Origin of the sequence: Bradyrhizobium japonicum USDA 6, assembly GCF_000284375.1 — a bacterium.
GTDB lineage: Bacteria > Pseudomonadota > Alphaproteobacteria > Rhizobiales > Xanthobacteraceae > Bradyrhizobium > Bradyrhizobium japonicum.
The window spans coordinates 5,838,704-5,947,777 of record NC_017249.1; the positions used below are offsets into that span (position 1 = coordinate 5,838,704).

Below are 109,074 nucleotides of genomic sequence, written 5' to 3' on the forward strand. Positions count from 1 at the left end.
CGAATAGATCTTCAGGCCGCCGCGATTGATCATGTCCTTCTGCCGGTCGAACACGCGGACAAACCCCTCCGCGTCGACCGAGCCGAGATCGCCGGAATGCCAGAATCCGCCCGTGAAGCTTTCGGCCGTCGCCTTCGGGTTATTCCAGTAGCCCTTGATGACGGAGGCGCTCTGGATCCAGAGCTCGCCGATCTCGCCATGAGGCAGCTCGCGGCCGTCCGCTCCCATCGCGACGATGCGGGCACCGGGACACGGCAGGCCGACACTGTCGATGTGGCTCGCGGTCAGCTCGCCCGGCATGATCGTCGAGGGCGACGTCGTCTCGGTCGAGCCGTAGCAGTTCGCGAGCTTCAGGCCGGGAATCGTCGCCTTGAGCTTCTCGATGGTCGCGACCGGCATCGGCGCGCCGCCAAAGCCGCCGATGCGCCAGCTCGAGAGATCGTAGCTGTCGAAATCAGGCTGGAGCAGGCAGAGATTGTACATCGCCGGCACCATCACCGTGTAGGTGACGCGCTCGCGCGCGGCGAGCCTGAGATAATCCGCGGCCTTGAACTCCGGCATGATGATCAGCGCACCGCCGCAGCGGATCATGGTCGTGATGTTGGCGACGACGCCGGTGACGTGGCCGAGCGGCACCGCCGCGATCGAGCGGTCAGCTTCCGTCAATTGCAGGCAGGAGACGAACACCATCGAGGAATGGACGATGTTGCAATGGGCGAGCATCGCACCCTTCGGCTTGCCCGTCGTGCCTGAGGTGTAGAGGATCATCGCGGTGTCCTCCTCGCCGACCTCGACCGGCGCCGGTGCCGGGACGTTGTCGGCGAGCACGGCGAAACGCGACAGGGCCTGATCGCTGTCGACGGCGATGCGGTGGATGACATCGGGGACATCAAGCGCATCGGGCAGCCGCTCGGAGAGCCCCGCTTCATGGATCAGGATCCTGGCGCCGCAATCGGCGAGGACATAGGCGATCTCGGGCTTCTGCTGGCGGGTGCCGAGCAGCACCGTCACCAGCCCCTCATGCGCGGCGGCAAACAGCAGCAGCGGAAATTCGATGCGATTGCCGAGCAGGATCGCGACACGATCGCCGCGCTGCAGGCCGAGCTTGCGAAAGCCCGCCGCGATCCGCGCGGCCTGCTCCACCGCCTGCCGCCAGCTCAACCGGACCTCGCCTGCGATCAACGCTTCGCCGTCCGGATTGCGGGCGCAAGCGTCCGCGATCATCGCCCACAGGCTCGCCGGCCGGTCGCTGAAGGCCGGCACCACCCGATCGCCAAAGCGCGCCTCGAAACGCATCGGAGGGATCTGAGATTGCGACCAGTCCATCGGAATGCCCTCGGCTCGTTGCTTTGTCACGTTCCGCGCATGACTGCGCGGAACAGTCTTGCGCTGATCGGCTGTCGTTAGATTCCCATGACGGGAACGCCGATCACAACCGGGTGGAATGCGAAAGCCAGCGCGAGATAGGCGACGACACCGACTGCAACGGCGATCAGATCATTGGTGACCCCACCCACCGGAATCGGCGGGCCGCCGCCATCGGTGCGATGCTTCAGCGAGATGCGGTCGTACACGGCCCAGCCCAGGAACGAGCCAAACAGGATGATGGAGCCGAGATCGCCGTTGGCGAGCAGATGCGCGGCCGCCCACAATTTGATGCCCGCCAGCATCGGATGCTTCAGCGTCGCATAGATGCGCCCGCGCAAGTAGGACGCCACCACCAGAATGACCGCGGGCAGCATCAGCGCGACTGCAATGTGCTTGAATGCGACCGGCGGCTCCCAAACCGGGATCATTCCGGCCGCGCGATAATGGGCGAAGCCCCAGATGATGAGCGCCAGTCCCGCAAGCGAGACCGCAGCATAAAGGATCTTGTAGGTCCCCTCGCCCAGCCTCGCGATCGCCTGCGCGCGCGCCTCGCGTTTCGTTGTGAAAACATGGGCCGCAAAAAACAGCATCAGCCCCAGGATCATGACCAGCAGACCCACGACATCCTCCCCTCAACCAGCGCCCCCGCACATGGCGTATCATCGATTGGGCGCGGGTCGCAACTCTCGGCCTCATGATCAGGCGTGAAGGCCCGGCTCTGCAACAGCGCTGCGTTCATCCTGCGAGACGCGCGCAAGCGCGGCCTCAGGATGCGGGGATAGAGCTATTTTCCAAGCTCGCGATTATCGACATAGCGGATCGCGATCGGCCGTCCGGCCAGAGCGCCGCCGAGGCCACTGGTGAATTTGAGCGGCAGGCAGGCTTTCAGCGATGAATTGATCGCGTTGAGATAGGTCGTTCGGGTATCGGCCGGAACGCCCGCGGTGGCATAGGTCAGCTGCGGCGGACCGATCATGCCACCCGCCTTGTTGAAGCTGAAGCGCACCGCCATCTGCATGCCCGCGCGCGCATTGTCCGGTGGTGGCGACCAGCAGGTGCGCAGCTCGGCAAAGAGATCGCCGATCGTATCGAGATCGTGATCCGGCTTCCGGTATTTGGCGCGATCAGCCTCCGCCGGCACGCTTTCGATCGTGAGCTGGAGATTCTGGCCGTAGGGGTAGTCGATCTCGGGAATGCAGGGGCCATGCTCGAGCGGGCTGCAATAGTACGGCGTGCAGGGCCGATAATCGAGCACGCTGCACGGCTCATGCGAAAACGGGATCGGATTGATCTGGCGGCGCTGCGCATCGGCGGCAACCGTCGATATCGCCAGCAGGAGAAAAACCAGGATGCCGCGCCACATGATGCGAGCTCACAATGCCACATGTACCAACGTGGCATCGACAACGAACGCGTCAAGCCTGTGGCTGTTCACATGCTCGCGTTTAGCTCCGGTGTCGTCGCCCGGCTCGACCGGGCGACCCAGTACTCCGAGACGGCGGCGATGGAATCGAGAGGCTGCGGCGTACTGGATTCCCCGCCTTCGCGGGGAGTGACAGCGGAGTGTGCCCACGCAGCAGCGCGCGGAGAGCGCTCTACCCCTTCTTCTTGACGTCCTTGACGTTCGTGAACTCGATGCCCTCGGCGCGCTCCCTGGCGTAGCCGAGATAGAACTCGTTTCTCGCCAGATATACGGGATCGCCGTCGACATCGTCGGCGATGCTCGAGGTGTTGCCGGCGATGAAGGTGTCGAGCTTCTTGCGGTCCTCCGACGAGACCCAGCGCGCGAGCTGGAACTCGCTGACCTCGAACTCGACCGGCAGCGAATATTCAGCCTCAAGCCGTGCCTTCAGCACGTCGAGCTGCAGCGCGCCGACCACGCCGACCAGCGCCGGTGCGCCGTCGCGCGGGCGGAACACTTGCACCACGCCCTCTTCGGACATCTGCTGAAGCGCTTCCTTCAGCTTCTTCGCCTTCATCGCGTCGGTGAGACGCACGCGGCGGACGATTTCCGGCGCGAAGCTCGGCACGCCGACGAAGGTGAAATCCTCGCCCTCGGTTAGCGTATCGCCGATACGCAACGTGCCGTGATTGGGAATGCCGACGACGTCGCCGGCGAAGGCCTCGTCCGCGACCGAACGGTCCTGCGCGAAGAAGAATTGCGGGCTCGACAACGGCATGCTCTTGCCGGTGCGCACCAGCTTGGCTTTCATGCCGCGGCTGAGCTTGCCGGAGCACAGGCGCGCAAAGGCGATGCGGTCGCGGTGGTTCGGATCCATGTTCGCCTGGATCTTGAACACGAAGGCGCTCATACGCGGATCGGTGGCCTCGACCTTGCGCTGGTCGCTCTCCTGCGCGCGCGGCTCGGGCGCGAACTTGCCGAGACCTTCCAGGAGGTCGCCGACGCCGAAATTGCGCAACGCGCTGCCGAAATAGACCGGCGTCAGATGGCCCTCGCGAAACGCGCCAAGCTCGAACGGTTTTGACGCTTCGGTGACGAGCTCGAGCTCGTCCTTCACCGCTCCGACGTCGAGGTTCGCATTGAGCTTGGCCAGCTCCGCGATCTCGATCTGCTGGGCCGCGCCGGTCTTGGCGCCACCGCCTTCGAGCAGGCGCACGCCGCCATTGGCGACGTCATAGGTGCCGAGGAAGTCGCGGCCGCGGCCGACCGGCCAGGTCATCGGCGTGGTGTCGAGCGCCAGCGTCTTCTCGATCTCGTCGAGCAGCTCGAAGACGTCGCGGCTCTCGCGGTCCATCTTGTTGATGAAGGTGATGATCGGGATATCCCGAAGACGACAAACCTCGAACAGCTTTCGGGTGCGCGCCTCGATGCCCTTGGCAGCGTCGATCACCATGACAGCGGAGTCGACCGCCGTGAGCGTACGGTAGGTGTCCTCCGAAAAGTCCTCATGGCCCGGCGTGTCCAGCAGATTGAACACAAGCCCCTCGAACTCGAAGGTCATGACCGAGGTCACGACCGAGATGCCGCGCTCGCGCTCGATCTTCATCCAGTCCGAACGCGTGTTGCGCCGCTCGCCCTTGGCCTTGACCTGGCCGGCGAGATTGATGGCACCGCCGAACAGCAGCAGCTTCTCGGTCAGCGTGGTCTTGCCCGCGTCCGGGTGGGAGATGATCGCGAAGGTGCGCCGCCGCGCCACCTCGGTGGCAAGCGGGGAACGGGCCGGCGAGTCGGCTGATATGGCGATGTCGGACATGGCGGGAGCGTTTGGCAGGGAAAATGGGCCTGATCAAGCCTCATGTGGTGATTGCGGAGCCCTTCGGCCAGCCCCATATCCGCTCCTGGGGAGGACGGCCTCTCCCTCATCAGCATATTTGCCGCGGGGACGACCCTGCCTTGAATGGAGGGTCGTTATGGCCTGGAGCATCCTGTTCGTCGCCGGTCTTCTCGAGATTACCTGGGCGATCGGCCTGAAATACACCGAGGGTTTTACCAAGCTTGTTCCGTCCGTCATCACGCTCGCGGCGATGGCCGGCAGTGTCATCCTGCTCGGTTTAGCCCTCAAATCGCTGCCCGTCGGAACCGCCTACGCGGTCTGGACCGGCATCGGCGCGGTCGGTACCGCCGCGCTTGGCATCATTCTGTTCGGCGAGCCGGCCACCGCCTTCCGCCTCGCCAGCATTGGGCTGATCGTCGCCGGCATCGCCGGGCTGAAATTCGTCACCTGACGAAAATCTGGACCGCCCACCAGGTCAGCGCCGCGACGATGGCCGAGGCCGGGATCGTGATCACCCAGGCATAGACGATCGAGCTCGCGACGTTCCAGCGCACCGCCGAGACGCGGCGGGCCGCGCCAACGCCGACGATCGCGCCGGTGATGGTGTGGGTGGTCGAGACGGGAACGCCGAGGAAGGTCGCCATGAACAGGGTCGCGGCGCCGCCGGTCTCAGCGCAAAAGCCCTGCATCGGCGTCAGCTTGGTGATGCGCAGGCCCATGGTGCGGACGATGCGCCAGCCGCCCATCAGCGTGCCCAGCGCCATCGCGGCCTGGCAGGACAGCACCACCCAGAACGGCACCGAGAATTCGCCGCCGAGATGCCCTTGCGAATACAGCAGCACGGCGATGATGCCCATGGTCTTCTGGGCGTCATTGCCGCCGTGGCCCAGCGAATAAAGCGAGGCGGAGGCGAATTGCAGGATACGGAAGGCGCGATCGACCGCGAACGGCGTCGAGCGCACCGAGAGCCAGGACACGATCGCGACCAGCATCATCGCGAGCAGGAAGCCGACCAGCGGCGACAACACGATCGCCAGCACCGCCTTGGACAGGCCGCTCCACACCGCCGCCGAAATCCCGGCCTTGGCCATGCCGCCGCCGACGAGACCGCCGATCAGCGCATGCGAGGAGGAGGATGGGATGCCGAGCCCCCAGGTCACCAGGTTCCAGACGATCGCGCCGACGAGCGCCGCGAAGATCACCTGCGCGTCGACCACCGCGGGATCGATGATGCCGGTGCCGATGGTCTGGGCAACATGCAGCCCGAACACCATGAAGGCGATGAAATTGAAGAACGCGGCCCACAACACCGCGAATTGCGGCCGCAGCACGCGGGTCGAAACGATGGTCGCGATCGAATTGGCGGCGTCGTGCAGACCGTTCAGGAAGTCGAACAGCAGCGCGACGGCGATCAAGCCGACGAGGACAGGAAGTCCGAGCGCAGCATCCACGGCGCGACCCCTGCCCTAAGCTTTGCGCATGATCTGAGCGGAAAACCGCTGCACACTTTTCCGGATCATGCGCTAAACCTGCTCGATGACGATGCTGTTGATCTCGTTCGCGACGTCGTCGAAACGGTCGGCCACCTTTTCGAGATGGTCATAGATCTCGACGCCGACGATGAAATCCATCGCGCTGCCATCACGGTGCTTGAGAAACAGCTCCTTCAGCCCGATGTCATGGAGATCGTCGACCCGGCCCTCCAGCTTGCCCAGCTCTTCCGTGATCGCGGTCAGCATCGCGACGTTCGGACCGATCGACTGCATCAGCGGCAACGCGCGCCCCACGAGATTGGCGCATTCGATCAGGAGCCCGCCAATCTCCCGCATCGGCGGCTCGAAGGTGCGGACCTCGAACAGCATCACGGCCTTGGCCGTCTGCTGCATCTGGTCGATGGCATCGTCCATCGAGGTGATCAGGTTCTTGATGTCGCCGCGGTCGAACGGCGTGATGAAGGTGCGGCGCACCGCCGTCAGCACCTCACGGGTGATGTTGTCGGCGTCGTTCTCGAACTGGTTGACGCGCTGGCAGTAGACCGGCGTCTCCTCGCCTCCGTTGAGCATGCCCTGGAGCGCGATCGAGCCCTGGATCACGGTCTGTGCATGGCGGTCGAACAGGTCGAAGAACCGTTCTTCCTTGGGAAGGAAAGCGCGAAACCATCGCATCATGGGGATAGGCTACCGGTTGGAAATGGCCCGGCCCGAACTGGCCGTCACAAAACTGTCATAGACCATTTCCGCTCCGCGCGCGTGTCATCTCACGCCCGCGGAGTCGGATCATCCACCGGATTCGCGCATCAATGAAATTGGCGCGATATCAATGATTTAGAGCGATCGCCGCAAGTAATGGGCGATTTCGCCGATGACGCCGCGACGGAAGGTGAGCACGCAGATCACGAAGATCGAGCCCTGGATCACCGTCACCCACTGGCCGAAGCCGGCCAGATATTGCTGCATGGCGATGATCGCGAAGGCGCCGACCACGGGACCGAAAATGGTGCCAAGACCGCCGACCAGCGTCATCAGCACGACCTCGCCCGACATCGACCAGTGCACATCGGTGAGCGAGGCGTTCTGCGCCACGAACACTTTCAGCGAACCGGCAAAGCCGGCCAGCGTGCCCGACAGGACGAACGCCAGGAACTTGTACTGGTCGGTCCGGTAACCGAGCGAGATCGCGCGCGGCTCGTTCTCGCGGATCGCCTTCAGCACCTCGCCGAACGGCGAGTTGATGATGCGGTAGATCAGCAGGAAGCCGGCGAGGAAGCCGACCAGCACGACATAATAAAGCACCGTCGGCTTCGAGAGATCGAACACGCCGAACATGCGCCCCTGCGGAATGCCCTGGATGCCGTCCTCACCATGGGTGAACGGCGCCTGGAGGTAGATGAAGTAAAGCAGCTGCGACAGCGCCAGCGTGATCATCGAGAAGTAGATGCCCTGGCGGCGGATCGAGATGTAGCCGGTGATGAGCGAGAGGCCGAAAGCCGCGACGATACCGACGAGGATGCCGAGCTCCGGCGGCAGCGCCCACACCTTCAGCGCATGCGCGCTGCAATAGCCCGCCGTGCCGAGGAACATCGCGTGGCCGAACGACAGCAAGCCGCCATAGCCGATCAGGAGGTTGAAAGCACAGGCAAGCAGCGCGAAGCACAGCGCCTGCATCACGAAGAACGGGTAGATGCCGCTGAATGGCACTGCGGCCAGCAGCAGTGCCATCACGACGAATACGATCATCTCGTCTCGAATGGCGCGCGGGGTCACCGGCAGCGTGTCGTCCGTCAAGGCTGTCATATCAGGCCGCCCTTCCCGTCAATCCCGTTGGCTTCACCAAGAGCACCAGCACCATCAGCACGAACACGACGGTGTTGGAGGCCTCGGGGTAGAAATACTTGGTCAGGCCCTCGATCACACCGAGCGCAAAGCCGGTGATGATGGAGCCCATGATCGATCCCATGCCGCCGATCACGACCACCGCGAACACGACGATGATGAGGTCGGCGCCCATCAACGGCCGCACTTGGTTGATCGGTGCCGAGAGCACGCCGGCAAGCGCGGCAAGGCCGACGCCGAGACCGTAGGTCAGCGTGATCATGCGCGGCACGTTGATGCCGAAGGCGCGGACCAGTGTCGGATTCTCAGTGGCGGCGCGCAGGTAGGCACCGAGCCGGGTCTTCTCGATCAGGAACCAGGTGGCGATACATACCACCAGCGAGAAGATGACGACCCAGCCGCGATAGATCGGCAGGAACATGAAGCCGAGATTCATGCCGCCCTTGAGCTGGTCCGGAATGGCGTAAGGCAGACCGGAGGAGCCGAAATAGTTCTGGAACACGCCCTGCACGATCAGCGCGATGCCGAAGGTCAGGAGCAGACCGTAGAGGTGGTCGAGGCCCGTCAGCCATTGCAGCATGGTCCGTTCCAGGATCATGCCGAAGATGCCGACGATTACAGGCGCCAATAGTAGCGCCCACCAGTAATTGATGCCGCCGAGATTCAGCAGGAAATAGGCGACGAACGCGCCCATCATGTAGAGCGCGCCGTGCGCGAAATTGATGATGTTGAGCATGCCGAAGATCACGGCAAGCCCGAGACTGAGCAGCGCGTAGAACGAGCCGTTGATCAATCCCACCAGTAGCTGAGCGTAAAGAGCCTGCATCGATCCCGCACCCGGTCCCTTCGGCGTTGCCTGAGAGTCGCCCGCAGGCCTGATGGCCTGCGGGCGGTTATCTTACTTCTTCAAGAGCGCGCACTTGCTTTCGGACAGCGGCGTGAAAGCCTGGTCGCCCGGCACGGTGCCGACCAGCTTGTAGAAGTCCCACGGCCCCTTGGACTCCGATGGCTTCTTCACCTCGAACAGGTAGGCGCTGTGGATGGTCCGGCCGTTCGGCTGGATCTCGCCCTTGCCGAACAGATCGTCCTCGGTCGGAATCGACTTCATCTTCTCGACGACCTTGACGCCGTCATGGGGATTGCCGCCGAGCATTTCCAGCGTCTTGAGATAGTGACGTACGCCCGCATAGACGCCGGCCTGCACCATGGTGGGCGGGGCATTGTTCTTCATCTTCGCGGCGAAGCGCTTGGAGAACGCCCGGGTCTGGTCGTTCATGTCCCAGTAGAAGGTCTCGGTGAAGTTGAGGCCCTGCGCGGTCTCAAGCCCGATCGCCTTGACGTCGGTGAGGAACAGCAGCAACGCCGCAAGCTTCTGGCCGCCCTTGACGATGCCGAACTCGGCCGCCTGCTTGATCGAGTTGGTGGTGTCGCCGCCGGCGTTGGCGAGGCCGATGATCTTGGCCTTGGAGGCTTGGGCCTGCAGCAGGAACGAGGAGAAGTCCGGCGTGTTGAGCGGATGCTTGACGCCGCCGACGACCTTGCCGCCGTTGGCGGTGACCACGGCCGTGGTGTCGCGCTCGAGCGCCGCACCGAAGGCGTAGTCCGCGGTCAGGAAGAACCAGCTGTCGCCACCGGCCTTCACCAGCGCCTGCCCCGTGGTGTGGGCCAGCATGTAGGTGTCGTAGGTCCAGTGCACCGTGTTGGGCGAGCACTGCGCGTTGGTGAGATCCGAGGTCGCGGCGCCCGAATTGATGTAGACGCCGTTCTTTTCCTTGATGACGTTGTTGACGGCGAGCGCCACGCCGGAGTTCGGCACGTCGACGATGATGTCGACCTTGTCGACGTCGAACCACTGCCGCGCGATCGCGGTGCCGATGTCGGGCTTGTTCTGGTGATCGCCGGAGATGATGTCGATCTTCCAGCCCTTCGCGGCGAGGCCGGAATCTTCCACGGCCATCTGGGCGGCGAGCGTCGAGCCGGGACCGCCGAGGTCGGCATAGAGGCCGGACTGATCGGACAGCGCGCCGATCTTGACGGTCTTGTCCTGCGCGAAGGCTACGCCGGCGGTGGTCACGGCCAGCGCCGTGCCGAGCAGAAACGACGCAATCGACTTTGTCTTCATGCTACTTCCCTTGTGAATTTTCTGTTGGCCGTTTGAGCTTGGCCGTTCTAGACGCCGAGATAGGTGTGGAGCTTGTCCATGTTGGCGGCAAGCTCCGAATTGGAAAATCCGTCAATGATCTTGCCATGCTCGACCACGTAATAGCGGTCGGCGACGGTGGATGCGAACCGGAAGTTCTGCTCGACCAGGAGAATGGTAAAACCCTCCTTCTTGAGCCGCGCAATGGTGTGGCCGATCTGCTGGATGATGACAGGCGCAAGACCTTCGGTCGGCTCGTCCAGCATCAGGAAGCTCGCGCCGGTGCGCAGGATGCGCGCGATCGCGAGCATCTGCTGCTCACCGCCGGACAGCTTGGTGCCCTGGCTGTTGAGACGTTCCTTCAGATTCGGAAACAGATCGAAGATCTGCTCGAGCGGCAATCCGCCCGGGCGAACCACCGGCGGCAGCAACAAATTCTCCCGCACATCGAGACTGGAGAAAATGCCGCGTTCCTCCGGGCAGAACGCGATGCCCATCCGCGCGATCTTGTCGGAGGTCGCGCGGATGATGTCCTGATTGTTGAACTTCACCGAGCCGGTCCGCTTGCCGATGATGCCCATGATCGACTTCAGCGTTGTCGTCTTGCCGGCGCCGTTGCGGCCGAGCAGCGTGACGACCTCGCCCGCGTTCACGTCGAAATTGATCCCGTGCAGGATGTGGGACTCGCCATACCATGCTTCCAGGTTGCGGACCTGGAGGATGTTGCCCCCGGTTGCGGCTTTTGCGGGAGCGTCCGCGGTTGCAGTCTCAGGCATGACCGGCTCCCAGATAGGCTTCCTTGACGCGCTCGTCCTTGGTGAGTTCGCTGTAGTGGCCTTGCGCCAGCACCTGCCCACGGGTCAGCACGGTGATGATGTCGGAGAGATTGGCGACGACGCTCAGATTATGCTCGACCATCAGGATGGTATATTTCGCCGAGATGCGCTTGATCAGCGCCGCGATCTTGTCGATGTCCTCGTGGCCCATGCCCGCCATCGGCTCGTCCAGCAGCATCATCTCCGGGTCGAGCGCGAGCGTGGTTGCGATCTCCAGTGCGCGCTTGCGTCCATAGGGCATCTCGACCGCGGGCGTATTGGCAAACTCGCTGAGGCCGACATCGTTCAACAGTTCACGCGCGCGATCGTTGAAGCGGTTGAGCACGGACTTGGAGCGCCAGAAATCGAAGGAACTGCCGTGCTGGCGTTGAAGCGCGACACGAACGTTCTCAAGCGCGGTGAGATGCGGAAATACCGCCGAGATCTGGAATGACCGCACCAGTCCCAGGCGTGCCACGTCGGCCGGCGCCATCGCGGTGATGTCCTGTCCCTTGTACAGAATCTTGCCGGCGGACGGTTTGAGGAACTTGGTCAAAAGATTGAAGCACGTCGTCTTGCCCGCCCCGTTCGGGCCGATCAACGCGTGAATGCTCCCACGGCGAACCTTGAGCGCAACGTCGCGGACGGCGAAGAAGCCCGCGAACTCCTTGGTCAAGCCTTCCGTTTCGAGAATGAACTCATCGGCCAAACAGATTTCCCCCTGCCCGCACAATACGCGTGGCTGTCCTTGGTTACTTCGGCTTTCCGGGGGCCTTGGAGCCTGTCCCGGAACGTCGCCTCCGGGCGCGGAATATGCCGGAGGTGACGGGGGTTAGGCAAGGTGGAAAGCTGAGCAGATCAGGTCTCCGGCCGGGAGACTTATGCTCCCTTAGTCGGACGCGTTTGATGTCGCCTGCCCGGCCTCCCGGTTCGCAAGGCACCGGTCATCAAGCCGTCGTTAACGGTCTTTCATCCCGCGCGCCAGCCTTCATAGAAAATTTTCCCGCCGCATGGATCATGCGCGGGTTTTATGCGTCGGGAATATTGTCTTGGAAATTGCCTTGGATTTTGCAAGCGCCGCTCCTTCTGTCGTCAAGTCGATCAGGCAGCGTGATCTCCTGAACACGTGGCTGCGACTTTATGCGCGCGGGCAGACGGTGCCGGCGATCTGGGAGTATCAGCCCGCGCGGCTCGAGGAAGAGCTGTCCGATCTAATCTATTATACCGTGGACATTTCGGCGCCGACGCCGCGCCTCATCATCCAGAGCGAAGGCACGCGCATCTCGCGTGCCTATGGACATACCGGCAAGGGCGTTCTGCTCGACGACTATATCGGGCCGCGCCTCGCACCCTTCGTGATGCCGATCTATCATGAATGCGTGGCACGCGGCCTTCCGGTCTACAGCGTGGCCGACGTCGACGACATCTACGGCCGCGTGGTTGCCTATGAACGGCTGCTGCTGCCGTTCCAGACCGACGGCAAGGTCTGCCACGTCATCGCCTCGCTCAAGACATTCTGCGAAGACGGCGGCTTCGAGATCAAGAATCTGATGCGCGGAAATGACGCGCTGCCGCGCCCAAAACTGCGCGCGGTGATCGACCGCGATCTCTTCCATCGCGCTCCCGGCCGGATCGCTGCGGCCGACGTCGTCGAGTTCGCCGATCAGCCCGGCGTCACCACCGAGATCGTCGAGCTGAATTAGCGGCCAGCGCGATCTGGCGTCGACCTACTTGGCCTTGACTTCCTTGGCATAGATGTCCGGCTTGAAGCCGACCAGAAGCTTGCCGCCGACTTCGAGCACCGGCCGCTTGATCATCGATGGTTGCGCTAGCATCAGCGCCAGCGCCTTCTTCTCGGTAAGGCCTTCCTTGTCGGAATCCGGCAGCTTCTTGAAGGTCGTGCCGGCGCGATTGAGCAGCGTCTCCCAGCCAGCCTTGTCGCTCCACTGCTTGAGCTTGTCCTTCTCGACGCCCGCCGCCTTGTAGTCGTGGAACTCGTACGCGACGCCATGGGTGTCGAGCCAGGCGCGCGCCTTCTTCATGGTGTCGCAGTTCTTGATGCCGTAGATGATGTTGGGCAAGACCTTCCTCGCGCATGCGTCGTTGGGTGACTGCAGCGTTGTACGAAACTCCGGTTCGCGCGACAACATTGCGAACGAACCTCGCTTTCCGAACGGATGCATCAATGCACGTCACTCACGATCCCGCCGCGACCGCGTCGCCAACCATCGACTTCAACACCTTCCTGGTGGTCGACATCCGCGTCGGCACCATCGTCGATGCAAAACCGTTCCCGGAGGCGCGCAAGCCGGCCTGGCGGCTGTGGATCGACTTCGGTCCCGCGATCGGCGTACGCAAGAGCTCGGCCCAGATCACCGAAAATCATCCGCTCGAGACGCTGGTGGGGCAGCAGGTCGCAGCCGTCGTGAACTTCCCGCCGCGCCAGATCGGCCCGGTCGTCTCGGAGGTGTTGACGCTCGGCTTCCCCGATGCCGAGGGCAAGGTGGTGCTGGTGCAGCCGAGCAAGCCTGTGCCGAACGGCGGACGGCTGTTCTAGCCGCGCGATCGCGGGCCGGGCCGCCGCCACCTCCGCCACAGCCCCCAGCAGCGGTTTGATCCTCCTGTTCCCGGCCAGTCAGGACTTGACCAAGATGGCCTTTGATAATAAAAATGACTGATCGATCGTTTTTTATTAATGCCTGGTTTCGTAGGAGCCGCATCAGGCAAGCGATCAAAACGACCGATCTGTCAGTTATTTATGGACTGCCAAAATGCCCAAGATCAGCGACAAGCAACGCGAAGGAAGGCGGCAGCAGATCCTCGAAGCGGCGCTTGCCTGCTTCGCCGAGCAAGGCTTTCACCAGACCGGCATGGCCGACATCGTCAAACGGTCGGGCTTGAGCCACGGCGCGGTCTATCTCTATTTCCAGGGCAAGGACGATTTGATCGAGGCGCTCGCCGACGACAGACACCGTCGCGAGGCCGTGCTCAACTCGGTGGCGCAGGGATCGGGCGATCCGATCGAAGGACTCCACGCGCTGATCCGCGTCTACGCGCGATGGCTCACCGATCCCGCCGGCGAAGCACGGCGTCGCGTCGGCATCCATGGCTGGGCGGAGGCCCTGCGCAACCGCCGCGTCCGCACCAGCGTCGTCGAAGGCATCGACATGCCGCGCGCGCTGATCGTGGCGCTGGTCGAGCGCGGCCAGCATGACGGCCTGATCAAGCGCGACCTCGACGCCGATGCGATCGCGCGCGTGCTCATCGCGATCTTCCAGGGCTTCGTGCTCCAGAAATGCTGGGGCGAGGATTTTGACATCGAGGCCTGCATGATGGCCGTCGGCGGTGTGATCGAGGGATTTCGCACGACCAGACCTGACATCAAGCGACGGACCAGGACGTAAGCGATGTCCTGGATTCACGATCTGCTCGCAGGCATCGGCGTCGGTCTCGTCGGCGGGCTGACATCGGGCTTCATGGGAACGAGCCCGGGCGGCGGGCTTGTCATCTTCACCGTGCTGCTGCTCGGCGCGGAGCAGCATGTCGCCCAGGGGACGTCGCTGATCACGCAGGTCCCGCCCACTGGCCTCGCCGGCGTGCGCCGCTACTGGCAGAGCGGAAATCGCAGCCCGTTGCAATGGATCGCCTGGATCGGCCTCGGATTTCTCGTCGGCGGTGCGGGCGGCGGCTACGCCGCGGCGGCGGTCTCCGACTCGGTGCTGCAATGGACCTACGTCGTCTATCTCGTCGCGCTGATCGCCCTTCTGATCCTGCGCCGCGACCGCAAGGAAGGCAGCCACGCGGCCGTCGACCGAGACGAACTGCCTTGGCTTCCCCTGCTCCTCATCGGCGCGCTTGCCGGATTTTCCTCCGGCTTCATGGGCATCGGCGGCGGGCTCGCGATCACCGTCGGCCTCGCCGCGGGCCTACGCGTCCCGCAGCACCAGGCGCAACTCGTCAGCCTCATCTTCTCGGTCATCCCGACCAACATTCCGGCGGCCTGGATCTACTGGAGCAAGGGGCTCATGGTCGGCTGGCCGGCCATCGTCGGGATTCTCGCCGGCCTCTGGATCGGCACCGATCTCGGCGCACGCGCGGCCAACGGCGTCAGCAAAGCGGCGCTGCACAGGGGCATGATCGCCCTCATCTCGGTGATGGCGCTCTACATGACGCATAAGGCGCTGACCTGATTTTACGGCCGCTTCGGAATGTTCAGGCCGCGCTCGACGGCAGGACGCGCCAGCCCCCGTTCGAGCCAGGCACCGACCGACTTGAACTGGCTGAATTCGACGAGATCGCCGGCACCGTAGAAGCCGATGAGATTGCGCACCCAGCCGAGCATGGAGATGTCGGCGATGGTGTAGTCGTCATCCATGAACCATTGTCGGCCGGAAAGATGCGTCTCCATCACGCCGAGCAGACGCTTGGACTCGCCGACATAGCGGTCGAGCGGACGCTTGTCCTCGAAATCCTTGCCGGCGAATTTGTGGAAGAAGCCGACCTGGCCGAACATCGGCCCGATGCCGCCCATCTGGAAATGCACCCATTGGATGGCCTGGTAGCGGCGCGCGGCATCCTCCGGCAGAAGCTTGCCGGTCTTCTCGGCGAGGTATTGCAGGATCGCGCCGGACTCGAACAGCGGCAGCGGCCGGCCGCCGGGACCGTTGGGATCGAGAATCGCCGGAATCTTGCCGTTCGGATTGAGCGAGAGGAATTCCGGCGTCTTTTGGTCGTCCTTGCCGAAGTCGACGAGATGGACCTCGTAAGGCAGACCGATCTCTTCCAGCATGATCGACACCTTGACGCCATTCGGCGTCGGCAGCGAATAGAGCTGAAGCAGCTCCGGATGCCTGGCAGGCCAGCGCTTGGTGATGGGAAAGGCGGACAGATCAGGCATCGGAACCCCGGCTTCGTTCGTGAGATGCCGCCTAATCTAGGCGAGCCATCGAACGGCGCAAGGCCGAGCAGTGATCATGCATCGAAGCCGGACTACAAGGGCCGTAGCAGATGCCTCGCTGCGTACGCGATATCGCGCTGAGCCCGTTGCTCGATGAAGAGCTGCCCAGTGACGAGCAGCGCTCCGGTGAAAACGAGCGCGAGCACCGCGGTCGCGAACTGACTGGCATCCTTCATCGCACGAGCTTCTCCGTCATCGGTTCGAACGGGGAACGCGGGCCGACCATCGACAGTTCCTGCACGCCTCAAATAAAATGCCACTTTATCCCGAATCGAGGCGCACCTCGCCGCAACCTCAATAATTGATCTCCATCCGCAGACCGCGCGGATCGACCTCTTCGCCGCCGACACGCTGTGTGCTGTTGCGGGCTGCGACCGCGCAGGCGCAGGCATCGATGAGATCGTCGCGGCCGATGCCGGTGCCATGACGCTGCGTCAGCCATGTCTCCAGGCGCGTGAAGCCGCGTTGCGCCAGCAGCGCGATGCGCTGCTCACGACCTTGCGCCGACGTCTTCTTCGGGAGACGAACTCGCCCTGCCAGATTCCAGAAAATCAATTCCGGATGCGCTTCGCCAATTATCGCCTGCAGCGCCGGCGTCATGATCTCGTCGACGTCCCTGATCTTGTCCCTGATGTTCCAGAGCTGCGCCGACACGCCCCTGCCCTTGCCTTCGCGCTCCCAATAGTGGCGATTGGCTGCCGCCATGTCCGGAAATGTCCAGAGATCGCGGCGCGCGCCAAGAAACACGGCGGGGCCAACCAGCTCGCGCGCACGCAGGTCGCACACACGATAGCCACTCGGATTCAAACCAATCGGCATGTCGATCATCGCGCGTGCATGCGGCATCGCAAGCAAGCGCGTCAGGCCCGGCGAATAATCAAAGCCATGATCGCCGCCCTCGTCGATCCAGGCGGCGACCCAGCCGAAGCGGAATCCATCGAGACCGAGATAGTTTGGCAAATCATAAGTCCCGACGTCGACTAGACATCTATGCATCTCCCTCGCCGTGATGCCGCTCGAACAAGCGTTGCGCCAGCAGCGCATGGCCGAGCGTACCACCGGCGCGCACGGCGGCCGCGATCAACGCGGCTTCGGCGACTTCCTCCCGCGTCGCGCCGGCCTTCGCTGCCTGCGCCGTGTGCACGTCGAGGCAATAGGCGCATTGCGTGGTGAGTGCCACCGCGAGCGAGATCAGCTCGCGGTATTTCGGCGGGATCAAACCGTCCTTGCGCTCGACCGCGTGGTTGAAGGCGAGGAACGCGTTGGCCTCGACCGGCGCGAGCGCCACGAAAGCCGGGACAGACTTCAGATCGTCAGGCGTTTGATAATCGGTCATGTCTCACCTCGTCAAATATTCGCGCATCAGGGCGCGGGCGCGATGCAGGCGCGCCTTCACGGTCTGCCTGGACGCACCGAGGGCGGCGGCGATTTCGTCGATGGTCATTTCCTTGACATCCCGCATCAGCGCGACATCGCGGTAATGCGCGGGCAACGCTTCGAACGCAGCCGCCACGTCAAGCCGCAAATCGGCTTCGGACCGCGACAGCAGCTGCGCGTCCACCTCGCCGTCGTCGATCGATGGGACGAGGCCCGCCTTGCGCGCGAGCCGCAGACATTCGCGCCGGACCACGCTGAACAGCCACGCGGAAAAAGCGACCAGCGAGCGGATCGTGCCGACATGGCGGAACAGGATCCACATCGCCTCCTGGGTTGCATCATCGGCATCCGCCGAGCTGCGGCAGGTGGCGCGTGCGTAGCGACGGATATCCGGCTGCGCCGTCTCGAGCAGAGACGCGATCGCCTGGGGATCGCCGAGCCGTGCCGCCTCGAACAGGCCTGACGAGATCGCCGCCGCACTCACGACACGCCTCCCCGTCCGATCCCGGCCATCGCGCACATCGGGCAATAGCCGACGAGCCCCGTCAGTGCGAAGCCTGCGCCCCCGAGCGCCACCAGCCACGCCGCGACGCCGGTGAGCAAAACGGATGCGGCAATCGCAACCGCAATTCCGAACGCAACCCGCACCGCCTGATGCAGACCGCCGATATTCTTCCTGTAGAATGCCATCACATCCTCCGAAATGAGCCGAAGCAAAATGCCTCGACCATCAGGAGGACGCGAAGACCCAAAAGGATTCGCGGGGGCGTGAACTTTTTTCGCGGTCAGCCCCCGACCGCCTGATAGGCCAGGCGCTTGAACTCGAAGAAGAACGGGTTCCAGAAGCCCATGTGGCGCTGTGCCATCAGCACGCCGGCGGTGTTGGCCTGCGGACAAATCCACCAATGGGTGCCGGCAAGCCCACCCCACTGGAATTCGCCGGTCGAATTCGGGGGATCAAAGGGCATCGGCGCGAAAGTGACGGCGCCGCCGAGGCCGAAGCCCTTGCCGGGGATCGGCCCGAGATTGGCAAATCGGATGGTCTGGCCTGCGGGCAACTGGTTCGTCATCATCTGCCGCAGCGTGTCGGGCTTCAGCAGCGCATCCGAACCGGGGAGCAGCGCGCGTACCAGCGCGAGCATGTCGGGCAAGGTCGAGACCAGACCGCCGCCGCCCGAGAGCCGCGGAAACGGCCGCCGATAGGCCTGCGGATAAGGCAGATTGTCGGCCCGCGTCAGGCCCGGCTTCATCGGATCCAGCACGTCGGCGCCGGTGTAGAGCGCAACCAGCCTGCCCTGCTGCGCCTCGGGCACTGAGAAGCCGGTATCGACCATGCCGAGGCGATCGAAGATGCGCGCCTTGAGGAAGGTGTCGAGCGCATGGCCGGAGACGACCTCGACGACGCGGCCCAGCACGTCGGTCGCCACCGAATATTCCCAGCCCGTGCCGGGGTGATAGGACAGCGGCAGATCGGCGAGCTTGTCGATCATGTCGGAGAGCGGCGTCAACGGATTGAGCACGCGCGCCTCGTTATAGCCTTTGAACAGCACCGTGCCGGGATCGAAGATGCCGTAGCTGAGGCCCGAGCTGTGGGTCAGAAGCTGGCGGATCGTGATCGGGCTCTTCGCCGGTTCGACATCGGCAAGGCTCGAGGCGCCCTGCTTCAGCACCTTGCGATTGCCGAGTTGCGGCAGGAATTTCTCGACGGGGTCATCAAGCCCGATGCGGCCCTCCTCGACCAGCAGCATGATCGAGCACGTCACGAAGATCTTGGTATTGGAGAACGCGCGAAAAATATGGTCGGGCCGGAGCGCGGCTTTTGCCTCGCGATCGGCGAAGCCGACGCATTGCTGATCGACGACATCGCGCCCCCGCAGCACCGCCCAGGACACGCCTGGAATGATCTCCTGATCGACGTAGCGCTCCATCGCCGTCCGCGCGGCGGAAAAATCAGGTGTTCTGGCGTCCATGTGTTTCCCCCAAATTATGGTTGGGATGGATATAGCGCGCTTTCGCGGGAAATGAAGTCCGTTCGATCGGCCCTCAAATTTTCATCAGCGCCGTGACGTGCAGCCGGCGACGGATCTCCATGCCCTGCCGTTCGTACAGCGCAATCGCCGAGGCGTTATGAGAAAACACGTGCAGGAACGGAATTTCACCGCGCGCCTCGATCCGGCGCGCGACCGCCGCGAGCAGCGCCTGCGCGTAGCCGCGCCCGCGATAGTCCGGATGCACGCAGACGGCCGTCATCTCGACGAATTTTCCCGGCTTCATCCGCTCGCCCGTCATCGCGACCAATTCTCCACCAACGCGGATGCCGAGGAACGTGCCGAGCTCATGCGTGCGCAACGCGAATGGACCGGGTTTGGTCAGCTCCGTCAGCGCCATCATGGCGGCGACGTCAGCCGCGCCCAATTTGACGATCTCGGCATCGCGAAGCGGACTGTCGGCCGGCGAGCCGATCATCTGCTCGCCGGTCTCGGCGAGCACGACCTTGAAGCCGGCGGGAACGTCGACCGGTTCCGGCGTGAACAGCGCGGCGACCTGCGAGCCCGCCAGGAGATCACCGAGCGCGGCGAAGCTTGCCTCGGACATGTCGACCATGTCGGCAAACGGCGTCATGTCCACGGGATAGCGCCGCGCGCGCGGGCCGCCCTCCGCCAGATGCTTCTGGCTCGTCGTCAGTGCGCTCCAGATCGGATGATCCAGCAACGCCAAATCGCTGTCGGACACCGGCCTAGTCCTTGTCGAAGCTGACGATCACCGCCGCATTGGCAATCAGGATGGGATCGTTGGCCACTTCCGTGGCCGAGGGAATCTCCAGCCCGCCCTTGACCGCAGTTACGGTCACCGTGCCGTAAGGCAGCTCCTTCGCAACGGCCTCCTTGTCCACCGCCTCAGGGTTGGGCACCGCAATCGTGACATCGACGAACATGTCGTTCGCGGTCTTCCCGATCATCCGGAAGAAACCAAGGCTCGAATGCCTGATGGCATCCGACACCGCACGCTTGGCCGCCTTGGTGGCGTCCCTGCCGTGGACGTCGACGCCCATGCCCATCTCGGTGATACAGCGAACGCGAGTCATGTCTTATTCCTGTGGTTGGTTAGGGTGATGGAGAGTGTCGGGGATCGGGGGGCGCGGCACAAGTACGGTTGCTTCTCTCGTGTCCCGGACGCGCTGCAGCGCTCTTGGCGTCGCTGCGCAGAGCCGAAGGGGCGCTGCGCTGCGTCCGGGGCACGAGATCGCAGTTCTCACGCCTTCGACTTCTCATGCGCCCGCAGCTCGTCGACCAGCACGCGCACATTCTCCGAATAGTCGATCGGGATCACGACCAGATGCACGCCGCCCTCCTTGAAGGCCGCATCGAGCGTCCGGCCGAAGCTGTCGATGCTCTCGATGCGATGGCCCTTGGCGCCATAGGCCTTCGCATAGACGACAAAATCGGGATTGCCAAAGGTCATGCCGTAATCGGCGAAGTGATCGACGGCCTGCTTCCAGCGGATCATGCCGTAGGCGTTGTCCTCGAGCACCAACACGACCAAATTGAGCTTGAGGCGGACGGCGGTCTCCATCTCCTGGCTGTTCATCATGAAGCCGCCGTCGCCGGCGACTGCGAGCACGCGGCGCTCGGGATAGAGCATCGCGGCCATCATGGCCGACGGCAGGCCGGCGCCCATCGTCGCCAGCGCATTGTCGAGCAGCAGCGTGTTGGCGACGCGGGTTCGGTAGTTGCGCGCGAACCAGATCTTGTACATGCCGTTGTCGAGCGCGACGATGCCATTCTCAGGGATCACCTGGCGAATGTCGTGCACGATGCGCTGCGGTGTCGGCGGCCAGCGCGCCTCGGTCGCGCGGTCGGCGATGTGCGTGAGGATCTCCTCGCGCAGCGGCAACAGCGCCGCCGCCTGCGGCAGCTTGCCTTCGAGCCGGTCGGCGAGCAGCTCCAGGCTCGGGCCGACGTCGCCGACGACCTCGGCATCGGGAAAATAGACCAGCTCGACGCTGGCCGGCGTGTAGCTGACGTGAATGACCTTCGGTCCCGACGGCCCCATGATGAAGGGCGGCTTCTCGATCGGGTCATGGCCGATCGCCACGATCAAATCGGCCGCATCGATCGCGTCGTGGACGTAGTCGCGCTCGGATAGCGCCGCCGTGCCCATGTAGAGATTGGTGCCGCCGGGCACCGTGCCCTTCCCCATCTGTGTCGTGAAAAACGGAATGCCGGTTCGCCGCACGAAACTGGCGATGCCGTGGGTCGAGCGCGGCCGGCTGGTCGCAGCTCCCATCATCACCAATGGACGTCTTGCGGCCAGGATCATCTCAGCCGCGCGGTCGAGCGCGGCGCGATGGGCGACCGGAATTTCAATCGGATGGACCGGGATCACGGGGACGGCCGGCACTTCGTCGCCCGCGATGTCCTCGGGCAGTTCGAGATGCACCGGCCCCGGCCGTTCCTCCATCGCCACGCGAAAGGCGTCGCGCACCACGGTCGGAATGCTGGAGGCGCTGATGATCTGCCGAGAGAGCTTGGTCAGCGGCTTCATGGTCGCAACCACGTCCACGATCTGGAAGCGCGCCTGCCGGCTGCTCATGATCGGCTTCTGGCCGGTGATCAAAATCATCGGCATCGCGCCGAGATGGGCATAGGCGGCGCCCGTGGACAGGTTGAGCGCGCCCGGGCCGAGCGTCGAGAGACACACTCCCGGCTTGCCGGTCAGCCGACCGTGCGTGGCGGCCATGAAGGCCGCGGCCTGCTCGTGACGGGTCAGGACCAGCTCGATTTTGGAGGTGCGCAGCGATTCGACGAGGTCGAGATTTTCCTCTCCGGGGATACCGAAGATGCGATCGACGCCCTCGTTCTCCAGCGCCGCGACAAACAGGTCCGATCCTTTTGCCTTGCGTTCCTGCCCGCTCATGTCGCCTCCGCTCGCTGCGTCCCGTGGTCGGGTGCGGTCACATGGTAGCGGCTCGTGGCGCAGGCACAACTCACAAAGAGGCGGGCGATTGTTCCAACATCGTCAATACGATCGCCGCAAAGCAATCCAGAATCTTTCCACGGATATTTCTGGATTGCTCCGCCGCGCTCGCAATGACGCCGTTTCCGAATTCCGGCAGAGCGGATTGACCGACTGTTCGGGTGTGTTTTTGCCTGTCGGGCTACGAAGCTCTACAGCTTCGCCTCGGCAAAGATGCCTGATATCCAGTCGAGGAAGACGCGCAGGCGGAGCGCGAGCTGTCGATTTTGCGGATAGAGCGCGGAGAGCGGCGTCGGCGACGGCGGATAGCCGGCCAGCACTTCGACCAGCGCACCGCTGGCGAGATCCGCCGCGAAGCGATAGCGGGGCGCCTGCGTGAGGCCGAAGCCGAGCCGCGCGAGATCGGCCATGGTGTCGGAATTGTTGACGCGAACCCGGCTTGGCAGCACGACATTGCGCAGCCCGCCGGCAACGGAAAACTCCAGCGGCAGCACATCGCCGGTGCGCGAGGAGATGAACGCGACCATCTGATGCCCGTCGAGCGTATCAGGCGTCGCGGGCATGCCGTGGCTGGCGAGATAAGCCGGACTCGCCACCGTGATCTCCTCGACGGTGCCGAGGCGCCTCAAAATCATCCCGCTGTCCTCGGGCTCGCCCGACCGGATCGCGCAATCGATGCCCTCACGCACGAGATCGACCAGCCGGTCGCCCTGCCCGATCTGCAAGTCGAGCTGCGGATGGCGCGCCAGGAATTCCGGCAGGTGCGGCAAGATGAAAGTGCGGGTCAGCAAGGGATGTGCGTCGATGCGCAGCAAGCCACGCGGTCGCGCATCGCGCATCGTGGTTTCGGCTTCCTCGACCTCCGCGAGGATAGCGACGCAGCGGCGGTAATAGTCCTCGCCGTCGAGCGTCGGCGTGACATGCCGCGTCGTGCGTTCGAGCAGGCGTGCGCCCAGCCGCGCCTCGAGCCCGCGCAAAACCTCGCTCGCCGTCGAGCGGGGAATGCCGAGATCGGCAGCCGCAGCCGTAAAGCTCTGCCGTTCGACGAGGCGGACGAACAGGCGCATGGCGTCAAATCGGTCCATGGCCGATTGTTCACCACAGCCGACAAGTGATGACAAGTTTTTCGCGATTATCCGGTCGCGGCGATCGGGCATTCTCGAACAGGAGCAACCACACCCCATCACATGGAGAGACCCATCATGCCCTTCGCCAATATCAAGATCCCCCAGGCCGCCTTATCGCGGGCGCAGAAGGCGGAGATCGTGCACAACCTCACCGCGCTGTTCGCGCACTATTTCGGCGAAGCGGCGCGGACGCACACGATGGTGCTGATCGAGGAAGTGCCTGATGGCGGTTATGGCCGCGCCGACGAGGTGTTCGTGGTTCCCGACGCCTATCGCGCAAGCGACGCCGCTACCTCACCTTGAGGCTGAGCTCGGTGCCGCCCTTGAGCGGCAGCGTCATCGAGACGAAACCGTTTTTGAGGTCGCGGATGAAATCGAGATAGTCGGGCTCAGCATTGTCGTTCATGACGTAGCCGCCGACGCGCAGCTGCGGCGCGACGATCCCGATCACCTCGCGCGCCAGCGAGGGACCGCTCTCACCCGGCCAGCCGTCGATCAGGACGAAATCGACGGGACCGCCGAGATCGCGCAAGGTTTTTCGCGCATCGCCCTCGCGGATCTCGGCATAGTCGGCAAGGCCGGCCTCGGCGAGATTGCGTTTGGCGGTCTCGACCTTGGCCGGCACGATCTCCGAGCCGATCACGGTGCCGCCGCCATTGTCGCGGATAGCGGCCGCGAAATAGAGCGTGGACATGCCGACCGAGGTGGCGAACTCGGCCACGCGCGTGGCACGCAGGCCACGGCACAGCAGATAGATCAGTTCGCCCTGCTCGGAATGAATCGAAAAGCCCTGCTCGGCATAGGCGTGGGGATCACGGCTGTTGAAGGAGCCGCGCGGCCCGCCGCCTGATGGACGCTGCCGCGCGCCTTGGAGGCGCACGAGGACGGCGTTGACGCGTGGGTCTTGAATCGGGCTGTGGGGCCGATCACTCATGTGTTGCTTCGCCTCTCAGTTATTTACCGAGGATTTCCGCTGCAGCACGATCCAGGATCGCAGCGATGCGGCGCGCCTCGGCGGAGTCGCTGCCATGCCTGGAACGCAGCGCGCGCTTGAGGTTGTGGCGGGCACGGTGCAATTCGTCGGAGGCGTCGGCATCGAGATCGCTGACGCCGGCAAAGGCCTCGCGCACCTCATCCATGCGGCGACCGATCCGCGACAGCGCTTGCAGGATTGCATCCGCAGTGGCGCGGTTCTCGGCGAGATGCGCCTGGCCCTGCGGCGTGATGCTGTAGAGCTTTCGGCCACCGTCCTGCTCGACGCTGCTGTGGCCGACTTCTTCGAGATAGGTCAGCGCCGGATAAATCACGCCCGGGCTCGGCGTGTAGAAGCCGTCGGACCGCTCCTCGATGATCTTGATCAACTCGTACCCATGAGCCGGCTTTTCGGCGAGCAACGCCAGGATCACGAGCTGGAGGTCCTGCGAGGAGAGCCGCCTTGCCCCGGGGAAATCGCCGCCCGAGCCGCGCCCGAAGAAGCCATGCCCGCCGCGGCCAAAGCGTCGCCCGCCGCCATGCCGGCCCATGACGAAATGGGCGAAATGCCCGAAGTGAAAGTCTCTGTGGTCTCGTCCGTGGTGCATATCGTACGTCCTTTTGTAAAACATATCTTACGATATAATTTGCGACAGATGGCCCGCAACCCACAAGTCTGTGATCGCGCCTTGGCGCTGGTCCCGGCTCGGGGGACCAGCGCCGCCGGCGACCGATTACTCCGCGGCTTCGCTGTGGGGAACGCCCTGCTCGACCTCGAGCTGGAGGATGTCGTTGAAGCGGTTGAAGGCACCGCAGAGCGCGATGCGCCAGGTCAGCTCGACGAGCTGGGCTTCCGAGAAATGCGCGCGCAGGCGGACGAAGATCTCGTCGCGGGTCTTGTTCCAGTTGTTGGTGACGGCGATGGAATATTCGACGACGAGCTTGTCGAGCTCATCGAGCTCGGGATGGTCCCTGTAGTCGACGAGGCGCGCGGCGCCCTCCTCTGACACGCCCTGCACCGCCAGCTTCGGCGCGTGGTGCGAGACGCAATAGTCGCATTTGTTGAGCAGCGAGACCGTGACCAGCGCGAGCTCCAGATGGCGCTTCGAGACGTTGCCTTCTTCAGCAAGATCGACCAGCAGCGACCACATATGCTTGAAGATCGGCAGGCGGTGGGCCATGACACCGGCCTGGTTCTCGAACGCGCCGTAGGTCGTCATCTTGTCCCACAGCGGCCTCAGCGCCTCCGGCAGATCGTCCCTGGTCTTGATCGAAACGCGCGACATGGCAATTCATCCCTGGTTGGAAGACGCATGTTGCCATAAAGGCGGTCCTTTCGTCTCAAGTGCGAGCGCATGACACCCAAGACATTCGAAGCCCGCTGCCTGCGCCTGCCCGCGGCCACCAAGGTGGTGCAGTGGGAAGGCACCTCCGTGTTCAAGGTCGGCGGCAAGATGTTCGCGCTCGGCGGCGGCTTTGCCGCGGGCTCCGGCGGCTACATGTTCAAGGTTTCGGACATGGCCTATGCGATGCTGATCGAGCATGGCGTGGCACGACCGGCGCCCTATCTGGCGCGCGCCAAATGGGTGCAACTCGCCAGCAACAACGCACTACCCGATGCGGAACTCACCGCCTATCTGGCGCAGGCCCATGCCCTGATTGTCGCAAAGCTCACGCGCAAATCACGCAAGGCGCTCGGGCTGGACTGAGTACTCTCCACAACGTGATGCGCTGATCATCGTACTGCCATTGGACTTGTGCTGCACCGCACCTAACTCGAAGCAAAGCCCATTCGAGATGGAGTGTTCCATGAGCAAGCCCAACACCACTGCAGCCCAAACTTATCGCTATGAACTTGTGCATGATGATGATGACGCCGACTTCGTCGCTTACCAGCGCCGTCGCGAAGACGGGTTCTGGCAGACTTTCGCGACTTGGATGATTCCGCGCACGGTCTGCAACTAGAGCCGCGCGCCTTTCCTTCGTGCCTGTATCGGAGGCGGACGGCGCCTCCGACTATTCCAGCGGGAAGGCGCCGCGCGCTCAGCGCTTCTTCTCTCCGGGCGCCTGGATCGCGCGCAGCAGATTGTCGCGCAGGCGGCTCACCGTCTTCTGCACCACCGGAAATTCGTCGCCGAGGCCAGTCGCCTCGATCACGGACTCGCCGAGATCCTGTTCGATCAGCCTTCGGCCGGCCGGCGTCAGGCTCACGCGCACCTGCCGCTCGTCGGCGGAATCGCGGTGGCGCTTGATGTAACCGTTCTGCTCGAGCTTCTTCAGGATCGGCGTCAGCGTGTTGGATTCCAGGAACAGCTTGTCGCCGAGCGCGCTGACCGTCTGCTCGTCCTCGTCCGACAGCGCCACCATGGCGATGTACTGGGTGTAGGTCAGCCCGACCTTGTCGAGCAGGGGCTTGTAGGCGCGGCCGAAGGCCAGATTGGCCGAATAGACGGCAAAGCACAGGAAATTCGACAGTTTTCGGCCTTTGCCGGCGGCTTTGGCGGGACGGGACACGTGAACCTCCGCAATTCGTGATCTCCGGATCAATATAAATCGCATCCGATTAAATCGGAAGAGCTTGATCAGACGGAGTGACAGGTTTATTTCGGCGCTCATCCGATTAGATCGGATACGATCTAAATCAGACGAGAAAGGATCCGCCATGACTACCGCTGCAAAGCTTCTCTTCACCGGCCAGACCCACGTCACCTCCGGCCCCGACGGCGCCGCGCACGCGAACGACGGTTCTCTCGATATCAAGCTGGCCCAGCCGCACCCGGCCGCCGAAAACCTGTTCGCCGCCGCCTGGTCGGCCTGCTACCTCGGCGCGCTGGGCCTCGCCGCCGCCCAGCGCAAGGTCAAGCTGCCGAGCCAGCCGTCGGTCGACACCACGATCGACCTGAACAATGCAAACGGCGCCTTCTTCCTGCGGGCCCGTCTCGACGTCAGCGTTCCCGGCGTCGATCGCGCGGTCGCCCAGGAGCTGATCGAGGCGGCGCACGGCATCTGCCCCTATTCCAAGGCCGTCCACGGCAACATCGAGGTGACCACCACCCTCGTCTGACCCGCCATCAAGCCAACATCAGGAGCCGACCATGAGCCCCTATCCATTACGAACCCTGCGCGTGCTTGCGAGCGCTGCCGTGCTCGCCACCAACCTTCTCACCCTGCCGGCAGCAGCCCAGCCGGCCGGCGTCACGCGCACCGACCTCCAGCGCCATGATCTCAGCGCGCCCGATCGCGAGGCGGTCCAGGTCCGCGTCGACCTCGCGCCCGGAGTTGCGTTCAGCCGGCATACGCATCCAGGCGAGGAGATTATCTATGTGCTGACGGGCGCCATCGAATACGACGTCGACGGCAAGCCCCCGGTGACGCTTAGGGCAGGCGACGTGCTGTTCATTCCGGCCGGAACGGTTCATGCGGCGAAGAACGTCGGCCAGGACACCGCGAGCGAGCTTGCGACCTATATCGTCGCCAAGGACAAGCCGCTTCTGACGCTGGCGAAGTGAGACCGGCCGTCTCGATTGACCCGCACACAATATCTGACTAAAGTCAGGTATCATGCTCAATCCCGTCTCCCGCGTCCGCCGCTTCAATCGCGCCGTGACCTCCGCCGTCGGCGCGCTCGACACCTCGTTCCTCGGGCGCGGCCGGCCGCTTGGGGCGGCGCGCGTGCTCAATGCGATCGGACATGGGCGCTCGGATGTGGCGGAGATCCGCGACTATCTCGGACTCGATTCCGGATTGATGAGCCGGCTGCTCCGCAGCCTCGAGGACGAAGGGCTGGTCGAGACCACGACGCATGAGGACGATGCGCGCCGCCGTGTCGTAACATTGACACGTGCGGGCCGGCGCGAGTTCGCAGCCTACGAGGCGCTGTCGAATACGCAGGCCGAAGGCTTCCTGGCGCAACTTTCGCAGCGCGAGGCGCTGCTGGCGGCGATGGACCTGATCGCTTCCGCGCTGACGCGCGAGCGCGTCGCGTTGGACGAGATGGATCCACGGAGCGAAGCAGCACGGTATTGCCTGCGCGAGTACTATTCCGAGCTCGGCCGCCGCTTCAAGCAGGGTTTTGACGTCTCGCTGTCGCGCGATCCTGACGCCAGGGACATGCGCCGGCCGCGCGGCACCTTCATCGTTGCGATGTCGGATACGCTGCCGATCGGCTGCGTCGGACTGAAGGGAACGGATCACGGCTATGCCGAGATCAAGCGTCTCTGGGTTGCCCCCGCAGCGCGCGGATTGCGGCTCGGCCGGCGCCTGATGGACGCCGCCGAGAATGCCGCACGCGACCTCGGCATCACGCTGCTGCGGCTCGACACCAACAGCGCGCTCGCCGAAGCCGGCCAGCTTTACCGCACCACGGGCTGGCGCGAGATCCCCCGCTTCAACGATGATCCCTACCCGGATCTCTTTTTCGAAAAGCACATCCCGTCATAGACCGCGTCACGCCGCCGCTGCCGCGGCCTCGCCTTGCGGCTTCGCGAATGGCCTGAAATTCATCGCCATCAGGAAGGCGCCGAGGCCCATCGCCCAGGAGGCGATATAGAGCCAGGCGTAGCTGGAGAACGCGTCGTAGATCAGGCCGCCGGCGAGCGGGCCGGTCGCCATGCCGAGGCTGCCGGCCATCGCCGTGCCGCCGATCACCGTGCCCATCATGCGCAGCGGGAAGTTTTCGCGCACCAGCACCGCATAGAGCGGCATGGTGCCGGCATAGATGAAGCCGAAGACGGCGCCGACCGCGTAGAACGTCGCGAGCTGCTGCGCGAAGACATAAGCGAGCGCGCCGAACGCCTGCAACAGCAGCCCCGTGACGAGCACGCGCTTGGCGCCGAAACGATCGCCGAGCAGCCCGAAGGCGATACGGCCGCCCATGCCGGCAAAGCCCTCGATGCTGTAGATCGTCACCGCCGCGATCAGCGGGATGCCGCAGCTCACGGCATAGCTGACGGTGTGGATGATCGGGCCGGAATGGGTGGCGCAACAGAAGAAGTTGGTGGCGAGCAGGATCATGAATTGCGGCGAGCGCAGCGCCTCGCCCAGCGACATCTCCCCTTGCGGCGCGCTCTCGCCCGCAGGCGCGGCGACGGCATGCGCGAGCGCGGGCGGGCGTCGCACCAGGAACGAGACCGGGATCATGATGGCGCCGACCACCAGCGCCACGATCTGCATCGAGGTGCGCCAGTCGTGGCCGGAGACGAGCCAGGCCGCGAGCGGCGCCATCGTCATCGGCGCCATGCCCATGCCCGCCGACACCAGCGAGACGGCCAGGCTGCGATGGGTGTCGAACCAGCCGGTGACGGTCGCCATCATCGGCGCGAAGATCGCCGCGCAGGAGGCGCCGACCAGAAGGCCGAACATGACCTGGAACGCCAGCAGCGAGCTCGCGTGGCTCGCGGCGAACAGGCTGAGCGACAGCACCGTCGATCCCGTCAGCACCACCGGCAGCGGCCCGAATTTGTCGGTCGCCGTGCCCCAGGCCATGCTGGTGAAGGCCATCGCCAGGAACCCGATCGTCATCGCGCTGGAAACGCCGGTCACCGACCAGCCGGTGTCCTTGGCGATCGGCTGCAGGAACACAGGCAGCGAAAACATGCCGCCGATCGCGACACAGCCGAGCAAGCCGCCGGCGGCGACGATCACCCAGCGATAGGAGGAAGCGTTCATTTGGGTCTCCCGTCAGGTCTGTCTGGGTGGAAGACGAATGGGAACGCCGGAGACCGACAGGCTCGCGTCATTTTTCGTAGCAGGCTTTTGCGGCCCGCCAAGAAAAATGTCGAAAACAACCCCATGCACAGTAGCCCGCCCCCGCGGGATCAATGACTTACGGGCGGCCAAATTGCATGATCCGGAACTCGCGATTGCCAGGCCGCAATTTGACACGTCGGGCAAAACACTGGCATCCTGTCATCATCCCGAAAGCCTCATTGCATCCTGCGAACGGCCGCCGATCATGGCGCCGGTCACCGGTCCGCTGCGCGCGATGCGCTGATTTGAATGGAACATTCACATGCCCAAGATCGACATCGCCGCTGTCCCGGCGCGCAAGGGCTCCGGCTATCCCGCGCCCTTCGCCGGCCCTTGCGCCGATCGTATCCGCAAGCGGCTCGGCAATGCCGGTGGCCTCTCCGATTTCGGCGTCAACCTGATGCAGCTGCCGCCGGGCAATTGGTCGAGCCAGCGGCACTGGCATTCGCACGAGGACGAGTTCGTCTACGTGCTCGCGGGCGAAGTGGTCCTGATCGAGGACGACGGCGAAACCGTGCTGCGCGCCGGCGACTGTGCAGCCTTCCCGAAAGGCAGCGGCAACGGCCATCACATGATCAACCGCTCGGATGCGATGGCCGTCTATCTCGAGGTCGGCTCGCGCTCGCCCGACGATCTCACGACGTGCTCCGACATCGACATGATGAGCGCCAATTCCGACGGCCGTTTCGTACACAAGGACGGCACGCCCTATCCGGACTAGAGCTCGGAGCTGCAGTTGATGTCGACCTGGTCGCGATGCGCCCCGGAAGCAAAGCAGACGCATCGTGCTCAGTTTGAGTCTTGTCGCGTTTGACCCAAGCGGGGCTAGCCCGATTGCGGAAGTGAAGGCATCCGCATTCCCTCGACGAGAAATTCCAGCAAAGGTCGAGCTAGCGATTTTTCGGCTGTATCTTCGCCAAGGACGATGATCTCCGTCATCGGCAACGGTGGCCAGTGCTTCGGCGCATCGATGATCTGCATTCCGTCTTGAATGAACGAGCGACCCAGGAGCGTGATGCCAAGGCCACCGGCAACCGCGGCCTGAACCCCGGTCAGGCTGCTCACGGTGCATGCCGTCACCCACGCCTGCCGCGCCGCGTCGAGTGTCGTGAACATGAGCTCGCGATAACTGCAAGGTGGCTGGAGAAGGACGAGCGGCACTGGCTGTTCCGGATCGAGCCGGAAGTCGGACGCTGCGAACCAGACCATTGGTTCTCGCCATATGACGCGGCCTCGCTCCTTGAGCTCGCGGGTGGCGATCACGAGGTCCAGATTGCCCGCTTCGAATTCCCGAAGCAGGCTGTGGGTCAAACTCGTGTTGACGTCGAGCTGAACGCCGGGATGAAGTCGCAGAAAGCGCGCCAATAGCCTGGAGAGCTGGAGCGGAACGAAATCCTCGCAGATTCCCACGCGCAACCGGCCCGTCGTCTCCGGGACATGAAGCGAGCGGATGACGTCGTCATTCAGGTCCAGCAGGCGCCGGGCTCCGATCAGCAATTGGCCGCCCGCGCCGGTCAGTGCGAGCGAACGGCTGTTCCGGTCGAAGATAGGATGTCCGATCAGATCCTCTAACCTGCGGATTTTCTGGCTCACGGCCGATTGCGAGCGGCCGACCGTGTCGGCGGCGGCGGTGAAGCTTCCTGCATCGGCAACCGCGACGAACGCACGTAGCAAATCGAGCTCGAGGTCGCGCATATGCACCTATTAGGTTCGCTACTAGCTCCATTCAAACTATGCGTTTTTCTTCTCGGCGCCAAGCCGCGATAAGTCAGCCGAAGCCGTGGTCCGCAGAGGATGTCGGTCAGATGTGCCAAAGGAATCCTTGATGAAGGCAGTCGGCTATCGGGTAGCAGGCCCCCTCTCGGCGGGTGACGCTCTCGTCGACCTCGAATTGCCGGCCGCGGAGCCCGGCCCGCACGACCTGCGTGTTGCGATCAGAGCAGTTTCGGTCAATCCCGCAGACGTGCAAATGCGGGCGAGAATGTCGCCACCCGAGGGCAAGGTCCGGGTTCTTGGCTTTGACGCGGCCGGCGTGGTCAACGCCATCGGCTCGAATGTCACGCTGTTCAAGCCGGGAGACGAGGTCTTCTATGCGGGTGCAATGGATCGACCGGGCACGAACAGCGAGCTTCATCTGGTCGACGAGCGCGTTGTCGGCAGTAAGCCGAAAACCCTGAGCTTCAGTGAGGCGGCCGCGCTTCCGCTCACCTCGATTGCCGCATGGGAGCTGCTGTTCGAGCGCCTTGCCATTCCGTATGGGGTGAAGACGCAGTCCGGCGCGCTGCTGATCATCAATGGCGCGGGCGGTGTCGGCTCGATCCTGACGCAACTGGCGCGGCGGCTGACGGGGCTGACCGTGATCGCCACCGCGTCCAGACCGGAAACAGAGGCCTGGTGCAGCAGGATGGGCGCTCATCACGTCATCAACCACCATCGTCCTCTGGACCAGGGATTGAAGGAAATCGGCATCGGAGAGGTCAGATATGTTGCAGGTCTCACGGCGACCGACAGGCACTTGCCGGAGATCGCGGAAGCCATCGCGCCGCACGGCCGGCTGGCGCTGATCGACGATCCCCGCGCCTTCGATATTGTCGGCCTCAAGCGCAAGAGCGTCTCGGTACACTGGGAGCTGATGTTCACACCCACGCTGTACCGGACACCTGACATGGTCATGCAGCACCATCTGCTCAACGAAGTCGCGGCTCTTGTCGATGCCGGGTTACTGCGTACGACCCTGACGGAGGATGCGGGCCTCATCAACGCATTCAACCTCAAGCGCGTGCACGCGCAGGTCGAAAGCGGCCGGAGCATCGGCAAGACCGTCCTGTCGGGATTTTGACGTCATGCTTCGGCCAGAGCCGGTCGCAATCATCCATTAACTCGGGAAACACCAATGAAGCTCAACTTGACGGCTTTTGCACTGCTTCTCTCCAGCGCAGTCGCGATCGTGCCTGCAATGGCCCAAAACCGGCCCGCGCCGTCGTTATCGGCCGCGCCTGTCGTTACCGATGCACCGGACGGCGGCATTCAGTCTGGGGGCAGCGGCCATTCGGCAGTCCTTCCTGTTCTCTACCAGCTCGATCAGCAGCCGATCGAACAGATCTCTCCCCTCGTGCAACGGCAATATCTGGTTGGTGCGCAATCCACGTTCGTCAAATGGATCGTGAAGAAGGGAGGCGTCTTTCCGCTTCACCATCACGCGAACGAGCAGATCACGTGGATTACGGAAGGGCGGTGCGAGGTCAGCTCGCAAGGCAAGAAGTTCATCATGACCGCGGGGACCGTCATGGTCATTCCGCCGAATACACCGCATGAATTTGTCTGCACCGAAGACACGATCGACATCGATTTCTTCTCTCCGCAACGTCAGGACTGGATAGACGGCGTCCCTTCGATTGCAGCGTCGCCAAAGTGAGACGGCATCCGATCGCAACGTCCGTCCGGTCTCATCGCTGAAAGCCAATCGGGAGTTCACATCATGTCAAGCCAGCCCCTCACTCACAGCAAGCGGCAACTCACATATGCGGCGGCCGCGATCGCAATCGAGGCCGCAGTCGCGAAATCCAGGGAGATCGCTGCCCCGGAATGCATTGCTATCGTCGATGCGGGGGGCAATCTCCTGGCGTTCGCCCGCGTCGATGCCGCCGCCGTTCTTGCCCGCGACCCGGCGATTGCCAAGGCCGCAACCAGCGCATCGATCGGCGCCCCGACCGGCGGAATCCCGTTCGAGTTCGGCGCGAATCTGGCATTCGCCAGTCACGGCGGCATCGCCAATCTCGGTGGCGGCTTTCCGATCGTCTTTCGCGGTGACGTGGTGGGAGCGATCGGCGTCGGATCCGGAACCACTGAACAGGATATTGCAGTCGCCGAGGCCGGACGGGACGCGATATTGGCGGCGCTCACGGCTGCGGCATGACGTCGCCGCCCTGCCTTAATCGCCGCGGAATTGAAGATGATGACTCTGCACAAGGCAGCCACGATCCGTGTCTCGCTGCTTTCCTCGCTTCTGGAATGGCGGCTACACCGCGAAATCCAAAGGACTCCCTCATGACCTCGAAAGCTTCATCGGCGTCCGGCGGGCCGCTCGCCACCGATCGCTCAATCGGGACGATCGAGCCGGTCTTTGAATTCTACGATGCTATGCCAACCGGTGTGTCCGTCGCTGCCGACGGCCGCATCTTCATCAATTTTCCCCGATGGGGCGACGACGTGCCGTTCACGGTCGGAGAGATCCGCAACGGCCAGGTCGTCCCCTATCCGGATGCGCCCACCAACATCTTCGATCCGGCGCGGCCTGGAGAAACCCTTGGCAGCGTGCAGAGCGTCGTCGTCGATGCGGCGAACCGCCTCTGGATTCTAGACACGGCAGCGCCGGGTTTTTCGTCGCCCGTGGCGGGCGGCGCAAAGCTTGTCGCGGCGGACCTGGCCACGAACAAGGTGGTGAAGACCATCGTGCTGCCGTCCTCGACCGTCTTGCCGACGACTTATATCAACGATGTACGCTTCGACCTGCGCCGGGGCAAAGCCGGCATTGCCTACATTACGGATTCATCGATCAGCGGACCGGGCGGCATTATTGTCGTCGATCTCGATAGCGGTGAAAGCTGGAGGAAATTGACCGGGCACAAATCGACCTCGCCGGATCCGGCTTTTATTCCCGTCGTGGAAGGCGAGCGACTGGCGGCTCGTGAGAAAGGGAAGCCTCCGGCCCCCTTCAGCGTCGCCTCCGACGGCATCGCCATTTCCGCTGACGGCACGACGCTCTACTACTGCCCCCTATCGAGCCGACATTTGTATTCGGTGCCGACAGCTCTTCTGCTCGACCGGCACGCGTCGGAGGCCGCCATTGCGGAGGCGGTCGTCGATCTCGGCGAAAAGGGAGCATCGGATGGCCTCGAGGCCGACGACAAGGGCCGCATCTATGCCGGTGACTACGAGCGCAACAGCGTTCGCCAGCGTCAAGCCGATGGTGAGTGGAAGACCATCGCGCATGATCCACGGATATTGTGGCCCGACACGCTGTCTGTTGCTTCGGACGGTTACCTGTACTTCACCGCCAACCAGCTCCATCGGCAGGCACAGTTCCACGAAGGGCAGGACCAGCGCGTGAAGCCGTACACGCTCTTCCGCGTCAGGATCGACGCGGGACCAGTCCTGCTGAAGTGATCAGGGTGAAATGACCCGTGACGTACGGAATTTTATCGCGCGGCCGAGAGGCATGCGCCGCGCTGTGCGTGATCATCATTTTCATTCTCGCGAGTTCGACCGCGATGGCGAAGCCAGCAAATAAGCTTCACCCCGAATTCGGTTCGAATGCGTTGATCGCGAACGGCGTTACAACGTCCTCTAGTGGCCGGCGCTTCGTCGTCGTTCAACCGCAAAAGCCAGGTCAGCCCGAGATCGCTGAAATCACAGCCGGCAATGTCCGGCCTTATCCGGATGCCGCCTGGAACGGTTGGCGCGAGCGGCAGGACGGAGAGCGCGCATTCGTTGGCGCAAACTCTCTGCGCATCGGTCCCGATGGCGCCTTGTGGATTGTCGATCGCGGCGCGCCGGGGATCGGCAAGCCACTGGTCAAGGGCGGTCCAAAGCTTGTCCGCATTGACCTCGCCACCAATCGGGTGACGCGGGTCTACGATCTTGCCTCGGCTGCCCAGGGAGCGAGCTTCGTCGACGATGTCCGCTTCAATGGCGGGATCGCCTACCTGACCGATGCGGGCCGCCCGGCGCTCATCGTCCTTGATCTGTCAACTGGACAGACACGTCGTGTTCTGGAGAACCACGCATCTACAGTCGCCGCTCGGCCGCTGGTGGCGGAGGGCCGGCAGTTGCTCGATTCCGACGGAAGGCCGGTCGTGGTGCATGCCGATCAGCTCGAAGTCTCGAGCGACGGGCTCTGGCTTTATTATCAGCCTTGCTCGGGTCCGATGTACCGGATCGCAACGCGCTTTCTGGATGATCCATCGCTCGACGAGGCGACCCTCTCGGGCCACGTCGAGCGATTTGCCGACACCCCCTCGACGGGCGGCACCGCCATCGACGCAGCAGGTACGATCTATGTCAGTGACACCGATCGTTCCCGGATTTTGAAAGTGTCTGCCACCGGCGAGATATCGACCTTGATTGCCGATCCCCGCCTGGCATGGGTGGATGCCATGTGGATCGACGACGAGGGCAAGTTGTGGATGCCGGCCGCGCAGCTCAACCGAACTCCGGGCCTCAATCACGGCAAGGACGCTGTCCGTTGGCCAATCACGCTTTATTCGATTGCCGTCGGAGCGAAGCCCGTCCGCCGATAAGCCGATTCTGATGCGTGACAGCATTCGCGTAATCGAAGGGCTGCCGATCGGCCATTGCTACCACACAAGATGAGTTGTCGCGTCGATACCATGGAACAGACCGCAATTGCTTCGCAGGGTTCAGGTGCCGATCGTGGAAAGCGACTCCTCGCCGTTAGTGCGGCCCTGGTCTCGGCAGTGTTCTTTGGCGTCAACGCGGTGGCATCAAAAAACTTTACGCACCCGAAGCCGCCGCTCGCTTTGACGCCGTCAGCCTCTTTGTCGCGCGCGGCGTATGGTCACTGCCCCTGTTTTTGCTGCTCGCGGCCGCCACCAGGCCTCGGCAGCTTCCCCCGTTGACGATCAGGAACGCGGCGCTTTTCCTGTTTTGTGACATCGCCTACGGACCGGGCACCAATGCGTTATCCGCGCTCGGTGCTTACGCCACCAGCGCATCGCATGCCGTATTGCTCCTCAGCCTCTTTCCGCCGGGCTGGCGGCGCTATTTCTGCGTGAACGGCTTTCTCAGTTGAAGACCTTCGCGATCGTCATCGGGGTGATCGGTGCCGCGACACTGACGCTAACCAGGTCCTCCGGCACCGCCACCACGATCGGTGATCTCCTTATTGCCGCCTTCATTCTCGCTTGGGCCATCCTGACGCTCGGCATTCGCCAGCTCGACAAGACCCTTCGGCGCTGTTTGTCGTTGGCGTGTTCGGCGCCATCGGCTGCTTTCGCTCGGCGTAATTGGCCTCGCCATTGAACGGCTCGATTCCGTTCTCATTCCGGTGCGGCATGTCGATCTGCAAACAGTGCTGTGGTTCGATCTCGAGCTTGTGTTGCTGCTGTCGCTTGCCGGTCAACTTCTGCAGAGCATGGCCCTTCGCGTGCTCGATGTGGCAATCGTGGTCGCGTTGACATCCTACGGCTCGATTTTCTTCGGTCTAGCGGCCTCGCTGGTGATCCTCGGCGAGCGCCTGACGGTGCAGGATATTCTCGCCGCGGCGCTTCTGGTGGCGGCGCTTGGCCTTTCGCTCTGGCCCGAGCGCGGGTTTTCGACGGGACGGTGAGTTGTTGCCGCGCGGCCTCCGGACGCGAACTACCGACGCGCGGCGGCCAGCGAGCCCGCGCGGCATTGTTAGGCCACACGCCGGTGCAGGGCAATTTCGGATACGCTTGCCAACAAGAATGAGGAGCCTCGAAGGGTGACGGAGATGGTACCGCGCTCGTTATCCACCCCGTCATCCTTCGGTGCCAGACATGGGCAGCAACGCTCACGCCCCCAATTGGGCTCGCCTAGCGCGCTGACGCCACTCGGTCACGGTCAACCATACCGCCGAGACCAGGAAGTAGACCGCGCCCACTGCAGCGTAGCCCGCGACATTCGCGATCGTCGGAGACATCGGCTTCGTGGCTTGAAAGATGAAGAACCCGCCGGCCAGGGCGGACTGGCCACCGCTGAGCACCATGGCCCATTGCGCGCCAAAACTCTTCCAGCGCCGGATGGCCGTCCCCAGTTGGAGCAGGCCGGACAGGATCGCCCATGCTCCGAACACGGCAAGCACGAGGTTCATGCTCATCTGCAAGGTGACGAGCACCGCGACGGTGGTCGCCAGGCTGACCAGAACGTTCAGCGCCTGGGTGCGATTTTGAGCGAGCCCGCCACTGCGCAAGGCGTCGACGAAGTTGGCCGCGGCGTCCCATGCCGGATAGAGCACGAGCAAGGCTCCTGCGATCGCCGCGGATGACGGCCCGACGGCAAACGCGGCAACGACCCAGGCGACGGAGAACGCCGCCCGGATGAAGTAGTAGAACTTCAGCCATTGCTCGCGGTCGGCCCGAACGAGATCCAATTGATGATGCGTCACCGCACTCTCTCCTATACCTACTGGTTGGTAGTTTTTACCCGCAACAAATCGCGTCCGCCCCCAGCGTGCCCGCGGGCGTGTCGTTGTCGTCTCGTCGAAATGTTTCAGTGCCTCGCGGACAACCGATCCAGCAGCGGGGTGGTGATCACACCGAACATCTTTGGATCGCCATAGGCACGCGCCGACAGCATCGCGCCGTGAATGGTCGCCATGAAGCTTTCCGCCTCGATCTTCGCTGCGCTGGAGAGATGCAGCTGCCCCTTCCGCTTGCCGCGCTCCATCACCGAGGTCAGCCACGACGCCAGCAAACGGAAATACGCGCGGACTTCAAGCGCCACCTCCTCCGGCAGGATCGGAAGCTCGCAGGCCAGCAGCGCACACACGCAGAAGGGCGCCGTCGCATCGTTGATGCACGCCTCCCAGTACTCGACATAGCTTTTGAGCTGCTCGCGGGGGTCGGCGACATTACGTTCGAGCGCGGTCAGTCCCGCCTCGGCTTCCGCGCGATAGCGCGACACGAGGGTTCGGACCAGATCGACCTTGCTGGCGAAATGGTGGTGGATGCTCGGCTTGCGGATGCCGACGACGTCCGCCACGTCGGCGTAGCTGAAGCCGTTATAGCCGCCCGCGATGATCAGGGTGCGCGCGCAGGCCAGGATGTCGTCGGCCGTCGAGGAGGCGTTGGTCATGGGAGATTAGCTACCTTTCAGTTGGTAGGCAGTCAAGAACGGGATGCTTCAACCATCCGTGAGTGGTAGGGAGCCTGCATGACCATTCGCCCCCTCCTCCGCTATCCCGACCGCCGGCTCGCGATGCCGGCCCATACCGTCACCGCATTCGGCGGCGCCTTGCGCGAGCTTGCAGCGGATCTGCTCGACACCATGCGCGCCGCGCCCGGGATCGGCATCACGGCGCCGCATATCGGCGTGCCCTTGCGCGTCGTCGTGCTCGAGCTCGACGCCAAGGCGGGCCCGCAGACCTACGTCAATCCGGAAATCGAATGGGCCTCGCCGGAGATGATCCTGCATCGCGAAGCCAGCGTCTCGATGCCCGGCGTCAACGACGAGGTGCAGCGCCACGCGCGGGTGCGGATCAGCTATCAGGATGTTGACGGCAACATGCACAACGAGGAGTCGGGCGACTTGCGCGCGGTGTGCCACCAGCACGAGATCGATCAGCTCGACGGGATGTTCTGGATCCAGCGGCTGTCGCGCCTGAAGCGGGAGCGATTGATCAAGCGGTTCGAGAAGATGGCGCGCGGGTGAAACGCCGGCGGGAGGCCGGGTTCGCTTCAGCCCGCGCCGGCCAGTGCGGCGGCATCGGCGTCGAGCCGAGGGCGTGCCAGAAAATAGAATGCGGAGACGTGCGTGATCATCAGCAGCGGCACGTAGATGATCGGGATCGCGTAGGTTGCGCCAAGCCACTCCGCATGCGCGGGAAGGCCGACCTGGATGGCGTCATAGTAGTCGACGACGAGATCGACCGTGCCCGCGAGATTGAAGGCGACGATGAACAGCCAGAAGAGCGTGCGTATCCTCACCGTGAGAAGCGCCAGCATGGCCAGCACCCCGGTCGCGAAGTCGCCCCAGGCGGCGAACGTGGCGAAGCCGGCCGGGAGGTCCGGGCTCACGACGCCGGGAAGGATGAAGACGAGCCCGAAGAAGCGGAAGCTGTGCAGAGTGGCGATGGCACGGTGCGCGTCGCGCCCGTCCATCGATCTGAGCCAGGGCCAGACATACGTGCCGAAGCAGAGCAGCCACGCGACGTAACCGAGGACAAGATGTATCCGGAAGAGCGTTTCTGTCGTCATTTTGGCCTCCGATCAGAGCGCGACTAGCGCGTAGAGCAACCAGCTCCACAGTGCCGTGAATGGGACGGTCCAAAGCAGGCCATGCCAGACCCGAAGCGGCGGGACGATCACAGCGGGAGCAGCATCGGTGGTCATCGGCCGTCCTCCATCGGGGTCTCGCCCTTATTGCCGGCGCTCGGGATTGGCCATGAGCAAGCGGAGCGGCAAAAGCGGACCGATTGCGATGTACTCGTGGTCCATCAGGTCTTGCCTGGCCAATGGGAGGTCTTCCATGATCGCGTGTGCCCCGGCGAGATCCCTGGCATCGACGAAGAGGACAACTCCGCGCCCATCGCCACGCGAATACCACTCGCGAATTTTCCCATCGAGATAGAGCTGCACGGTTTGCCGGATTTCAGCGGGCATGACGGCCATGACCTGCTCGCGCGTGACGCCCGCCTTCACGGTCAGGATGACCATCACCCCGGTGGTTGTGGGCGACATGGCTTGTGAGATGGCTTGTGTTTGGGCAACGGATGGATCGGTCATGGAAGTCGCTCCCATCAGGGTTAGAGTGAGCATGACGACAAATTTACGGATGACTTTCATCGGTCTCGTTTCCCGGAGCACGGCGGTCCCCTTTGTTCTCTGAGATCGCGTTGACGTCGCAGTGTCCGACATCAGCGATGCTTCCGATCTGCGAGCGAGACATACGATCGATTGGCGCGAGCGACTATTCGGGATAATGTTGATGGGCTATGAAGCAGAACTTCACAGTCAGACAAGGCGCTCTCGATGGCGTGGAAGCGTTCCTGCGCGTCGCCCAGTACCGCAGTTTCCGCCGGGCGGCCGCGGAGCTCGGGGTCACGCCATCGGCCATCAGCCAGGCGGTCCGTGCGCTCGAGGCGCGTGTCGGCGCAGCCTTGTTCATACGCACAACACGCAGTGTCGGCCTCACCGAGGCCGGCGCGCGGTTCCTCTCGCGCGCAAAGCCCGCTTTCGAGGAGCTCGTCGCCGCAAGCGAGGTTGCGCGCGATCTTGGACAGCGTCCGACTGGACTGTTGCGCCTCACCGTGCCGCGCGCGGTGGTACCGATCCTGCTGGAGCCGCTGATCGCATCCTTCTGCCAGGCCTATCCCGAGGTCGAGGTGGAGATCGCCGCCGGCGAGGAATTGGTCGACCTCGCGGCCAAGGGGTTTGATGCCGGCGTCCGGATGGGCCAGTTCATCGCCACCGACATGGTCGCGGTCCGGCTGACGCCCCCTTTCCCGTTCGTGGTCGTCGGCAGCCCCGACTATCTACGCCGGCACCGACAGCCCGAGCGTATCGACGACCTGCGTCAGCACGCATGCCTGCGCATTCGCCGCAGCAACGGATCGATCGCACCCTGGTCTCTTGTCGATGGCAACAAGACGGTCGAAGCGATCGTCTCGGGGCCGCTGATTGCCCACGACTTTCCCACCATGCTCGGCGCCGCCGTGGAAGGCATGGGACTTGCGCAAGTGCCCGCACCGATCGCCACCAGCCTGGTGAAGACGGGAAAGCTCGTACAGGTCCTGAAGTCCTTCGCGCCAATGGCGCCGGGCGTGTTTCTCTACTATCCGAGCCGGCATCAAACGATGCCGAAACTGAGAGCCTTCATCGATCACGTGAAGGGCCGCCAGGTCGCTGCCGGCAAAACGCGCGTTCACGTCGATGACAAGCGAACGCGCGGGACGAAGACGCGCTGATATCGAAGGCGCGCGACGGCTGCTGGCCTCGCGCATCGCGATGGCGCTGGGGAGATGAGCGCGTAGGATGGGTAGAACGCAGCGAAACCGATCGGGTCCAACGCGCGGTATTGATGGGTTTCGATGCGCTCTACCCATCCTACCAATGAAGCTCACGCCCTCTTCCCGCTCCGTTTGGTCATCGGCGCGTGACGGCGCTCCCGTTTGCCGCGCGCGATCTCCGTCGCCAGCGCGTCCAGCTTCGGCTCCCAGAAATTCCTGAACTGACCGATCCACGCATCCACCGACCGAAGCCCCGCAACGTCGACCGAATAGAGCCGTCTTTGCGCCTCCGCCCGAACCGTCGCAAAGCCGCTCTCGCGCAGCACCTTGAGATGCTGCGACACGGCCGCCTGCGTGATCCCGAACTCGGCCCCGATCACTTCAACGACCTCACCGGACGCCATCTCCCCCGGGGCGAGCAGCTCGAGGATGCGACGGCGCACGGGATCGGCGAGGACCTCGAAGACGTGCATCAGCTTCCTGTGCCCGGATGTGCGACGTCAGGCGGCATCTCGCCGCGATAGAAGGCGATGGTGCGGTCGGAGCGCTGCTTCGCCGTCTCAGGATCGACCCCGCTTGCGACATGCGCCTCGCACCAATATTCACCGCTTGTCGTCATGAATTCCTTGCCGGCAGGTGAGCCCATCCAAGCCTCGGCCGTCTCGTGGTCGACCGATGCGCCGGTCGCAACATATCGCTCCAGTCCCGCGATGGCGAGATCCCAGCCGATACCCACCGCACCAGGACCGAACTGATTCCAATGGTCCTCGATGATTGCGGTGTGCTCCAGCGTCAGACGCGCCTGATCCCGTTCTGCTGCCAGCTTGACGTCGATCCAGCTCATCCCGCCGCCGAATTCCCACGTCGCTGCAAAATGCGTCGGCGGCGTACATGCCGTGATGGTGCCGCCCGCGTTCCCCTTCAGCTGGTACCTTCCACCCAGCTGGAGGTCTCCCTCGACCGGCAGGAACCAGCGCGGAATGCGTTGCCGGCTGGTCACTGCATCCCAGAGATCGTCGACGCTGGTCTCGTAAAGCCGCGTCAGCGTCACCGTGCTGGCTGCTTTTCCATCCTTCTCGAAATTCTTCACCGAACGCGTGACTAGCCCCAAGACCCTGGCGACGTCGATTTCCATTGCATCCCTCCGCATCGTTTCGCGCAATGGCGAGTATCGGCCTTCACTAATATAAGTCAATCCTTATATTGGTGAGACCATACGACGCGTGGAACGCGCGATATTGAATGATGCCGGTTCGTCCGCCGTCGGAGGGCACTATTTCAGCGGCAGAAAGACGTCCGCAACCGTCTCATGCTCCGGCACCTCCGGGAAGAAGCTCAGCCGCTGGCAATAGATCGGGAAGTCGCGTGCTTCCTCGCCGCTGGCCGGAAGCCAGTCGCGATAGAGATAGAGCGCGGCGGGCTCCAGATTGTCGGTGTAGCCGACGCCCCGCAGCACCGCGCAGCGTCCGCCAGGGATCTCGCCGGCCTTGATCTCTTCGCCATTCGCCTCGATCGGCTGGTCGGTCCCGACACAGAGGTCCGTGCTGTAAGCGGCGGGCGAGGAAGGACGCCGTTCGGACCGCCAGACATTGAAGGTCGGACTTGTCCTGGGGTGCAGGCCGGCTTTCTTGCGCCACGCGATGAACCGCCGGATGGTATCGCCGAGCGTCGCCGGGTCGCCCCGATGCTCCATGATCGCGACTTTCGTGGAGGGCACGTCGCGTATCGTCACGTCGTCAGTGGTAAAAGTCTTCATGAGCTTGCTCCTCGCGTTGTCGAGAGGCCCGAAGGCCACAAGCCACAGCTCCCAGTCGGGAGAGTTGCGGAACGACGACGGCGATTGCCCGAACCGTTGTCGAAAGGCGCGGGCAAAGGCGTCCGGTGCGTCGTAACCGGCGTCCATCGCGATGTCGGTGACGTCAAGGGCGTCACTGTAGGCCAGCAGGTAGGAAGCGCGCTTCATACGGGCCAGCTGGACATAACGATGCACGGACAACCCGAAGGTCGCCGTGAACTGCCGGTGGAAATGAAATTTCGAGAAGGCCGCAACGCTGCTCAGCGTTTCCAGGTCCAGATCGCTGTCGAGATGCCGGTCGATATGGTCCAGCACCCGCCGCATCCGGTCCTGATAGTTTTGCAGCGCCGCCTTCATCGTCCCTCCTCCGTGGCGGCTTCAGATAGCCGCTGACGGTCATGACGCGCTCGACCGATCTTGCGGTTTGGGAGGATGTCCCCGTGGCATCCTCTGATCTCCACCGTCGTCGCCCGGCTCGACCGGGCGACCCGGTACGCCGCGGCCTCTCGGTTCAATCACGATCGTCTCTGGAATACTGGATCGCCCGATCAAGTCGGGCGATGACAGCGAGTATGCGGCGCCAAGAGACGATGCAGCAATCTACCCTAGCCGCCGACCATCAGCTGCTTCGCCAGCGCCATATAGGCCGGCAGCGTCACGGGGTCGTTGGCGGCGTTGCCCGCTACGGGGTGCGATGCGTAGCGCGCAATCACCATCTCGGCCTTGGGATCGACGTAGATGCCCTGGCCATGAACGCCGCGCGCCATATAGGCGCCGTGGGTGTTGTGCGTGACCCACCATTGGTTGCGATAGGACGCGCCGGGCAGCGTGGTGTAGCCGGCCGGCTTGAACTTCTCGGGATCGCCGCCGCGCGCGATGTCCTCGACCACCTGTGACGGGACGATCTGGCGGCCGTTGAAGCGGCCATGATTGCGCATGGTCTCGCCGAAGCGGGCGAGATCGCGCAACGTGGTCGAGAGGCCGCCACCGCCGCTCTCGGTGCCGATGCGATCGACGTGATAATGCGCGTCCTCCTCCGCGCCCATCGGCGTCCAGATGCGCTCGGAGAGAAGGTCGGACAAGGTCATGCCGCTGGCGCGCCGGCAGATCCAGGCGAGCACGTCGGTGTTGACGGTCTTGTAGGCAAAGGCCTTGCCGTGCTCGCCCTGCTTCTTCTGCCCGACGAGGAAATCGAAGATATTGGTCGCACCGTCATAGTCAGGCGGAATCGGCGCCATGCCGTTGGCGCGCCGCAAGCCCCACACGTGGGAGTTCTTGTCGGTATAGACTTCGGTGTATTCGAGCCCCGTGGTCATATCCATGACCTCGTGCACGCGCGCATCGCCGAACGCGCTGGCCTTCAACTCCGGTACATAATCCGTGACGGGCGCCTGCGGATCGATCTTGCCCTCGGTGACCAGAATGCCGGCCAGCACGCCGGTGAAGGATTTCGTCACCGACATCGCGATATGCGGCTTGTGCGGCTTCAGCGCGCCGAAATAGCGCTCATAGATCAGCTTGCCCCGATGCAGCACGGCGATGCCGTCGGCATAAGTCTCCTCCAGCATCTTCGCGAACGTCATGGGCCGGCCGTCCAGGGTGGTCGAGGCGACCGCGCCGATGTCGTGGTCTTCCCGCGGCAACACGGACGCAGGCCCTGCCCCGCGCCAGACATTCACCGTCGGCACCAGCTGGCGGACGTTGCTCCAGGCCCAGCGCAATTCGGGGAAATTGCGGAACGAGCCGTTCTGGAAGGTGATGGTGCGGTCGGGAGATGGCGGGAAGCCCTTCATCCAGCCGAGCGCTTCGGGGTCGGTCTCGGTGGCGGTCGCGGGCTGTTGGTTGGGGGCGGTTGCAGCGGACATGAAGGCGGGCTCCGGAGGCGACGATGTAGTCGGCGTATCATGGGACAGCGCCGTCTACATCCCGCGTTTGCGCCGGGGGGCTGTGCAGCGATCCCGCCGCGCTTTACTCGAAGGTCGCGCTGTTCCAGTACACCGTCGGTGACGACTTGCCGGGATGCACGACAAGAAAGCCGGCCTGCCAGGGGATCACGCTGGGCGTCCGCTGGGTGAACGCGCCGGCGATCGTGCCTGAATCGCTCCAGTCCGCGCCATCGCTGGTGACCGAGTAGCGCACCTTCTTGTTGCTGTCGGCATAGAAGCAATAGAGCGTCCCGTTCGGCCCTCCGGCGAGCGCGCCGCTGGTGTCCGAACAGAGCGACATGCTCGGCAGCAGATTGGGGCCGGTCCAGTTCGAACCGTCGGACGACACATAGGCGCCGAGCACCGTCGGCATCCCCTTTTCGAGACCCGCGATCGGCGCCACGATCACCAGCGCGCCCCCGCAGCTCTCTACCGCAGGCGCCACCAGCGCACCGCCTGCGATCGTCGCAGGCACCGGGCCGTTCTCGCCGGGGAGCATCACGCTTTGCGGAGGCCCGAAGTGCACCCAGTCGGTCGTGCTGAGATACTGGATCGTCCCGTCAGCGCCGCCCCAGGCAATATACCAGGCGCCGTTGAACTGGCCGATGCTGGCCCCGGTCGTGGCCGGCGGTGCGGGCCAGAGCCCCGCTGCGCTCCACGGCCCTCCGGACGCCCCAGAGGACGAGATGAAGGCGAGAAGGCTGGTCTTGCCCAGACCGAGCAGCGCCAGTCCGCCCGAGGGCGTCGCGCAGGCGGCCAGTCCGCCGAACGGGGCCATGGTAGGCGACTTCGCACTGGACCATTTACCCTGGTCGAAGCTCCACGCACTCATCATCGGTGGCAAGGGATTCCCCATTCCGATGCAGAGGATTTGCGATCCCGGCATCGTCGCCAGCGCCACCGGAACGAGACTGACGCTCGAAGCGATCGGCGCGTCGGTGCCGAACGGCAGGAAAGTCGGCGTGACGGCCCAGGAGCCCTTCTGCGATGGTCCCGTTGGGCCGGTCAGATCGCCCTTCGCGATCGGCAGGATCACTTCCGAGAGCCAGGCCTGCAGCGTCGTCGAGCCTGCGACGTACTGCACGGCCTCCTCGACCAGCACATTCAGTTGCATGCCGTTGGCGGCGGCGGCGACCAATGAGCCGATCTCTGCGTCGGTCAGCGTGGGCTCGATCGGTTGTCCCCAGCGGCCCTTAAAGGCGAGCCAGGGTGGCGGGGTCACGGGCGTGGGAAGGATCGCCTGCGCATCGTTCTGGATCACGACCGGCGGATTGGGCGTGACCAGATTGACGGTCGGACCGCCGCCGCGCGCGTAGTCGGCCACCGCGAAGCGCACGTCCCACACATCGACGCCGCCGATCTCGTAGGTGCTGTTGCTCGAGGCCGGATAGTTGGCATGCGACCCGCTCGCGACATAGACGTTCGGGTGCGTACCGCTGAGCGACAGAAAGCCGTCGTTCGGCGAGCACCATTGTCCGCCCGAATGCTGCGAGAAGAACACGCCGACGACCTGCTGGTCGATATTGACGCGCACCGTGACGCATTCCCAGTCGCCCCAATGGATCGAGAGCGGCATCAGCGCCTGACCGGTACTGCCGGTCCAGCCGGTGACCTCGAAGGTCTCCTGCCCGTTATAGGGATAGAACAGCCAGTACTGGAGATCGACCATGTCGGTGCGGTCATCGACCGGCAGGACGTGGACATAGCTGGTGGCGGTGGGGAGATAGCCCTTCATCAGCGAGGCCCATATCGCCTGCGGCGCGACCAGATAGTCGTCGGGGCTGCTCTGCTCGGCGGTCCCCCAATTCCACTGACCCGGGCCGGAATAGATGCCGCCGGCGGCCTGGTAGCCGACCTGGCCGATGTACCAGTCGGTCGACGAGGGCAGATTGACCTCGTCCTTGTCGAGATGAAGGATCGGCGCGAAGTTCGAGACGAGTTCGGCAAGCGTAGGCCAGGCCATGATTTGCTCCCTGCTGGTCGTGGATCGACTCTTGGATCGAATCTTGGATCGACGGTCGGGAGCTTTGAACAACCGATATTGGACGCGAGCCAGCCCCTGCGCGACAGTCTACAACAATACACGCTTAAAGCGAGATCACATCGTGCTGAAATTTGGCGCAGATGAAGCAGCGCGGCAGCGACGGAGAATTTCACACTGCTGTCATTCGTCTGTGAAGATGACGGCGCACCTGCGACGACACGGTCGCAGGTGCGCTCGCCCATGACACCGATGGTCTTCACCGGGCTTCAGCGAAACGGCCTACCGCTTTCGCCCCCTGCGCCCCTTTGCCTTCGCCGCGCGTTTGCGGCCCGGGGCGGCGGCTCGCGCGGGTCCGCGTGGCGTACGGCCGCCGGTCTCGGCGGACAGTTCGGGACGCAACCTCGCGAGCTTGGCGCGATCCGGCAGCATGTCGGCAAAACCGTCGATCGCGCGCGGCGCGGTCGTATCATCGCCGGCCGCAGCCGTTGCGGCGCGCGCGCCTGACGGCACTGCGGTCTGGCTGAGTGCCTGCAACCGCCGGCACGCTTCACCGAGGTGATAGGCATCGCCGCCGAGCGCCACCCATTTGCCGACCTCGGGATGCAGCACGAGATTGGCCGAATGGTTGTCGCTCGCGCTGGTCGGATAATCGACGAACACGTCGATCCCCGACTGCACGCCCACCATCACGCCCTGCGCCGACCATGACACCGCGACGTCGACGCGGTAGCGGCCCGGCTTCTCGAAGGCGAAGCCCGCCGTGCTCCAGAACACCTTGGCCGAGGCCGTGACGCTCTTGCCGGGCTCAAGCTCGGTCAGCTTCGCGTGCTCGCACAGGATCACGAAGGGCCTGACCGGACGCTCGTGCCCCTCGCCGTCGGTGACGGTGATCGATGCGAACAGGGCCTCGATGCTGACGTCGTTCGGCGCGCGCAGCGATACGCCGCTGGTGTTCGTCATCGTCCAGGTCAGATCCAGCGGCTGGCCGAGCGCGACGCGGTCGGTTGTGGCCGTCACCGTCAGCGCCAGCTCCGAAGGCTCGAAATCGTGCCGGTCGGCGGCCTGCGGCGCGCCGGTCGGGAACCAGCTTGCGAACGGCCATCCGCCCGGACGGATGACCGGATCCGGCATGTGGTTGAGGTGATGACGGACGTTGGTGTTGTGCGCGAGCTTGATCTGATCCGGGAACACCCCGGGCTCGCCGGTCGCGGGACCGCCGAGCACGTCCGCGACGCTCGGCGTCGTCGTCATGATCGAGTTGTCGGCCGCCGTTTCCTGCTCCTGGTGGATCTGGTTCAGCGTATGCGTCAGCTCGTGGGTCGCGCTGCGCAGGAACGCGCGCGGCACGTCGCGCTGCTTCTTGTTCGCGGCGAGACCGAAGTTCGAGGAGTCCGAGACGGGATAACCGTCATCGGAGAAGCTGGCACAGCCTTCGCGGGGTACGCCGATCTGGTCGTACATGATGCCGCGCGAGCAGCCGAGCTTGGCGGGCACCACGATCATGTGCACGCGCCATTCGGTGTCCAGATTCGTCGCGGGATTGCGCACGGTCGTCATCAACGCGTGCAGATCGGCCGAGCTCCAGCAATTGGTCGCCACCACGCCTGATGGCACCGGCACGTTGAGCTGGTCCTGCACCACCGACAGCTGCCAACCGGTCTTGGCGAAGACCGTGTCGAAGAACTCGGTGCCGCCGGCCCCGTCCGGCACCGGCGCGGGCCGGACGGCGCCGACCAGCGTGTCGATCTCCAGCGTCGCGCGGCGGAAGAATTTCGACACCCAGGCGAGCGTGATGCTGCCCTTGTCCACGCCGCCCTCGAACAGCCGGCCCTGGTAGAACGGCCCGCCGGTCAGGGAGAACGGAAACGGCGCCGGCACCTTTGAAAGCTTCATCGTCACGGTGCGCGACGGCGAGGCCGGGAACGTGCCCTTGAACTGGCCGGCCGGCGGCTGCGTGTAGTTGAACTGCTCGGCGACAATCGTCAGCTCGCACTTCTTCGGCAACGGGACCGCGACCGGCGCGGACACGCTGGTCACCCTGAGATAGGAATGATAGCGCGCGCGGGGGAAGATGGGGATCCGCGGCCTGCGGATCGGAAACGGAATCAGGGGTTCATCGAGCGCACTGAGCGAACCGGCCAGGCTCGTCAGTCCCGACTCCGCCGCCGCTTCATCTCCATCCGCATCGCCCACCGGCACCACGGGCCCCACCGGCGGGATCGGACCGATCACCGGCCGGCGCGAGTAGAGATCACCGCTGACGATCAGATGATCGGCGCCGCCGTCGGGTGCCGAGCGATCGACGCGCAGCGTGCCTTCGAAGGTCACGAAGCCCGCGGTCGGCCTGAAGTTGATCTGATAGCAGCCTTCGCGGAAGTCGAGCCTGCAGAGCCTGAACGGCGGAAACGGCTGCAGACCGGTTGCGGCCGGCTGATCGCCGGACTCCTCGTCGCTGAAGCTGATCTGGCGCGACAGTGGGACCTGCGGCTTCATGGCGGGCTCGACCGATGCCGCGGTCATCTTGGAAAGGCTACCACTCGATTCATGCTCTGAGCAATTGCACATGTCGTCTTCTCCTCGTTGAAAGGTGGAGGCGATCGACGTGAGCATCGGGCTCGTTCGCGGGTACGGCCGCGTTATTTCGGTCAGCTGTGGCGTGCGCAGTCCTACGCGCGCCGATAGGTCACGACACAGCCCTCTGAATCCGTAAACTCAAATCGGTCGGCCTTGAGCGAAATGCGATAGGTCACAAGTTCATCAGTCGCCGTCCCGACGACGAGCGTGTTGGAATCCTCGAGACGGTAGATTCCCGCGTCCCACCACACCATGCCCTGCCCTTCGCCGCGCATGCCGCGGTAGGTGCCGGTCGAGAATGTGAGAATGGCGGGATACTTGTCCGCACACGCAGCCGACGTGGATTTGGTCCACGTACCAACCATGCTCTGTTCGAGTTTGTCAGCCATAGTGTCTCCATAGCTCTCATCGGCCGTGCGGCCGATTGGAGGCTATTTCAACATGCCGTTCTGGCGTGTGCAGCTCATTTGAGGCTGATGTGATGGCGGGTGTGTCAAATCGACTAAATTCACCACGTTCAATCACAACAGGTACTCTATCGCAGCATTGACGCAAGCGTGCGTGTGAGATGCTTCACACCGAAGGTGCGACAATTGAGCACCGGCGACGAGAGCGAGATGAAAGCGCGACGAAGAAACTGACGCACGTTCAATCGGAGACTTTCACTTCCGAGCCGTGCACTTCCGAACCGTGCGGTTGACCTTGGCTTCCATCGAGGCGTTGAGCGGCCCGGTAGCGGCCGGGCGACATGCCATGATGTCGATGAAACAGTTTTGAAAACGCCGCCGCTGTCTCGTAGCCGACCTGGCTCGCGATCCGTGCGATGGGCTCATCGCTGGTTTCGAGCAGGAACGCCGCCTCCGCCATCCGCCGTTCGATCACATAACGATGCATGGACTGGCCGACCAGCCTGGTGAAGCGGGCCGAAAATACCGAGCGGCCGAGCCCCACGCGATGGCCGAGATCGCTCAGCGTCCAGGGCCGCTCCGGGTTTTCGTGGATCAGTTTGAGCGCAGGTCCGATATGCGGGTCCGATATGGCCCCGAGCCAGCCGCCCTGGCCGGGACTGAGGGACGCGATCCAGCTACGGAGCGCCTCGACGAACAGCACTTCCGTCAGGCGCGAGAGCGCGACGCGCTGGCCGGGACGCTCGTGCGCGGACTCGCTGACCATGCGGCGCAGGATGGCTTCGAGCCAGCCGCCGTCCGCGGTCGGCTTCAGCAGAAGCACGGGCGGAAGCAGCTCCAGCACGCTGCCGAACGAGGGCCGCGACACCGTGAAATTGCCGCAGATCATGGTCGAGAGCGGCTTTGCGCGACTGCCGTGACGAATGACGCCAAACCGCGACGACGCTCGATCGATATCCATGATCCGCAAAGGCTTGGCCCGGCGATCCGAATAAAACACATGGGGCTCGCCGCGTGTGATGACGACGAAATCGCCCTCGGTCATCTGGATTTCCTGTCCCTGTTCGAGCTTGAGGGTCGCCGAGCCCCGGCTGAGATAGTGAAACAAAGCGTAGGGGCGCGCCGGCAGCTCCAAATTCCAGGGATGGCCGAGCTCGAAGTGGAAGAGCAGCGTGCCACCGAGGCGAACGCGATCGAGCACTTGGGCGAGGATGTCCATGCCGCCGAAGTTAGTCGGGTGGACGATCGGACACAACATCCGGACGGTTGATCCCTATCGACCGAAAAGCCCGCGAACTAGGTCATGTCGCGGCGGGCCGACATCACGTGCGGCAACCATTTCGCCAACGGCGGGTGGAAGAAACCGCGAGCTCGCTGGAAACGCCTGTCCATTCCCCCGGACCTCATTCCGTCCGCCATATCAACAGGAACAATCAATGCGAAATATTCTACTCTCAGCCGCCACTGTCCTCCTGGCCGGAACGACATTGGTCGGCTCCGCCAATTCCGCCGAACTGCCCAAGGGAGCAGCCCACAACATCGTGCTCGTGCACGGCGCGTTCGTGGACCAGACAAGCTGGCAGCCCGTTGCCGATATTCTCACGAAGAAGGGCTACCGCGTCACGCTCGTGGAAAATCCGCTCACCTCGCTCGCCGCTGACGTCGATGCCACCAAGCAGGCGCTCGCGAAGCAGGACGGCAAAACCGTTCTGGTCGGCCATTCGTGGGGCGGCGTGGTGATCACGCAGGCCGGCAACGATCCCAAGGTCTCGGCGCTGGTCTATGTCTCCGCGTTCGCGCCAGAGGTCGGCGAATCCCTGGCATCGCTGGCCAAGGCCGGCCCGCCGACCGAAGGCGGCAATGCGATCCATCCCGACGCGAAGGGCAATCTGTACATCGACCCCAAGGTGTTTCCGTCGGCCGTCGCGGCTGAGCTTCCTCCAGAGATCGCCGAGCACCTCGCCAACTCGCAGCTTCCGTTGAATCACGTTGCGTTCGAGGCCCCCGTCAGCATTGCGGCCTGGCGCGACAAGCCGACGTTCTACGTCATCACCACGAAGGACAAGGTGATCGCGCCCGAGGCCCAGAAGTTGTTCGCAACCAGGATGAAGGCTCAGATCACGGAGGTCGCCGGCAGCCATGCCTCGCTCGTGGTCCATGCGAAGCAAGTCGCCGAGGTCATCGAAAAGGCAGCGCTCGCGAAGTGACGGTGCCGCTCCCGGCGCTGTCGCGCCGGGAGCGCACACGCTCGCTCAAAGGAATGCAGAACGTCTCGGACCGCGACGGCGCAAACCCGTCAAAGCCGCAGAGGCGCCAGCGACATCCTGGAGAGATGCCTCGGTCGCCGCGCCACGCCGGTCCCCCAACTCGATTATTTTATGCCAAGCATCCGGAGGATGACATGACTCAACCCGACATCGCGAGCCAGGACGCCGCGACACTCGAAACGGCGCCAACCCTTTACATCGAAGGCAACGGAATTCGCTTCGCCTATCGCCGTCTCGGCCCGGCGACCGGAACTCCGCTGATTCTTCTGCAGCACTTCTCGGGCAACATCGACGCCTGGGACCCGGCCGTCGTCAACGCTCTGGCCGTCGATCGCCCCGTGATCGCCTTTGACAACGCAGGGGTCGGCCGCTCGACCGGCCAAACGCCCGACACCGTCGCGGCGATGGCACGAGACGCCGTGGATTTCATCGACTCGCTCGGCTTCCTCGAAGTCGACCTGCTTGGCTTCTCCCTCGGCGGCTGCGTCGCTCAGCAGATCGCCGCCGAGCATGGACAGCTGGTCCGCAAGCTCATACTCGTCGGTACCGCGCCGAAAGGCGGAGAGGAACACCTGTTAGCGGTGCTGCGGGAAGCGTTTTCCCAAACCGATGTGCCGGACCCCCGGCTGCCGCTGTTCTTCACGAATTCATCCGCCAGTCGGTCTTCCGGCTTGGCCTTCCTGAAGAGAACCAAGGTGCGCAAGGACGATCGGGACACCGATAACGGCAGCGCGGTAACCGATCCACAGGCAAAGGCGCTGATCACCTGGTGCGCCACGCCTGATCCCGGGCACGCCATTCTGCGCGCTATCCGCCAGCCCGCTCTTGTGGTCAGCGGCAGCCACGACACCATGCTGCCTGCGAACAACGCCTACGCAATGTTTAAGGAACTAAGTAACGCTCAGTTGGTCCTTTATCCCGATTCAGGGCACGGCGCGCTGTTTCAGCACCACGAAACGTTCGTCAGCCACGTCCGCACATTCCTGGATTCACAGCCCGCGGCTGAATGACACTCGACGACATCGCGATCAAACGAACTTTATCAATGAGAGTTTTTACGGAGGACAAATGGCAGTCGCTAAAGTCGAAGTGGAGCGCTTCAGCCTCGCGAGCTCTAGACCATTCGATGCTGTCGTGGCCGCCTTCAAGTCGGCGATCGGACAACCCAATATGGTCGAATTTTTCGAGGAGACGAGGGCGACAAACTCCTTTCCGGATTTGGAGCGCGTTGTGCGAAGCGGGCTCGGCCGAACGGACCTCATGCTCTTCGCGGAATTCGACTTGGGCGACATTCTGCGTCGCGAATCTGGATCCATGAAACCTAAGATCATGCGGTTTGTGGTCGGTAATCCACTCATCATGAAAGAGATGGTCAAGCACGTGCCCGATGCCGGGTCTTACGCTCCAGTCACGGTGCTCGTTGATGAGCGCTCCGATGGCGTCCATGTCTCTTATGACAAGATGGAGAGCTTTCTGCTGCCTTATGGCAATTCGGACGCACTCTCCGTCGCCCGAAATCTTGATTCGAAAATCACAACCTTGCTGCGCGAATGTGCAGGCTGAACGACATCGCTTCAAGCGATCGCAGTTGCGCTTCCGACCGGATTACGGCAAGCGTCGCCGGCCACTTGCCGCGCGTCAGTCGCGCGATAGGGACAGCCCCGCGAGCAGCGGCGCGTACACGGCGAGCCTGCGGGATACGAACTCGGTGAAGAGCCGCACGCGCTTCGTCTTGCGCGTCTCCCCCTGCGTGAGGAGCCAGAGCGTTCCGTACATGTGCAGGTCGGTGCCCGGCACCCTTACCAGCAGGGGGTCGGCGTCTCCGACGAAGCACGGCAGTGTCGTGATCCCGACCCCCTGCCTGACAGCAACGAGCTGCGCCTCGGCGTCCGTGGTCCTGAACGGAACCCCCGTGGTGCGAACCTCGCGGGCCCAGTCCGGGATTCCATGAATGCTGATGACGATCCATCGCATGGAATCAGGCGCGGCCGCGCGCGACGCGGCCAGGCGTTCGCGGGACATGTAGACGCCGCCGAACACATCCGGTCCCTTCACGCCGTGAAGATTGAGCGGCAGGGTCTTGCGGTCGTAGACGACGCGGATCGCGACGTCGGCCTCCCGGTTGGTCAGATTTGCGAGCTCGCCGGACGACACGATGTCCATCTCGATGTCCGGATGCAGGCGCGCGAACTCGGCGAAATCAGGCATGAGCAGGTGTGTCGCAAGCGGCGGCGCCAGCGTCACCCGCAGAGGCCCGCGCACGCTCTGGTCGCGACCGAGGACGCGCGTCTCCAGCTGGTGCGACGACGCCTCCATCTGGTCCGCGAACTCGAGCACCTCCTCCCCCGCCGCCGTCAGGCGGTAGCCCGAAGGCAGCTTTTCGAACATCCGCACACCGAGGCGCTCCTCCAGCTGGGCGATGCGTCGCAGCACGGTCGCGTGGTTCACATCGAGGCGCTCGGCGGCGGCCCGCACCGAGCCTCCGCGCGCGACGGCAAGAAAATAACGAACGTCATCCCAGTCGATCATGGTGCAATCCGGCACCGCGTGGTGCGCCTTCCAAAAGCCCGTATCGAGCACATTGAACGGTATATGGCGGTCATTGTGGCCGATGTCGACGACTGAGGCCCCATTCCGAACGGCGGACACCGATCGTCGCGGCAAAGATCAGTCGTCCAGCCGGATCGATTACGCACCACCGATGTGCGCGCTTCCACACTCAACGCCCGACGCCGGCGGACCTATGTCGAGGTCCTCGGGGGCCTCCCCGATCGGCCAAAGACGGAGTCTGAAGGAGAAGTCATGGGAAAGCTTGAAGGTAAGGTTGCAGTCGTCACGGGTGGATCGAGCGGCATGGCGCTGGCAAGCGCCAGGCGGTTCGTTGAAGAAGGCGCCTATGTTTTCGTCACGGGCCGGAGGCAGCAGGCACTCGACGAGGCGGTCAAACTCATTGGCCGGAACGTGACCGGCGTGCGCGGCGACGCAGCCGATCTCGACGACCTCGACCGTCTGTTCGACACGGTCAAGCGGGACAAGGGCAGGATCGACGTGCTGTACGCGAGCGCCGGCACGGGCGAAGCCGTCCCGCTGGGCGAGATTACCGAGCAGCACTTCGATGCGACCTTCGACCTGAATACGCGCGGCACGCTGTTTGCGGTTCAGAAGGCGCTGCCGCTGTTTCGCGATGGCGGATCGATCTTCATGACCGGGTCTGTTGCGTCGGTGAAGGGTTTTCCCGGTTACGGCGTGTATGCGGCGAGCAAGGCGGCGTTGCGCTCATTCGCACGCACCTGGCTCAACGAACTGAAGGGCCGGAATATCCGGGTAAACGTGCTGAGCCCGGGGCCGATCGCCACACCGATGCAGGACCAGGTTCTCACCGAAGAGGCGAAGCGGATGTTCGAATCCCTGATCCCCAGGGGAAAGATGGGCCAGCCTGAGGAAATCGCGGCGGTCGCGCTGTTTCTGGCGTCAGACGATTCCAGCTTCGTGAACGGCGTGGAGCTGTCTGTCGACGGCGGCTTCTCGGCCATCTGAAGCGCCCGCAAATCAACATCAACACGGATCGGAGAAACATCATGAGCTACGCAATTGTCGGATTCGGCAAAGTAGGCCAGGCCCTCGCCCACGCCTTCGCCCGCAAGAACATCGACGTAACAGTCGCGAGCCGCCGGCCGCCCGAGGCGTTGGCGCCGCAGGCCCGGGCGATTGGACCCTCGGTCGTCGCAAGGTCGCTGCGGGACGCACTCGAGGCCGACACGATCATCCTGGCGGTCCCGTTCGGGGAGCATCGCGAGGTTGCGAAGGCCCTGCCGAACTGGAAAGGCAAGACGGTCATCGACGCGATGAACGCGTTGGTCCCCCCTGAGGAGCTGGACGGCCTCCTGTCCTCCGCCTTCGTCGCGAAGGCGTTCACCGGTGCCAGGCTGGTGAAAGGTTTCAATCACCTGGCTGCGGCCAAACTGGCTGCCGATCCGATCGTCGAGGGCGGCCACCGGGTCGTCTTTTTGTCCAGCGACGACGAGGACGCGACCGCTCCCGTGGTGGCCCTGGCCAAACAACTCGGGTTCGCACCCGTCAAGCTGGGAAAGCTCAACGAGGGCGGCGCGCTGGTGCACGCACGCGGCCGCATCTGGGGGCAGCTGATCTTCCAGGACTTGTTCAGGAAGGAGCAGTAATCGGCGCCTTTCGAGCGCAGTAACGGTGGCAGTGCTAAACTAACTGGTGCGCTGCGAGTAACGGTGACGGTGCACTAATTAGTGCACTGGACTGCACCCCTGAAGTGAGACACGATAATTTCAGTGACAGCGGGGTTGTCACGATGCGTTATCGCGCTTTGTTTTGCGCGAACGCGGCTTCGAACTCAAGGGGCGACTGATATCCGAGCGCCGAGTGCAGGCGCTCTTTGTTGTAGACCTCCGCGATAAAGCTGTTGATGTGGCGGCGGGCGTCGCCCAGATCGGTAAAGGTCCTGCCGTTGACCTGCTCGACCTTGAGCGTTTTCATGAAGCTTTCGGCCTTGGCGTTGTCGAAGGGATTGCCCGGCCTGCTCATGCTGATGGTAATGTCGCGATCGGCCAGTCGCTGGCGATAGGCGATGGACGCGTATTGCACACCGCGATCGGAGTGATGGATCAGGCTGCCGGGTGCCGGCTTCCGGGCGTCGATGGCTTTCTCCAGTGCAGCGATGGCGAGTGAGGCATCGAGCGTATCTTCAAAAGCCCAGCCGACAGCCTTGCGCGAGAAGGCATCCAGAATGACGGCGAGATAGGCAAAGGTCTTGGCGAGATGGACATAGGTGATGTCGGCGACCCAGATCTGATCGGGTGCGGATGGCACTAGGCCGCGGACCAGATTGGGGATGACGAGAACGCTTGATGGTCGTTCTGCAGGCGGCTTCAGGAACGGCGTCCTGCGCTGTGCGAGCAGATTATCCTGGCGCATAAGCCGCTGAACTTTCTTGGCATTCACCACCATACCTTGGCGCCGGAGAGCCGCGGTCACCCGCCGATAGCCGTAGAAGACGTGCTTGAGGCAGATGCGCTGGATCACGTCGCGCAGCTCGCACTCGGCTGTCTCGCTGCTGCGTTTGGCGAGATGACGGTAATACGTAGCGCGCGGCAGGCCCGCGAGGCGGCATAGTCGCTGCACGTCGACGTTTGAGTCTGTTGCTTGCGAAGTCATCGCTTGGATGACTTCGATGATGCGGATGCGGGTTTGCCTTGCGCTGCCGGCCGCTCCAAGGCGCGCAAGGCTTGCCGAAAAAAATCGAGGTCCATCTGCTGGCGACCCACCAGCCCTTCGAGCTCGGCGATACGCGCTTTGGCGAGCACGAGGGCCGAGCGCTTGTCGTTGTACGTCGCTGGCGGCTTCAGCTTGCGGGGGCCAGGCTTGGGTCCGCGCTTGCGGTTCAACCCGTCTGGCCCATCGGCCTTCCACGCCTTGATCCAGTCGTGGAGAATCTTGCGAGAAATTCCGAGTTCACGGGCTACGGGCAGAACGCCGTCGCCTCTCTCAACCCGCTTGATCGCCTTTATCTTGTAGGCCGTCGGAAACTGACGGTTCTTTCCTTGTCCTGCCACAGGTCATCCTTGAAATGCCTGTCACTGAAATTATCGTGTCTCACTTCAGGGGTGCAGTCCAGCACTGTCACCGTTACCTCATTGCTTAAAGCAATGCTCGCGGTGCCACTTCAGAAAATGCGGATGAGGCCGATCCGACGGCCTTCTTGGCTCGAGCGCGCGACCGGTCTTGTTGATGACCGATCGAACTCCTTCCAGATCGTTTGTCTGGCGCGAGATCAAGATTTCCAGATCATCACCCATGCTGATCAAGCCACGGTCGAACATCCAGTGAGCGGTACCGGACAGAGCGATCCCATTGCTCACGATGTCCGGTCCATTCGCCTCCACAGGTCGAATGTGCGCCGCCGCGACCTCTGCGCGCCCCATTCCATTAATGAGCTTCAACCCGGTAATGGCACAGCGCTCGTCGTAAGCACGCAGCACGATCCGACGAAAAACTCGATCGCGCAGAACTCTGGATACCGTCAGGCTGATGCGATCGCGCTGCTGCTCAAATATGAATGGAGCCTGTTCTTTTTCATCGAGTTGAGACAGCCGAACATCAGCATCAACGCGGGGCAGCAGCGGTGCGCCTTCCGCGAATCCAAGCTCGAGTATTCTATTGAAATCGTCCGCCGAGATTGGCCGGACTGCCGACTGAGCACGTCCTGAAATCCGCCCCTGCTCATTCAAGACGCCGCGTTCCACAGGACCAGTTGGCCCGTTGAAGGAAACCGAATTGGCAAAATCTAGGTAACTTCCGGGTTCAATCAGAGCGAGATACATCCCCGAAGTACCGGGATCGGGAATAACCTGCTGAACCCGAGCAATCGCAAAATAGCCGCGCGTCTCGGCTACTTTGCGAGGTTCGTAGTAGATGATCCAATCACCGACGCAATCTTCAACACGGCCGAGATACTGACTGGGAAACTGATATCGTTCAGCTGGGCTGTCATCGTAGATCGAGTCCGATCGATGGATGAATACCCCAAATCCCATGATTTACGCGCCGCCGCCTCTCCGGAGTGAGGGCAGAGATTGAATAGGCACTGCTGCCCCCTACTCCCACTCAATCGTCCCAGGCGGCTTGCTCGTCACGTCGTACACCACCCGGTTCACGCCCTTCACCTCGTTGATGATGCGCGTGGCGGTCTCGCCGAGAAACTTCATGTCGAACTGGTAGAAGTCCGCGGTCATGCCGTCGGTTGAGGTGACGGCGCGGAGGCCCACGACGTAGTCGTAGGTGCGGCCGTCGCCCATGACGCCGACCGTCTTCACCGGGAGCAGCACGGCGAAGGCCTGCCAGATGTCGTCGTAGAGGCCGTGCTTGCGGATCTGGTCGATGTAGACGGCATCGGCCTTGCGCAGGATGTCGAGCTTGTCCTTCGTGATGTCGCCGGGGCAGCGGATGGCGAGGCCGGGGCCCGGGAACGGGTGGCGGCCGACGAAGATTTCGGGAAGGCCGAGCTCGTAGCCGAGCTTGCGCACCTCGTCCTTGAACAGCTCGCGCAGGGGCTCGACGAGCTTCATGTTCATTCGCTCGGGGAGACCGCCGACATTGTGGTGCGACTTGATCGTCACCGAGGGACCGCCGGTGAAGGAGACGCTCTCGATTACATCGGGATAGAGCGTGCCTTGCGCGAGGAAGTCGGCGCCGCCGATCTTCTTCGCCTCCGCCTCGAACACCTCGATGAAGAGGCGGCCGATGGTCTTGCGCTTGGTTTCGGGATCGGTGACGCCTTCGAGCTCGCCCAAGAACTGCTTGGAGGCATCCACGTGCACGAGCGGGATGTTGTAGTGGTGGCGGAACAGGTCCACCACGGTCTTAGCTTCGTCGAGGCGCAGCATGCCGTGGTCGACGAACACGCAGGTGAGCTGGTCGCCGATGGCTTCGTGGATCAAGACGGCCGCGACGGCCGAATCGACGCCGCCGGACAGGCCGCAGAGCACCTTGCCCTTGCCGACCTGGGCGCGGATCTTCGCGATCTCCTCCTCGCGGAAGGCGCGCATGGTCCAGTCGCCGGAGAGGCCCGCGATCTTGCGGACGAAATTGCGGATCAGTTTTGCGCCGTCGGGCGTGTGTACCACTTCGGGGTGGAACATCAACCCGTAGTACTTGCGCGTCTCGTCCTGGATGATCGCGAACGGCGCGTTCGGCGAGGTGCCGGCCACCGAGAAGCCCGGCGGCATCTTGGTGATGCGGTCGCCATGGCTCATCCAGACCTGGTTCTTGCCGCCTGGCGACCAGACGTCCTCGAACAGCTTGCTCGGCGCCTTGACCTCGACATCGGCGCGGCCGAATTCGCGGTGATGGCCGCCCTCGACGGTGCCGCCGAGCTGCTCCGCCATGGTCATCTGGCCGTAGCAGATGCCGAGCACCGGCACGCCGGAGGCGAAGATCAATTGCGGGGCGCGGGGGGAGCCGGCTTCATGCACCGACTCGGGTCCGCCGGAGAGGATCACCGCTTTCGGTTTCATCTCCTTGAAGGCGTCTTCGGCCTTGTTGAACGGGACGATCTCGCAATAGACGCCGTCCTCGCGCACGCGACGCGCGATCAGCTGCGTCACCTGGCTGCCGAAGTCGACGATGAGAATCTTGTCGTGCGCCGAGGCCACGGAGGGCGTCGACGCGGAGCGGTCGTTCTGTGCTGCTGTCATGGCCAGCAAATACGCGACCGTGCCCCTGCCCGCAACCGCGCGATGCGCGCGCCCACATTCTTCTTTGGGCATGGACAAACGCATATAGGTAAGTATTATTGACCTAATTTGCCCCGCACGCCAACAAGGGGCCAATCAGGGAGGATGCCATGTCACCGCACCACCAGCCATCGACGCTTGCCGCGCTCGGCCGGACCTGGGTCGAGGCCTGGAACACGCGCGATCTCGAGCGCGTGCTCACGCTCTACGACGAGGCGGCCGTGATGACCTCGGACCGCATCCCCGCGATGGGGTTCGATGCCAGCGGCACCGTGCGCGGCAAGGACGCGTTGCGGGCGTATTGGGGCAAGGCGCTCGGGCTTTTGCCGGAGCTGCATTTTACGCTGATCGACCTGTTCGTCAGCCCGGATAGCGTCGTGGTGTTTTACGAGAACGAGCGGGGGAAGCGGATTTGCGAATATCTGCGGGTGAATGATGCGGGGCTGGTCGTGCAGGGGTCGGCGAACCATTTGGCGCATTGAGCGGTGTCGCCTCGCCTACCGCTGTCATTCCCCGCGAAGGCGGGCGATGACAGTGAGAGTGAGGCGCGAGCGTGCCACAAGCGTCATTGCGAGCGTAGCGAAGCAATCCAGACTGTCGCCGCGGAAAGATTCTGGATTGCTTCGCTGCGCTCGCAATGACGGAGGAGAGAGCTCGCGCCGGCAACGGCGCCGTCAGCGCTTGCGTGCGCCGACCTTGCGCACCTTCGTATCCGACCATGTCAGCGGCCGGCCGGTGCGTGAGGGCAGCACCAGTTGCCCGACCGGCTGGCCCGTCTGATCCACCAGGTCGGAACGCGCTTCGCCGCGCGCATAGAGGTGCGCCTCGCCCCATTGGCGCAGGGAGACGACGACCGGAAACAGGTCGCGGCCCTTTCGCGTCAGGGCATATTCCTGATAGGCGCTGCCGTCGGAAGCGGGAACCAGCTCGAGCACGCCGAGCTGCACCAGCTTGCGCAGGCGCGCGCTGAGCATTCCCTTGGCGATGCCGAGATTGGTCTGGAAATCGCCGAACCGGCGCAGCCCGTCGAACGCGTCGCGCACGATCAGCAGCGACCACCAGTCGCCGATCGCGTCCAGCGCCCGCCCCACCGGGCATTCAACCTTGGCAAAACCGGTCCGCTTCATGGCGCCTCCCAACTGGTCCTAAAATAAGACTGGACAGCGCCGCGCGCAACTGGTCTTTTTATAGAACCAGATCGAATGCGCCGGGAGATGACGATGACGACGAACGAGGACGTGCGGGCAAACTCGGGACAGGACCTTGCGGTCGCCGGCCCAGGCGAAGCCGGCGAGATCGCCGGGCGCGGGCTGTCGCGCCCGATGGCGCTGCTGTTCGCGCTGACCTGCGGCCTGAGCGTCGCCAACATCTATTTCGCCCAGCCGCTGCTCGATGCGATGGCGCAGGATTTCGGCATTGCGCCGGCCGCGATCGGCATGGTCATGACCTTCACCCAGATCGGCTACGCGTTCGGCCTGATCCTGATCGTGCCGCTCGGCGATCTCTGGGACCGCCGGCGCCTGATCGTCGGCCAGACCACGCTGTCGGCCGTTGCCCTCATCATTGTCGCCACGGCCTCGCATGCCGCGGTTCTGCTCGCGGGCATGGTGCTGGTCGGCGTGCTCGCCGTCGTCATTCAGGTGCTGGTCGCCCTTGCCGCCACGATGGCACGCCCGGCCGAGCGCGGCGGAGCCATCGGCACGGTGACGAGCGGCGTCGTGGCCGGGGTCCTGCTCGCACGCTTCGCCGCGGGCACGCTCGCCGATATCGGCGGCTGGCGCCTGGTGTACCTGGTCTCGGCCGGCCTGATGCTCGCCATGGCGACGCTGCTGCTGCGCGTGCTGCCGCACGGCCGGCGGACGGCGTTGACCGGGGCCGCCTATCTGGCGCTGCTCCGCTCGACCGCCGCGCTGTTCGAGGAGCGGATCGTGCGCGAGCGCGCCCTGTTCGCGTTCCTGATCTTCGCCAATCTCAACGTGTTCTGGAACGCGATCGTGCTGCCGCTTTCCGCGCCTCCGATCGCATTGTCCCACACATCGATCGGGGCGCTCGGGATCGCGGGCGTCGCCGGCGCGCTCGCCGCCCGCAACGCCGGCCGCCTCGCCGACCTCGGCTGGGGCCAGCGCACCACCGGGCTCTCGCTCTTGCTGATGCTGGCGGCCTGGGCCCCGATCGCCTGCCTGCAAACCTCGCTCTGGCTCCTCATTGCCGGCGTGATCATGCTCGATTTTGCCATCCAGGCCGTGCACGTGACCAGCCAGAGCCTGATGGTCGCGGCGCGCCCCGATGCCGCGAGCCGCCTCGTCGGCGGCTACATGGTGTTCTACTCGATTGGAAGCGCCACCGGCGCGATCGCATCGACGATCGTGTATGCCGCGGCAGGCTGGAGCGGCGTCTGCATACTCGGCGCCGGAATCAGCGCCGCTGCGCTGCTGGTCTGGGTCATCACCGCCAGCAGGATCGAAGCGCCGGCCGGCTGTGCGGCGACGCGCTAGCGCCTCACCGGAATCTGGAGAAGACTTGCGCGGATTCGTGCGCTAGCACTGCGCCCGCCGGCTCTGAGACAGGATTCCACGATGAAGCTCCCGACCTCCCCCTTCACCGTCACCGACTGGAGCAAGGTTGCGCCGACCACGCATGCCGGCGAGACCGGCCAAGCGCTGTGGCGCACGCTCAACATCGGCGATCTCCGGGTGCGGATGGTCGAGTATTCGCCGGGCTATCTCGCCGACCATTGGTGCGACCGCGGCCACGTGCTCTACGTGCTCAAGGGCGAGCTCGACTCGGAGCTGCGCGACGGGCGGAAATTCAAGCTCACCGCGGGGATGAGCTACCAGGTCTCGGACTTCGGCGACGCCGCGCACCGGTCCTCGACGGCCACCGGCGCGACGCTCTTCATCGTGGACTAAGGCGCGCGGCGGCCCCTATTTGCACCGCAAAATAGCAAAGCCACGCGACATGCCGGGCCACGGGTACTGCCTTGAAGTAGCCCCAAATTCTCGCTATATTGTGATCATCGATACTTGGCCGAACGACTGGGCCGCTTCGCTTCGTTTCAGACGGGCGCGCACGCTTCAGATGACTTCTCCAAACATCGACTGAAAAGGATCATGGGCGCAATTCCGCGTACCGGTCCACGTGCGTATCCTCTTTTAACTAACTAAAGGAAATTCCCATGGCTATGGGCACCGTGAAGTGGTTCAACACCCAAAAGGGTTATGGTTTCATCCAGCCGGACGACGGCCAGAAGGACGTGTTCGTGCACATCAGCGCGGTCGAGCGCGCCGGCCTCTCCTCCCTCAACGAAGGTCAGAAGGTCTCGTTCGACATCGTCGCCGACCGCCGCAGCGGCAAGTCGTCGGCTGACAATCTCCGCGTCGGCTAACGCCCACGCATCGTTCTGACCACGGACGTACCGGCAGAACGTCGAGTTAGAAAGCCCCGCGAGCTTCGGTTCGCGGGGCTTTTGTTTGCCCCTTGTCATTCCAGGGCTCGCGTAGCGAGAGCCCGGAATCCATGGAACCGCAGAGACGGCCGCGCGATGGATTCCGGGCTCGCCCTGCGGCGCCCCGGAATGACGGCGGAGCAAGATCAGCCCCTCTTCTTCAGCACCGCGACGAAGAACCCGTCCGTCCCCGTCCGCCGCGGCGTCATCAGCCAGCCCTCGTCCGACTGCAGCGCGGCCTTTGCGAAATCCTCCGCCTTGTCCCAGAGCACGCTTGCGGTCTGCTCGGGCGGCACGACCGCGAATTCGGGATGGCGGGCGGTGAACGCCCTCACCTGCTCGCCATTCTCCTCCGCCAGCACCGAGCAGGTGATGTAGGCGATCCGGCCGCCGGCCTTGACCAGCGGCACGGCACGCTCCAGCACCCCGGCCTGGTCGCGCAGGCGGATCTCCAGCGCGCCGGGGCGCATGCGCCATTTGGCGTCGGGATTGCGGCGCCAGGTGCCTGTTCCCGTGCAGGGCGCGTCGATCACGACGAGGTCGGCGGTGCCGCTGATGTCGGTCAGCGGATCGGCTTCGCCCTTGGGCGTGCGGACATCGGCATTGTGGACGCCGGCGCGCGACAGGCGCTCGTGGATCGGGGCGAGCTGGCGCTTGTCGCTGTCGGTGGCGATCAGCCGCCCCTTGCCCTGCATCAGGGCCGCGAGCGCCAGCGTCTTGCCGCCGGCGCCGGCGCAGAGATCGATCACCTGCTCGCCGGGTTTTGCCGCGGTGAAGCCGGCCGCAAGCTGCGATCCCTCATCCTGAACTTCAACGGCGCCCTTGATGAAATCCTCCTCCGCCTGGAGGCCGGGATTGCGCGCATCGGCCGAAAGCTCGATGCGCAGGCCGTTTGCGGACCATGGCGTCGGTTCCGCATGAAGATGAGCAAGCCCCCGCAGCACCTTGTCGCGGTTGGATTTTAGCGTGTTGACGCGCAAATCCAGCGGCGCCCGGCTCGCCATCGCAGCCGCCTCCACGGCGCGCTCCTCGCCGAACACTTTCGCAAAATACGGGTCAAGCCAGTCCGGATAATCGCCGGCGACCGCAGCCGGCGCGTCCTTGAGGGAACGCGAGGCCAGCGCGGCCTGCTCGGCCTCGGTCAGCGGCGCCGGTGCGAACCGGCTGCCGTCGAACAGCGCGCCCATGGTGGCCGCGTCCATGTTGCGCTCGAGGCGGAGCATGCCGATCAGCCGGGCGCGCGCGGTATCGGCATCCATCAGGAAGGCGCTCGAGGCATAGCGGCGCAGCACGTCCCAGACCAGGCCGGCGATGGCGGCGCGGTCACCGGAGCCGGCGAAGCGGTGCGCGGTGCCCCACTCCTTCAGCGCCTTGGCCGCCGGCACGCGGTCCTTCTCGATGGTGTCGATCAGTTCGATGGCTGCGGACAGCCGGGCAGCGGGAGTCATTTGAATCTTTCAGATCAGGATTGGCTATTTTTGCTTTGCGGATGATCTTGTCGGAAAACCGGTATCCACTTTTCCGGATCATGCGCGCACCTAGATCAACAACAGCATCTTCAGCGCGAAGTAGATCCACATCGCCAGCAGCACAAGCACGCCGGCGAGCCAGATCGTGGAGCGCCGGCCGAGATCGTTGGAGGACACGAACACGCCGGCATGGGCAAAGCGCGTCACCACGAACACCCAGGACATCAGCACGATAAAGAGATCGGCATGGCGCAAGGGCAGCGCCAGCGCGATCAGCGCGTAGAACAGCACCGGCAGTTCGAACTGGTCGCCCGGGGCAATGTCGCGGCTCTTGGTCTCGCCGGAAACCAGCGAGCGCCGGCGGGCCAGCGCCATTCCGATCAGGACTGCGAAGGTGAGACCGACCTGCACGAAGACAGGCAGCAGAACCATTTGGATGGACATCGGAACTTTCCCGTAAGGCGGAACACCGCGGACCGTCATTAGCCGCGACTGCTGGCGCTGACAATCAACGAGTTGAACCGGCGTTCCAGATCCTGCGACCAAATGCCGATAGTTAGAGCGATTTCGGCCCCTCTGAGCGGGCGCCAGGCGAGCTAGCGCCAAGAGACTGACATGAACACCCTCACCAGCCTTTTGACCGAATCCGGGGACGGCCGGCTCGGCGTCCTGATGTCGGCACTCGCGGGAATCGCGGCCGCGCTCGCGGTGGCGCTGGCGATGACAGTGTACTTCCGCCTGAGCTACCGCAGTTGGCGCGACGTCGTCAGGCATGGCCTCGCCACTCTGGCCGCGCTCGCGCTGTTCGCCTTTGCCGCCTACGACATGCGCCACGCCGCGCTGGCCTATCTCGGCCTCAATCCCTCCAAGCCGGCGGTCGAGTTCGAGATCCGGATGCCCAGGGAAACGCTGACGGCGGTGTCCGACAGCCAGATCGAGCTGCACACCGACCGCAACCAGACGCTGGCGCTGGTCGACGGCGTGCGCGAGCTCGGTGATGGCCGCTCCGTGCTGCGCGGCGCGGTGGCGCTCAACCACCGCACCGCTGACCGCGTGCTGGTCGTAAACCTGCCCGGCAAGGGCACGTTTGAATTCCGCCTCCGCCTGCCCGCCGAGCCGCACCGGTCCGAGCAGTTCGGGCCCTGGCACCTCGCCGACCGCATCGCCTCGCCGGCAACCGGCAGCGGCGCGCCGCAGGACGCCTACACGATCCGCTATCGCGTGCTTTAAACTTTGTTTCATCGCGATGCATGCGCGCGCCGTCATCGTTCCGACGTGCGACAACGCGTATGCTGGTCCCATGTCCGAATTTCGCCTGACGCAGATTTCCGACACCCATCTCGGCCGGCGCTTCCCCGGCCTGATCGCAAATTTCGATCGCGTCAGCGAGCACATCGACGCTGATAGGCCCGACCTCGTCGTCAACACCGGCGACGTCTCCTTCGACGGGCCGACAAGTCGCGACGATGTCGAATTCGCCAAGAGCCTGCACGCCGCCCTGCCCGTCGCCTGCCGCTACCTCCCCGGCAATCACGACATCGGCGACAATCCGACCGCGATCGGGCCTGCGCCGAAGCCGCCGGTCGAGGAAAAGCACCGCCAACAATTCCGCGACATCATCGGCGAGGACCATTGGTCGTTCGAAGCGGCCGGCTGGCACTTCATCGGCCTCAACTCGCTGGTGATGAATTCCGGGCTCGCCTTCGAAGCCGAGCAGTTCGACTGGTTGTCCCGGGAAATGGCGCGCATCAACGGCAGGCCGATCGCGCTGTTCGTGCACAAGCCGATGTTTCTCAACCTGCCCGACGACCCCGAGACGCCGGAGACCTCGATCCGCTACGTGCCGCAGCCGGCACGCGCGCGCCTGATCGAGATGTTCTCGACTGTGGACCTGCGCCTCATCGCCAGCGGGCACGTGCACCAGCGGCGCGACTTTACCTACCGTCACACCCGCCATGTCTGGGCGCCGTCGGCCGGCTTCAGGATCAACAACGCGCGCCAGGACCGGATCGCGATCAAGGAAGTCGGGCTCGTCGAATATCGCTTCCGGCCAAACAGTTTTGAAGTTCGGCACGTCAGGGCCGCAGGCCAGGTCGATGTCGATATCGAGGAGCTGCTCGCCCAGATGGGCGGCGAGCACTAGCCCAATTCCCGGGCACAACACCTTACCCAGTTACCTCACTGCACCGAATTCACGCTTGAGTTGGCTAAAATACCCTAATGACAACGTTGTCATTCCGACATATCGTTCCTGAGCGGTCGAGGGGCCGCTGAGGGAGCGACGATGCAGTTCTTGTCCCGGTGGGAGAGCCAACGTCTTTCATCGACCACGCGGGGCATCCCCCTGGTCGATGGCCTGCCGATCGAGGAGATCGCCGGCCAGAATTGGCAGCCTTCTCGCGGCGATCTTGCCCTGCCCGCGCTCACCCTCGATGAGGCCGCCTTCGCGGCCAATCGCGACCTCTTCCTGCGCTGGTGCGAGAGCGCCGGCGTCAGCGTTGCGCCCCACGCCAAGACGCCGATGTCGCCGGAGCTCGCCCTGTCGCTGCGCGAGGCCGGCGCCTGGGGCACGACGGTTGCCAACATCCAGCAGGCCGCCGTGCTGCTCGCGAGCGGCGAGCGGCGCCTGCTGCTGGCCAATGAGATCGGCGGGCTCGCGGCCGGCCGGCGGCTCGGTGCGTTGCTCGGCGCCTATCCCGACGTCGAATTTCACGCCTTCGCGGATTCACCGGCGGCGGTCGCCGCACTGGCCGAAGCGGCCCGGATTGCGGGCCGCAGCGAATTGTCCGTGCTGGTCGAGCTCGGCGCGGGCCGCGCCGGCGCGCGCGATCGCGCCGCGGTCGAAGCGACGATCGCAGCCGTGCTCGCGGCCGACCGGCTCATACTCGGCGGCGTCGCCACTTACGAAGGCGCGGTCGCAACGCCCGATGCCGACGAGACGATGCGCGCGATCGCGGCGCTGATGGAACGCACCATCGCGGCCTTCGCGCTGGTGCGTCATGCCGCCCCGGGCCGGCCGCTGATCATCAGCGCCGGCGGCTCGGCCTATTTCGACGTCGTCGCCCGCGCGCTCGCACCAAGCGCGCAGGCGGACGGCAACGCCAGCGTCCTGCTGCGCTCAGGCGCGCTGTTCTTCGCCGATCACGGCATTTACGCGCGGGCCTTTGCCGAGCTCGACCGTCGCGAGGGTCTCGCCATCGACGGCGCGCGGCACTCGGCGACCGAGGGTTTCCGGCCTGCGCTGACACTTTGGGCCGAGGTGCTGTCGCGGCCGGAAGCAGGCCTCGCGATCGCCGGCTTCGGCATGCGCGATGCATCCTTCGATCAGGGATTGCCGGTGCCGCTACGCGCCTTCCGCGACGGCGTCGAACAACAAGGGCTCGCCGAGACCTTGTCGGTCACCCGTCTCAATGACCAGCATGCATTCCTGTCTGTTGCGCCCGATAGCACGCTTGGGGTCGGCGACATCATCGCCTTCGGTATCTCGCATCCCTGCACCTGCCTCGACCGCTGGCGCGTCGTCCTCGGCCTCGACGCCGACGGCGTCGTGACGCGCGCCCTCCCCACCCAGTTCGGCTGAGGCGGCGCGCGCAATGAATTTCCTGCCGCTGTGGCGCTATCAGAACCAGCTCATCGACGGCGCCATCGTCACGCTTGAGCTGACGGTGATCGCGGCGCTGGCCGGGCTTTTGATCGGCGTTGCCGGCGCGGTCGCGCTGAAGGGGCGCATCACGCCACAGCGCTGGCTGGTGCGCGGCTATATCGAGCTGTTCCGCAACACGCCGTCGCTGATCCAGATCTTCATCGTCTTCTTCGTGCTGCCGAACTTCGGCTTGAAGCTGCCGGCGTTCGAGGCCGCCGCCGTCGCGCTGTCGCTCTATTTCGGCGCCTACTCGGTCGAGATCATCCGCGCCGGCCTCGACTCCGTGCCGAAGAACCAGATCGAGGCCGGCCAGTGCCTTGGCCTGTCCGGCTGGCAGGTGTTCCGTCACATCCTGCTGCCGCCGGCGCTGCGCAACGCCTATCCAGCCGTGACCAGCCAGTTCGTCCTGCTGCTGCTCGGCACCTCGCTCGCCTCGCAGGTCGCCGCCGATGAGCTGTTCCATGTCGCGGGCTTCATCGAGAGCCGCACCTATCGCAGCTTCGAGGTCTATGCGGTGATCTGCGTGGTCTATTTCGCGATGGCGATGTCGTTCAAGGCGCTGTTCGCCATCATCGGTCTGGCGGCTTTCCGCTGGCCGCGGCGGCGCTGAGGGGAAAGCGATGCGATCCTTTACCCTCATCGACTTCGTCTCGCTGTTCGCGGCGCTGCGCTGGACCGTCGCGCTCGTCGTGCTCGCGCTCGCCTTCGGTGCGCCGCTGGCGCTGGCGTTCGCCACAGGCCGCATCAGCCGCTTCGCCGGCCTGCGCTGGACGATGGCGGCGTGCATCCAGATCGTCCAAAGCGTGCCGCTGCTCGGGCTGCTGTTCTTCTTCTATTTCGGCATGCCGATGTTCCTGGGCATCCAGGTGCCGGCCCTCGTTGCCGTGACCGTCGCCTACACGCTCTACACCGCGGCCTTCCTCGGCGAGATCTGGCGTGGCGGGCTGGAAGCCGTGAAGCAGGCGCAATGGGAGGCAGGCAGCTGTCTCGGCCTCTCCGCCTGGCAGCAATTCCGTCACATCATCGCGCCACAGGCGCTGCGGCTGTCGCTGCCGCCGACCGTCGGCTTCCTGGTGCAGCTCATCAAGGGCACCTCGCTCGCCTCGATCCTCGGCTTCGTCGAGCTTGCCCGCGCCGGCCAGGTGGTGAGCGCGGCGACGTTCCAGCCGCTGCTCACCTACGCGCTGGTCGCTGCGATCTATTTCGCGCTGTGCCTGCCGCTCACGCTCTGGTCCCGCTCCCTGGAGGCCCGCCTCGATGGCTCTCGTTGAAATCCGCGACGTGCACAAGACATTCGGCAAAGTCGAGGTGCTCAAGGGCGTCTCGCTCGACGTCGAGGAAGGCGAGATCGTCACCATCATCGGCCGCTCCGGCTCGGGCAAGTCGACGCTGCTTCGCTGCATCAATGCACTGGAGACCGTCGATTCCGGCGAGATCCGCGTCGAGGGCGAGAAGGTCCACGCCAGGATGCCTGACCTGAAGGCATTCCGTCAGCGCGTCGGCATCGTGTTCCAGGCTTTCAACCTGTTTCCGCACCTGAAGGTCGAGCGCAACATCACGCTGGCTCCGCTTCTGACCGGCCGCATCGAAAAGGCCCGCGCGCGGGCGCTGGCCGAGGACGTGCTGACCAGGGTCGGCCTCGCCGACAAGATCGACGCCTGGCCGGAGCAGCTCTCCGGCGGCCAGCAGCAGCGCGTCGCCATCGCGCGGTGCCTCGCCATGGCCCCTCACCTCATGCTGTTCGACGAGGTCACCTCCGCGCTCGATCCCGAGCTCGTCGGCGAAGTCCTGAAGGTGATGGAAGCGATGGCGAAGCAGGGCATGACCATGATCCTCGTCACCCACGAGATGGGCTTTGCCCGCAACGTCGCCAACCGCATCGTCTTCATGCATCAGGGCCGCGTCTGGGAACAGGGACCGCCGGCCAAACTGTTCGCCAATCCTGAAACCCCCGAGCTCGCCAGCTTCATCGCGTCCGCCAAATAACCATCCACCAATCCCCGATCAGGAGAGAGCCATGAGACCACTAAAATCCCTCTTTGCGATCGCAGCCACGGTGCTCGCCGTGCTCGCTGCCCCCACCCTCGCACAGGCCGACAAGCTCCAGGACGTGCTCGGCGCGGGCAAGCTGCGCGTCGGCCTGCTGACCGATGCCGCACCGTGGGGTTTCAAGGACGACAAGGGCGAGATCGCGGGCCTCGACGCCGATCTCGCCCGGCTGATCGCCGCCGACATGGGCGTCAAGCTCGAGCTCGTGCCGGTGACGGGCGCAGCGCGCATCCCGAGCCTGCTCTCCGACAAGATCGACATTTTGATCGCGGGCCTCGGCGCGACGCCCGAGCGCGCCCAGCAGGTAATGTTCTCGCAGCCCTATGCCGTGGTGAATCTCGGCGTCTACGGCGCCAAGGCAATTCCAGCGGCGACCGGCAAGAAGCCCGACAATCTCGACGGCCGCAGCGTCGCGGTCGCCAAGGGCTCGACCCTCGACGTCTGGCTCACCGACAACGCCCCGAAGGTGAAGCTGGTGCGTTTCGAGGATACGCCGGCCGCACTCGCCGCGTTCCTCGCCGGACAAGCCGATACCTTCGCCGAGAACAGCGCCATCGCGCTGAAGGTGCAGGACCAGAACCCGACCAAGGAGGTCGAGCTGAAATTCCTGATCCGCCAGTCGCCGGCCCATGTCGGCGTGCGCCAGGGCGAGCAGAACCTGCTCAACTGGATCAACACCGACATCTTCTTCAACAAGCTCAACGGCAAGCTCGGCGCGTTGCAACTGAGGTGGTTCAAGGAAGAGCAGACGCTGCCGACGCTGTGAACCAGCACACGGCTCCCGCACCAATGCGGGAGCCAACCTTCACGAGGAGAATTTCGAGATGATCAAACGTTATGTCGTCGGCTCGCGCATGAGCCAGGCCGTCGCCGCAGGCGGAATGGTGCACATCGCCGGCCAGGTCGCCGATGACCGCAAGGCTGGCATCGTGTCGCAGACCCAGCAGGTGCTCGCCAAGATCGACGCGTTGCTGAAGGAGGCCGGCTCCGACCGGTCGAAGCTGATCGCGGTCAACGTCTTCCTGCCTCATATCACCGACTTCGACAGCATGAACTCGGTCTACGATGCCTGGATCGATCCGGCCAACCCGCCGGCCCGCGCCTGCGTCGAAGCCCGCCTCGCCGATCCCGATTTGCGCGTCGAGATGACCGCTGTCGCCTTGCAGTAAAGGCACCACCACCCTTTCAACCTTTGGCCGGCGCCGGCGACGGCGCGGCCGCGAGGCAAGCCATGCATACCGGACTTTTCCACGAGATCGATTTCGAGAAGGACCAGAAATGGTCCGGCCATCTCGGCATTCCCTTCTCGATCGATCGCTCGCCCTACTACCAGCTCAAGATCCCGATCTTCCGGATCAAGAACGGCGCCGGGCCAAAACTGCTTTTGATGGCCGGCAATCACGGCGACGAATATGAGGGCGAGATCGCGCTGACGCGGCTGTATCGCCGGCTCGATGCAAAGGACCTCAAAGGCGAGATCACCATCCTGCCCTTCGCCAATTGGCCGGCCGTGATGGCTGCGCGCCGCCGGTCGCCGCTCGACGAGGGCAACCTCAACCGCGCCTTCCCCGGCGATGCCGCGGGCACGCCGACGTTCCGGCTTGCGCACTTCCTCGAGTGCGAGCTGTTTCCGCGGCACGACGTCGTCTTCGACATCCATTCCGGCGGCACCTCGATGGCGCATGTGCCTTGCGCGCTGATTGAGCGGCAGGGCACGCCCGAGATGTTCGGCCACGCGCTGCGCCTGATGGAGGGGCTGGGGATGCCTTTCGCCTTCGTCGCCGAAAACGGCGCGACCGCTCCGACCTCGATGGCCGCGGCGGCACGCGCCGGCGCGATCGGGCTCTCCGGTGAATTCGGCGGCGGCGGCACCGTCACGCCGCAGACCATGGCACTCACGGCGCGCGCGATCGATCGGCTGCTGCTCGCGCTCGGCCTCGTCCAGGCGCCGGTGCTGGGCCCTCACGCGCCGGTCGAGCGCGCCACCGAATTGCTGGCGCTGCAAAGCCATGCGCAGGCGGTGTTCGCGACCCGTCGCGGCTGGTTCGAGCCCGCCGTCATGGTCGGCGCGCGGGTTGCGGCCGGCGACGTCGCCGGCTGGTATCATGACTTCGAGCGCCCGGAGCTGCCGGAAGAGGTGCTGCGCTTCCCCGCCGACGGCATCGTGATCTCGCAGCGCCTGCACACCGACAGCCAGAGCGGCGACTGCCTGGTCCAGGTCGGCCGCGCGCTGTCACGCGACGAGCTGCCGGCGCGCTGAGTTTTGGAGACGATACCGACTTCGATTAACCTCAGGATTCGATGAGCGATCGGGCAAAGCCAGGTTACGACGACGTTGTGCGCATTCCAGCGCCGCCCGGCCGCAGCAGTGCGACCGGACGGCCGCCGCGCATCGAGGAAGTCGCGGAGCGCGCCGGGGTATCGCCGATCACGGTGTCGCGGGTGTTGCGTCACCCCGAGAAGGTCAACCACGAGACCCGCGAGCGCATCCTCGAAGTGATCGAGGCGACCGGTTACGCCTCCAACCCGCATGCGCGCGCGCTGCGCTCGGGGCGCTCGAACGTGGTCATGGCCTTCGTCTCCAACATCCTCAGCCAGCAGTTCGGGCTCGCGGTGCGCAGCTTCGCCGCGACGCTGGAGCCTGAGGGTTTCGAGGTGCTGGTCGGGCAGACCTCCTACTCCTATGCCAAGGAAGTCGCGATGATCCAGTCGCTGCGCGGCATCCGCCCCGCAGCAGTGATGTTCACCGGCGTGATCGAGCTCGAGGAGAATCGTGCCGCGCTGCTCGAGCTCGGCATTCCCGTGATCGAGACCTGGGCGTTTCCGCGCGACCCCATCGACATGCTGGTCGGCCTGCCCAATGCGGATGCCGGCGCGATGGCGGCGCGCAGGCTGGCCGAAGCCGGGCATCGCCGCGTCGCCTTCATCGGACGCGGCAGCGGCCGTGGCGCACTGCGCCGCGACGGTTTTCGTAACGCAGCGGCAAAGCTCGGCCTCGATATCGTCCACGAGATCGGCGTCGGTGAGATCACGGGCCTGGCCGACGGCCGCACCGCCTTCACCGCTCTGCTCGAACGCGGCGGCGACGTCGATGCGGTGTTCTGTGCCAACGATCTGCTTGCGACCGGCGCGCTGATCGAGGCCCGCGCCCGCGGCCTCTCGGTGCCGCGCGATCTGGCGCTGCTCGGCTTCGGCGACAACGACGTCGCCGATCAGATCACGCCCGGTCTCACCACCATCTCGTTCGATGCGGCGGCTGTTGGGCGGATCGCAGGCGAACTGCTTCTGGCGCGGCTATCAGGCACGCCACGCGCCAAGCAGCGGCTCGCCGTCGAGCTGTTCCTGGTCGAGCGCGGCAGCGTCTGAGCTTGCGGATCAGGCGATGGTCTTGAGATCCTGCTGGATCGCAGCCAGCAGCGATTGCAGTGCATCGCTGTTCACCGGCCTCGCCTCCGCCTTCGCAGGCTGGACCTTGTCAGGCTGCGCAGCTTTGCCCGGACGCTTCGGGAATGGCGGTGGTGGCGCCGGCATCGCGGCTGGCGCGAATTCGCCTTCCTCGTCGACGTGGACGAACTTGCCATGGATGACGTCGCCTCGACGGCCCATGACGAACAGGGTCGCCCAATAGCCGGCAGCCAGAAGGATTACGCTGAAAATACCAATCTCTAACATCGCAGCACCTAAAATATGCGCGATGATTCAATGCCTTCGCTCAGTCGTCAATGAACCGACGGTCACACCTGCGGCTTTTGCGGGCAGGTGTGGCCGATCGGTCACTCTTTGTTAACCATCGATGTCCGGGGTGTGACGCCCCTGCAACTAGGCCGTGCAGCTAAACCTTATCCGGCCCGACCCGCACGAGCTGCTTGCCGAAATTGGCGCCCTTCAGGAGCCCCATGAAGGCGCTGGGCGCGCTCTCCAGGCCCTCGGTGACGAACTCCTTGTACTTGACCTTGCCGTCGCGGACCCAACCGGACATGTCGCGCAGGAAGTCGCCATGGCGGTTGGCGAAGTCGGAGACGATGAAGCCGCGGAAGGTGAGCCGCTTGGTCAGGGTCGCGCGCATCATCGCTGCGGCCCATTTCGGCGGCTTGGCCTCGGTGTCGTTGTAATGGGCGATCAGGCCGCAGACAGGCACGCGCGCGAACGGATTGAGCAGCGGGAAGACCGCCTCGAACACGGCGCCGCCAACGTTCTCGAAATAGACGTCGATGCCTTTCGGGCAGGCGAACTTCAGCTTCGCGGCGAAATCGGTTTCGCGGTGATCGAGGCAGGCATCAAAGCCGAGTTCCTTCACCACGTAGTCGCACTTGTCCTTGCCGCCGGCGATGCCGACTGCACGCGCGCCCTTGATCTTCGCGATCTGGCCGACGGCCGAGCCGACCGCACCGGAGGCACCGGCGACGACGACGGTCTCGCCTTCCTGCGGCTTGCCGATGTCGAGCAGGCCCGTATAGGCGGTCATGCCGGGCATGCCGAGCACGCCGATGGAGGTCGAGATCGGACCGAGCTTCGGATCGACCTTGATCAAGCCCTTGCCGTTCGAGATCGCGTGCGACTGCCATCCGGTACGGGCTCGCACGATGTCGCCCTTGGCGAAATCAGGATTGTTGGAGGCTGCGACCTCGCTGACTGCCTCGCCCTCCATCACGCCGCCGACCGGCACAGGTGCTGCGTAGGACGGACCGTCACTCATGCGCCCGCGCATATAGGGATCGAGCGAGAGCCAGATCGTGCGCAACAGGACTTCCCCTGCGCCGGGCGTCGGGACTGCGAATTCCTCCAGACGAAAATCGGACGGCTTTGGCTCGCCGACGGGACGCGCGGCGAGAACGATGCGTTTGGCTTGGGACATGGCTTCCTCCGGACTGCTTGTTGCAGTCATTTAGGAGGAACGTGGGAATGAAGCAAATCCCAATACTCGCTGTCATCGTCCGCGAAAGCGGGCGATCCAGTATTCCAGAGGCGGCTGTGATTGAACCGAGACGCCTCGGCGTACTGGATGCCCCGGTCAAGCCGGGGCATGACAGCAGTGTGTGGAGTACCTAACCCGCGCCCGGATAGTTCGGGCTCTCGCGCGTGATCGTGACGTCGTGGACGTGGCTTTCGCGCAGGCCCGCGCCGGTGATGCGGACGAACTGGGCCTTGTCGTGCAGGTCCTTCATGTCCTTTGCGCCGACATAGCCCATCGCGGCGCGCAAGCCGCCGGCGAGCTGGTGCATGACGTTGCCGACCGGACCCTTGTAGGGCACCTGGCCCTCGATGCCTTCAGGCACGAGCTTGAGCGTGTCCTTGATATCCTGCTGGAAATAGCGATCGGCCGAACCGCGCGCCATCGCACCGACCGAGCCCATGCCACGATAGGCCTTGTAGGAACGGCCCTGCCACAAGAACACTTCGCCGGGGGTCTCGTCGGTGCCGGCGAGCAGCGAGCCGACCATGGCGATGTCGGCGCCGGCGGCGAGCGCCTTCGCAAGGTCGCCGGAGAACTTGATGCCGCCGTCGGCTATGACGGGAATGTCGGACTTCTTTGCAGCCTCGACCGCATCCATGATCGCGGTGAGCTGGGGAACGCCGACGCCGGCGACGATGCGCGTGGTGCAGATCGAGCCCGGGCCGATGCCGACCTTGATGCAGTCCGCGCCCGCATCGATCAGCGCCTGCGCGCCCTCGGTGGTGGCGACGTTGCCGGCAACGACCTGCACGGAGTTGGACAGACGCTTGATGCGATTGACCGCATGCAGTACGTGGCGGGAGTGGCCGTGCGCGGTGTCGACGACGACGAGATCGACGCCGGCATCGATCAGCCGCTCGGTGCGCTCGAAGCCGGTGTCGCCGACGGTGGTGGCAGCGGCGACGCGCAGGCGGCCCTGCGCATCCTTGCAGGCGAGCGGATGGGCGACCGCCTTCTCCATGTCCTTTACGGTGATCAGGCCGACGCAGCGATATTGCTCGTCGACCACGAGCAGCTTCTCGATGCGATGCTGGTGCAGCATCCGCCGCGCCTCGTCCTGGCTGACATTCTCGCGGACCGTGACGAGGCCGTCATGCGTCATCAGTTCGGAGACTTTTTGCCGGCGGTCGGTGGCAAACCGCACGTCGCGGTTGGTGAGGATGCCGACCAGCTTGCCGGGCGTATTCTTGTTCGCACCGGTGACGACGGGAATGCCGGAGATGCCGTGGTCGCTCATCAGCTTGAGCGCATCGTCGAGCGTGGCCTCGGGGCTGATGGTGAGCGGGTTCACCACCATGCCCGACTCGTAGCGCTTGACCTGCCGGACCTGGGCGGCCTGCCCCTCGGGATCGAAATTGCGGTGGATGACGCCGAGGCCGCCGGCCTGCGCCATGGCGATCGCCATGCGGGCTTCGGTGACCGTGTCCATGGCGGAGGCCATGATCGGGATGTTGAGCGGAATGGCGCGGGTGACGCGGGAGCGGATGTCGACCTCGCCCGGCATGACGTCCGACAGGCCCGGCTTCAACAGCACGTCGTCGAACGTAAAGGCTTCGCGAATGCCTTGAAGTTGCACCGTGGCCATCTGCCAACTCCTTCCTGCGGCCCTGCCGCAAATAGCTATGGATGAGCGCCGCCCTCGGCGTGCCTTGCGGCATCGCCGGAGAATCGGAGCCCATCGGTGGGGTTGACGCGGGTCGATAGCACGGCCACGCGACGAATCAAAGCAAATCGGACCGCCGGCCAGCCATGCACAGGCTTTTTTAGTAAATTCGGCGTGGATGGCCGGGTGGCGGCCACCCCTCGTCATTCCCCGGCGCGACGAAGTCGCGAGCCCGGAATCCATCCCCCAAGCGGTCTCTGGGCCCGACGGATTCCGGGCTCGCGAAAGGACACGCCGGGGAATGACGAGGGAGCCCGTGCAACCGCCGGCGAGGGTCACACCGTTGTTACGCAGGACTTAGGTGCTATGCGTTGATCCGCAATGGTCCCGGCGGAGCGGCGGTGATAAGCCGCAACTCCACCCTTCCTTCTGATTTTCATTACCAATCCGTCATGGTCGACAAGCAACGCGTCATCCCGCTGATCGTGGCCACCGCTCTCTTCATGGAGAACATGGATTCGACGGTGATCGCCACCTCGCTGCCCGCGATCGCGGCCGACATCGGCACGAGCCCGCTGACGCTCAAGCTTGCCATCACCTCCTATCTGCTGTCGCTCGCGGTGTTCATCCCGGCGAGCGGCTGGACTGCGGACCGTTTCGGCGCGCGCATGGTGTTCGCGATCGCGGTCGGCGTGTTCATGGTCGGCTCGGTCGGCTGCGCACTCTCGACCTCCGTCACCGATTTCGTATTCGCGCGCATCCTTCAGGGCATGGGCGGGGCGATGATGACGCCGGTCGGACGCCTGGTACTGCTGCGCTCGGTCGACAAGAGCGCGCTGGTCAACGCCATGGCATGGGTGACGGTCCCTGCCCTCATCGGTCCCGTGATCGGCCCGCCGCTCGGCGGCTTCATCACGACCTATGCGTCATGGCACTGGATCTTCCTGATCAACATTCCGATCGGGCTGCTCGGCATCTTCATGGCCTTGCGCTTCATCGATCCCATCAAGAGCGAGACGCGGGAACCGTTCGATCTTTACGGCATGGTGCTCGCGGGCGTCGGCCTCGCCGGCATCGCGTTCGGTCTGTCCGTCGCCGGGCTCAACCTTCTGCCCTGGAGCACGGTCGCGGCCCTGGTCGTGGGGGGAGCGATCTCGATGACATTGTATGTCCTGCACGCGCGGCGGACGGGTTCGCCGGTGCTGGACTTTTCGCTACTGAATCTGCCGACACTGCGCGCGGCCGTTTTCGGCGGCTTCATGTTCCGGCTCGGCATCGGCGCGCTGCCGTTCCTGCTGCCGCTGTTGATGCAGATCGGCTTCGGGCTGTCGCCGTTCCATTCCGGCCTCGTCACCTTCGCCTCCTCGCTCGGCGCCATGGGCATGAAGACGCTGGCCGCGCGCATCATCCGCACGTTCGGCTTCCGCAACTTGATGACGGTGAACGCGGTCGTCAGCGCGTTCTTCCTCGGCGTCTGCGCGCTGTTCACGGTGACGACGCCGCTGCTCATCATCATGGTGATCCTGGTGGTCGGCGGCTTCTTCCGCTCGCTGGAGTTCACCGCGATCAACACGGTGGCCTATGCCGACGTCGAGACCGCGCAGATGAGCCGCGCCACCACGCTGGTCAGCGTCAACCAGCAGCTCGCCGTCTCCGCCGGCGTCGCGGTCGGCGCGGCCTGCGTGGAAACGACGATGTGGCTCAACCATGTCAGCGAGATCGACGCCACCGTGTTCGCGCCGGCCTTCGTCGTGATCGCGCTGACCTCGGCCGCGTCGAGCTGGTTCTTCTGGCAGATGCCCGCCGATGCCGGCCACGAGATTTCCGGCCGTAAGGCGGTCGAGATCGCCAGCCGCAAGGGTGCCGCAAAGAGCGCGGCGACCGCCGCCGTCAAGACGGCGACGGAGGATACGCAGGACGTGCGGGACCAAAGGCTCGGCTAAGGCGCGACGAAGTCAAATTCGGCGACGGGAAACGCGCAAGATCGGATCGCCTCGGCAGCTACGGCCAAAACTCCGCAAGGCGCCCCATGCGAAGCAGCACCAGGGCGTCTGGATGACGCGCTGGTGCCCAACAGCCTCCGGCACCTTCCGATAGTCTACCCCATAGCAAAGCTCCGGTCAGAACCCGACGTCGTAAAATCGTCTTCGTTGGACTGGCGGGGCACAAGCGGCTGCCGCGCGGCGCGTCGGCCCAGTTCACTCATGCCCGCGCGCCTTTGACATAACTCAAAGAGCGAATGCCGGACATGAGCCTCGATGACACCTGCTCGGGTGTGGGTCGGGCTTGGCCAGGAGCCGAGACGATGCATTCGCCCGCGTGCGCAGCCAAGATCGTCAGCAAACGGTGATCGAAGACCAAGCCATGGCTTTATTGGGACCGGATACTCCGTTCGGGAGCATACTTGATCCGATGGAACGGATCTCGGAGACTTTGTTCGGACTGATCATGGCCCTTACCTTCATCTGCTCGCTTGGTGTCGCGACCGGGACCAATATCAATGTTCAAACAATGCTCATCGGCGCACTCGGCTGCAATCTCGCCTGGGGCATCGTCGACGGCGGTCTTTATCTGCTGGCGCGCATCAATGACCGGGGAGACAAGGTTCTGACCCTCCGCGCGATACGGAAGGCGCCGGATCCCGAAGCAGCGCGCCGCGTCATTGCCGACGCGCTGCCGCCGGAATTGTCGGCCATGCTGCCCGAAGAGCAGTTGGAATCGATGCGGAAACGGTTGCAACAATTGCCTGAGCCGGCTCCCGGTCCAGGGCTGACGAAGCGCGACTGGATCGGAGCGCTCGGCCTTTGCCTGCTGAGCTTCCTGTCGACCTTCCCGGTGGTCATCCCGTTCCTGTTCCTGAGCGATGCCAGACTGGCGCTGCGCGTCTCCTACGCCGTCGCCATCGTGATGCTGTTCTGTTGCGGTTACGTGTTCGGGATTCGTAGCGGGCTGCGGCCTTCGGTGGCGGGACTTGCGATGGTGGCTGTCGGTAGTACGCTGGTTGGCATCGCGGTCGCTCTGGGAGGATGATCGACTTGCGGCGACACGAAACATCATTTCGGGGTGCAAGCGGCGCCTCATTTGCCGCGCTGGCCGGACTGTGGCTTGCACCCATGACCGGCGGTTTGGCGCTGGCCCAATCCTCGGCCGGGGCGCTCGGCCTCGGCAACCGCGGTTGGTCGGCGGCCGACACCACCCACGCAACGCCTGCCAACGAGCTCGAATTCAGCGCCCGCGCAGGGATTGCATCCGATTACATCTATCGCGGGACCACGCTGTCCGATCATGGCCCCGCGGCCGGCGCCGCCTTCGAGACGAGATGGGGCCCGCTCTACGCCGGCACATCGGTCGCCACCGTCAAGCTGCCGACCCAGCCGGCCGCCGAACTCACCTTCGCCGCCGGCATGCGCCCGCAGATCGCCACGATCGATTTTGATCTTGGGGCGACCTATTTCGCCTATCCCGGTGAAAGACTTCCTGGCGAGACCAACGGCATCAATTATTGGGAGATCGTTGTCCGCGGCGATCGCCGCATCGGCGACCAGTTCCGCGTCGCCGGCGGTTACGCCTATTCTCCGAACGTCTCGAACACCGGCGCCTGGAGCCAATATGTGGCGGCCGGAGTCGGCTTCGACGTGCCGGAGCGGTTTCTGCTGCAGAACCTGACCGTGTCGCTCACCACCGCCGCCGGCTATTCCTGGTTTGGCAACCAGACCCCGCAACTCGGCGGTTTCCCGCTGCCTGCCTATCTCAACTGGCAGGCCGGCGTGACGTTCACGCACAAGGCGCTCAACCTCGACCTGCGCTACTACGACACCAATCTGTCGAAGGAAAACTGCTTCGTCTTTACAGGCGATCCAAATGCGCGGCCGGGCGGCCGCGCCAATCCGATCACCAACCCAGACGGCCTGGTCTCGAACTGGTGCGGCGCGACATTCGTCGCCAAGGTCTGGTTTGCGTTCAACTAATTTAGGGAACCACCGTCGGCGGCAATATGCGGTAGAGCACGACACCCAGCCCGAGCGCGTCGCCCGTCAGGACGAGCTTTCCGCCATTGATCGTTCGCTGCAGCAATATCCTCTGCAGGTTGGGATCGGGGTGGGTCGGATCGGAATAGAACTTCGCGAGATTGCTGGTATTCGCATCGATCAGGTAGCGCTCAATCGTCACGGTCGAGCCGTCGCTGAACGGCAGGTTGTCGACCTCGAGCGAAATCCCCTCCGGCGTCTCGGTCGAAATGTTGTTGCCGAAGACACGTGTCGGATCATAGTTGTAGACCATGATGTTCGCGGTCGAGTTAGCGCCGTCCCAGGTCGCGAACGCATTGAGGTGGGAGCCCGCCCCGCCGGTGAGAGCGGCCTGCACGCGCTGGCCCGACATCTTGTTGTACATCTTGAATCGGTTCGCGACCGGCTTCGGATAGTAGTCGGCCGGGCTATCTCCGTGCGGCACCTTCTGCAGCAGGCTGGCCTGGCCGAGGAAAGGCGTGATGTTCGGATCCCCCTGGCCGTCGCCGATAATGAGGTAAGACCCCATCGATATCTTCTTTTTCACGGCTTCTGACAGGAACGCCGCCGTCCAGGCCGCCCCCTTGTGCGAATAATTGACGTCCGTCGCCTCGTAAGCCGTCGGGCCCCATTCCGACAGGAACAGCTTCACGTCGGGCATGTTGGCATTGTTCATCTTCAAGGCGTCCAGCTTGGCCTTGGCCTTGTCGACCAGATTGTCGAAGAACGCGAAACCGCCGGTGCCGTCTGTCGAGCCGTAATAGTGGAACGAGAAGCGATCGAGCCGCGCGTTGAATTTTGCCAAGTAAGTGTCTGCCAGCGGATTGAAGGTCTGGTCGAGGAAGACTTCCTCCAGCGTCGGAAGATTCTCCCCCGGATAATAGTTGAAGCTCAGTCCGACCAGGGCCGGCCCGGCCATTTCCAGCGTCTTGCCGTTATAGCTCTGGTTGGCGGCGAGTTCGTTTCTGATGTTCACAATCGCCTGCGAGAAGACCTTCTAAACCGGCAAGAGCTGCCTGGGCAGACGGCGCGCATCGAGCTGGTAGGGGTAAGACAAAGTCGGGTCTTCGGCATTGGACATCGTGTGGGATTGCAGCGGGGGTAGGCACTGCATTGGATTGATCTCACCCGCTGAAATTGCAGATGATGAATCTATCAGCCCAAGATGTTATCGATGTGAATGCTATGTTGATGTGAGCGTGACACGTCAGTCCGGGACCGGCTGCCCGCCGCGAAACCCCGTCGCCAGCACATAACGCTCCGACGAATCCTGTCGGCTCGCAGCCGGCTTCACATGCCGCACCGTCGCGAAATCGCGCTTGAGCTGGGCGAGCAGATCAGCATCGGCGCCGCTCTGGAACGTCTTGGCCAGGAATGCCCCGCCCGGTTTCAGCACGTCGCAGGCGAACGCGGCCGCCGTCTCGATCAGGCCGACGATGCGGAGCTGGTCGGTCTTGCGGTGGCCGGTGGTGTTGGCGGCCATGTCGGACATCACGATGTCGGCGCCGCCCCCGAGCATCGCAGTGAGCTTCGCGGGTGCGTCGTTGTCCATGAAGTCGAGCTGCGCGAAGTCGACGCCGGCGATCTCGGGCATGTCCAACAGGTCGATCGCGACGACCTTGCCCTTGCCGTCGACCGAGCCGACGCGCTTGGCGGCGATCTGGCTCCAGCCGCCCGGCGCGGCGCCGAGATCGACCACGGCCATGCCGTGTTTCAGCAGGCGGTATTTCTCGTCGATCTCGAGCAGCTTGAACGCCGCACGCGAACGATAGCCGAGGGCCTTCGCCTTGACCACATAGGGATCGTTGAGCTGCCGCTCCAGCCACAGCTTCGACGACAATTTGCGCTTGCCGCCGGTCTTGACCTGGACGTGCAAGCGGCCGGTGGTGTCCTTGGCCATCTCACCAGCTCCTGAGTGCGCCGTCCTCGCGCATCATCTCGACCAGCATGCCTTCACGCAGGCCCCGGTCGGCGACGCGCAGGCGCGGCAGAGGAAAGGCGCGGCGGATAGCATCGAGGATGGCGCAGCCGGCCAGCACGAGATCGGCGCGCTCGACGCTGATGCAGCTGTTGTTGGCGCGCTCCTCGTAGCTCATGCCGAGCAGCTTGTTGATGGTCGCGGTGATGTCGGAATCGTTCATCCAGATGCTGTCGATGCGGCGGCGGTCGTAGCGCGCGAGGTTGAGATGGATGCCGGCGAGCGTCGTCACCGTGCCTGAGGTGCCGAGCAGGTGCATGTCGGCGAGATCGCCGCCGTGCGCTTCTGCGAACGGCGCGACGTGGTTGGCGACCTCCTGCTCCATCGCGGCATAGATTTCCGGCGTGACGTCGCGGCCGCCGAAATGCTCGGCCAGCGTCACGACGCCCAGCGGGATCGACATCCAGGCCTTGATGCGGGGCTCCGGATTTTGCGGATCGCGTTCGATCCGCACCAGCTCGGTCGAGCCGCCGCCGATGTCGAACAGGATCGCGCCCCTGCCCCGGGGGTCGACCAGCGGCGCGCAGCCGAGCACGGCGAGCGAGGCCTCGGTCTCGCGGTCGATCACCTCGAGCTCGATGCCGGTCTCGGCCGCGACGCGGCTGCGGAAACCTTCCGCATTCGAGGCGGCCCGGCAGGCTTCGGTCGCAATCAGCCGCAGCCGCTTGGCTTTGCGCAGATTGATCTTGTCGCGGCAGATGCTGAGCGCGGCGACGGCGCGCTCGATCGCGGCCTCGCTGATGCAGCCGGTCGCCGAAACGCCCTCGCCGAGCCGGATGATGCGCGAGAAGGAATCGACCACGCGAAAGCCGTCGCTGGTCGGACAAGCGATCAGGAGCCTGCAATTGTTGGTGCCGAGGTCCAGCGCCGCATAGACGCCGGTTCCCGGCGCTTGCGCGGCGACGGCCGGTTCGGGGGCCAACGCCACCGCCGCCATCGACCCCTCCAGCCCACCGTGCGGCGCATGGCCGTCGCGGAGCCGCGTGTGGTCATTCATACAAATTGTCTTTCCGCGGCCCCATGGGGCCGTTCTGGAATTGCTTTTTCGCCTGAAACATTAGCAGCGCGGCAAGCCTGCGCAACAACGCATCACATGGGACCATGCCCATTCGTGCGTTGCCGTGAACGGGACCGTGGGCTATTTTTGAAGGGTCCGGTCCTCCAGGCGCCCCCAAAACGCGCGATTGCCGGCTTTTCAGGTCAATTCCATGCAAGAACACACCAAATCGTCCACGCTCGAAAACGCTATTGCACTGCAAAAATACGGTGTCGGGCAGCCGGTCCGCCGCAAGGAAGACGATACGCTGGTGCGCGGCAAGGGCCGCTACACCGACGATTTCAACCTGCCCGGCCAGGCCCACGCCGTGGTCGTCCGCTCCACCCATGCCCATGGGCTCATCCGCGGCATCGGTACCGACGCCGCCAGGGCGATGCCGGGCGTGCTGGGGGTGTGGACCGGCAAGGACCTCGATGCCGCCGGCTATGGCCCCTTCACCTGCGGCCTGCCGCTGAAGAGCCGCGACGGCTCCCCCCTGCTCCAGACCAACCGGCAGCCGTTGGCGACCGACAAGGTCCGTTTCGTCGGCGATCCCGTCGCGTTCGTGGTCGCCGACACGCTGGCGCAGGCGCGCGACGCCGCCGAAGCCGTCGAGCTCGATATCGAGCCGCTGCCGGCGGTGACCGATCCCGAGGAAGCCGCCAGGCCCGGTGCGCCGCTGCTCTATGACCACATCCCGAACAATGTCGCGCTCGACTACCACTATGGCGACATCGACAAGGTGAACGCGGCCTTCGCCAGTGCCGCCCACGTCACCAAGGTCGACATCGAGAACACCCGCGTCGCCGTCGTCTCGATGGAGCCGCGCGTGGGGCTCGCCTCCTACGACAAGAAGACCGAGCGCTACACCATCCAGATGCCGACGCAGGGCGTCGCGGGCAACCGCGCCAACCTCGCCAAGAACCTGAAGGTGCCGAACGAGAAGGTGCGGGTCCTCACCGCCAATGTCGGCGGCTCCTTCGGCATGAAGAACGTCAATTACCCCGAATACATGTGCATCCTGTACGCCGCCAAGGAGCTCGGTCGCCCGGTGAAGTGGCTGGACGAACGCTCCACCAGCTTCCTCTCCGACAGCCACGGCCGTGCGCAGAAAATCCATGCCGAGCTGGCGCTCGACGCCGAAGGACATTTCCTCGCGGCAAAGCTTGAGGGCTACGGCAATCTCGGTGCCTACATCACCGGCGTCGCGCCGGGGCCGCTATCGCTCAACACCGGCAAGAACTTTTCGAGCGTCTACCGCACGCCGCTGATGGCCGTCGACATCAAGACGGTGCTCACCAACACCACGCTGATGGGCGCCTATCGCGGCGCCGGCCGGCCCGAGGCGAACTACTACATGGAGCGGCTGATCGACCGCGCCGCCGACGAGATGGGCATCAACCGGCTGACCTTGCGCAAGCGCAATTTCATCAAGTCGAACCAGATGCCGTTCCCGGCCTCCTCCGGCGTCACCTATGACAGCGGCGACTTCCAGGCGGTGTTCAACAAGGCGCTCGAAATCTCCGACCATGAGAACTTCGCCAAGCGCAAGAAGGAGAGCAGGAAGGCCGGCAAGCTGCGCGGCATCGCCGTCGGCTCCTATCTCGAGGTCACCGCGCCGCCGAGCCCCGAACTCGGCAAGATCGTGTTCGATGCCGATGGCAGCGTGCAGCTGATCACCGGTACGCTCGATTACGGCCAGGGCCATGCCACGCCGTTCGCGCAGGTGCTGTGCGAGCAGCTCGGCGTCCCCTTCGACAGCGTCAAGCTGGTGCAGGGCGACAGCGACATCGTCCACACCGGCAACGGCACCGGCGGTTCGCGCTCGATCACGGCGAGCGGCATGGCGATCGTGGGTGCCGCCAAGCTCGTCATCGAGAAGGGCAAGCGCGCCGCCGCGCACATGCTGGAGGCCTCAGAGGCCGACATCGAGTTCGCCGACGGCAGCTTCACCATTACCGGCACCGATCGCAGCATCGACATCATGGAGCTCGCCAGGAAGCTGCATGACGGCAAGGTGCCGGACGGCGTGCCTGACAGCCTCGACGTCGACCATACCAGCGAACCGGTGCCCTCGGCGTTCCCGAACGGCTGCCACGTCGCCGAGGTCGAGATCGATCCCGATACCGGTGTGGTGCAGATCGTGCGCTACAGCGCGGTCAACGATTTCGGCACGGTGATCAACCCGTTGCTGGTCGCGGGCCAGCTTCATGGCGGCGTGGTCCAGGGCATCGGCCAGGCGCTGATGGAGCATGTCCGCTACGACGAGAGCGGCCAGCCGATCACGGGCTCGCTGATGGACTACGCGCTGCCGCGCGCGGAGGACGTTCCGAACATGACCGTCGGCGATCACCCTGTGCCGGCCACGACCAATCCGCTCGGCAGCAAGGGCTGCGGCGAAGCCGGCTGCGCCGGCAGCCTGTCGACGGTGGTGAACGCGGTACTCGACGCCCTCTCCGACTACGGCATCAAGCACATCGACATGCCGCTGACCCCGGAGCGGGTGTGGCGTGCGATCCAGGACGCCAAAGGCAAGGCGGCGTAAGGGGGAGTTCCGCGATCGTGATAACGCCGGGGGTTCGACCGGCATTGCGAAAGAGATCACTTGATCGCCGTTTCGGCGGCGATCAACTCCTTTCCCTCCGTCGTCGTGATCGTTAGCCGTATCTTTCCCCCGCTACGGCCGTCGGCAATCGCTGCCGAAATGCGGTTTCCGTTGTTCGGATCGGCGCTCACGACCCCGCTGAACAGAGCCGTGTCACCCTGTTTCAACGTGACAAGCAACGGGATGGCCGGTTCGATGCTGAAGAACTCGAGAACGGCGCGAGACGCCTCGGCCGAGAAATTGATCAGGATTTTCTCGTTCGCATGCGTCACGTTGCTCATGCCGACGGTCGGGCTGTAGGTTTCCGGAATCGACACCTCACTGCGTGCGGGAAAGTCTGCGCTGTGGAAAAACTGGTCTGACACGCCCGCCCATAACTCGACATACGGCCGCCACTCGTTCGGATCCTTCCGGGCATCGGTTTCGTCGGTGAACGACGGAAACCCCCACGTCCACATTTTCAAGCCCCGCGTCAGGGTATTGTCCGCAATGCGAATGATCCCTTCTGCATTGTCATGGTTGATGACGCCCCAGAAATTCCCGCCCTGCATATCTGGTGCAGCATAGGCGATGCCCATCGTTGGCCAGTTCTTGAAGTAGCGCAGGTTTTCGAAGCGCCGCCTGCCCATACCCGCGCTCTCGTCGCCGTCCGCCAGATTGGCCGACCAGGCAGGCGTCGTGTAAGTTCGGATCGGCGCGATGATTTCGGCGCCGCCCGTTGCCCTGGGTTTTTCGGCTCCGATCCCGGAGCGAGCGTCGTGCACGTCCAGTACTCGTATTGGACAGCCCCGTCGTTCGGATTCTTCAGCACCACGCGCGCATCGAGTGCGGCACGATCGGCCTTGAGCGTGACGTAGTAGTTCGCCTCGATGCCGGTCGCGCCCCTGAACTTGCTCGGCCGCGCGGAATAGTCGAAGTCATCCCGGAACGACATCACGACCGTGACTTCGTCGGCGCCCTCCTTCACGACCCGGAAAGCCCACGGCTTCAGCCACGTCTTGCCGTGCTCGGCATCCGGGAACGTGGGAAAGATTCCGCCGTACACCATCAGCCAGTCGTAGTAGAAATTTCCGGCCTTCATGCCGTAGGGCACTCCGACTTCCGTTCGATAGAGCTGCTCGTGGCCGGTCGGCTTGTAGACCATGGAAAGGATACGCCCTCCGAATTCGGGCACGAGCGTTACCCTCAGATATCGATTCTCCAGCACGTAGGATTTGAAACTGCGTTCGACGATCACGCTCTTGTCGAGCGACCCGCTGACAAAGCCATTCTCCGCATCGACGGCGAACTTGACGGTGCTCCACGTCGTCGTCTGCTCGCTGAGCGACACACCATCGGGCACCGGTGCGGCGGCATGCACGACGCAAGGCGCACGGAGCGACAAAAGGAGTGCTATTCCAAAACAAACGAGGGCACGCAAGGAGACCTCAACTGGCATTCAGGCCGCCGCCTGCTCGCGCGGCTGGTAGATCGCAGTATGCTGGCAGTGCGCCAGCGGCGTCGTGCCGTTGGCGACGACCAGCGCGTCGAGCTCGACGAAGCGGTGGCCCTTCTTCTCGTAGTTCGCGGTGACTTTTGCCCGCGCGGTGATCTCGTCGCCGGCGCGCGCGGCCGACAGCAGCTGCATGCGGCTGCCGACATGGATCCACGGGCCCAAAATCGTGTTGTCGACGAGGACGCGGTTCATCACGCGCTGGATCAGGCCGGGATGGCCGAGCCCCTCGCGCGCAAAAATCGGATCGGTTTCCCTGACGTCGGCGAGATAATCGGCTGCGTCCTGCCCGGCCCAACGGCGCGGCATCGTGCCGAGCCACTTGCCGGTCTCGAAAGTTGCGGGGCTGACCGGCTTGCGTTCGGCTACGACCGGCACCGCCACATAGTCGTTCAGCGACACCGCAGGCGCGGCCACCGGCAGGGAGGCCGTGCCCGTGGCGCAGAGCTCGGTGCGGCTGAACACCTCGATCGTGAGCAGGCCATTGTGCTCGGTTGCATCGACATCGGCGGTCTCGCCGTCATAGACCGGCTTGATGAAGCGGGCCTCGACCAGACCGCGCGACAGGAAATCGCGGCCCCAGCGCGCCACCGGCACGTGCATCATGTAGGCGAAGACGTCGACGCCGGGGACCAGCCCGCCGGAAAAGCCGAAGCGACGCGCCACCGTGTCGTCATGCATCTTGTTTTCGGACTGTTTGGCGGTGTTGTAGGCCTCGACGCGGTAGGTTTCGAGCCGGTTCGGCATGGCGGGCCTTTCCCTGAATTCTTGTTGTTTCAGGGTTGATCGTAGGCCCCCGGGAACACCGGTCAATCCCCTCGCCTTTGCGGCCCGAATGGGGTACCACGCGGCGAATGACTGACACCCCCACCCGCATCTATGTCGACGCCGACGCCTGTCCGGTGAAGGACGAGATCTACCGCGTCGCGCTCCGGCACGGCGTGCCCGTGAGCGTGGTTGCCGGCAATTTTATTCGTGTGCCCCAAGATCCGCTCATTGAGCGGATTGCAGCGGGCGCCGGCATGGATGCCGCTGACGACTGGATCGCGGAGCGGGCCAAGCCGGGCGACGTCGTCGTGACATCCGACATTCCGTTGGCGAGCCGCTGCGTGAAAGCGGGCGCCGACGTGATCGCGCCGAACGGCAAGCCGTTCACGGAAGAGTCGATCGGGATGACGCTGGCGGTGCGCAATCTGATGACGGATCTGCGCTCGGCCGGCGAGGTCACCGGCGGCCCGCGCTCGTTCGCGCCGCGCGACCGCTCCGCCTTCCTCTCCGCGCTCGACCAGACGCTGCGCCGGATCCAGCGCCGCCGCGCCGACCAGGCCGCGACGAGCCAGAATTTGAATCAAGGCTAGTCATGGCGCCGCCCCTGATCCAGCTCAAGGACATCAAGCTCACCTTTGGCGGCACGCCGCTGCTGAGCGGCGTCGAGCTCAACGTCGCGCCGAGCGAGCGCGTCTGCCTGATCGGCCGCAACGGCTCGGGCAAGTCGACGCTGCTGAAGATCGCAGCCGGCCTCGTCGAGCCTGACGGCGGCACGCGCTTCGTGCAGCCGGGCGCAACCGTTCGCTATCTGCCGCAGGAGCCGGATTTCGGCGACCACAAGACCACGCTCGGCTATGTCGAGGCGGGCCTGGCGCCCGGCGACGATCCGTACCAGGCGCGCTACCTCGTGGAGCAGCTCGGGCTTACCGGCAACGAGAACCCGGCCAACGTCTCCGGCGGCGAGGCCCGCCGTGCCGCACTGGCTCGCGTGCTGGCGCCCTCGCCCGACATATTGCTGCTGGACGAGCCGACCAACCATCTGGACCTCTCCACCATCGAATGGCTGGAAAAGGAGCTCGACAGCCGCCGCAGCGCGCTGGTGCTGATCAGCCATGACCGCCGCTTCCTCACCAATCTCTCGCGCTCGACGGCGTGGCTCGACCGCGGCAAGATCAAGCAGATCGATCGTGGCTTTGCCTCGTTCGAGAGCTGGCGCGACGAAGTGCTCGCCGAGGAAGAGCGCGACCAGCACAAGCTCGACCGCAAGATCGTCGACGAGGAGCACTGGCTGCGCCACGGCGTCTCCGGCCGCCGCAAGCGCAACGTCAAGCGGCTCGGCAATCTGCATGCGCTGCGTGACCAGCGACGCAATTATCGCGGTACGGCGGGCACCGCCAGTCTGGCCGCGGCGGAAGCCGAGCAATCCGGCAAGCTGGTGATCGAGGCCAAGGGCGTCACCAAGGCGTTTGGCGACCGCGTGATCGTCGACAATTTCTCCACCCGCATCCAGCGCGGCGACCGGCTCGGCATCGTCGGGCCGAACGGCGCCGGCAAGACCACGCTGGTCAACCTGCTGACCGGCGGCGCGGAGCCTGATTCCGGCATCGTGCGGCTCGGCGCCAATCTTGAGACGGCCACGCTCGACCAGCACCGCGAAAGCCTCGACCCCAGGTCGACGCTGGCCGAGGCGCTAACCGGCGGCCGTGGCGACCAGATCATGGTCGGCGGCAAACCGAAGCATGTGGTCGGCTACATGAAGGACTTCCTGTTCGCCCAGGAGCAGCGCGGCACGCCCGTCGAGGTGCTCTCGGGCGGCGAGCGCGGCCGGCTGATGTTGGCCCGCGCGCTGGCAAAACCCTCGAACCTGCTGGTGCTGGACGAACCGACCAACGATCTCGACCTCGAGACGCTCGACGTGCTCGAGGACATGCTCGGCGACTACGAGGGCACGGTGATCCTGATCAGCCACGACCGCGACTTCCTCGACCGTATCGTCACGTCAGTGATCGCCCCCGAAGGCAACGGCAAGTGGACCGAGTATGCCGGCGGCTACAGCGACATGCTGGCGCAGCGCGGTGCCGACCTCAAGCGCGAGACGACGAAGGCGCAAGCCCCCGCGGAGAAGAAAGAGGAGCGGCTGGCTGCTCCGCCTGTCACGGCAAAGCGGCGGCTGAGCTTCAACGAGAAGCACGCGCTGGAAACGCTGCCGAAGAAGATCGAAACCCTGCACGCCGACATTGCCAAGCTGCAGCGCTTCCTTGATGATCCCAATCTCTACACCAAAGACCGCAAGAAATTCGACGACACCTCCGCCGCCATCGCCAAGGCGCATGACGAATTGTCCGCCGCCGAAGAGCGCTGGCTCGAACTGGAAATGCTCCGCGAAGAGATCGAGCAAGCGTAATTTGTAGGATGGGTAGAGCGCAGAACCGTAGGATGGGTAGAGCGAAGCGAAACCCATCCTACGGGACTACCCATCCTACGGGTCCAGAAATAGAGAGATGACATGACCACTCCCCTCGCCGCCAAGATCGCCCGTGAATATGGCACTCCCTGCGCCGTCATCGACATGGACCGGGTCGAGCGCAACATCGCGCGGATCCAGAAGGCCTGCGACGATGCGGGTGTCGCCAACCGTCCGCACATCAAGACGCACAAGAACCCGACGATCGCCAAGCTGCAGGTCGCGGCGGGCGCCAAGGGCATCACCTGCCAGAAGCTCGGCGAGGCCGAGATCATGGCCAATGCCGGCATCGACGACATCCTGATCAGCTACAATCTGCTCGGCGAAGAGAAGATGGCCCGCCTGGGCGCGCTGCAGGCGAAGGCGAACATGACGGTCGCCGCCGATAATTCGACGGTCGTCGCCGGCCTGCCCAAGGCAGCCGCCGCCTCGGGTCGTCCGCTCTCGGTCGTGGTCGAATGCGATACGGGGCGCAAGCGCGCGGGCGTCGAGACCCCGGCCGAGGCGATTGCGCTGGCGCGCGAGATCGCCGGGTCCAAGGGACTCGAATTCGCCGGCTTCATGATGTACCCGACCGAGACTGGTTGGACTGAGGCGCAAAAATTCTACGACGAGGCGCTGGCCGGCGTGCGCGCGCACGGGCTCGATGCAAAGATCGTTTCGACTGGCGGCACGCCGAACCTCGTCAACATCGGCAAGCTCAAGGGCGGCACCGAGCATCGCTTCGGCACCTACATCTACAATGACCGCATGCAGGTCGCCGCCGGCGTCGCCACCTGGGACGACTGCGCGCTGCACATCTATTCGACCGTCGTCAGCCGCGCCGCGCCCGAGCGCGGCATTCTGGACGCCGGCTCGAAGACGCTGACGACGGACACCGGCGGCCTCGACGGCCACGGCCTGATCCTGGAGCACCCCGAGGCCAAAATTGCGCGCTTCGCCGAGGAACACGGCTTCCTCGACCTCTCGCGCAGCAACACGCGCCCTAATGTCGGCGACGTCGTCCGCATCGTGCCCAATCATGTTTGCGTCGTGGTCAACATGATGGACGAGGTGGTGATGGTCCGCGGCGAGGAGATCATCGGCACGCTGCCGGTGGCGGCGCGGGGGAAGCTGCGCTAGGCGGAGTACCCGCGCATCCTTCGAGGCTCCCGGCGCGATGCCTTGCATCGCGCCACTCGCACTTCAGGATGACGCTCTCTCGTAGCCGTCACCCTGAGGTGCCGAAGCGCAGCGGAGGCCTCGAAGGGCGGCGGCGTTCTATGAACGCTTTAGCCACTCCAACACACCCCTGCCCGCAGCAGCCCCCGTCGCAAACGACGCCTGCAACAGATAGCCGCCGGTCGGCGCCTCCCAGTCCAGCATCTCGCCGGCGGCGAACATGCCGGGTAGCTTGCGCAGCATCAGACGTTCGTCGAGCTCGTCGAAGGTCACCCCGCCCGCCGTCGAGATGGCGCGCTCGATCGGGGCAACGCCGGTGAGCTGAACCGGAATGGCGTTGATCAGCTTCGCAAGCTCCGCCGGCGAGAACAACGCCAGCGGCCGGCCGGATGCGATGGCGGCCTCCTGCATCAGGGCGATGCCGACCGGCGACAGCTGCGCCGCCTTGCGCAGGAAATTCGCCAGCGACTGCTTGCCGCGCGTGCCTGATAGCCGCGTGGCCAGCGCGGCGACGTCGAGCTCGGGCCGCAATGCGATCGTCAACGTCGCCTGCCCGAGACCCAGCACCGCCTCGCGCAACTCGGCCGACAACGCGTAGATGGCGCCACCTTCGATGCCGCTGCGCGTGATCATGGCTTCGCCGCGGACGGTATGCGCCCCGATCGTCAGCGCCACGCCCTTGAGCGGCTGGCCCTCGAAACGGTCACGAAACACGTCGGACCATGCGACGGTGAAACCGGAATTGGCCGGCCGCAGCTTCGAGATCGCAATACCTTTCGCGGCGAGGATATCGACCCAGCCGCCATCCGATCCCAGTCGCGGCCAGCTTGCGCCGCCGAGCGCGAGGACTGTGGCCTTGGCTTCGATCGGCCGTTGCCCATCGTTGGTGCGAAATAGCAACCGCCCCTCACCGTCCCATCCGGTCCAGCGATGACGAAAGGCGAACCGTACGCCCGCGGCATCGAGGCGCCGCAGCCAGGCGCGCAGCAACGGCGAGGCCTTGAACGCCTTTGGAAACACACGCCCGCTGCTGCCGACGAAGGTCGGCTCTCCCAGCGCCGCGCTCCAGGCGCGGAGCGCATCGGGCGAGAACGCTGCGATCGCCGCTTGCAGCATCGGCGCCGCCTCGCGGTAGCGCGGCATGAAATCCGGCAGCGGCTCGCTATGGGTGAGATTGAGCCCGCCACGGCCGGCCATCAGGAATTTGCGACCGGCGGACGGCATCGCATCATAGACAGTGACGCGGGCGCCGCCCTGCGCCAGCGCCTCCGCCGCCATCAGCCCGGCGGGACCGGCACCGATGACGGCGACGTCAGTCAGAGCTTGATCCCCGCCCGTGCCGCGGCCTGCGCCACGTATTTCTGCGTCTGCTCGAACGCGCCCTGCAGCGCCTTCGCCTTCGACATGTCGCTGATCTCGGCGAAATGCGCGGCGACCGCGTCCGGCGTCCATTCGGATTCCGGCAGGTTGATGCCTTCGCTCTCCAAAATCTTGATCACGGCGAAGGAGCCGGCGCCGGCGCCCATGATGGTGCGGGTGGGTGCATCCTCGCTCAGCATATATTCGACCGCGGGCGTGATCGCGTTCGGCTTCATCAGTTGCAGCGCCTGTGGCGGCAGCAGCTCTTCCGTCATGCGGGTCGCCGCGGTCGGCGAGATGATGTTGACGCGGATGTTGTTCTTGCGGCCCTCTTCCGCCAGCACGTTCATCAGGCCGACCATGCCGGACTTGGCCGCGCCGTAATTGGCCTGGCCGAAATTGCCGTAGAGGCCGGAGGACGAGGTCGTCAGCACGATGCGGCCGTAATTGCGGTCGCGCATGCCGGCCCAGGCCGCCTTGCAGCAATAGAAGGTGCCGACGAGATGCACGTCGAGCACCTTCTGGAAATCGGCGGCCTCCATCTTGCCGAACGACTTGTCGCGCAGGATGCCGGCATTGGCGCACATCAGGTCAACGCTGCCCCACTCCTTGGTGGCGCGCTCGACCATGGCGGTGACCTGCTCGAAATTGGAGACGTCGGCGCCGTCGGCCATCGCGGTGCCGCCGGCTTTGCGGATCTCCTCGACGACGGCTTCGGCCGGCGACAGCGAGCCGCCGCTGCCGTCGCGCGCGCCGCCGAAATCGTTGACGACGACTTTTGCGCCGCGGCTGGCCAGCCCCAGCGCATGCGCGCGTCCGAGGCCATTGCCTGCGCCGGTGACGATGGCGACACGTCCGTCGAACCTGATTGCCATGAGTGTGCTTCCTTTCTTCCTTCTCCCCTTGTGGGAGAAGGTGGCGCGAAGCGCCGGATGAGGGGTATCTCTCGGCAGCCGAGCTCGTGGAGAGATACCCCTCACCCGGCTTCGCGTTTCGCGAAGCCACCCTCTCCCACAGGGGGAGAGGGTAACAGCGCTCCGCACGAGATTTGGACAGCTTTTGAGCAGCGATGGGTTGCCGGGTCAAGCCCGACTGAGCCTACGCGAAATAGATCAGCCCGAGCCAGTCGGCGACCAGCGCCGGCTTGTCCTCGCCCTCGATCTCCACCGTGACGTTGGTGCGGGACTGCAGCTCGTTGGGCTTGCGCAGCTTGGCTTCGGCCAGCACGAAGCGGCCGCGGACGCGCTTGCCCGAGCGCACCGGCGAGATGAAGCGCAGCTTGTCGAAACCGTAATTGACGCCCATCGTGGTGCCGGCGATGACAGGCATCACCTCGTAGGACATGATCGACAGCAGCGACATCGTCAGGAAGCCGTGGGCGATGGTGGTGCCGAAGGCGGTCTCTTTCTTCGCGCGCTCAGGATCGACATGGATGAACTGGTGATCCTCGATCACGTCGGCATAGGTGTCGATGCGGGGCTGATCGACCAGGTGCCACGACGACACGCCGATCTCCTTGCCGACCATGGCCTGATAGGCTTCGAGGGAAATCGGCGGCTTCTTCCAGACTTCGTTCACTTAGGTCTCGCTCCGTGTTTTCGGCAGCTCCGGAAAATCCTCTTCCCGGAATTCCCGACCGCGCAGGGGATCGTTGCGGTCGTCGTCGCGCTCCAGCCGTCTGAGCTGCACGCGGCGGATCTTGCCCGAGATCGTCTTCGGCAGCTCGGTGACGATTTCAAGGCGGCGGATGCGCTTGAACGGTGCAAGGCGCGTATGCAGATGCCTGAAGATGGACAGCGCCGTCTCGGGCGAGCGCTCCGCACCTGATGTCAGCAGCACAAAGGCCTTGGGGATCGCGAGCCGGATCGGGTCCGGGCTCGGCACCACCGCGGCTTCCGCGACGAGCTCATGCTCGAGCAGCACGCTCTCCAGCTCGAACGGGCTGATGCGATAGTCGGAGGATTTGAACACGTCGTCGGAACGGCCAACGAAAGTGAGATAGCCATCCTCGTCCGCGAACACGACGTCACCGCTGCGGTAGAGCGCGCCTTCCGCACCCGACAGCTTGCCGTCGTCGCCCTGATAACCCTGCATCAGGCCGGCGGGGCGCTCGGTGCCGAGCACCAGCGCCACCTCGCCTTCCTTCGCAGGATGACCGTCGGCGTCGCTGACCTGCACGCGATAGCCCGGCAGCGGCCGGCCCATCGAGCCGACCTTGATCTTTTGCCCCGGCGAGTTGCCCGCCAGCGCGGTGGTCTCGGTCTGGCCGTAGCCATCGCGGATGGTCAGGCCCCAGGCGGCCTGCACCTGGTCGATCACTTCCGGATTGAGCGGCTCGCCGGCGCCGCAGACCTCGCGCAAGCTCACCTTGAACGACGCAAGGTTCTCCTGGATGAACAGCCGCCATACCGTCGGCGGCGCGCACAGCGTGGTAACGCCGCAGCGGCCGATGGTGGCGAGCAGACCCTTGGCATCGAAGCGCGGCTGGTTGACCACGAACACGGTCGCGCCCGCATTCCACGGCGCAAAAAAGCAGCTCCAGGCGTGCTTGGCCCAACCGGGCGATGAAATATTGAGATGAACGTCGCCCGGCTTCAGCCCGATCCAGTACATGGTCGAGAGATGGCCGACGGGATAGCTGCGTTGGCTGTGGCGCACGAGCTTTGGTTTCGCCGTGGTGCCAGAGGTGAAATAGAGCAGCATCGGGTCGTCGGCGTTGGTCGGACCGTCAGCCGTAAAGCTCTCCGCAGCCTTCGTTGCCTCGTCATAGGCAAGCCAGCCATCGGAAGCCGCACCGACGACGATGCGGACGATATTCTCAGCACCGAGACTTGCGAATTTCGCGACCTGGTCCTGGGCCGCCACCACCGCCTTCGCCTTGCCGCGATCGAGCCGGTCGCGCAGCTCGTCCGCGGTGAGCAGCGTGGTGGCGGGAATCACGACGACGCCGAGCTTCATCGCGGCCAGCATCGTCTCCCACAGCGGAACCACGTTGCCGAGCAGCAGCAGCAGGTGGTCGCCGCGCTTCAGGCCCTGCGCGCGCAGGAAGTTGGCGACCTGGTTCGAGCGCTGCGAGAGCGCCGCGAAAGACAGCTTGGTTTGCTTGTCCTGCGCGGCATCGACGATCCAGAGCGCGGGCCGGTCCTTGGCGTCCGCGTCCTTTGCGAGTTCGTCGAACCAGTCGAGCGCCCAATTGAAGGGAACCGGATCGGGCCAGCGGAAGTCTTTGACCGCCGTCTCGTAATCCGTGCGGTGCTTTAGCAGAAACGCGCGCGCGTCCTGAAATGTCGTCATTAGGCTTTCCCGGCTAGCCCCCTAACGTGCTTGATAATTCCGGAAAAATCCACCCCGCCCTGCCCGGCGGCATCGAAGGACTGATAGATCTCCTGCGCATGCTTGCCGAGCGGCGTGGCCGCGCCCGCGGCCTTGGCGGCGTCCTGGGCCAGCGTCAGATCCTTCACCATCAGCGCCGAGGCAAAGCCCGGCTTGTAATCGTTGTTGGCCGGAGAGGTCGGCACCGGGCCCGGCACCGGGCAATAGGTCGTCAGCGACCAGCACTGGCCCGACGAGGTCGAGGCGACGTCGAACAGCGCCTGATGCGAGAGGCCGAGCTTCTCACCGAGCGCAAAGGCCTCGCTCACCGCGATCATGGAGATGCCGAGGATCATGTTGTTGCAGATCTTGGCCGCCTGCCCGGCGCCGGCGCCGCCGCAATGCACGATCTTCTTGCCCATCTTCTCCAGCACCGGCTTTGCGGCCGCAAACGCGCTCTCCTCGCCGCCGCACATGAAGGTGAGCGTCGCGCCCTTGGCACCGCCCGTGCCGCCGGACACCGGCGCATCGACCGAGAGCACGCCATGCTTGGCCGCCAGCGCATGCGCCTGACGCGCACTCTCGACATCGATGGTGGAGCTGTCGATGATCAGCGCGCCCTTGGCCATGGCGGGAACGACCTCGCCCCAGACGCCGAGCACGTGCTTGCCGGCCGGCAGCATGGTGACGACGACATCGGCGCCCTTCACCGCACCCGACGCACTCTCGGCGATGGCGGCGCCATCGGCCTTGGCCTGGTTGCGGGAGGCCTCGACGAGATCGAACGCCACCACCTTGTGGCCGGCCTTGACCAGATTGGCCGCCATCGGGCCGCCCATGTTGCCGAGACCGATGAATGCGATCGTGGCCATATCGATATCCTCCGCTAGACGTTTCGTTGATTAGTTGAACTTCAGTTCGTCGGCGCCGATCTCGGCGAGATACGGCGCAAGCATCTCTTGTGTCACATCCTCGATCCGCGGCGGCGACCAGGTCGGATTGCGGTCCTTGTCGATCACGGCGGCGCGCACGCCTTCGCGGAAATCATCGCTGCGGAAGACCTCCAGCGCGGCGCGATACTCACGCACCAGGCACTCTTCCAAGCTCGACGCCGTGCGCGCGAGCCGCAGCAGCTTCAGCGTCACCACCATTCCGCGTGGCGATTTCTCGCCGAGCGTCCTCAACGTGGCCAGCGCGAACTCGGAGCCGTCGCGCTTGAGTGCAGCGACGATGTCCTCCATGCGGTCGAAGCCGAACAACGCGTCGATAACAGGCTCTTTCGCGGCGACCGGTCCCGCGGTCTCACCGGTTGCAAAACCGTTGATAAGCTTGCTGACATCAGCCGCGGTCGCGCCGGAACGAGCCCTTGTCAGAGCCTCGCGCAGTTCCGGCAATTTCGCCGCCGGCACCACGACATCGGCAAACCTAGCATGGATCGCGTCCGGCCCGTTCATGGTCTGGCCGGTCAGGCCGAAATACGTGCCGATCTCCCCCGGCGAGCGCGACAACAGAAAGGTGCCGCCGACATCCGGGAAGAAGCCGAGCCCGACCTCGGGCATCGCGAGCCTGGTGCGGTCGGTGACGACGCGGTGGCTGGCATGGGCGGAGAGCCCGACGCCGCCGCCCATCACGATGCCGTCCATGAACGCGACATAGGGTTTCGGGAATCTCTTGATCCGGGCGTTGAGGATGTATTCCTCGCGCCACAGGATCTTGCCGAGGTCACCATTGACCTTGGAGCTTTCCCAGAGCGTGCGGATGTCGCCGCCGGCGCACAGGCCGCGCTCGCCGGCCCCCTCCAGCAGGATCACGGCGACGGCCGGATCGGCCTCGAAGCGGTCGAGCGCCTTTTCGATGTCGCGAAACATCTCCAGCGTCACGGCATTGATCGCCTTCGGACGGTTGAGCCGGATCACGCCGGCTGCGCCCTCGACGCGGGCGACCAGATCGCCCTCCTCCACTGAATTCATCGCGCGCCCTCGATCAATTTGCGCGCCACGATGAGCCGCATGATTTCATTGGTGCCTTCGAGGATCTGGTGCACGCGCAGATCGCGCACGATCTTCTCGATGCCGTATTCGCTGAGATAGCCGTAGCCGCCATGGAGCTGGAGCGCGTGGTTGGCGACCTCGAAGCCGACATCGGTGCCGAAGCGCTTTGCCATCGCGCACAGCATGGTGGCATCAGGGTCCTTGCGGTCGAGCGCGGCGGCGGCGCGCCACAGGAAAGTGCGCGCCGCCTCGAGCTCGATCGCCATGTCGGCGAGCCGGAATTGCAATGCCTGGAATTCGTCGAGACGTTTTCCAAAGGCCTTGCGTTCCTTCATGTAGGCGCGCGCCTTGTCGAGCGCGGTCTGCGCGCCGCCGAGCGAGCATGCGGTGATGTTGAGGCGGCCGCCGTCGAGGCCGGCCATCGCGATCTTGAAGCCGATGCCCTCCTCGCCCAGCCGGTTCGCGACCGGCACGCGCGCGTTCTCGAACATCACGGCGCGGGTCGGCTGCGCATTCCAGCCCATCTTGCGCTCATTGGCGCCGTAGGAGACGCCGGGCGTGTTGCCGTCGATCACGAGGGTCGAGACGCCGCCGGCGCCGTCGCCGCCGGTTCGGACCATGGCGACAAGGAGATCCGTGCCGCCGGCGCCGGAGATGAACTGCTTCTGGCCGTTGAGGACGTAATGATCGCCGTCGCGCACGGCACGGGTGCGCAGCGCTGCCGCATCGGAGCCGGCGCCTGGTTCGGTCAGGCAGTAGCTCGCGATCAGCTCCATCGAGCAGAGTTTCGGCAACCATTTGTGGCGCTGGGTGTCGCTGCCGAAGGCATCGATCATCCAGGACGCCATGTTGTGGATGGAGATGAAGGCCGAGGTGGTCGGACAGCCCGTCGCCAGCGCCTCGAAGATCAGCGCCGCGTCGAACCGAGTCATCGCGGAACCACCGACATCCTCGCGGATGTAGATGCCGCCCATGCCGAGGGTCGCCGCCTCGCGCATCACGTCGACGGGGAAATGCTTCTCCTCGTCCCAGCGCAACGCGTGCGGCGCGATCTTCTCGGCCGCAAACGCCAACGCCATGTCGCGAACCGCGACCTGATCCTCGTTCAGAGCGAACTGCATGCCGGGCTGCTCATTTTTCTCTCGTCATTGCGAGCGAAGCGAAGCAATCCAGACTGTCTCCGCGGAAAGATGCTGGATTGCTTCGTCGCTACGCTCCTCGCAATGACGGCCGAGGAAATTACTTCATCAGCGGGATCGAGAACTCCGCACCTTCCTTGACGCCGGACGGCCAGCGCGAGGTCACCGTCTTGGTCTTGGTGTAGAAGCGGACCGAGTCCGGGCCGTGCTGGTTGAGATCGCCGAAGCCCGACTTCTTCCAGCCGCCGAAGGTGTAATAGGCGATCGGCACCGGGATCGGCACGTTGACACCGACCATGCCGACATTGACCTTGGCCGCGAAGTCGCGCGCGGCGTCGCCGTCGCGGGTGAAGATGGCGACGCCGTTGCCGTAGTCATGATCCGACGGCAGCGCCAGCGCTTCCTTGTAGTCATGCGCGCGCACGACCGAGAGCACGGGGCCGAAGATCTCTTCCTTGTAGATCCGCATGTCCTTGGTGACGTTGTCGAACAGCGAACCGCCGAGATAGAAGCCCTTCTCGTAGCCCTGCATCTTGAAGCCACGGCCGTCGACGGCGAGCGTCGCGCCTTCCTTGATGCCGATGTCGATGTAGCTCTTGACCTTCTCGACCGCCTCGCGCGTGACCAGCGGACCGTAGTCGGCGGACGGATCGATCGAGGTGCCGATCTTGAGCGACTCGACGCGCGGGATCAGCTTTTCCATCAGCCGGTCGGCGGTGGACTTGCCGACGGGAACGGCGACGGAGACGGCCATGCAGCGCTCGCCGGCCGAGCCGTAGCCGGCGCCGATCAGCGCGTCGACCGCCTGGTCCATGTCCGCGTCGGGCATGATGATGGCGTGGTTCTTGGCGCCGCCAAAACACTGGCAACGCTTGCCGGTCTGGGCTGCGCGCTCGTAGATGTATTGCGCGATCGGCGTGGAGCCGACGAAGCCGATGGCCTTGATGTCGGGATCGTCCAGGATGGCGTCGACCGCTTCCTTGTCGCCGTTGACGACGTTGAGGATGCCTGCCGGCAGGCCCGCCTCGATCATCAGCTCGGCGAGCAGCATCGGCACGCCGGGGTCGCGCTCGGACGGCTTCAGGATGAAGGCGTTGCCGCATGCGATGGCGGGAGCGAACTTCCACATCGGGATCATCGCCGGGAAATTGAACGGCGTGATGCCGGCGACGACGCCGAGCGGCTGGCGCATGGAATAGATGTCGATGCCGGGGCCGGCGCCTTCGGTGTATTCGCCCTTCATCAGATGCGGGATGCCGCAGGCGAACTCCGCGACTTCGAGGCCGCGCTGAATGTCGCCCTTGGCGTCCGGCACGGTCTTGCCATGCTCACGTGCGAGCAGCTCGGCGAGCTTGTCGTAATCGCGCTGCACCAGCTCCACGAATTTCATCATGACGCGGGCCCGGCGCTGCGGATTGGTCGCGGCCCATTCCGGCTGCGCGGCACGGGCGTTCTCCACGGCAGCGCGGACCTCGGCCTTGGACGCCAGCGCCACCTTGGCCTGGACGTCACCGGTCATCGGCTCGAATACGTCCGCCGTCCGGCCTGAGGCGCCCTTGACCTCCTTGCCACCGATGAAATGTCCGATTGAACGCATGGAATGATCTCCTGAGGTCGAGCGTGAACGCTTTGACAAATCCTATCGACCTGCATTTTATAGGATTCAAGTCTGAGATAATGCACCATAGATGTGCGAAAATGCTGGATCAAGGTAGCATCGACTGGGACGACTTCCGCTTCGTGCTGGCCATCGTGCGGGGCGGCTCGGTTTCGGCTGCGGCCAAGCAGCTCGGAGTGGACCACGCCACCGTGATCCGCCGTGTCGACCGGCTGGAGAGACACCTCTCGGCGAAGCTGTTTGACCGGCGCAAGACCGGCTATCTCCTCACCGAGGCCGGCCAGCGCGTCGCCGACAGCGCGGAAGCCATGGAATCGACCATCGTCGCCAACCAGGAGCAGGTCGGCGGCTCGGTGGCGCGGCTGACCGGCACGGTGCGGATCGGCGCGCCCGACGGGTTCGGCACCGCCTTCCTGGCGCCGCGGCTGGCGCCGTTCGCGGATCGCTATCCCGACCTCGATCTGCAACTTGTGGCCACCGCGCGGCTGTTCAGTCTCTCCAAGCGCGAAGCCGATATCGCGATCAGCCTGACCATGCCGAAGGAAGGCCGCATCGTCGGCCGCAAGCTCCTGGACTACCGCCTCGGGCTTTATGCGGCGCCGGCCTATCTCGACCGTTTCCCGAAGATCACCTCGCGGCAGGATCTGCCGCAGCATCGCTTCGTCGGCTATATCGAGGAGCTCCTGTTCACGCCCGAGCTCGATTACCTCCCGCAGGTATCGCCGCGGATTTCGGCGCGCTTCCGCAGCGCCAATCTGATCGCGCAGCTCAATTCCACGCTCGCGGGCTTCGGCATCGCCGTGCTCCCGCATTTCATGGCGAGTGATTATCCGCAGCTGGTGGCGGTGCTGCCGGAGGAGATATCTATCACGCGGACGTTCTGGATGCTGATGCACGCGGACAGCAAGGACCTCGCGCGGATCCGCGCGGTGGCCGACTACATCTGCGAGATCGTGGAGCGCGAGCGGGCGTTGTTTGCGGGGCGGTAAGGACGGTCTCGTAGGGTGGGCAAAGCGAAAGCGTTCCCACCATGTCTCTTGCGGGCGTAGAGAGATGGTGGGCACGGCGCTGGAGCGCCTTTGCCCACCCTACCGCATCTCAGTTCTGCTTCGCCTTCTTCGCCGCCGTCACCTTCGGCTCGCGCTTCGCGCCATCGAGCGCGCTGTCCTTGCCGGCCTTCAGCACCTCGTCCGACAGTTCGCTGGATCCTGCAATGCGCGCCAGCAGCATGGCGCCGGCCATCGTCGCAAGCGTCGCGATGGCCTGCTTGCGCGCGGCCTTGCGCGGCAGGTTGGGGATGAAATCGGTCATCATCTCGACCATCTCGTCCAGCTTTCCGGCAAAGGCCTTGCGCGTCTTCGGGCTCTCACGGGCGATCTCGGCGCCCAGCGCCGGAATCGAGCAGCCGTGGCCGGGATTGTCCCGATGCAACGCCGAGAGATAGGTCTCGACGATCTGGGTCAGTTGCTTTTCGGGCGCGATCTGATCGGACTGCTTGCGCCAGTGCTCCATCGAGCGGTCCATGGCGTAGGCAAAGGCCTCGATCACCAGCGCCTCGCGCGAGTCGAAATGCGCGTAGAAGCCCCCATGGGTCAGGCCGGCCTCCTTCATGAGGTCGGCGACGCCGATGCCGTGGGCGCCTTTTTCCCGCAGCCGCACGGAGGCCTTCTTCACGATTCGGTCGTGGGTTTCCTGCTTGTGTTCCCGGGAATAGCGCATGCGGGTCTCATTGAATGTCGGAGATCATCTCATAACACAGAAATGGACCAGGCGGTGCATTAATTCATGTTAAGTTGTCGCGCCAATCATGGAAAAGGTTGCAGTTGCATGGACTGCGAGCGCACCCTTGCCGTCGCGGACAAAGCCCTCGGTGTAGCTGGTCTGGCGTCCCAGCTTGATGATCTTGCCTTCGGCCGAGATCAGCCCGGAACGTACCGACAGCGGGCGCAGGAAGGTCATTTTCAGGTCGAGGGTCACGGACGACTGCCCGGGCTCCAGCCGCGTCGAGATGGCGCAGCCCATGGCGGTATCGATCAGCGCCGCGGCGGTCGCGCCGTGCAGGAGGCCGATGGTATTTTCGAGATCCTCGCGTGGCTCCAGTTCCATCACGATCCGACCCGGTTCGACCACCGCCATGGTGAAACCGATCAACTTTGCGAACGGCGGCGGCGGCAGCCGGCCGTCGAGGATTCCCAGCATCGCGTCCATGCCCGAAAGCCCCATCGCTGCTTTTGCAACCGGCGCAGGCACCTGCCAATCCACCACGCGCTCACGCCGCTGCGCGGGCGAAAACAGGTCGAGTTGATCGTTACGGGTCATGGCGGCCTCTTTGTATGATATATGTCATACTATGTCACGAACTTCACGATGGCAACTCTGTCCCCCACCCGCTTGACAAGCAGGGCGTTTCGGCACCGAAGTGATCCCGACCCGCGCGCCTCGCGCATGTCCACGAAACCTTCGAGATGCCCGATGGAAATGCTCAACAATCACTGCGGCGTGACGCGCGATGCGCGCGGCGTCGTTCATGTCGCGATCTGCAACGCCGGCCCGCTCAACATTCTGGGCTCGCCCGTCACCGATGCCGTGCGCGAAGGCCTGCAGACCCTCGCGACCGACCGCAGCATCCGCGTCGTGGTGCTGCGCGGCCAGAACGAGAAGAGCATGATCGGCGGCGCCGACATCAAGGAGATGGCCAAGCTCGACCAGAAGTCAGCCGAAGCCTTCATCAGCCGCCTGCGCGATCTCTGCGAGGCCGTGCGCCAATTCCCGGCCCCGGTGATCGCGCGGATGCCGGGCTGGTGCCTCGGCGGCGGCCTCGAAGTCGCCGCCGCCTGCGATTTCAGGATCGCTGCACACGATGCGCATTTCGGCATGCCGGAGGTCCGCGTCGGCATCCCCTCTGTGATCCACGCCGCCCTGCTGCCGCGCCTGATCGGCTGGGCCCGCGCCCGCTGGCTGGTGATGACGGCGGAGAACATCGACGCGCCGACCGCGCTGGCCTGGGGACTGGTGGACAAGGTCGCGCCGGACGGTGGATTGGATGCCGAGGTCGAACACGTTGTGAAGGCGCTGCTCGAATGCGGCCCCGAGGCGCTGCGCTCGCAAAAGGCGCTGCTGCGGCAATGGGAGGAACTGCCGCTGACGGAGTCGGTAAATCTCAGCGTCAAGGTGTTCGGCGAGTCGTTCCTGACGGACGAGCCGACGCGGCTGATGGGCGCGTTTGTGAACAGGAAGCGGTAGGCGCTGGACGAGGGTGCCGTGATCGTTCCGCATGATGCTGTCATCGCCCGCCTTGTGCGCAATTGCGCACTGGGGCGGGCGATCCAGTATTCCAGAGGCCGTGCGTGGATACGGAGAGGCCGCGGCGTACTGGATGCCCCGCTCTCGCGGGGCATGACACCGTCATTGGGGAAGCGCCTTCGTTTCCATGGTCACAGCCCCTCCTCCGATCGAACGACCAAATCTCATCCGAACCACGACAATTTCTCATGCCGGCCGCGGTTGCATTTTTTGCGCCGCATCATATGATGACCATAATCTTTTCCGCCATCGCTGGGAGTTTCATCATGGCCGAAGCCGCCGATCCCGTCGTCATCGTCTCCGCCGCCCGCACCCCGCTCGGCCGCTTCATGGGCGAATTGTCGCCGCTGGCCGCGCACAAGCTCGGATCGCATGTGATTGGGGCTGCGCTGGAGCGCGCGAAACTTGCGCCGGAGAAAATCGACGAGGTCTTCATGGGCTGTGTGCTGCCGGCCGGACAAGGCCAGGCGCCGGCGCGCCAGGCGACACGTAGCGCCGGCCTGCCCGACGCCACGGGCGCGACCACGGTCAACAAGGTCTGCGGCTCCGGCATGAAGGCCACCATGCTGGCGCACGACATCATCCGCGCCGGCTCGGCCGAGATCGTCGTCTCCGGCGGCATGGAGAGCATGAGCAACGCGCCCTATCTCCTCGCCAAGGCGCGCGGTGGCTACCGCGCCGGGCACGACCGCATCATCGACCACATGATGATGGACGGACTGGAGGATGCCTACGAGACCGGCCGCTCCATGGGCGATTTCGGCGAAGCCACCGCGGAAGCCTATCAGTTCACCCGCAAGGACCAGGATGCCTATGCGATGGAGACGCTGAGCCGCGCGCGCAAGGCAGTCGAGGGCGGCGCGTTCAAGGCCGAGATCGCGCCGATCACGCTCACCGAGAAAGCAGGCCCACGTATCATCGCCAATGACGAGCATCCGCTGAAGGTCGACCCGGCCAAAATTCCCGGCCTGAAGCCGGCGTTCCGCGCCAACGGCACCATCACGCCGGCCGCCTCCTCCGCCAATGCCGACGGCGCCGCCGCGCTGGTGCTGACGAAGCGCTCGCTGGCTGATCGCAACGGCCTGCCGGCAATTGCCGAGATCAAGGGCCACGCCACCCACAGCCAGGAGCCGCAATGGTTCACGACGGCGCCGATCCCGGCGATCCGCAAGCTCCTCGACAAGGTCGGCTGGAGCGCCGGCGACGTGGATCTGTTCGAGATCAACGAGGCCTTCGCGGTGGTGGCGATGGCGGCGCAGCGCGACCTCGGCATCCCGCGCGACAAGCTGAACATCAACGGCGGCGCCTGCGCGCTCGGCCATCCCATCGGCGCGACCGGCGCGCGGCTGATCGTGACGCTGCTGCACGCGCTCGAGGCGCAGAATCTCAAGCGCGGCGTCGCGGCACTCTGCATTGGCGGCGGTGAAGCCACGGCCATCGCCGTGGAGCGTCTGACGCACTGACCAAGACACGTCCGAAAATGAGGGAACTCTGTCATTTTCGACAGACACGTCCCGTGCCATTCTGCAAGCTCGTGCAGGTGTTTCAAAACCTGCCCATCAAACATTGAGGCCCAATGATCTCGAACTGGCTCGCGGCAGCACTCGGCCGCCGCAATATCCACTACGGCTGGGTGATGGTCGGCGTGACCTTCCTCACCGCGCTGATCAGCGCCGGCACGGTCGGTGCGCCCGGCGTGTTCATCGTCCCGCTTCAGCACGAGTTCGGCTGGAGCACGGCGCAGATTTCCTCCGCGCTGTCGATCCGCTTCATCCTGTTCGGGCTGATGGCGCCGTTCGCGGCCGCGCTTCTCAACCGCTACGGCCTGCGCAACGTCACGCTGGCCGCCCAGCTCATCGTCGTCTCGGCGCTGGTCCTTTCGCTCGGCATGACGCAGGTCTGGCAGCTCGTGTTGCTGTGGGGCGTCGTGATCGGCATCGGCACCGGCATGACCGCGCTGGTGCTGGGCGCCACCATAGCGACGCGCTGGTTCGCCGCGCGGCGCGGCCTCGTCGTCGGCATCATGACTGCGAGCGTCGCCACCGGCCAGCTCGTATTCCTGCCGCTGCTCGCAAGCCTGACCGAGCGTTACGGCTGGCGGCTCGCGCTCGGCTTCGTCTGCATTGCGCTGGGCGTCTCCGCCGTTGCGGTTCTCCTCGCGATGCGCGACAGGCCGAGCGACGTGGGCCTGCGCCCGTTCGGCGACGAAGGCACCGAGCCCCTGCCGGCCCCGCCGGTCAGCCATGGCTCGATCACGGGCGTGGCGCTCGGCACGCTGCGCGACGCCTCGAAGTCGCGCGCGTTCTGGATCCTGTTTGCGACCTTCTTCGTCTGCGGCGCGTCGACCAACGGCCTCGTCCAGGTCCACCTGATCCCGATGTGCCTCGATTTCGGCATCCCGCAGGTGCAGGCCGCAAGCCTGCTCGCCGCGATGGGCATCTTCGACTTCTTCGGCACCATCATGTCGGGCTGGCTGTCGGACCGCTACGACAACCGCTACCTCCTGTTCTGGTACTACGGCTTGCGCGGGCTGTCGCTGATCTTCCTGCCCTTCAGCGACTTCTCGTTCTACGGGCTGTCGATCTTCGCGATGTTCTACGGGCTCGACTGGATCGCCACGGTGCCGCCGACGGTGCGGCTCACCGCGCAGAAGTTCGGACCCGAGCGCGCCAACCTGGTGTTCGGCTGGATCTTTGCCGGCCATCAGCT

At 64.5% G+C, this 109,074-nt stretch carries 121 protein-coding genes (2 of these 121 only partly in view); 53 read left to right on the forward strand and 68 right to left on the reverse strand.

Annotated features, from left to right (window positions below; genetic code table 11):
• The 4 genes from BJ6T_RS27710 to BJ6T_RS27725 all read right to left on the reverse strand — a co-directional run.
• Positions 1–1,326, reverse strand: partial view of a class I adenylate-forming enzyme family protein gene (locus tag BJ6T_RS27710; RefSeq protein WP_014495840.1) — the 5' portion only. Its footprint begins 267 nt before the window's first position; the window shows 1,326 of its 1,593 coding nt (coding positions 1–1,326); it begins with the start codon at positions 1,324–1,326; its stop codon lies beyond the left edge, outside the window.
• 77 nt (positions 1,327–1,403) lie between these two features.
• Positions 1,404–1,988, reverse strand: a complete 585-nt coding sequence (locus BJ6T_RS27715) for an NnrU family protein (RefSeq protein WP_014495841.1) — start codon at positions 1,986–1,988, stop codon at positions 1,404–1,406.
• Between the two features lie 164 nt (positions 1,989–2,152).
• A complete protein-coding gene (locus tag BJ6T_RS27720; protein ID WP_014495842.1) occupies positions 2,153–2,731 on the reverse strand; it encodes a UCP034077 family protein in 579 nt (192 codons plus the stop codon).
• Positions 2,732–2,963: 232 nt separating this feature from the next.
• Positions 2,964–4,583 (reverse strand): peptide chain release factor 3, encoded by a 1,620-nt coding sequence (locus tag BJ6T_RS27725; RefSeq protein ID WP_014495843.1) that lies wholly within the window; start codon positions 4,581–4,583, stop codon positions 2,964–2,966.
• 157 nt (positions 4,584–4,740) lie between these two features.
• Between BJ6T_RS27725 and sugE the strand changes: the two genes are divergently transcribed.
• Positions 4,741–5,055 (forward strand): quaternary ammonium compound efflux SMR transporter SugE, encoded by a 315-nt coding sequence (gene sugE, locus BJ6T_RS27730; RefSeq protein WP_014495844.1) that lies wholly within the window; start codon positions 4,741–4,743, stop codon positions 5,053–5,055.
• On the opposite strand, the gene BJ6T_RS27735 is transcribed toward sugE, so the two are convergent.
• The 7 genes from BJ6T_RS27735 to BJ6T_RS27765 form a co-directional block, all read right to left on the reverse strand.
• The gene (locus BJ6T_RS27735) at positions 5,048–6,055 is read right to left on the reverse strand and encodes an inorganic phosphate transporter (protein ID WP_008143644.1); all 1,008 of its coding nucleotides are present in this window, start codon (positions 6,053–6,055) and stop codon (positions 5,048–5,050) included. The genes sugE and BJ6T_RS27735 overlap by 8 nt on opposite strands.
• Positions 6,056–6,127: 72 nt before the next feature.
• A complete protein-coding gene (locus BJ6T_RS27740; RefSeq protein WP_014495845.1) occupies positions 6,128–6,772 on the reverse strand; it encodes a DUF47 domain-containing protein in 645 nt (214 codons plus the stop codon).
• Positions 6,773–6,928: 156 nt separating this feature from the next.
• On the reverse strand, positions 6,929–7,897 hold the full coding sequence (locus BJ6T_RS27745) for a branched-chain amino acid ABC transporter permease (RefSeq protein WP_014495846.1): 969 nt from the start codon (positions 7,895–7,897) through the stop codon (positions 6,929–6,931).
• Position 7,898: 1 nt separating this feature from the next.
• The gene (locus BJ6T_RS27750) at positions 7,899–8,762 is read right to left on the reverse strand and encodes a branched-chain amino acid ABC transporter permease (protein ID WP_014495847.1); all 864 of its coding nucleotides are present in this window, start codon (positions 8,760–8,762) and stop codon (positions 7,899–7,901) included.
• Between the two features lie 72 nt (positions 8,763–8,834).
• Positions 8,835–10,058: an ABC transporter substrate-binding protein gene (locus tag BJ6T_RS27755; RefSeq protein WP_014495848.1), complete on the reverse strand. Its 1,224-nt coding sequence runs from the start codon at positions 10,056–10,058 to the stop codon at positions 8,835–8,837.
• A gap of 47 nt (positions 10,059–10,105) precedes the next feature.
• Positions 10,106–10,852 (reverse strand): ABC transporter ATP-binding protein, encoded by a 747-nt coding sequence (locus BJ6T_RS27760; protein WP_014495849.1) that lies wholly within the window; start codon positions 10,850–10,852, stop codon positions 10,106–10,108.
• Positions 10,845–11,600 carry an ABC transporter ATP-binding protein gene (locus BJ6T_RS27765; RefSeq protein ID WP_014495850.1) on the reverse strand — a complete coding sequence of 252 codons (756 nt, stop codon included), beginning with the start codon at positions 11,598–11,600 and terminating at the stop codon, positions 10,845–10,847. The genes BJ6T_RS27760 and BJ6T_RS27765 overlap by 8 nt, the downstream gene beginning before the upstream one ends.
• A gap of 301 nt (positions 11,601–11,901) precedes the next feature.
• Here BJ6T_RS27765 and BJ6T_RS27770 point away from each other — a divergent pair, with 301 nt between their 5' ends.
• Positions 11,902–12,594, forward strand: coding sequence for a PAS domain-containing protein (locus BJ6T_RS27770; RefSeq protein ID WP_043900252.1), 693 nt, complete (start codon positions 11,902–11,904; stop codon positions 12,592–12,594).
• A gap of 24 nt (positions 12,595–12,618) precedes the next feature.
• Here BJ6T_RS27770 and BJ6T_RS27775 read toward each other — a convergent pair whose 3' ends face one another.
• Positions 12,619–12,972 (reverse strand): ArsC family reductase, encoded by a 354-nt coding sequence (locus BJ6T_RS27775; protein ID WP_014495852.1) that lies wholly within the window; start codon positions 12,970–12,972, stop codon positions 12,619–12,621.
• Positions 12,973–13,076: 104 nt separating this feature from the next.
• Between BJ6T_RS27775 and BJ6T_RS27780 the strand changes: the two genes are divergently transcribed.
• The 3 genes from BJ6T_RS27780 (at position 13,077) to BJ6T_RS27790 (ending at position 15,081) form a co-directional block, all read left to right on the forward strand.
• On the forward strand, positions 13,077–13,448 hold the full coding sequence (locus BJ6T_RS27780; protein ID WP_014495853.1) for a tRNA-binding protein: 372 nt from the start codon (positions 13,077–13,079) through the stop codon (positions 13,446–13,448).
• Positions 13,449–13,662: 214 nt separating this feature from the next.
• The gene (locus BJ6T_RS27785; protein WP_014495854.1) at positions 13,663–14,295 is read left to right on the forward strand and encodes a TetR/AcrR family transcriptional regulator; all 633 of its coding nucleotides are present in this window, start codon (positions 13,663–13,665) and stop codon (positions 14,293–14,295) included.
• Between the two features lie 3 nt (positions 14,296–14,298).
• Entirely contained in the window at positions 14,299–15,081 is a 783-nt protein-coding gene (locus tag BJ6T_RS27790) for a sulfite exporter TauE/SafE family protein (protein WP_014495855.1), read from the forward strand.
• A gap of 2 nt (positions 15,082–15,083) precedes the next feature.
• On the opposite strand, the gene BJ6T_RS27795 is transcribed toward BJ6T_RS27790, so the two are convergent.
• The 11 genes from BJ6T_RS27795 to BJ6T_RS27840 form a co-directional block, all read right to left on the reverse strand.
• Positions 15,084–15,788, reverse strand: a complete 705-nt coding sequence (locus BJ6T_RS27795; protein WP_014495856.1) for a glutathione S-transferase family protein — start codon at positions 15,786–15,788, stop codon at positions 15,084–15,086.
• A gap of 92 nt (positions 15,789–15,880) precedes the next feature.
• Positions 15,881–16,024, reverse strand: coding sequence for a hypothetical protein (locus tag BJ6T_RS47500; protein WP_167541705.1), 144 nt, complete (start codon positions 16,022–16,024; stop codon positions 15,881–15,883).
• Positions 16,025–16,142: 118 nt separating this feature from the next.
• Complete coding sequence (locus BJ6T_RS27800; protein ID WP_028169589.1) at positions 16,143–16,808, reverse strand: DUF429 domain-containing protein; 666 nt, start codon at positions 16,806–16,808, stop codon at positions 16,143–16,145.
• A gap of 28 nt (positions 16,809–16,836) precedes the next feature.
• A complete protein-coding gene (locus BJ6T_RS27805; RefSeq protein WP_014495859.1) occupies positions 16,837–17,184 on the reverse strand; it encodes a carboxymuconolactone decarboxylase family protein in 348 nt (115 codons plus the stop codon).
• A 3-nt stretch (positions 17,185–17,187) separates the two neighbouring features.
• Positions 17,188–17,709 (reverse strand): RNA polymerase sigma factor, encoded by a 522-nt coding sequence (locus BJ6T_RS27810; protein ID WP_014495860.1) that lies wholly within the window; start codon positions 17,707–17,709, stop codon positions 17,188–17,190.
• On the reverse strand, positions 17,706–17,915 hold the full coding sequence (locus tag BJ6T_RS27815) for a YgaP family membrane protein (protein ID WP_014495861.1): 210 nt from the start codon (positions 17,913–17,915) through the stop codon (positions 17,706–17,708). Before BJ6T_RS27815 ends, BJ6T_RS27810 begins: the two co-directional genes overlap by 4 nt.
• Positions 17,916–18,010: 95 nt before the next feature.
• The gene (locus BJ6T_RS27820; RefSeq protein ID WP_014495862.1) at positions 18,011–19,195 is read right to left on the reverse strand and encodes a serine hydrolase domain-containing protein; all 1,185 of its coding nucleotides are present in this window, start codon (positions 19,193–19,195) and stop codon (positions 18,011–18,013) included.
• Positions 19,196–19,268: 73 nt separating this feature from the next.
• Positions 19,269–19,958 carry a GNAT family N-acetyltransferase gene (locus BJ6T_RS27825; RefSeq protein ID WP_014495863.1) on the reverse strand — a complete coding sequence of 230 codons (690 nt, stop codon included), beginning with the start codon at positions 19,956–19,958 and terminating at the stop codon, positions 19,269–19,271.
• 4 nt (positions 19,959–19,962) lie between these two features.
• Positions 19,963–20,310 (reverse strand): Lin0512 family protein, encoded by a 348-nt coding sequence (locus BJ6T_RS27830; RefSeq protein WP_014495864.1) that lies wholly within the window; start codon positions 20,308–20,310, stop codon positions 19,963–19,965.
• Positions 20,311–20,477: 167 nt separating this feature from the next.
• Positions 20,478–22,142, reverse strand: a complete 1,665-nt coding sequence (locus tag BJ6T_RS27835) for an acetolactate synthase large subunit (protein ID WP_014495865.1) — start codon at positions 22,140–22,142, stop codon at positions 20,478–20,480.
• A gap of 251 nt (positions 22,143–22,393) precedes the next feature.
• A complete protein-coding gene (locus BJ6T_RS27840; RefSeq protein WP_028157615.1) occupies positions 22,394–23,287 on the reverse strand; it encodes a LysR family transcriptional regulator in 894 nt (297 codons plus the stop codon).
• A 117-nt stretch (positions 23,288–23,404) separates the two neighbouring features.
• On the opposite strand from BJ6T_RS27840, the gene BJ6T_RS27845 reads away from it, so the two are divergent.
• Positions 23,405–23,632 (forward strand): tautomerase family protein, encoded by a 228-nt coding sequence (locus BJ6T_RS27845; RefSeq protein WP_014495867.1) that lies wholly within the window; start codon positions 23,405–23,407, stop codon positions 23,630–23,632.
• On the opposite strand, the gene BJ6T_RS27850 is transcribed toward BJ6T_RS27845, so the two are convergent.
• The 3 genes from BJ6T_RS27850 to BJ6T_RS27860 form a co-directional block, all read right to left on the reverse strand.
• Positions 23,619–24,263 carry an O-methyltransferase gene (locus BJ6T_RS27850; protein ID WP_014495868.1) on the reverse strand — a complete coding sequence of 215 codons (645 nt, stop codon included), beginning with the start codon at positions 24,261–24,263 and terminating at the stop codon, positions 23,619–23,621. The two genes, BJ6T_RS27845 and BJ6T_RS27850, sit on opposite strands and share 14 nt — an antisense overlap.
• Before the next feature lie 19 nt (positions 24,264–24,282).
• Entirely contained in the window at positions 24,283–24,909 is a 627-nt protein-coding gene (locus BJ6T_RS27855; protein WP_014495869.1) for a PadR family transcriptional regulator, read from the reverse strand.
• Positions 24,910–25,035: 126 nt separating this feature from the next.
• Positions 25,036–25,587, reverse strand: a complete 552-nt coding sequence (locus tag BJ6T_RS27860; protein ID WP_014495870.1) for a carboxymuconolactone decarboxylase family protein — start codon at positions 25,585–25,587, stop codon at positions 25,036–25,038.
• Between the two features lie 69 nt (positions 25,588–25,656).
• Here BJ6T_RS27860 and BJ6T_RS27865 point away from each other — a divergent pair, with 69 nt between their 5' ends.
• Together BJ6T_RS27865 and BJ6T_RS45970 are read left to right on the forward strand one after the other, a co-directional pair.
• Entirely contained in the window at positions 25,657–26,010 is a 354-nt protein-coding gene (locus BJ6T_RS27865; protein ID WP_014495871.1) for an MmcQ/YjbR family DNA-binding protein, read from the forward strand.
• Between the two features lie 100 nt (positions 26,011–26,110).
• Positions 26,111–26,266: a hypothetical protein gene (locus BJ6T_RS45970; protein ID WP_048228158.1), complete on the forward strand. Its 156-nt coding sequence runs from the start codon at positions 26,111–26,113 to the stop codon at positions 26,264–26,266.
• Between the two features lie 78 nt (positions 26,267–26,344).
• Here BJ6T_RS45970 and BJ6T_RS27870 read toward each other — a convergent pair whose 3' ends face one another.
• A complete protein-coding gene (locus BJ6T_RS27870) occupies positions 26,345–26,815 on the reverse strand; it encodes a MarR family winged helix-turn-helix transcriptional regulator (protein WP_014495873.1) in 471 nt (156 codons plus the stop codon).
• Between the two features lie 148 nt (positions 26,816–26,963).
• On the opposite strand from BJ6T_RS27870, the gene BJ6T_RS27875 reads away from it, so the two are divergent.
• Genes BJ6T_RS27875 through BJ6T_RS27885 form a run of 3 tightly spaced genes read left to right on the forward strand, consistent with a single transcriptional unit; the run spans position 26,964 to position 28,741 of the window.
• Positions 26,964–27,365, forward strand: coding sequence for an Ohr family peroxiredoxin (locus BJ6T_RS27875; protein WP_014495874.1), 402 nt, complete (start codon positions 26,964–26,966; stop codon positions 27,363–27,365).
• A gap of 31 nt (positions 27,366–27,396) precedes the next feature.
• The gene (locus tag BJ6T_RS27880) at positions 27,397–27,810 is read left to right on the forward strand and encodes a cupin domain-containing protein (RefSeq protein WP_014495875.1); all 414 of its coding nucleotides are present in this window, start codon (positions 27,397–27,399) and stop codon (positions 27,808–27,810) included.
• Between the two features lie 52 nt (positions 27,811–27,862).
• Positions 27,863–28,741, forward strand: coding sequence for a bifunctional helix-turn-helix transcriptional regulator/GNAT family N-acetyltransferase (locus tag BJ6T_RS27885; protein ID WP_014495876.1), 879 nt, complete (start codon positions 27,863–27,865; stop codon positions 28,739–28,741).
• A gap of 6 nt (positions 28,742–28,747) precedes the next feature.
• Here BJ6T_RS27885 and BJ6T_RS27890 read toward each other — a convergent pair whose 3' ends face one another.
• Entirely contained in the window at positions 28,748–29,968 is a 1,221-nt protein-coding gene (locus BJ6T_RS27890; protein ID WP_014495877.1) for an MFS transporter, read from the reverse strand.
• 37 nt (positions 29,969–30,005) lie between these two features.
• Here BJ6T_RS27890 and BJ6T_RS45975 point away from each other — a divergent pair, with 37 nt between their 5' ends.
• Together BJ6T_RS45975 and BJ6T_RS27895 are read left to right on the forward strand one after the other, a co-directional pair.
• Positions 30,006–30,293: a hypothetical protein gene (locus BJ6T_RS45975; protein WP_141378525.1), complete on the forward strand. Its 288-nt coding sequence runs from the start codon at positions 30,006–30,008 to the stop codon at positions 30,291–30,293.
• A gap of 18 nt (positions 30,294–30,311) precedes the next feature.
• Positions 30,312–30,770 carry a cupin domain-containing protein gene (locus BJ6T_RS27895; protein WP_014495878.1) on the forward strand — a complete coding sequence of 153 codons (459 nt, stop codon included), beginning with the start codon at positions 30,312–30,314 and terminating at the stop codon, positions 30,768–30,770.
• A gap of 104 nt (positions 30,771–30,874) precedes the next feature.
• On the opposite strand, the gene BJ6T_RS27900 is transcribed toward BJ6T_RS27895, so the two are convergent.
• Complete coding sequence (locus BJ6T_RS27900; protein WP_014495879.1) at positions 30,875–31,744, reverse strand: LysR substrate-binding domain-containing protein; 870 nt, start codon at positions 31,742–31,744, stop codon at positions 30,875–30,877.
• A 130-nt stretch (positions 31,745–31,874) separates the two neighbouring features.
• Here BJ6T_RS27900 and BJ6T_RS27905 point away from each other — a divergent pair, with 130 nt between their 5' ends.
• From BJ6T_RS27905 to BJ6T_RS27935, 8 genes are all read left to right on the forward strand, one after another.
• On the forward strand, positions 31,875–32,888 hold the full coding sequence (locus tag BJ6T_RS27905; RefSeq protein WP_014495880.1) for a zinc-binding alcohol dehydrogenase family protein: 1,014 nt from the start codon (positions 31,875–31,877) through the stop codon (positions 32,886–32,888).
• Between the two features lie 54 nt (positions 32,889–32,942).
• On the forward strand, positions 32,943–33,464 hold the full coding sequence (locus BJ6T_RS27910) for a cupin domain-containing protein (protein WP_014495881.1): 522 nt from the start codon (positions 32,943–32,945) through the stop codon (positions 33,462–33,464).
• A 63-nt stretch (positions 33,465–33,527) separates the two neighbouring features.
• On the forward strand, positions 33,528–33,965 hold the full coding sequence (locus BJ6T_RS27915) for a GlcG/HbpS family heme-binding protein (RefSeq protein WP_014495882.1): 438 nt from the start codon (positions 33,528–33,530) through the stop codon (positions 33,963–33,965).
• Positions 33,966–34,096: 131 nt separating this feature from the next.
• Positions 34,097–35,215 carry an L-dopachrome tautomerase-related protein gene (locus BJ6T_RS27920; protein WP_014495883.1) on the forward strand — a complete coding sequence of 373 codons (1,119 nt, stop codon included), beginning with the start codon at positions 34,097–34,099 and terminating at the stop codon, positions 35,213–35,215.
• Between the two features lie 17 nt (positions 35,216–35,232).
• Entirely contained in the window at positions 35,233–36,348 is a 1,116-nt protein-coding gene (locus tag BJ6T_RS27925; RefSeq protein ID WP_014495884.1) for an L-dopachrome tautomerase-related protein, read from the forward strand.
• A 335-nt stretch (positions 36,349–36,683) separates the two neighbouring features.
• A complete protein-coding gene (locus tag BJ6T_RS47505) occupies positions 36,684–36,860 on the forward strand; it encodes a hypothetical protein (RefSeq protein WP_167541706.1) in 177 nt (58 codons plus the stop codon).
• Positions 36,857–37,090 (forward strand): hypothetical protein, encoded by a 234-nt coding sequence (locus BJ6T_RS27930; protein ID WP_028169591.1) that lies wholly within the window; start codon positions 36,857–36,859, stop codon positions 37,088–37,090. The genes BJ6T_RS47505 and BJ6T_RS27930 overlap by 4 nt, the downstream gene beginning before the upstream one ends.
• 49 nt (positions 37,091–37,139) lie before the next feature.
• Positions 37,140–37,397, forward strand: coding sequence for a hypothetical protein (locus tag BJ6T_RS27935; RefSeq protein ID WP_141378526.1), 258 nt, complete (start codon positions 37,140–37,142; stop codon positions 37,395–37,397).
• 204 nt (positions 37,398–37,601) lie between these two features.
• On the opposite strand, the gene BJ6T_RS27940 is transcribed toward BJ6T_RS27935, so the two are convergent.
• A complete protein-coding gene (locus BJ6T_RS27940; protein WP_014495886.1) occupies positions 37,602–38,195 on the reverse strand; it encodes a membrane protein in 594 nt (197 codons plus the stop codon).
• Positions 38,196–38,299: 104 nt separating this feature from the next.
• Positions 38,300–38,884, reverse strand: a complete 585-nt coding sequence (locus tag BJ6T_RS27945) for a TetR/AcrR family transcriptional regulator (RefSeq protein WP_014495887.1) — start codon at positions 38,882–38,884, stop codon at positions 38,300–38,302.
• A gap of 78 nt (positions 38,885–38,962) precedes the next feature.
• Here BJ6T_RS27945 and BJ6T_RS27950 point away from each other — a divergent pair, with 78 nt between their 5' ends.
• Positions 38,963–39,460 carry a peptide deformylase gene (locus BJ6T_RS27950; RefSeq protein WP_014495888.1) on the forward strand — a complete coding sequence of 166 codons (498 nt, stop codon included), beginning with the start codon at positions 38,963–38,965 and terminating at the stop codon, positions 39,458–39,460.
• A gap of 26 nt (positions 39,461–39,486) precedes the next feature.
• Here the strand turns inward: BJ6T_RS27950 and BJ6T_RS27955 are convergent, their stop codons facing one another.
• Both BJ6T_RS27955 and BJ6T_RS27960 read right to left on the reverse strand, forming a co-directional pair.
• Positions 39,487–40,005, reverse strand: coding sequence for a DUF8737 domain-containing protein (locus tag BJ6T_RS27955; protein ID WP_014495889.1), 519 nt, complete (start codon positions 40,003–40,005; stop codon positions 39,487–39,489).
• A gap of 162 nt (positions 40,006–40,167) precedes the next feature.
• Complete coding sequence (locus BJ6T_RS27960; RefSeq protein ID WP_014495890.1) at positions 40,168–40,593, reverse strand: hypothetical protein; 426 nt, start codon at positions 40,591–40,593, stop codon at positions 40,168–40,170.
• Positions 40,594–40,742: 149 nt separating this feature from the next.
• Between BJ6T_RS27960 and BJ6T_RS27965 the strand changes: the two genes are divergently transcribed.
• Positions 40,743–41,714 (forward strand): LysR family transcriptional regulator, encoded by a 972-nt coding sequence (locus tag BJ6T_RS27965; protein ID WP_014495891.1) that lies wholly within the window; start codon positions 40,743–40,745, stop codon positions 41,712–41,714.
• 152 nt (positions 41,715–41,866) lie between these two features.
• Here BJ6T_RS27965 and BJ6T_RS27970 read toward each other — a convergent pair whose 3' ends face one another.
• From BJ6T_RS27970 to BJ6T_RS28005, 8 genes are all read right to left on the reverse strand, one after another.
• A complete protein-coding gene (locus tag BJ6T_RS27970; protein WP_014495892.1) occupies positions 41,867–42,229 on the reverse strand; it encodes an ArsR/SmtB family transcription factor in 363 nt (120 codons plus the stop codon).
• A complete protein-coding gene (locus BJ6T_RS27975; protein ID WP_014495893.1) occupies positions 42,229–42,891 on the reverse strand; it encodes an SRPBCC family protein in 663 nt (220 codons plus the stop codon). The genes BJ6T_RS27970 and BJ6T_RS27975 overlap by 1 nt, the downstream gene beginning before the upstream one ends.
• Positions 42,892–43,029: 138 nt before the next feature.
• A complete protein-coding gene (locus BJ6T_RS27980) occupies positions 43,030–43,908 on the reverse strand; it encodes an AraC family transcriptional regulator (RefSeq protein ID WP_014495894.1) in 879 nt (292 codons plus the stop codon).
• Positions 43,909–44,156: 248 nt separating this feature from the next.
• Positions 44,157–45,416: a serine hydrolase domain-containing protein gene (locus tag BJ6T_RS27985; protein WP_014495895.1), complete on the reverse strand. Its 1,260-nt coding sequence runs from the start codon at positions 45,414–45,416 to the stop codon at positions 44,157–44,159.
• 103 nt (positions 45,417–45,519) lie between these two features.
• A complete protein-coding gene (locus BJ6T_RS27990; protein ID WP_014495896.1) occupies positions 45,520–47,439 on the reverse strand; it encodes a Vps62-related protein in 1,920 nt (639 codons plus the stop codon).
• A 300-nt stretch (positions 47,440–47,739) separates the two neighbouring features.
• The gene (locus tag BJ6T_RS27995) at positions 47,740–49,953 is read right to left on the reverse strand and encodes a hypothetical protein (protein WP_225894872.1); all 2,214 of its coding nucleotides are present in this window, start codon (positions 49,951–49,953) and stop codon (positions 47,740–47,742) included.
• Positions 49,954–50,126: 173 nt separating this feature from the next.
• Positions 50,127–50,423, reverse strand: coding sequence for a hypothetical protein (locus BJ6T_RS28000; protein WP_014495898.1), 297 nt, complete (start codon positions 50,421–50,423; stop codon positions 50,127–50,129).
• A 259-nt stretch (positions 50,424–50,682) separates the two neighbouring features.
• Positions 50,683–51,660 carry an AraC family transcriptional regulator gene (locus BJ6T_RS28005; RefSeq protein WP_028169593.1) on the reverse strand — a complete coding sequence of 326 codons (978 nt, stop codon included), beginning with the start codon at positions 51,658–51,660 and terminating at the stop codon, positions 50,683–50,685.
• 217 nt (positions 51,661–51,877) lie between these two features.
• Between BJ6T_RS28005 and BJ6T_RS28010 the strand changes: the two genes are divergently transcribed.
• From BJ6T_RS28010 to BJ6T_RS28020, 3 genes are all read left to right on the forward strand, one after another.
• Positions 51,878–52,648, forward strand: a complete 771-nt coding sequence (locus BJ6T_RS28010) for an alpha/beta fold hydrolase (RefSeq protein ID WP_028169594.1) — start codon at positions 51,878–51,880, stop codon at positions 52,646–52,648.
• 194 nt (positions 52,649–52,842) lie between these two features.
• A complete protein-coding gene (locus BJ6T_RS28015) occupies positions 52,843–53,718 on the forward strand; it encodes an alpha/beta fold hydrolase (protein WP_014495901.1) in 876 nt (291 codons plus the stop codon).
• A gap of 58 nt (positions 53,719–53,776) precedes the next feature.
• A complete protein-coding gene (locus BJ6T_RS28020; RefSeq protein WP_014495902.1) occupies positions 53,777–54,271 on the forward strand; it encodes a DUF302 domain-containing protein in 495 nt (164 codons plus the stop codon).
• A 75-nt stretch (positions 54,272–54,346) separates the two neighbouring features.
• Here BJ6T_RS28020 and BJ6T_RS28025 read toward each other — a convergent pair whose 3' ends face one another.
• A complete protein-coding gene (locus BJ6T_RS28025) occupies positions 54,347–55,237 on the reverse strand; it encodes a LysR family transcriptional regulator (protein WP_028169595.1) in 891 nt (296 codons plus the stop codon).
• 273 nt (positions 55,238–55,510) lie between these two features.
• Here BJ6T_RS28025 and BJ6T_RS28030 point away from each other — a divergent pair, with 273 nt between their 5' ends.
• Both BJ6T_RS28030 and BJ6T_RS28035 read left to right on the forward strand, forming a co-directional pair.
• Positions 55,511–56,245: an SDR family NAD(P)-dependent oxidoreductase gene (locus BJ6T_RS28030; protein WP_014495904.1), complete on the forward strand. Its 735-nt coding sequence runs from the start codon at positions 55,511–55,513 to the stop codon at positions 56,243–56,245.
• Positions 56,246–56,286: 41 nt separating this feature from the next.
• A complete protein-coding gene (locus tag BJ6T_RS28035; protein WP_014495905.1) occupies positions 56,287–56,886 on the forward strand; it encodes an NADPH-dependent F420 reductase in 600 nt (199 codons plus the stop codon).
• Positions 56,887–57,034: 148 nt separating this feature from the next.
• On the opposite strand, the gene BJ6T_RS28040 is transcribed toward BJ6T_RS28035, so the two are convergent.
• The 4 genes from BJ6T_RS28040 to guaA all read right to left on the reverse strand — a co-directional run bounded on the left by BJ6T_RS28040 (position 57,035) and on the right by guaA (position 60,930).
• Positions 57,035–57,892, reverse strand: coding sequence for an IS3 family transposase (locus tag BJ6T_RS28040; protein ID WP_014493361.1), 858 nt, complete (start codon positions 57,890–57,892; stop codon positions 57,035–57,037).
• Complete coding sequence (locus tag BJ6T_RS28045) at positions 57,889–58,290, reverse strand: helix-turn-helix domain-containing protein (RefSeq protein ID WP_014493360.1); 402 nt, start codon at positions 58,288–58,290, stop codon at positions 57,889–57,891. Before BJ6T_RS28045 ends, BJ6T_RS28040 begins: the two co-directional genes overlap by 4 nt.
• A gap of 78 nt (positions 58,291–58,368) precedes the next feature.
• A complete protein-coding gene (locus BJ6T_RS43965; protein WP_014495906.1) occupies positions 58,369–59,271 on the reverse strand; it encodes an HNH endonuclease in 903 nt (300 codons plus the stop codon).
• Between the two features lie 60 nt (positions 59,272–59,331).
• Complete coding sequence (gene guaA / locus BJ6T_RS28055) at positions 59,332–60,930, reverse strand: glutamine-hydrolyzing GMP synthase (RefSeq protein ID WP_014495907.1); 1,599 nt, start codon at positions 60,928–60,930, stop codon at positions 59,332–59,334.
• Positions 60,931–61,079: 149 nt separating this feature from the next.
• On the opposite strand from guaA, the gene BJ6T_RS28060 reads away from it, so the two are divergent.
• Complete coding sequence (locus BJ6T_RS28060) at positions 61,080–61,451, forward strand: nuclear transport factor 2 family protein (protein WP_014495908.1); 372 nt, start codon at positions 61,080–61,082, stop codon at positions 61,449–61,451.
• A gap of 192 nt (positions 61,452–61,643) precedes the next feature.
• On the opposite strand, the gene BJ6T_RS28065 is transcribed toward BJ6T_RS28060, so the two are convergent.
• Positions 61,644–62,096 carry a winged helix-turn-helix transcriptional regulator gene (locus tag BJ6T_RS28065; protein WP_014495909.1) on the reverse strand — a complete coding sequence of 151 codons (453 nt, stop codon included), beginning with the start codon at positions 62,094–62,096 and terminating at the stop codon, positions 61,644–61,646.
• Between the two features lie 93 nt (positions 62,097–62,189).
• Between BJ6T_RS28065 and BJ6T_RS28070 the strand changes: the two genes are divergently transcribed.
• The 3 genes from BJ6T_RS28070 to BJ6T_RS28080 all read left to right on the forward strand — a co-directional run bounded on the left by BJ6T_RS28070 (position 62,190) and on the right by BJ6T_RS28080 (position 64,354).
• The gene (locus tag BJ6T_RS28070; RefSeq protein ID WP_014495910.1) at positions 62,190–63,464 is read left to right on the forward strand and encodes an MFS transporter; all 1,275 of its coding nucleotides are present in this window, start codon (positions 62,190–62,192) and stop codon (positions 63,462–63,464) included.
• An 81-nt stretch (positions 63,465–63,545) separates the two neighbouring features.
• The gene (locus BJ6T_RS28075; protein WP_014495911.1) at positions 63,546–63,878 is read left to right on the forward strand and encodes a DHCW motif cupin fold protein; all 333 of its coding nucleotides are present in this window, start codon (positions 63,546–63,548) and stop codon (positions 63,876–63,878) included.
• Between the two features lie 266 nt (positions 63,879–64,144).
• Positions 64,145–64,354: a cold-shock protein gene (locus BJ6T_RS28080; protein ID WP_008141931.1), complete on the forward strand. Its 210-nt coding sequence runs from the start codon at positions 64,145–64,147 to the stop codon at positions 64,352–64,354.
• Between the two features lie 206 nt (positions 64,355–64,560).
• Here the strand turns inward: BJ6T_RS28080 and BJ6T_RS28085 are convergent, their stop codons facing one another.
• Positions 64,561–65,862 carry an RsmB/NOP family class I SAM-dependent RNA methyltransferase gene (locus BJ6T_RS28085; protein WP_014495912.1) on the reverse strand — a complete coding sequence of 434 codons (1,302 nt, stop codon included), beginning with the start codon at positions 65,860–65,862 and terminating at the stop codon, positions 64,561–64,563.
• A gap of 90 nt (positions 65,863–65,952) precedes the next feature.
• A complete protein-coding gene (locus BJ6T_RS28090) occupies positions 65,953–66,327 on the reverse strand; it encodes an MAPEG family protein (protein WP_014495913.1) in 375 nt (124 codons plus the stop codon).
• Positions 66,328–66,498: 171 nt separating this feature from the next.
• Here BJ6T_RS28090 and BJ6T_RS28095 point away from each other — a divergent pair, with 171 nt between their 5' ends.
• The 10 genes from BJ6T_RS28095 to BJ6T_RS28140 all read left to right on the forward strand — a co-directional run bounded on the left by BJ6T_RS28095 (position 66,499) and on the right by BJ6T_RS28140 (position 74,941).
• Complete coding sequence (locus BJ6T_RS28095; RefSeq protein ID WP_014495914.1) at positions 66,499–67,113, forward strand: hypothetical protein; 615 nt, start codon at positions 66,499–66,501, stop codon at positions 67,111–67,113.
• Positions 67,114–67,183: 70 nt separating this feature from the next.
• Entirely contained in the window at positions 67,184–68,026 is an 843-nt protein-coding gene (locus BJ6T_RS28100; RefSeq protein WP_014495915.1) for a metallophosphoesterase family protein, read from the forward strand.
• 141 nt (positions 68,027–68,167) lie between these two features.
• A complete protein-coding gene (locus BJ6T_RS28105; protein WP_014495916.1) occupies positions 68,168–69,463 on the forward strand; it encodes an amino acid deaminase in 1,296 nt (431 codons plus the stop codon).
• Between the two features lie 13 nt (positions 69,464–69,476).
• Positions 69,477–70,136 (forward strand): amino acid ABC transporter permease, encoded by a 660-nt coding sequence (locus tag BJ6T_RS28110; RefSeq protein WP_014495917.1) that lies wholly within the window; start codon positions 69,477–69,479, stop codon positions 70,134–70,136.
• Between the two features lie 10 nt (positions 70,137–70,146).
• The gene (locus tag BJ6T_RS28115; protein WP_014495918.1) at positions 70,147–70,797 is read left to right on the forward strand and encodes an amino acid ABC transporter permease; all 651 of its coding nucleotides are present in this window, start codon (positions 70,147–70,149) and stop codon (positions 70,795–70,797) included.
• Positions 70,784–71,512: an amino acid ABC transporter ATP-binding protein gene (locus BJ6T_RS28120; RefSeq protein ID WP_014495919.1), complete on the forward strand. Its 729-nt coding sequence runs from the start codon at positions 70,784–70,786 to the stop codon at positions 71,510–71,512. The genes BJ6T_RS28115 and BJ6T_RS28120 overlap by 14 nt, the downstream gene beginning before the upstream one ends.
• Before the next feature lie 31 nt (positions 71,513–71,543).
• Positions 71,544–72,341, forward strand: a complete 798-nt coding sequence (locus tag BJ6T_RS28125) for a transporter substrate-binding domain-containing protein (RefSeq protein ID WP_014495920.1) — start codon at positions 71,544–71,546, stop codon at positions 72,339–72,341.
• 58 nt (positions 72,342–72,399) lie between these two features.
• Positions 72,400–72,744: a RidA family protein gene (locus tag BJ6T_RS28130; RefSeq protein ID WP_014495921.1), complete on the forward strand. Its 345-nt coding sequence runs from the start codon at positions 72,400–72,402 to the stop codon at positions 72,742–72,744.
• A 62-nt stretch (positions 72,745–72,806) separates the two neighbouring features.
• Positions 72,807–73,835 carry a succinylglutamate desuccinylase/aspartoacylase family protein gene (locus tag BJ6T_RS28135; RefSeq protein WP_014495922.1) on the forward strand — a complete coding sequence of 343 codons (1,029 nt, stop codon included), beginning with the start codon at positions 72,807–72,809 and terminating at the stop codon, positions 73,833–73,835.
• A gap of 41 nt (positions 73,836–73,876) precedes the next feature.
• Positions 73,877–74,941, forward strand: coding sequence for a LacI family DNA-binding transcriptional regulator (locus BJ6T_RS28140; protein ID WP_014495923.1), 1,065 nt, complete (start codon positions 73,877–73,879; stop codon positions 74,939–74,941).
• Positions 74,942–74,950: 9 nt separating this feature from the next.
• Here the strand turns inward: BJ6T_RS28140 and BJ6T_RS28145 are convergent, their stop codons facing one another.
• From BJ6T_RS28145 to guaB, 3 genes are all read right to left on the reverse strand, one after another.
• The gene (locus BJ6T_RS28145) at positions 74,951–75,247 is read right to left on the reverse strand and encodes a hypothetical protein (RefSeq protein ID WP_014495924.1); all 297 of its coding nucleotides are present in this window, start codon (positions 75,245–75,247) and stop codon (positions 74,951–74,953) included.
• A gap of 160 nt (positions 75,248–75,407) precedes the next feature.
• Positions 75,408–76,430 carry an NADPH-dependent curcumin/dihydrocurcumin reductase gene (curA, locus tag BJ6T_RS28150; RefSeq protein WP_014495925.1) on the reverse strand — a complete coding sequence of 341 codons (1,023 nt, stop codon included), beginning with the start codon at positions 76,428–76,430 and terminating at the stop codon, positions 75,408–75,410.
• Positions 76,431–76,620: 190 nt separating this feature from the next.
• Entirely contained in the window at positions 76,621–78,114 is a 1,494-nt protein-coding gene (gene guaB / locus BJ6T_RS28155) for an IMP dehydrogenase (RefSeq protein WP_028169786.1), read from the reverse strand.
• Positions 78,115–78,584: 470 nt separating this feature from the next.
• Here guaB and BJ6T_RS28160 point away from each other — a divergent pair, with 470 nt between their 5' ends.
• The 3 genes from BJ6T_RS28160 to BJ6T_RS28170 all read left to right on the forward strand — a co-directional run bounded on the left by BJ6T_RS28160 (position 78,585) and on the right by BJ6T_RS28170 (position 82,100).
• Positions 78,585–80,075: an MFS transporter gene (locus BJ6T_RS28160; protein WP_014495927.1), complete on the forward strand. Its 1,491-nt coding sequence runs from the start codon at positions 78,585–78,587 to the stop codon at positions 80,073–80,075.
• A gap of 376 nt (positions 80,076–80,451) precedes the next feature.
• Positions 80,452–81,162 carry a VIT1/CCC1 transporter family protein gene (locus tag BJ6T_RS28165; RefSeq protein ID WP_141378696.1) on the forward strand — a complete coding sequence of 237 codons (711 nt, stop codon included), beginning with the start codon at positions 80,452–80,454 and terminating at the stop codon, positions 81,160–81,162.
• A gap of 83 nt (positions 81,163–81,245) precedes the next feature.
• On the forward strand, positions 81,246–82,100 hold the full coding sequence (locus BJ6T_RS28170) for a TorF family putative porin (protein WP_028169788.1): 855 nt from the start codon (positions 81,246–81,248) through the stop codon (positions 82,098–82,100).
• Between the two features lies 1 nt (position 82,101).
• Here the strand turns inward: BJ6T_RS28170 and BJ6T_RS28175 are convergent, their stop codons facing one another.
• The 3 genes from BJ6T_RS28175 to BJ6T_RS28185 all read right to left on the reverse strand — a co-directional run bounded on the left by BJ6T_RS28175 (position 82,102) and on the right by BJ6T_RS28185 (position 85,114).
• The gene (locus tag BJ6T_RS28175; protein WP_014495930.1) at positions 82,102–83,115 is read right to left on the reverse strand and encodes a hypothetical protein; all 1,014 of its coding nucleotides are present in this window, start codon (positions 83,113–83,115) and stop codon (positions 82,102–82,104) included.
• 231 nt (positions 83,116–83,346) lie between these two features.
• Complete coding sequence (locus BJ6T_RS28180) at positions 83,347–84,039, reverse strand: RlmE family RNA methyltransferase (RefSeq protein WP_014495931.1); 693 nt, start codon at positions 84,037–84,039, stop codon at positions 83,347–83,349.
• 1 nt (position 84,040) lies between these two features.
• The gene (locus BJ6T_RS28185; RefSeq protein WP_014495932.1) at positions 84,041–85,114 is read right to left on the reverse strand and encodes a Ppx/GppA phosphatase family protein; all 1,074 of its coding nucleotides are present in this window, start codon (positions 85,112–85,114) and stop codon (positions 84,041–84,043) included.
• 211 nt (positions 85,115–85,325) lie between these two features.
• On the opposite strand from BJ6T_RS28185, the gene BJ6T_RS28190 reads away from it, so the two are divergent.
• Complete coding sequence (locus BJ6T_RS28190) at positions 85,326–87,698, forward strand: xanthine dehydrogenase family protein molybdopterin-binding subunit (RefSeq protein WP_028169789.1); 2,373 nt, start codon at positions 85,326–85,328, stop codon at positions 87,696–87,698.
• 56 nt (positions 87,699–87,754) lie between these two features.
• Here BJ6T_RS28190 and BJ6T_RS42700 read toward each other — a convergent pair whose 3' ends face one another.
• Genes BJ6T_RS42700 through BJ6T_RS47510 form a run of 3 tightly spaced genes read right to left on the reverse strand, consistent with a single transcriptional unit; the run spans position 87,755 to position 89,997 of the window.
• The gene (locus BJ6T_RS42700) at positions 87,755–88,336 is read right to left on the reverse strand and encodes a hypothetical protein (RefSeq protein WP_014495935.1); all 582 of its coding nucleotides are present in this window, start codon (positions 88,334–88,336) and stop codon (positions 87,755–87,757) included.
• Positions 88,231–89,196, reverse strand: a complete 966-nt coding sequence (locus tag BJ6T_RS28195) for a DUF5107 domain-containing protein (RefSeq protein WP_014495936.1) — start codon at positions 89,194–89,196, stop codon at positions 88,231–88,233. The genes BJ6T_RS42700 and BJ6T_RS28195 overlap by 106 nt, the downstream gene beginning before the upstream one ends.
• Positions 89,197–89,997 (reverse strand): hotdog family protein, encoded by an 801-nt coding sequence (locus tag BJ6T_RS47510; RefSeq protein ID WP_014495937.1) that lies wholly within the window; start codon positions 89,995–89,997, stop codon positions 89,197–89,199.
• A 107-nt stretch (positions 89,998–90,104) separates the two neighbouring features.
• Here BJ6T_RS47510 and BJ6T_RS28205 point away from each other — a divergent pair, with 107 nt between their 5' ends.
• The 3 genes from BJ6T_RS28205 to BJ6T_RS28215 all read left to right on the forward strand — a co-directional run bounded on the left by BJ6T_RS28205 (position 90,105) and on the right by BJ6T_RS28215 (position 93,604).
• A complete protein-coding gene (locus BJ6T_RS28205) occupies positions 90,105–90,608 on the forward strand; it encodes a YaiI/YqxD family protein (protein WP_014495938.1) in 504 nt (167 codons plus the stop codon).
• A gap of 2 nt (positions 90,609–90,610) precedes the next feature.
• Positions 90,611–92,422: an ABC-F family ATP-binding cassette domain-containing protein gene (locus BJ6T_RS28210; RefSeq protein WP_014495939.1), complete on the forward strand. Its 1,812-nt coding sequence runs from the start codon at positions 90,611–90,613 to the stop codon at positions 92,420–92,422.
• 102 nt (positions 92,423–92,524) lie between these two features.
• Positions 92,525–93,604, forward strand: coding sequence for a D-TA family PLP-dependent enzyme (locus BJ6T_RS28215; RefSeq protein ID WP_014495940.1), 1,080 nt, complete (start codon positions 92,525–92,527; stop codon positions 93,602–93,604).
• A 138-nt stretch (positions 93,605–93,742) separates the two neighbouring features.
• On the opposite strand, the gene BJ6T_RS28220 is transcribed toward BJ6T_RS28215, so the two are convergent.
• The 8 genes from BJ6T_RS28220 to BJ6T_RS28255 form a co-directional block, all read right to left on the reverse strand.
• Entirely contained in the window at positions 93,743–94,963 is a 1,221-nt protein-coding gene (locus BJ6T_RS28220) for a BaiN/RdsA family NAD(P)/FAD-dependent oxidoreductase (protein WP_080593948.1), read from the reverse strand.
• Positions 94,960–95,877 (reverse strand): SDR family NAD(P)-dependent oxidoreductase, encoded by a 918-nt coding sequence (locus tag BJ6T_RS28225; RefSeq protein WP_014495942.1) that lies wholly within the window; start codon positions 95,875–95,877, stop codon positions 94,960–94,962. Before BJ6T_RS28225 ends, BJ6T_RS28220 begins: the two co-directional genes overlap by 4 nt.
• Positions 95,878–96,100: 223 nt before the next feature.
• Positions 96,101–96,580: a MaoC family dehydratase gene (locus BJ6T_RS28230; protein WP_014495943.1), complete on the reverse strand. Its 480-nt coding sequence runs from the start codon at positions 96,578–96,580 to the stop codon at positions 96,101–96,103.
• Positions 96,581–98,296 carry an AMP-binding protein gene (locus BJ6T_RS28235; protein ID WP_014495944.1) on the reverse strand — a complete coding sequence of 572 codons (1,716 nt, stop codon included), beginning with the start codon at positions 98,294–98,296 and terminating at the stop codon, positions 96,581–96,583.
• Entirely contained in the window at positions 98,296–99,192 is an 897-nt protein-coding gene (mmsB, locus tag BJ6T_RS28240; RefSeq protein WP_259220808.1) for a 3-hydroxyisobutyrate dehydrogenase, read from the reverse strand. The genes BJ6T_RS28235 and mmsB overlap by 1 nt, the downstream gene beginning before the upstream one ends.
• Positions 99,193–99,216: 24 nt before the next feature.
• Positions 99,217–100,284: an enoyl-CoA hydratase/isomerase family protein gene (locus BJ6T_RS28245; protein ID WP_014495946.1), complete on the reverse strand. Its 1,068-nt coding sequence runs from the start codon at positions 100,282–100,284 to the stop codon at positions 99,217–99,219.
• Positions 100,281–101,426: an isobutyryl-CoA dehydrogenase gene (locus tag BJ6T_RS28250; protein ID WP_014495947.1), complete on the reverse strand. Its 1,146-nt coding sequence runs from the start codon at positions 101,424–101,426 to the stop codon at positions 100,281–100,283. Before BJ6T_RS28250 ends, BJ6T_RS28245 begins: the two co-directional genes overlap by 4 nt.
• Before the next feature lie 118 nt (positions 101,427–101,544).
• On the reverse strand, positions 101,545–103,041 hold the full coding sequence (locus tag BJ6T_RS28255) for a CoA-acylating methylmalonate-semialdehyde dehydrogenase (RefSeq protein WP_014495948.1): 1,497 nt from the start codon (positions 103,039–103,041) through the stop codon (positions 101,545–101,547).
• A 101-nt stretch (positions 103,042–103,142) separates the two neighbouring features.
• Between BJ6T_RS28255 and BJ6T_RS28260 the strand changes: the two genes are divergently transcribed.
• A complete protein-coding gene (locus tag BJ6T_RS28260; protein ID WP_014495949.1) occupies positions 103,143–104,051 on the forward strand; it encodes a LysR family transcriptional regulator in 909 nt (302 codons plus the stop codon).
• 109 nt (positions 104,052–104,160) lie between these two features.
• On the opposite strand, the gene BJ6T_RS28265 is transcribed toward BJ6T_RS28260, so the two are convergent.
• Positions 104,161–104,781, reverse strand: coding sequence for a TetR/AcrR family transcriptional regulator (locus BJ6T_RS28265; protein WP_014495950.1), 621 nt, complete (start codon positions 104,779–104,781; stop codon positions 104,161–104,163).
• Between the two features lie 69 nt (positions 104,782–104,850).
• Positions 104,851–105,381 carry a PaaI family thioesterase gene (locus tag BJ6T_RS28270; protein ID WP_014495951.1) on the reverse strand — a complete coding sequence of 177 codons (531 nt, stop codon included), beginning with the start codon at positions 105,379–105,381 and terminating at the stop codon, positions 104,851–104,853.
• 153 nt (positions 105,382–105,534) lie between these two features.
• Here BJ6T_RS28270 and BJ6T_RS28275 point away from each other — a divergent pair, with 153 nt between their 5' ends.
• The 3 genes from BJ6T_RS28275 to BJ6T_RS28285 all read left to right on the forward strand — a co-directional run.
• On the forward strand, positions 105,535–106,305 hold the full coding sequence (locus BJ6T_RS28275) for an enoyl-CoA hydratase (RefSeq protein ID WP_014495952.1): 771 nt from the start codon (positions 105,535–105,537) through the stop codon (positions 106,303–106,305).
• A 326-nt stretch (positions 106,306–106,631) separates the two neighbouring features.
• A complete protein-coding gene (locus BJ6T_RS28280) occupies positions 106,632–107,828 on the forward strand; it encodes an acetyl-CoA C-acyltransferase (RefSeq protein ID WP_014495953.1) in 1,197 nt (398 codons plus the stop codon).
• Between the two features lie 113 nt (positions 107,829–107,941).
• Positions 107,942–109,074: the 5' portion of an MFS transporter gene (locus BJ6T_RS28285; protein WP_014495954.1), read on the forward strand. 163 nt of this gene lie beyond the right edge of the window; only the first 1,133 of its 1,296 coding nucleotides appear in the window; it begins with the start codon at positions 107,942–107,944; its stop codon lies beyond the right edge, outside the window.

Excerpts from the sequence above, each read along its gene's own strand:
- BJ6T_RS27720 (WP_014495842.1), bottom strand. The coding sequence starts at position 2,731 with ATGTGGCGCGGCATCCTGGTTTTTCTCCTGCTGGCGATATCGACGGTT.
- BJ6T_RS27725 (WP_014495843.1), bottom strand. The coding sequence starts at position 4,583 with ATGTCCGACATCGCCATATCAGCCGACTCGCCGGCCCGTTCCCCGCTT.
- sugE (WP_014495844.1), top strand. The coding sequence starts at position 4,741 with ATGGCCTGGAGCATCCTGTTCGTCGCCGGTCTTCTCGAGATTACCTGG.
- BJ6T_RS27740 (WP_014495845.1), bottom strand. The coding sequence starts at position 6,772 with ATGATGCGATGGTTTCGCGCTTTCCTTCCCAAGGAAGAACGGTTCTTC.
- BJ6T_RS27745 (WP_014495846.1), bottom strand. The coding sequence starts at position 7,897 with ATGACAGCCTTGACGGACGACACGCTGCCGGTGACCCCGCGCGCCATT.
- BJ6T_RS27750 (WP_014495847.1), bottom strand. The coding sequence starts at position 8,762 with ATGCAGGCTCTTTACGCTCAGCTACTGGTGGGATTGATCAACGGCTCG.
- BJ6T_RS27755 (WP_014495848.1), bottom strand. The coding sequence starts at position 10,058 with ATGAAGACAAAGTCGATTGCGTCGTTTCTGCTCGGCACGGCGCTGGCC.
- BJ6T_RS27760 (WP_014495849.1), bottom strand. The coding sequence starts at position 10,852 with ATGCCTGAGACTGCAACCGCGGACGCTCCCGCAAAAGCCGCAACCGGG.
- BJ6T_RS27770 (WP_043900252.1), top strand. The coding sequence starts at position 11,902 with ATGGATCATGCGCGGGTTTTATGCGTCGGGAATATTGTCTTGGAAATT.
- BJ6T_RS27780 (WP_014495853.1), top strand. The coding sequence starts at position 13,077 with ATGCACGTCACTCACGATCCCGCCGCGACCGCGTCGCCAACCATCGAC.
- BJ6T_RS27785 (WP_014495854.1), top strand. The coding sequence starts at position 13,663 with ATGCCCAAGATCAGCGACAAGCAACGCGAAGGAAGGCGGCAGCAGATC.
- BJ6T_RS27790 (WP_014495855.1), top strand. The coding sequence starts at position 14,299 with ATGTCCTGGATTCACGATCTGCTCGCAGGCATCGGCGTCGGTCTCGTC.
- BJ6T_RS27795 (WP_014495856.1), bottom strand. The coding sequence starts at position 15,788 with ATGCCTGATCTGTCCGCCTTTCCCATCACCAAGCGCTGGCCTGCCAGG.
- BJ6T_RS47500 (WP_167541705.1), bottom strand. The coding sequence starts at position 16,024 with ATGAAGGATGCCAGTCAGTTCGCGACCGCGGTGCTCGCGCTCGTTTTC.
- BJ6T_RS27805 (WP_014495859.1), bottom strand. The coding sequence starts at position 17,184 with ATGACCGATTATCAAACGCCTGACGATCTGAAGTCTGTCCCGGCTTTC.
- BJ6T_RS27815 (WP_014495861.1), bottom strand. The coding sequence starts at position 17,915 with ATGGCATTCTACAGGAAGAATATCGGCGGTCTGCATCAGGCGGTGCGG.
- BJ6T_RS27820 (WP_014495862.1), bottom strand. The coding sequence starts at position 19,195 with ATGGACGCCAGAACACCTGATTTTTCCGCCGCGCGGACGGCGATGGAG.
- BJ6T_RS27830 (WP_014495864.1), bottom strand. The coding sequence starts at position 20,310 with ATGACTCGCGTTCGCTGTATCACCGAGATGGGCATGGGCGTCGACGTC.
- BJ6T_RS27835 (WP_014495865.1), bottom strand. The coding sequence starts at position 22,142 with ATGAGCGGGCAGGAACGCAAGGCAAAAGGATCGGACCTGTTTGTCGCG.
- BJ6T_RS27840 (WP_028157615.1), bottom strand. The coding sequence starts at position 23,287 with ATGGACCGATTTGACGCCATGCGCCTGTTCGTCCGCCTCGTCGAACGG.
- BJ6T_RS27845 (WP_014495867.1), top strand. The coding sequence starts at position 23,405 with ATGCCCTTCGCCAATATCAAGATCCCCCAGGCCGCCTTATCGCGGGCG.
- BJ6T_RS27850 (WP_014495868.1), bottom strand. The coding sequence starts at position 24,263 with ATGAGTGATCGGCCCCACAGCCCGATTCAAGACCCACGCGTCAACGCC.
- BJ6T_RS27855 (WP_014495869.1), bottom strand. The coding sequence starts at position 24,909 with ATGCACCACGGACGAGACCACAGAGACTTTCACTTCGGGCATTTCGCC.
- BJ6T_RS27860 (WP_014495870.1), bottom strand. The coding sequence starts at position 25,587 with ATGTCGCGCGTTTCGATCAAGACCAGGGACGATCTGCCGGAGGCGCTG.
- BJ6T_RS27865 (WP_014495871.1), top strand. The coding sequence starts at position 25,657 with ATGACACCCAAGACATTCGAAGCCCGCTGCCTGCGCCTGCCCGCGGCC.
- BJ6T_RS45970 (WP_048228158.1), top strand. The coding sequence starts at position 26,111 with ATGAGCAAGCCCAACACCACTGCAGCCCAAACTTATCGCTATGAACTT.
- BJ6T_RS27875 (WP_014495874.1), top strand. The coding sequence starts at position 26,964 with ATGACTACCGCTGCAAAGCTTCTCTTCACCGGCCAGACCCACGTCACC.
- BJ6T_RS27880 (WP_014495875.1), top strand. The coding sequence starts at position 27,397 with ATGAGCCCCTATCCATTACGAACCCTGCGCGTGCTTGCGAGCGCTGCC.
- BJ6T_RS27885 (WP_014495876.1), top strand. The coding sequence starts at position 27,863 with ATGCTCAATCCCGTCTCCCGCGTCCGCCGCTTCAATCGCGCCGTGACC.
- BJ6T_RS27890 (WP_014495877.1), bottom strand. The coding sequence starts at position 29,968 with ATGAACGCTTCCTCCTATCGCTGGGTGATCGTCGCCGCCGGCGGCTTG.
- BJ6T_RS45975 (WP_141378525.1), top strand. The coding sequence starts at position 30,006 with ATGGGAACGCCGGAGACCGACAGGCTCGCGTCATTTTTCGTAGCAGGC.
- BJ6T_RS27895 (WP_014495878.1), top strand. The coding sequence starts at position 30,312 with ATGCCCAAGATCGACATCGCCGCTGTCCCGGCGCGCAAGGGCTCCGGC.
- BJ6T_RS27900 (WP_014495879.1), bottom strand. The coding sequence starts at position 31,744 with ATGCGCGACCTCGAGCTCGATTTGCTACGTGCGTTCGTCGCGGTTGCC.
- BJ6T_RS27905 (WP_014495880.1), top strand. The coding sequence starts at position 31,875 with ATGAAGGCAGTCGGCTATCGGGTAGCAGGCCCCCTCTCGGCGGGTGAC.
- BJ6T_RS27910 (WP_014495881.1), top strand. The coding sequence starts at position 32,943 with ATGAAGCTCAACTTGACGGCTTTTGCACTGCTTCTCTCCAGCGCAGTC.
- BJ6T_RS27915 (WP_014495882.1), top strand. The coding sequence starts at position 33,528 with ATGTCAAGCCAGCCCCTCACTCACAGCAAGCGGCAACTCACATATGCG.
- BJ6T_RS27920 (WP_014495883.1), top strand. The coding sequence starts at position 34,097 with ATGACCTCGAAAGCTTCATCGGCGTCCGGCGGGCCGCTCGCCACCGAT.
- BJ6T_RS27945 (WP_014495887.1), bottom strand. The coding sequence starts at position 38,884 with ATGACCAACGCCTCCTCGACGGCCGACGACATCCTGGCCTGCGCGCGC.
- BJ6T_RS27950 (WP_014495888.1), top strand. The coding sequence starts at position 38,963 with ATGACCATTCGCCCCCTCCTCCGCTATCCCGACCGCCGGCTCGCGATG.
- BJ6T_RS27955 (WP_014495889.1), bottom strand. The coding sequence starts at position 40,005 with ATGACGACAGAAACGCTCTTCCGGATACATCTTGTCCTCGGTTACGTC.
- BJ6T_RS27960 (WP_014495890.1), bottom strand. The coding sequence starts at position 40,593 with ATGAAAGTCATCCGTAAATTTGTCGTCATGCTCACTCTAACCCTGATG.
- BJ6T_RS27965 (WP_014495891.1), top strand. The coding sequence starts at position 40,743 with ATGAAGCAGAACTTCACAGTCAGACAAGGCGCTCTCGATGGCGTGGAA.
- BJ6T_RS27970 (WP_014495892.1), bottom strand. The coding sequence starts at position 42,229 with ATGCACGTCTTCGAGGTCCTCGCCGATCCCGTGCGCCGTCGCATCCTC.
- BJ6T_RS27975 (WP_014495893.1), bottom strand. The coding sequence starts at position 42,891 with ATGGAAATCGACGTCGCCAGGGTCTTGGGGCTAGTCACGCGTTCGGTG.
- BJ6T_RS27980 (WP_014495894.1), bottom strand. The coding sequence starts at position 43,908 with ATGAAGGCGGCGCTGCAAAACTATCAGGACCGGATGCGGCGGGTGCTG.
- BJ6T_RS27985 (WP_014495895.1), bottom strand. The coding sequence starts at position 45,416 with ATGTCCGCTGCAACCGCCCCCAACCAACAGCCCGCGACCGCCACCGAG.
- BJ6T_RS27990 (WP_014495896.1), bottom strand. The coding sequence starts at position 47,439 with ATGGCCTGGCCTACGCTTGCCGAACTCGTCTCGAACTTCGCGCCGATC.
- BJ6T_RS27995 (WP_225894872.1), bottom strand. The coding sequence starts at position 49,953 with ATGAAGCCGCAGGTCCCACTGTCGCGCCAGATCAGCTTCAGCGACGAG.
- BJ6T_RS28000 (WP_014495898.1), bottom strand. The coding sequence starts at position 50,423 with ATGGCTGACAAACTCGAACAGAGCATGGTTGGTACGTGGACCAAATCC.
- BJ6T_RS28005 (WP_028169593.1), bottom strand. The coding sequence starts at position 51,660 with ATGGACATCCTCGCCCAAGTGCTCGATCGCGTTCGCCTCGGTGGCACG.
- BJ6T_RS28010 (WP_028169594.1), top strand. The coding sequence starts at position 51,878 with ATGCGAAATATTCTACTCTCAGCCGCCACTGTCCTCCTGGCCGGAACG.
- BJ6T_RS28015 (WP_014495901.1), top strand. The coding sequence starts at position 52,843 with ATGACTCAACCCGACATCGCGAGCCAGGACGCCGCGACACTCGAAACG.
- BJ6T_RS28020 (WP_014495902.1), top strand. The coding sequence starts at position 53,777 with ATGGCAGTCGCTAAAGTCGAAGTGGAGCGCTTCAGCCTCGCGAGCTCT.
- BJ6T_RS28025 (WP_028169595.1), bottom strand. The coding sequence starts at position 55,237 with ATGATCGACTGGGATGACGTTCGTTATTTTCTTGCCGTCGCGCGCGGA.
- BJ6T_RS28030 (WP_014495904.1), top strand. The coding sequence starts at position 55,511 with ATGGGAAAGCTTGAAGGTAAGGTTGCAGTCGTCACGGGTGGATCGAGC.
- BJ6T_RS28035 (WP_014495905.1), top strand. The coding sequence starts at position 56,287 with ATGAGCTACGCAATTGTCGGATTCGGCAAAGTAGGCCAGGCCCTCGCC.
- BJ6T_RS28040 (WP_014493361.1), bottom strand. The coding sequence starts at position 57,892 with ATGACTTCGCAAGCAACAGACTCAAACGTCGACGTGCAGCGACTATGC.
- BJ6T_RS43965 (WP_014495906.1), bottom strand. The coding sequence starts at position 59,271 with ATGGGATTTGGGGTATTCATCCATCGATCGGACTCGATCTACGATGAC.
- guaA (WP_014495907.1), bottom strand. The coding sequence starts at position 60,930 with ATGACAGCAGCACAGAACGACCGCTCCGCGTCGACGCCCTCCGTGGCC.
- BJ6T_RS28060 (WP_014495908.1), top strand. The coding sequence starts at position 61,080 with ATGTCACCGCACCACCAGCCATCGACGCTTGCCGCGCTCGGCCGGACC.
- BJ6T_RS28065 (WP_014495909.1), bottom strand. The coding sequence starts at position 62,096 with ATGAAGCGGACCGGTTTTGCCAAGGTTGAATGCCCGGTGGGGCGGGCG.
- BJ6T_RS28070 (WP_014495910.1), top strand. The coding sequence starts at position 62,190 with ATGACGACGAACGAGGACGTGCGGGCAAACTCGGGACAGGACCTTGCG.
- BJ6T_RS28075 (WP_014495911.1), top strand. The coding sequence starts at position 63,546 with ATGAAGCTCCCGACCTCCCCCTTCACCGTCACCGACTGGAGCAAGGTT.
- BJ6T_RS28080 (WP_008141931.1), top strand. The coding sequence starts at position 64,145 with ATGGCTATGGGCACCGTGAAGTGGTTCAACACCCAAAAGGGTTATGGT.
- BJ6T_RS28085 (WP_014495912.1), bottom strand. The coding sequence starts at position 65,862 with ATGACTCCCGCTGCCCGGCTGTCCGCAGCCATCGAACTGATCGACACC.
- BJ6T_RS28090 (WP_014495913.1), bottom strand. The coding sequence starts at position 66,327 with ATGTCCATCCAAATGGTTCTGCTGCCTGTCTTCGTGCAGGTCGGTCTC.
- BJ6T_RS28095 (WP_014495914.1), top strand. The coding sequence starts at position 66,499 with ATGAACACCCTCACCAGCCTTTTGACCGAATCCGGGGACGGCCGGCTC.
- BJ6T_RS28100 (WP_014495915.1), top strand. The coding sequence starts at position 67,184 with ATGTCCGAATTTCGCCTGACGCAGATTTCCGACACCCATCTCGGCCGG.
- BJ6T_RS28105 (WP_014495916.1), top strand. The coding sequence starts at position 68,168 with ATGCAGTTCTTGTCCCGGTGGGAGAGCCAACGTCTTTCATCGACCACG.
- BJ6T_RS28110 (WP_014495917.1), top strand. The coding sequence starts at position 69,477 with ATGAATTTCCTGCCGCTGTGGCGCTATCAGAACCAGCTCATCGACGGC.
- BJ6T_RS28115 (WP_014495918.1), top strand. The coding sequence starts at position 70,147 with ATGCGATCCTTTACCCTCATCGACTTCGTCTCGCTGTTCGCGGCGCTG.
- BJ6T_RS28120 (WP_014495919.1), top strand. The coding sequence starts at position 70,784 with ATGGCTCTCGTTGAAATCCGCGACGTGCACAAGACATTCGGCAAAGTC.
- BJ6T_RS28125 (WP_014495920.1), top strand. The coding sequence starts at position 71,544 with ATGAGACCACTAAAATCCCTCTTTGCGATCGCAGCCACGGTGCTCGCC.
- BJ6T_RS28130 (WP_014495921.1), top strand. The coding sequence starts at position 72,400 with ATGATCAAACGTTATGTCGTCGGCTCGCGCATGAGCCAGGCCGTCGCC.
- BJ6T_RS28135 (WP_014495922.1), top strand. The coding sequence starts at position 72,807 with ATGCATACCGGACTTTTCCACGAGATCGATTTCGAGAAGGACCAGAAA.
- BJ6T_RS28140 (WP_014495923.1), top strand. The coding sequence starts at position 73,877 with ATGAGCGATCGGGCAAAGCCAGGTTACGACGACGTTGTGCGCATTCCA.
- BJ6T_RS28145 (WP_014495924.1), bottom strand. The coding sequence starts at position 75,247 with ATGTTAGAGATTGGTATTTTCAGCGTAATCCTTCTGGCTGCCGGCTAT.
- curA (WP_014495925.1), bottom strand. The coding sequence starts at position 76,430 with ATGTCCCAAGCCAAACGCATCGTTCTCGCCGCGCGTCCCGTCGGCGAG.
- guaB (WP_028169786.1), bottom strand. The coding sequence starts at position 78,114 with ATGGCCACGGTGCAACTTCAAGGCATTCGCGAAGCCTTTACGTTCGAC.
- BJ6T_RS28160 (WP_014495927.1), top strand. The coding sequence starts at position 78,585 with ATGGTCGACAAGCAACGCGTCATCCCGCTGATCGTGGCCACCGCTCTC.
- BJ6T_RS28170 (WP_028169788.1), top strand. The coding sequence starts at position 81,246 with ATGACCGGCGGTTTGGCGCTGGCCCAATCCTCGGCCGGGGCGCTCGGC.
- BJ6T_RS28180 (WP_014495931.1), bottom strand. The coding sequence starts at position 84,039 with ATGGCCAAGGACACCACCGGCCGCTTGCACGTCCAGGTCAAGACCGGC.
- BJ6T_RS28185 (WP_014495932.1), bottom strand. The coding sequence starts at position 85,114 with ATGAATGACCACACGCGGCTCCGCGACGGCCATGCGCCGCACGGTGGG.
- BJ6T_RS28190 (WP_028169789.1), top strand. The coding sequence starts at position 85,326 with ATGCAAGAACACACCAAATCGTCCACGCTCGAAAACGCTATTGCACTG.
- BJ6T_RS42700 (WP_014495935.1), bottom strand. The coding sequence starts at position 88,336 with ATGGGCATCGCCTATGCTGCACCAGATATGCAGGGCGGGAATTTCTGG.
- BJ6T_RS28195 (WP_014495936.1), bottom strand. The coding sequence starts at position 89,196 with ATGCCAGTTGAGGTCTCCTTGCGTGCCCTCGTTTGTTTTGGAATAGCA.
- BJ6T_RS47510 (WP_014495937.1), bottom strand. The coding sequence starts at position 89,997 with ATGCCGAACCGGCTCGAAACCTACCGCGTCGAGGCCTACAACACCGCC.
- BJ6T_RS28205 (WP_014495938.1), top strand. The coding sequence starts at position 90,105 with ATGACTGACACCCCCACCCGCATCTATGTCGACGCCGACGCCTGTCCG.
- BJ6T_RS28210 (WP_014495939.1), top strand. The coding sequence starts at position 90,611 with ATGGCGCCGCCCCTGATCCAGCTCAAGGACATCAAGCTCACCTTTGGC.
- BJ6T_RS28215 (WP_014495940.1), top strand. The coding sequence starts at position 92,525 with ATGACCACTCCCCTCGCCGCCAAGATCGCCCGTGAATATGGCACTCCC.
- BJ6T_RS28225 (WP_014495942.1), bottom strand. The coding sequence starts at position 95,877 with ATGGCAATCAGGTTCGACGGACGTGTCGCCATCGTCACCGGCGCAGGC.
- BJ6T_RS28235 (WP_014495944.1), bottom strand. The coding sequence starts at position 98,296 with ATGACGACATTTCAGGACGCGCGCGCGTTTCTGCTAAAGCACCGCACG.
- BJ6T_RS28245 (WP_014495946.1), bottom strand. The coding sequence starts at position 100,284 with ATGAATTCAGTGGAGGAGGGCGATCTGGTCGCCCGCGTCGAGGGCGCA.
- BJ6T_RS28250 (WP_014495947.1), bottom strand. The coding sequence starts at position 101,426 with ATGCAGTTCGCTCTGAACGAGGATCAGGTCGCGGTTCGCGACATGGCG.
- BJ6T_RS28255 (WP_014495948.1), bottom strand. The coding sequence starts at position 103,041 with ATGCGTTCAATCGGACATTTCATCGGTGGCAAGGAGGTCAAGGGCGCC.
- BJ6T_RS28260 (WP_014495949.1), top strand. The coding sequence starts at position 103,143 with ATGCTGGATCAAGGTAGCATCGACTGGGACGACTTCCGCTTCGTGCTG.
- BJ6T_RS28265 (WP_014495950.1), bottom strand. The coding sequence starts at position 104,781 with ATGCGCTATTCCCGGGAACACAAGCAGGAAACCCACGACCGAATCGTG.
- BJ6T_RS28270 (WP_014495951.1), bottom strand. The coding sequence starts at position 105,381 with ATGACCCGTAACGATCAACTCGACCTGTTTTCGCCCGCGCAGCGGCGT.
- BJ6T_RS28275 (WP_014495952.1), top strand. The coding sequence starts at position 105,535 with ATGGAAATGCTCAACAATCACTGCGGCGTGACGCGCGATGCGCGCGGC.
- BJ6T_RS28280 (WP_014495953.1), top strand. The coding sequence starts at position 106,632 with ATGGCCGAAGCCGCCGATCCCGTCGTCATCGTCTCCGCCGCCCGCACC.